Source organism: Nonomuraea sp. NPDC048882, assembly GCF_040649755.1.
GTDB lineage: Bacteria > Actinomycetota > Actinomycetes > Streptosporangiales > Streptosporangiaceae > Nonomuraea > Nonomuraea maheshkhaliensis.
This window is the reverse complement of the sequence record NZ_JBEZGB010000031.1, coordinates 1-91431: the sequence shown is the minus strand read 5'-3', so window position 1 is coordinate 91431 and position 91431 is coordinate 1. Positions and strand designations below refer to the sequence as shown.

Genomic DNA, 91431 nt, shown 5'->3' with positions numbered 1-91431 from the left:
AGCACGTTCCCGCACAGCGTCGGACGCATGTTCCTGGACAGCGTGGCGCCGGTGAACTTCCGGCTCGACGACTTCGAGGACGGCCACGCGGCGGGTGTGCCGTGGAGGCCGGCCGCCGCCGCGCGCCCGTGCTCAGGCGAGCTTGAGCAGGAGGTCGGTGAGCTCCGCCGGCATGGTGATCATGCAGTCGTGGCCGGTCGGCAGCTGCCACACCTGGGCGGGGCGGCCGTTCGGCTGCACCTCGGGAACGGGACGGCGGACGACCCCCTCCGGCTTGCCGACGGTGCAGTGGATGTGCGTACGGGGGATCGCCCGCGCGGCCGGCCCGCCCAGCCGGACCGGCTCGGTGAGGCAGCGCACCGGCTGGTCCGACAGCATCGACCGCAGCCAGGCGACGTCCTCCGGGTCCGTGACCCCGAACAGGCCCGCGGGCGGCGGCAGCTCGGGCATCGGCGGCACCCGCCAGCCGTCCCCGGATCCCGCGGCGAGCTCGATCAGCTGCCGCGTCACGGGCATAACATCGGCCGCGCTCTCCCCGTCCTCGGGGACCATCGCGTCGAGGTAGACCAGCTCCGCGATCCGGCCGGGGACCTGCCCGGCCACGGACGAGATCACCAGCCCGGCATAGCTGTGCCCCACCAGCACCACCTCGGTGAGGTCCTCGTCGGTGATCAGCCGGACGACGTCGGCGACGTGCGTGTCGAGCCCCACCTCGGGGCCGAGCAGATGCGCCCTGTCGCCGTAGCCGGTCAGCGACGGCGCGAACACCCGGTGCCCGGCCGCCTCCAGCAGCGGGACCACCCGCTTCCAGCACTCCCCGCTGTGCCAGGCGCCGTGTACCAGCAGATATGTCGACATAGTGGTCTCTCTCCTCATTTCGTACGTCCTTCGCCGGCCACGCTGCCCGCCGGCCCCGCGCACAGCCAGGGCCGCCGCGATCCTGGGGGTGACAGGACCAGGCACGTACGCGGTCCCGGCACATACCGTGGAGGGATGAGCGAGCGAGCGAACCCGCTGGGCGACTACGTACGGGCCCGGCGTGAGCTCGTCACCCCCGAGCAGGCCGGGATCCCCGTCCACGGTGTGCGCCGGGTGCCGGGCCTGCGCAGGGAGGAGGTGGCGATGCTGGCGGGCATCAGCGCCGACTACTACCTGCGTCTGGAGCAGGGCCGCGACCGCAACCCGTCCGTGCAGGTGCTCGAATCGCTCGCCCGCGTGCTGCGGCTCGACGAGGCCGCGACGGCGTACCTGCTGAGTCTCGCCGCCGCCGAACCCCGCCGGCGGCGGCGCCGGCCGCGCAAGGAGAGCGTTCCTCCCGGCGTCGCCAAGCTCGTCGCCACGCTCGCGCTGCCCGCGTACGTCGAGGGCCGCTACCTCGACGTCCTGGCCGTCAACGCGCTGGCGACCGCTCTGTCACCGCGCCTCGTGCCGGGGGCGAACCGGCTGCGCGACACGTTCCTCGATCCCGCCGAACAGGCCCTCTACCCCGACTGGGAGGGCGCCGGCGCGGGCATGGTCGCCGGGTTCCGCGCGTCCGTCGGCACCGACACGGACGATCCCCGCTTCATCGAGCTGGTCGGCGAGCTCTCCCTGGCCAGCCCCCGGTTCAGCCGGCTCTGGGCCCGCCACGACGTGAACACGTGCGAAGGCGCGGCCAAGGAGATCGACCATCCCCAGCTCGGCCTGCTCCGGCTGAACCGGGAGCGGCTGGGCGTCGGCGGCGGCCGGACGCTCGTCATCTACCACCCGGACCCCGGCAGCGACGACGCCGAGAAGCTGACCCTCCTCGCCGCCGTCACACAGCCTTCGCATGACGGCGACGACTCGCTGCGACGGGCTCAGGACCGCGACGCTCCCGGCAAAACGCCGCGAGAGGCCGGCGACCTGAGCCGGCCGGCTCCGTCGCCGGCGGTCACCGGGCCTCGGCGATGATCGTGCGGGCGGTCTCCAACTGCCGGTCCTTGGCCGCCTTCAGGGCCTCGAACGTCTCAGGATGGACGCGGACGGCGTCCTCCTGAAGGCGTTTCTCGGCCACCGCCCACACCGCGACGAGACCCGTGCTCACCTTGCACCGCTCGTCCGCCCGCGCCGCGCGGATCTCCTCGTCCGTGGCCGGGCCGCCGCCCAGCCACCGCTGGTCGGTGATGGCGGCCAGCGGGTCGTCGTAGCGCCACCCACCGGCCCGCATGCACGCGCTCCACGCCCGGAAGACCTGGACGACCGCGGCCTCCCGCCGCGACTGCTCGAACGTCCGCGTGATGAGCTGGTTGAACAGCGCGGAGTCCACTTCGGGCGCCCCCTGCTCGATGCGCGCCCGCGCCTGCCGCAGGCAGCCGCCGCTCTCGTCGTACGCGGCCCGCCGCTCCTGCTCCGACGGGCTCGCGGTACGGCTCTCGCTCGCCGCGCTCCGCCTGGCCACGGAGGGGCGCTCGGGGGCGACGTGGTAGCCGTACAGACGGGCGATCTCCGGTTCGACGATGCCGTAGCGGCGGCGGTTGGGCGGCTCCAGGTCGTCCTCGGCCGGGGGCGGCAGCGTCTCCCACACCAGGCCCCTGCTCCGCATGCAGTCGCGGACGAGGAGGTCCTCGGCGCGTTCGATGATCGAGATGTCGGCCGGGGTGAAGTTGTAGCGATCGAACGGCAAGGAGATCGCCCGCGCCTGCGCGCCCGGAGGCGGCACCTGTGGTGGCGGGGGTGGCGGCGGCGAGCACGCCGCCGCCAGGGCGGCCAGGAGCACCACGACAGCGCTCCGCCGCCGGGCGGACCTCTCGCTCACCGGACCCCTGTGACCTCGGACGTTACGGGCTGACCCGCTTGACGGAGCTCGTCTTGTTGTCGAAGTCGTTGTTCGTCAGGTCGCTGTCCGACGACCGCGGCGCGGCGGCGTAGCCGTAGGAGCCCGAGCAGTTGGCGCTGTTGTAGAACTGAATCCGGCCGGCCGACGGGTTCCGCATGGAGCTGGCCTTGTTGTTCAGCGTGGTCACGTTGGCGCACGTGTTGTTGGAGGTGAACAGGAACTCCTGCTCGGCGCCGGCGTAGTCGTCGTGCTCGTACAGGCAGAAGCTGAGGCCGCAGGAACTGGCGAGCCGCTGGGCGTCGGCCTGCGCGGTGGCGCCCACCGTCATCAGGCTGGTCAATGCCAGCGCCACGACACCCGCCCGGCGCACCGACGTTCTCTTCATCAACGACCTCGTTCCCGACCCAGTTACGATTCGCCAAGATCATGACAGGTGATCACGACCTGCGCCACTGGTACGGGGCCGGCTCGGACTTTTCCCGCGATATGTCCCCGCCGAGCAGCGTCGTGTAGCCGGGGAAGGGCGCGTCCCAGGTGAAGTCGGCGGCCGTCAGCCCGCGGCCCATGGGGCTGGTCTCGGTGCTACCGGCCTGTGCGGTGTCCTCGGCCGAGGCGACCGCGCCCTGCCTGCGCATCCGGTCGAAGAACGTCCAGAACTCGGTGAGGTCGTCCTCGGTGAACCCGAGCCGGCTCTGGTCGGCGTAGAGCTGCCCGCCTCGGCTGCGCAGCCAGGTCTCGAAGATGTCCTCGTTGCCGCCGCCGTCGTTGGCGCCCGTGACCGGCCGCCCGTCGGGGCCCTTCAGCCCGAGGGCGGCGATGGCCTGGTTGGCCCGCTCGAAGTCCTGCCAGGTCCAGCCCGGCTGCGGCGCGGGGACGCCGGCCTTGGCGTACAGGGCGGAGTCGTAGGCGTAGCCGGTGATGCCGCGGCCCTGCGGGACGGCGTACTGGCGGCCCTGGAAGGTGCCCGTGCGCAGGAAGCCGCGGTCGATCTCGGAGGTGCGCGGGCGTGTCGATCAAGACCGTTTCCAACGTTGTACGCGGGGTGCAGAACGTGTCGGCGGCGACGCGGGACCGGGTGAACAGGGCGGTGCACGAGCTCGGCTACCGGCCCAACCCGTCGGCGCGCCGGCTCCGTACCGGCCGCAGCGGGCTGATCGCCCTCGCCGTCCCCAGCCTGACGACGCCCTGCTTCGCGGAGCTCGCCCAGCACGTACGCGCGGAGGCCCCCCGGCTCGGCCTCACCGTCCTCATCGAGGAGACGGCGGGCGACGCGAAGGAGGAGCTGCGCCTGGCCACCGGCGTCGGGGCCGACCTGCTCGACGGCGTGATCCTCTCCCCGCTGCACGTCTCGCTCGACGAGCTGGCCCCTGTCACCCACGAGATCCCGCTGGTGCTGCTCGGCGAACGCGGCTACGAGCGCGACCGGATCACCGCCGACCATGTCATGATCGACAATGTCGCGGCGGCGCGTGACGTGACCGCGCACCTGGCCGGGCTGGGCCGGACCAGGATCGCCGCCATCGGGGTGACGACCACGCCGTCCGCCTCCTCCCGGCAGCGCCTGGAAGGCTTCCATCAGGCGCTGCACCAGACCGGGCTGACGTACGACCCGCGCCTCGCGCCCGCGGTCAGGCGGTTCGACCGCCCCGACGGCCTGCTCGCCATGCGCGCCCTGCTCGCCCTGCCGGCCGGCGTCCAGCCCGACGCGGTCTTCTGCTTCAGCGACCTGCTGGCGATCGGGGCGCAGCGGGCCCTGTACGAAGCCGGGGTGGACTGTCCTGGGGAGGTGGCCGTGGCGGGTATCGACGGGTCGCAGGAGGCGCTTTACAGCACGCCGTCCCTCACCACCGTGATCCCCGACAAGGCCGCCATCGCCGCCCTGGCCGTCCGGTGCCTGGCCGATCGCATCGGGGCGGCGGAGCCGCTGCCGTTCGAGGTGCGGCTGGCGCCGTACCGGCTGGACGCGCGGGAGTCGACCGAGGGCGTGCGCCGGCCGCTGCCCGTTTGAGGGCGCTTTGGGGTCGGACGCAGCCCTCACCGGTGCTCCTCGCCCGGCGGTGGTCAGTCGCGGGCGGGCTCGGGGCGGGTGAGCGTGCGGGTGAGCCAGTCGGTACGGGTGCGGCGGGCGGTGGCGGACAGGGCGGCCTCGGGGAAGAGGGCGTCGAAGCCGTGGAAGCCGCCGGCCCAGACGTGCAGCTCGGCCTGGCCGCCCGCGGCCCAGATGCGGGTGGCGTACTCCACGTCCTCGTCGCGGAAGACCTCGGCCGAGCCTGCGTCGACGTACGTGGTGGGCAGGCCGGACAGGTCGTCCGCCCTGGCGGGTGAGGCGTAGGCGGGCACCTGGTCGTCAGGGAGGTCACCGAGCAGGGCCTTCCAGGCGAACACGTTGGTCTCGCGGGTCCACACGCCTGGCTCGCCTGCGTACTGGCGGCTGGAGGCGGTGGTGTTGCGGTGGTCGAGCATGGGGCAGATCAGGACCTGGGCCGCGAGCGCCGGCGTGCCACGGTCGCGCGCTATGAGCGTGACGCCCGCCGCGAGCCCGCCGCCGGCGCTGGCGCCCGCGACGACGATGCGGTCCGGGTCGATGCCGAGCTCGGCGGCGTGCTCGGCCAGCCACAGCAGGCCCTGATAGCAGTCCTCGACGGGGGTGGTGCCCCCGGCCTCGGGGGCGAGCCGGTAGTCGACGGTGACCACGACGGCGCCGAGCCGGTCGAGCCATTCGAGCGGGATGTCGAGCTGCGAGAACCGGTCGCCCATGATCATGCCACCGCCGTGGATCCAGTAGACGCACGGCGCCCCGGCACGGTCACCGGGCTCGGCGCCGGCATCTGTGGGGGTCAGGATCGTCATCGGGATCCGCGCGCCCTCCTGACCGGGGACCAGGCCAGAGACCGGGCCAGACACCGGGCCAGAGACCGGGCCAGAGACCGGGACGGTGATCTCGCGCCGGTTCAGAGCCCGGCCGACCAGCAGCGGCTCGACCGGGACCGCGGTCATGCCGCGCAGGTCGGTGAGGAGCTCCGGGGTGATCTCCTGGACGAGGGGCATGCCGGCGAGCAGGGTGTTCAGCTCAGGGTCGAGAGCGGGGCGGGACATGGGGGTTCCTTTCTGCGGGGTACTGCGCGGTTTCGGGTGATGCGGGGTTTCGGGTGGCGCGCAGGGCACCCAGGTTGTGCGCGGGGGCTCCGAGGTGGTGCGGCTCCCTGAGCCGGGGCCTCTGAGCCGGGGCGGCGTCAGAAGGTGGCCTTGCCGCCGACCGGGACGTAGTCCGTGTACGGCTGCTCCGCGGCGACCAGCTCCTGGACCTGGGCGACGAGGTCCTGGGCGGCCTGGCCGGCGAAGAGCCGGTGGTGCTCCTCCTCACTGCTCCAGCCCTCGGTGACGTGGACGACGTCGGGGTCGGAGGCCGACCGGCTGACGAGGTAGACCAGGCAGTGCTCGCTCGCGGCCGGGTTGCCCTCGTTCAGACCGGTCAGCAACAGCTCGACCAGCCGCTCCCCCATGCCGGGCTTGGCGGTCATGGCAGCGTTGAACCCGTATCCGACCTTCATGGCGATGCTCCTTCTCGGGATGTACGTTCCTCCAGCAAGGCGATTCTCCGCCGCCCGACTGTGTGATTCCATTTCACCGCTTGAGCTGCTCAGACGGTAGAATGAACCTCCTCACTTCTTGCCCGATCCTCCACACCAAGGGTGTGATGAAATCCAGAGCATGGGATTCGACGAACTCCGCGCGGCGCTGGCCCGGCACGTCCGGCCCGACGAGGCCACCGCCATCGACGGCCTGTACATCGCGCGGGTCGAGCGCGACGGCCCGCCGTCGCCCTCGATGTCCGGCACGGTGCTGGCGGTCCTCGCCCAGGGCGCCAAACAACTCACGGTGGGCGACCGGGTCCTCGAATACCGCCCGGGCAGCTACCTGGTGGCCTCGGTGGACCTGCCCGTCAGCGGCTCCTTCGTGGACGTGAGCCCGGAGCGCCCGGCTCTGGGGCTGGCGCTCGTCCTGGAGCCGCCGGCCATCGCCGACCTGCTGCTGCAGGCGGGCTCACGCGGCCTGCCCCGCCCCCGGGCGGGGGCGCTGCCGGGCATCGCCGTGGCCGGCATGACGGACGGCCTGCTCGACGCGCTGATCCGCCTGGTCAACCTGCTGGACGACCCAGGCGACCAGGCGGTGCTGGCGCCGCTGGTCAAGCGCGAGATCCTCTGGCGGCTGCTCACCGGGGAGCAGGGCGACGCCGTACGCCAGCTCGGCCTGGCCGACAGCAGCCTCAGCCACGTCTCCAGGGCCGTGCGGTGGATCCAGGACCACTACGCCGAGCCTTTCCGCGTCGAGGAGCTGGCCCGGCTGACCGGCATGAGCCCTTCCGCGTTCTACCGCCACTTCCAGACCGTCACCGCGCTCAGCCCGATCCAGTTCCAGAAGCAGATCCGGCTCCAGCGGGCCCGGCTCCTGCTCGCCTCCCGCGCCCACGACGTCACCGCCGTCGCGCACCGCGTCGGCTACGACAGCCCGTCCCAGTTCAGCCGCGAATACCGGCGCCAGTACGGCGTCCCGCCCAGCCACGACGCCGCCCGGCTGCACGACGCCGCCGCCCCCGCGCGGTGACCCCGTCGCCCTCGCCGTGATCATGGTAATGCGAATTATTACTGGGCTTTCACTCTTGACGCCGGGCTCGGTGAGGTCGCAGACTCCCAGCTGACGCCCTTGAGCGAGGAGAGGGAGCCGTGGCGAGACGTCTCACGCAGCAGGACATCGCCCGCATGGCGGGAGTGAGCCAGACCACCGTGTCGCTGGTGCTCAACAACCGCGCGGAGGGCGCCGTGCGCATCTCTCCCGAGACCAGGGAGCGCGTGATCCGGGTGATCAAGGAGACCGGCTACATCGCCGACCCGGCCGCCCGCCGGCTGGCCGAGGGCCGCAACCGCATCCTCGGCGTCTTCACCTACGAGGCGGTCTTCCCGGCCACCAGTGCCGATTTCTACCATCCGTTCCTGGTCGGCATCGAGGAGTGCACCGAGGAGGCCGGCTGCGACCTGCTGCTGTTCACCAGCGCGCGGGCCTCGGGCCGCCGGCGGCGGATCTTCGACCAGGACAGCCGGGTGCGCCTGGCCGACGGGTGCGTGCTGCTCGGCCACACGGTCGACCGTGACGACCTGGCGCGGCTCATCACCGACCAGATCCCGTTCGTGTCGGTGGGCCGCCGCGACGACGCGGGCGGGCCGGTGCCGTACGTGGGCGCCGACTACGCCTCCGCCGCCGGCGCCCTGGTACGGCGGGCGGTGGCGCTCGGGCACCGCAGGCTCGTCTACGTCGGAGCCGGGACGGGCGCGGAGTCCTGGGCCGACCGCCACCGCGGTTTCCTGGACGCGGTGACGGAACTCGGCGTCGAGGGCGTCAAGGCGGGCGGCGCGCCGGACGTGGACGCGGTGCTCGCGACCGGCGCCACGGTCGCGTTCTTCGAGGAGCAGGCCGACGCTGTCACCTTCATGGCGGCGGCGCGGCACCGGATCTCCGTCCCCGCCGACCTGTCCGTGGTCACGCTCGGCTCGGCCACCCGGCCGGTCCGCTCCGACATCGACTTCACCGGATTCCTCATCCCCCGGCGCGAGATGGGCCGCAGGGCCGTCGAGCTGCTGACCGGGGTGATCGAGAGCGGCGGCACCCCCCAGGAGCTGCTGCCGTGCGAACTCATCGAGGGCTCCACCCTCGCCGCCGCCGGACCCGGTGCCGGGCCTCGGCCTCCCGCGTCCTGATCGTCTTTCGTTCTCACCCGGCCGCAGCACATCGAGGAACGGGCCGGGCTTCAAGGGGTGAACCAGCCATGTACTCTCGTCGCGCTTTCGTCACGCTGGCCGCGAGCACAGCCGCATTACCGCTGCTCCCGGCAACCGCCGCATCGGCCGGTGGGCTGAACCCGACCGCGCCAGCCGGGCCCGTCGGCCCCGCCGGCCCCGTTGATCACCTGGACCCGACCACGTTCACCTCGGTCTTCACCGCGCTCCCGCCCGACCCGTACGCCGTGGTGCTCGGCGGGCCGGGCTTCGAGGCCCCGGCCGACGGTACGGGGGACGCCACGGCGGCGCTGCAGGCGGCCGTGGACGAGGCGTCGCGGCGCGGGATCGCGAACGGGCTCGGCGACATACTCGGCGGCGCCCGCGACTTCCCGCCCGGCGACGGCGGCGGCGTGGTGCTCGTCCCCGAGGGCACGTACCGGCTGTCGGCCCCTGTGAACGTGCACGACTCCGTACGCGTGATCGGCTACGGCCGGCGGCGGCCCCGCTTCGTCCTCGGGGCGGACTCCCCCGGCTACGCCTCGGGCACGGCGCGCGACGTGTTCGCCTTCCGCCGGCGCCCGGTCGGCGGCCCCGTCACGTACGCGAACAACGACACGTTCGGCACCGCGCTGGTGAACCTGGACATCACCATCGAACCGGGCAACCCTGACGCCATCGCCGTGCGGTTCGGCGGCGCGCAGCTCTGCCTGCTGCAGGACCTCGACATCGACGCCGGCGACGGCCGCGCGGGCATCGACCACAACGCCAACCTGATCCACCGGGTACGGGTGCGCGGCGGCGAGGTGGGCCTGAACGCCTTCGCCGCCTCGGCCGGCTGGCAGACGACGCTGCTCGACTGCCGGTTCGAGGGCCAGCGCCGGGCCGCCGTGGTGATGAACAACGACGCCAAGCTCGTCGTCGTCAGGGCGATCGTCGCGCGCACGCCACGGGCGTTCGAGTCGGTGCCCGGCCAGTGGCAGCACCTCTACGTCCAGGACTCCCACTTCCAGGACGTCGGCGACGTCGCCGTGGTGCTCAACGACAGCGCGTCGATCCCCGGCGCGGACGACGACCGGATCCGCCGCAGCAACCAGCTCACGCTGCTCAACTGCACCACCTCGGCCACCCGGGACCTGCTCCTGCTGGCCGGCAGCGGCGCCCGCACCGCCGTCGGGAAGCCGTCGGCGCTGGTCCGCGAGCTGACGTACGGCCTGCGCGTCGAACGCGCGCTGACCGGCAGGGAGACCAGGCGCGAAGGCGTGCACGCCGACCTCACGGCGGGCGCCCCCACGGCCAGGGTCCGGGCGAACCTGCGCGCCGACACCCCGCCGCCGCCACCGGTCAGGACGTGGGTGAGCGTCGCCGACGTCGCGGCCGAGATGGGCCGCACCATCGGCAAGGGCGAGGACGACCTGGCCGTCTTCCAGGCGGCCGTGGACCGGCACGACACGGTGTTCGTCCCGATCGGACGGTACGTTCTCTCCGACACGCTCAAGCTGCGGCGCACGTCCAACCTGATCGGCCTGCACCCCCGGCAGACCTGGCTGCTCGCCGTCGACGGCCACCCGCACTTCACCGACCCCGGCGCGCCACGGGCGCTGGTGTCGACCCCGCGCGGCGGCCGGAACACCGTCACGGGCCTCGGCCTGGACACCGCCCGGCAGACCCCGGGCGCGGTCAACCTCCTCTGGCGCTCAGGCGCGGACTCCTATCTGGCGGACATCACCACCCAGTTCGTCAAGTGGCATCCGGCGGACGCCCCCTCGGGCGACCCCGGCTACACCTACAGGGGCGCGCACAAGTACGGCATCTGGGTGCGCGGCGGTGGCGGCACGTTCGTCAACGTGTGGAGCATCAACGGCTGGGCCGAGAACGGCCTGCTCGTCGAGGACACCGACGTGCCCGCCCGCCTGTACGAGCTCTCCATCGAGCACCACGAGACCCGCGAGGTGGTGCTGCGCAGGGTGTCGGGGTGGCGTTTCCTCGGCCTGCAGACCGAGGACCACATCTACGGCTGGCGCTCGCAGGCGGTCGAGATCGAGCGCTGCCGGGACATCCTGCTGGCCAACTCCGTGCTCTTCCGGGTGGCCACCGTGCTCGGCCCGCACCCGTACGGGGTGAGCGTGCGCGACAGCCGGCGGGTGACGCTGCGCGGCAATCGTGGCTACCGGGACAAGACGCCCGAGTTCACCCAGTGGGGCGCGGCTGTGTTCGACCACCGCAGCGGGCGGAGCGTCCCCGAGATCGAGTTCACCCTGATCGAGATCGGGTGACCGGCCGGTGAGGACGCGCGGCGGACGCGTCCTCACCAGTCCCCGAGCCGTGGCCGGCTGCGGTCCTCGGTGGCGACCAGGACGTCGAGCAGCGACTCCTGCAGCCCGGCCCGGACGGTCGCGTGCGCCGGGTCGTCCCACAGGTTGTCCAGCTCCGCCGGGTCGCGCTCCAGGTCGTACAGCTCACCGGTGCGCGCCCGGGTCGTGGACGGCGCGCCGTGGTAGACGACGATCTTCCAGTGGTCCCGCCTGAGCATCGTGGTGTGCACCGGCTCCGCGTACGGATGACCGCTGTTGCGGTATTCGCACAGGGCCCAGCCCCTGACCGGCGCGTCCCGCTTACCACGGGCCAGCGGCAGCAGGTCCAGCCCCTGCCCGCGCGGCAGCGGCGGCGCGCCGGCCGCCGCGAGGAACGTGGGCGCCAGGTCGATCCACTGCACGAGCTCCGCCCGCCGCTCGCCGGCGGGCAGCCCGGCCGGCCAGCGCATGATGAGCGGGACCCGGACGGCGCACTCGTACATCATCGGGCCCTTGAGCATGAGCTGGTGGTCGCCGAGCATCTCGCCGTGGTCGCTGGTGAAGACGACTAGGGTGTTCTCGGCCAGGCCCGTCTCGTCGAGGGCGGCGAGGATCCGGCCCACCTCGTCGTCCACGAGGCTCACCATCGCGTAGTAGTTGACCTTGACGTCGTGCAGCTCGGACTCGGTGTACTCGACGTAGCCGCGGGCGTGGCCGGCGTAGGAGCGGTGGGACGCCTCGGTGAGCACGGGGGGCTTGCCGGCCAGCTCCTGGTCTCGGGTGACCGAACGCCGCAGAGACTTGCCCCGGTAGGCGTCGGCGTACTCCTTCGGCGCGCCGAATCCGTGGTGCGGGTCGAAGAAGTTGGCCACGAAGAAGAAGGGTCTGCTCGTGTCGCGTGAGCGCCGCAGGTAGTCGATGGTCTCGTCGCCGATCCACCGGCTGTAGTGGAACTCGGTGGGCAGGGCGTCGAAGCCGGTGCCCGAGCCGGCCCGGGCGGCGGAGTCGTACAAATCCGGCCGGACGGCGCGCAGCCACCGGTGGTAGGCGTTCTCGGACGACCCCGGATAGGGGTCGTGGGCCCAGCGGAACACCCGGAAGCCGTCGTCGAGCCGCGGTTCGAGCCGGCCGTCCGAGCAGGCCCCGCCGACGTGGAACTTCCCGACCAGGCCGCAGTCGTAGCCGTGGTCGGCCAGGGTGCGCGAGAACAGCCGCTCGTGCGCGGGCAGGCCGACGCCGTTCGCCCAGGCTCCGTGCGCGTGCACGTAGCGGCCGGTCATGAGGCTGGCGCGGGAGGGGCCGCAGACGGGGCTGTTGACGTAGCAGTTCTCGAACAGCACGCCCTGCTCCGCCAGCCGGTCGAGGTGGGGCGTGTGGATCTCGTCGTTGCCGTACGCGCCCAGCGCGTCGAAACGTTGCTGGTCGGTGCAGATGAGCAGGATGTTCGGTGCGTTCATGACTCTCAATCCGGGTGAAGCGCGCCGGGGCCGCACGGCTCCGGCGGGGTCGGCGCGTCAGGACTTCACGGCTCCGGCGACGCCTTCGACGAAGTAGCGCTGGAGGGCGAGGAAGACGAGGAGCAGCGGGATCAGCGAGATGGTGCCCGCGGCGGCCAGGCCGGACCAGTCGGTGGAGTTGGTGCCGCGGAAGGCGAGCATGCCCACCGAGAGCGTGCGCAGGTCCGGGCGGCTGAAGGTGAACACCAGCGGCAGCAGGAAGTTGTTCCAGGCCGCCAGGAAGGTCATCACGCTGACGGTCGCGGTGACCGGGCCGGCCAGGGGCAGCACGACGCGGAAGAACGTACGCAGGAAGCCCGCGCCGTCCATGATCGCCTCTTCGAGCTCGCGCGGGATGCGGGCGAAGTAGCCGGCGTAGAGCAGGACGGCCGCGACGTGGCCGCCGCCCGCGAGGGCGAGGACGATGCCCGTACGCGAGTTCAGCAGCCCCAGGAGGTCGCTGAGCTCCACCACCGGGATGATCGTCAGGCCGCCTGGCGCGAACAACGTCGCCACCAGCACGCCGACGACCACGCGCTTGCCGATGAAGTCGCGGCGGGCGATGACGTAGCCGGCCAGGGCGCAGCGCAGGACGACCAGCACCACCGTGCTCAGGGTGACGAGCACGCTGTTCACCGTGTAGAGCCCGAAGTCGGCGTCCCGCCAAGCCCGCGCGTAGTTCTCGAAGTGCGGCGAGCCGGGGATCAGGCCGAGCCCGCCGGAGAAGACCCCCAGCGAGTCCTTCAGCGAGGCGGAGACGATCCAGAGCAGCGGATAGATCCACACCACGCAGACGACGGCGAGCACGGCCACCTGGGCCCAGATCCCCAACCGGCGGCGGACGGCGGAGACGTTCATGAGCTGCTCCTGACGCGGTTCGCGTAGCGGAGGCCGGCGGCCTGGATCGCGGCCAAGACGAGCGTGATCCCGAACCACTTCCACATGTGCACGCCCATCACCGTCCACAGGGAGGTGGCGGGGTCGCCCAGGAAGTCGACGGGCTGATCGACGATCCCGAGGCCGAGCAGCAGCTGGTTCACCGGGCCGCCGGCGGGGTCGAAGATGAACCCCATGACCACGCCGATGATCGCCGTCGTCGTCACCACGGGCACGAACAGCGCGGTCCTGAACAGCTTGGCCAGGGGCAGCCGCGGGTTGTTCAGGACGAGCGCGACCAGCAGGATCAGCCCGACCCGCAGCGGCACGGTCATCGCGATGATCAGCAGGGTGACCCCGAGCGACTTCCAGAACAGCGGGTCGCCGAACGCCTCACGGTAGTTGGCCAGGCCGATGAAGGGCCGCTCGGCGCCGAGCCCGTTCCAGTCGAGCAGGGAGTAGTACAGGCCGGAGACGATCGGCCAGACCGTGTACATGCCGAACAGCACGACGGTGGGCAGCAGGAAGACGTACGACCAGCGTTCCGACCACAGTCTGGCGGAGAGCCCCCGGCGGCGGACCGTCGCCTTTGGTGTCACGGTTCGTGTCGCCTTTTGTGTCGAGGTGCTCGTCATTGCCGGTACATCTCCGCCGTGTAGTCCTCGCCGCGCTTCCAGTTCGGGAAGGCCCAGTCGTCGAGACTCACCCGCACCCCCTTGCCCGACACCACCCGCGTGGCGCGCTCCCGCTCGGCGGCGAGCTTGCCGTTGTGCTCGCGCAGCGTCCTGCCGATGTCGGTGATCTCGCCGCTGAGGATGCCCTGGGTGATCTCGCCGAGCGTGGGTCTCTGCTCCTTCGTCTCGCTGATCACCTGGGTGACGGCGGGGTTGCGGGAGACGGGGCTGGGCGCGAGCCGGACGTTCCGGCCGAACAGCTCGACCGCCCGCTTGTACGTCGGGTGCACGTCCGCCGTGGCCACGGCCTCCAGGTCGAGGGGCACCTGGTCCATGTAGCTCGCCAGCGCCCGGTTGAACTCGGGCCCGGTGCACTGGGCCAGCAGCTCGGAGGCCGCTTCGACGTGCTTGGACTTGCCGGACACGAACAGCTGGCCCTCCCGGCCGACATGGCCAGCTCGGTGACGTGGGTCTGCATCCGCTCCTGGAACTGCAGCCCCTGGATCCAGCCGTACGCCCGGCCGCCGCCGTCCTTGGTGATCCGCGCGGCGAGAGCGCGGAACTCGTCCCACGTCGCGGGGCCCGCGTCCGGATCGCCGCCCACCTTCTCGACCAGGTCGCGGTTGAACCAGTTGAGTGTGGCGTACTGGCGGGGGGTGAAGACGGGAGAGGTGTAGAGCTTGCCGTCGAAGACGTGCAGTCCTTCGAGCAGGCTGTCGGCGGGGAGTTTCGCCCGGATCGCGTCGGGGTTCGCGAGGGGGGAGAACCAGCCGCCGGCGACCAGGGCCGCCTCCGACGATCCGAGGCCGACGACCGTGTGCACGTCGGCGATCTGGTTGCTCTTGAACGCCAGTTGCAGCGCCTGGCCCATCTCGCTCGGGTTGTAGACCACGTGCTCCACCCGGGTTCCGGGGTGGGCCTTGCCGTACTCGGCGAACATGCGCTCGTACAGCGGCTTGAGCGGCTGGAAGTGATCCCACCAGCGGATCACGTCGGCGCCGGCCGTGGTGGCCGCCTCCTGCTACGAGCTGCGGCTGCATCCGGAGACGCCGAGGACGCCCGCCAGGGCGGCGCCGGACAGTCCGAGGAATCGCCGGCGGCCGAGATCGGTCATGGTGGGTCCTCTCCTTCCCGCCGGGATCGAGGCGCGGGAACTGAGACGAGGGGGCAGGATGGGGGGGATGGGGGGGGGAATGGGGGCATGAGGGCATGGCCGGATGCTCCGGACCTGGGCCGATCCGAAGGCGAACGTTCGCCCTTCGGAGGTAAAGACCGTGGCCAGTGTCTCGCTCAGGGACGTCGCCGCGCGCGCCAACGTGAGCTTCCAGACGGTGAGCAAGGTGCTCAACGGCAAGGGCGCCGTCACCCCGGCCACCCGGCAGCGCATCATCGAGGCGGCCGAGGAGATCGGCTACATCCCCAACGCGCTGGCCCGCAGCCTGCAGTCACGCAGCTCGCTGACGCTCGGGGTGATCACCGTCGACTTCAGCAACTCGACGGCGGCGCTGTCCCTCGTCGGCATCGAGCGCGAGGCACGCCGGCACGGCCTCAGCGTGATCCTCAGCAGCCTGGATCCCGACGGCTCCGACTGCGTGCGTTACCTGCGCGTGCTGATGGAACGCCGAGTCGACGGCATCATCATGAACGCCCCCGCGACCGAGGAGGACGAGGAGGTCGGACGGCTGCTGCGCGGCGGGCCGCCCTGCGTCAGTCTGCACGACATCGCCGGCGGCGGGGTCCCGTCCGTCACCATCGAGGCCGAGAACAGCGCGGCGCTCCCGGTCCGCCACCTGCTCGCGCTCGGCCACCGCCGGATCGCCACGGTGACCGGCCTGCTGCGGCGGCACAGCGCGCAGCAGCGCACCGCCGTCTACCGGGAGGTGCTGGCCGGGCATGGCCTGGCCTACGATCCGCTCCTGGTCGAGGACGGCGCGTGGGAGGTCGAGGGCGGCTACGCGGCCACGCACCGGCTGCTCGACCGAGCGCCCGACATCACCGCGATCTACGTACAGAACGACCTCATGGCCGTCGGGGTGCTCAACGCCCTGCACGAGCGGGGGCGGCGCGTCCCCGACGACTGCTCGGTGGTCGGCTGTGACGATCATCCGGTCGCGGCCCGTACGATCCCGCCGCTGACGACCGTGCGGATGCCGTTCTACGACGCCGGGGCGGCCGCCGTCCGCCTGCTCCTCGATCGCATCGCGGAGCGGAGCGCGTCGGCGCAGGAGGTCCTGCCCGTCTCCATGGTCTACCGCGCCTCCACCGCCGCGCCGCCGGCCGGTTGACGATCCTGCGGCGGGGTCAGGATCCGGACGTCTTGAGTGACGACGGGTAGTCGTCCAGGGTCATGGACTCGTACACGCGCCCGCTCTTGGTGGTGAGGCGGAGCAGGGCGCGCCTGGGGCCGGCGGGCAGGGCGGAGATGAGGCGGATGCCCTGGGCCAGCGCCGAGACGCCGAGGCGGGAGGTGGGCACCAGGGTCTTGGCCGCGCTGAGCGCCGCCGCGCGGCTGCCGCGCACGTGCCCGGCCATCGCGCGCTCGTACGCGGGAAAGGCGCGCTCGTGATCGCCGCCCGCCCGCGCCAGCTCCCCCGCCAGCACGTACGCGCCGACGACGGCCAGGCTGGTGCTGCCGCCGACGGCCGGCCCGGGGCAGTAGCCCGCGTCGCCGACGAGCGTCACCCTCCCCCGCGACCAGGTGTCCATGCGGAGCTGGGAGATCGAGTCGAAGTAGAACGCCGGGGTGCGGCCGAGCTCGTCCAGCCAGCGGTCCACGTCGGGATGCAGCCCCTCGAACGCGCCGCGCAGCAGCTCCTTCTGGCGGGGCACGTCGTGGCGGTGGTAGTCGAGCTCGCGCTCGCTCCGGAACAGGAACAACGCCCGTGCCTCGCGGCGGCGCACGTTGGAGTGCAGCCCGTCCGCGCCGACGACGAGGTCGAAGCGGCGCGGCGGCGCCTGCTCGAACCGCACCTCGCCGTCGGGCGAGATCGCGGTGATCGAGTCGTCGAAGACGTACTCGACGTCGTCGCGCGTGGCGTCATAGTAGATCTCGCTCAGGTCGTCGCGCATGATCTCGACGTGCCGGCCCGACGCGACGCTGAAAATCTTGCCGAGGTCCACCCGGACGGGACGCCGCGCGCCCTCACCGCGCAGGGTCATCCGCGTCGTGCCGGTGGCCCGCTCCTCGACGCGCGGGAGCACGCCCATCTTCTCCGTGATGTCCATCGCGGGCCGGAACAGGTCCACCGCGTGGCCGCCGGTCCAGCGCGGGGCCGGTGCCCGCTCGACGACGGTGACGGAGCAGCCGTGCCTGGTCAGCCAGTACGCCAGCACGGGGCCGGCGATGCTGGCGCCGGAAATGAGAATCCGCATGAACCCGCCCTCGTCTCTGTGGCTCGACCGGCATCGTGGCCGGTCGTGCCCGGTCGTGGGCCCCCAGTGTCGCCGCCGGTGCGCGGTGGTGGATTGAACGAATGTTCCCTGGCCCGTTCGTCACGGTGCCTTGTGCGCGCCGTACGGTCAGGCGGTGTGCTGCTCGATCAGCGCGGCGACCTCGCCGGCCTCCGGTGCGGACGTGGCCTCCAGGAGGGTGAGGGCGCGGCGCCAGGCGGCCACGGCGGCGGGCAGGTCTCCCGCGTCGCGGTGCACGTCGCCCAGCAGGCGCAGGGCCAGGCCCTGGCGGCTCGGGGCCTGGATGGCCGCGCACATGGCGACGATCTCGTCGAGCAGCGCGGCCGCCGCGTCCAGACGCCGCTGCCTGCGCCACACTTCGGCCTGGGTGAACAGCACGCGGGCCTGCCCTACCTTGTCGCCCATATCGCGATATATGGCCACGGCCCGTTCCAGGAGGGGTTCGGCGTCGGCGAGATCCTGCCGGGCGAGCCGCGCCTCGGCCAGGCCCAGGGAGGCGTAGCCGACGCCGCTCGGGAAACCGAGCGCGCCGAGCACGGCCAGCGCCTGGCTGAAGTGGCCTTCCGCGGCGGCGGGGTCGCCCTGGGTGAGCACGATCTCCCCCAGCACGATCCTGGTGAACTCGCGCGAACGCACGTCGCCGATCTCGTCCGCCATCCGCACCGCCCGCCGGACGAACGTGCCGGCCTGCTCCAGCCGGCCCATGCGGAAGTGGATCCGGCCGATGCCCCGCAGGACGGTGATCTCCGTGCTCCGGTCGCCGGCCCGTGCCAGGCCCTCGCCGGCCTGTTCGTAGCAGGCCAGCGCGTCGGCGTCGCGCCCTTGGAGCCGGTGCAACTCGGCCTGGTTGACCAGGGCCAGGGCGTGCCCGTGCCGGTCGCCGGCCTTGTCGAACAGCTCCAGGGCCTCCTCAAGGGCCAGGCCGCACCCGGTCCGGTCGTCGAGGGCGAAGCACAGCCGGGCGAGCCCGTGCAGCATGGCCGCCTGCCCGCGCAGGTCGCCCGACACGCGGGCTCTGCGCAGCGCGGTCTCATGCGTGACGCGCCATTCGTTGTGGAAGTTCCTGGTCTGGAACAGGTCCAGAGTGCTGGTGGCCAGGTCCCAGCAGAGCTCGTCGAACCCCAGCGCCGCGCACTGGCGCACGCCCTCCACGACGCTCGCCGCCTCGGCCTCGATCCAGGCCAGCGGGTCGGCCACCACGCCTCCCGCGGCCTTCGCGTCGAGCCGCCAGACGATCCCGTCGCCGTGGACCATCCGGTAGTCACCGCCACACAGCCGCCGGTGTGCTCGCCTGGCCAGGTCGAGCCAGGAGCTGAAGGCACGTTCGAGAGCGGCGGAACGTGCGCCGTCCGGCTCGTCGGCCTCGGCCCGCTCCCGCGCGTACGCCCGGATCAGGTCGTGGAACCGGAAGCGCACCTGCCCGCCGGGCCCGTGACCCGCCACCTCAAGCAGGCGGACGTCGGCGAGCTGTTCCATCAGCTGCTCGGCCTCCGGCTCGGACGTGTCGAGCAGCGCGGCGCCGGCCCAGATCGCGAAGTCGGGCGCCTCCAGCAGGCCCAGCAGGCGGAACATCCGCTGCGCCTGGGACGGCAGGCTCTGGTAGCCGATGGCGATGCTGGCCCGGACCTCGCGGGAGCCGTGGGAGAGCTGGCCGAGCCGGCCGCGCGTGTCGCTCAGGCGGGTGATCAGGTGGCCCAGGTCCCAGTGGGGGCGCGCGGCGAGCTTGGCGCCGGCGATGCGCACGGCCAGCGGCAGCTCGCCGCAGAGCCGGACCAGGGTGCGGGCCTCGGAGGGCGTGTCGACGACCTTCTCGGCGCCGATGATGTTCCCCAGCAGCTCGACCGCGTCCGCGACGGGCAGGACGTCCAGGTCGATGCGCCGGGTCGCGGGGAGCATGGCCAGCCGCTGCCTGCTGGTGATCAGTACGGCGCAGCCGCGCGTGCCCGGGATGAGCGGGCGTACCTGGGCCTCGTCCGCCGCGTTGTCGAGCACCATGAGGTAGCGCCGGTCGGCGAGGGTCTCGCGGTAGAGCTCGACGCGCTCGTCCAGGTCGGCCGGCAGCCGGGAGCTGTCCAGGCCCAGGGCGCGCAGGAACCGGCCCAGCGCCTCGGCCGCGTCGAGCGGATGCCGCTCGCACCCGCGCAGGTCGATGTAGAGCTGGCCGTCGGGGAACTCGTGCCTGAGCCGGTGCGCGACGTGCACGGCCAGCGTGGTCTTGCCCACGCCGCCCTGGCCGGAAATGGCGCTGACGGGCACGGCCGTGCCGGCGGATGTGCCGTGCGCCGAGAGCAGGTTCCGCGTGACCGCGGCCACCTCGTCGCGCCGGCCCACGAAGTCGGCGTGGTCGGGCGGGAGCTGGCAGACCGTGGTGCGCGGTCCGGGTTCGGCCGCGCTCAGCTCGTCGGCCAGGGTGACGGCGTGCAGCCGCCTCAGGTCGAGGCCGGGTTCCGCGCCCCGCTCTGCGACGAGGTGCGTGCGCGCCCGCTCGTAGGTCTCCAGTGCGCGATGGCGCTGGCCGGCCCGTACGTACGCGAGCATGAGCAGGTGCCAGGCCCGCTCGCGCAGAGGCTGCTCGGCGACGAACGACCGCAGGTCGCCGATCACCTCCGCGGGCGAGCCGGCCCCCAGCCTGGCCTCGGCGTCGTCCAGGCGCGTCTCGGCCAGCCGTTCCTCCAGCTCGGCCACCCGTTCGCGCATCCAGTCGTGCACCTGGACGCCCTCGGCAGGACGCCCTCGCCACAACGCCAGTGCCCCCTGGAACCCGCGTGCCGCGGCGACGAGGTCGCCCCGCCGCGCGTCGGCCCGCGCCCGGCGCACCTCACGGTCGAAGACCAGCAGGTCGACGTCCTCCTCGTCCGCCTCAAGCAGATATCCGGAGCCCCTGGTGAACAGGCGGACGTCGGACCCGAGCGCCTTCCTGATGCGGGCGACGTGGGTCTGCAGGTTGGAGACGGCGGAGGGCGGGGCCGTCTCCCACAGCGCGGCGATCAGCCGGTCTCTGGAGACGGGCGCGTTGACGTTGAGCAGGAGCGTCGTCAGGACCACGTGCTCCTTGCCCTTGAGCGCGATCTCCCGCCCGTCCGCCGCGCGCACCTGGACGGGGCCCAGAATGCCGAACGTCGCTCCAGCCATGGCCCGTGCCTCCACTGAGTGGATGTGTGGCTCCCCCGACAGAGTTCGATCACTAGTAGCGCGCGGTCATGGCGGCCGTCAAGGCCCGGGGTCGAGTGCCGTCGCACACCACCGTGAACGTCCCGCGCGGTGGCCCATGAAAGTGCCTCTGATCAGCGGCGAGCCGGTTTGTCGGTGCGTTGATCTACTGTCCCGGCCATGACCTCATCGACGCAGGCGTACACGTACGCCGCGCCCTCCTCCCTCGTCGACGGCCGGCTCGGGCTGGCGACCTCCGGCGGGCGGGCCCTGTCCGGCCCGGCCGTGGCCCCCCGGTTCTTCAGCGGCGTGGTGACCCAGGCCGCTCCCGCCGCGGCGGCCCTGCTCGGCGTCGCCGACGTGGCGCTGGCCCGCTACCACCAGCCGCAGTCGCGGCCCGGCTGGGTGCGCGACCCCGTGGTGACGTGCAACGGCGACCGGCTGCGGTTCGAGTCGTTCTCGGCCTGCGGCGGCGTCTACGCCCGGCTCGACCTGCTGAGCGGCGCGCTCGACGGCGAGGTGTTCGACCGGGGCACCACCAACGTCGACGTCAACGCGCCGCTGCGCGAGGCGCTGGCCCGCATCGGCGCGCGTGACCCGCTGCACCTGGGGGTGGGCCTCGACGAGCTGGTCGTGACCACGATGGACGGCGCGGTGGTGGAGAAGAAGGTGCCGCTGCCCGAGCGCTGGCTGCGCGGCTTCGCCGAGGTGCAGGTCATCGCCTCCGGCATGGACCAGCGCGGCGAGCTGGCCGGCATGGCGGCGGTGCGCTTTTTGCGCGGGCTGCCCAGGAAGGACACGGTGTGGGTGGCGCAGGCGGGCCGCGAGCTGAAGGTCTCGCCCCGTCGGATCGCCGGCTCGGTCCAGCTCGCGAGCCCCAACCGGCTGGCCACCCTGCTGCCGCTACTGCGCTTCGCGAAGTCGCTGCGGGTGTACGGGCCCGCCGACGCCTCCTCCAGCGCCTGGGAGCTCGAGCTGCCCGGCATGCGCTACACGCTCACCCTGTCGCCCGCGCGCTGGCGCGGCTTCTCCGGCGAGGGCGCGGTGCTCGACGACCTGGCCACCGACGAGGCCGACGCCGACGCCGACGTGGTGGGCATGCTGCTCAACTTCGAGCCCGAGGTCGAGATCGGCCTGCTGGCCGACCGCGCCGGCCTGCCCGCCGACCGGGTGCGGGCGGCGCTGACCCAGCTCGGCGTGGCCGGCCGGGTCGGCTACGACCTGTCGGAGGCCGCCCACTTCCACCGCGAGCTGCCGTACGACAAGGACGACGTGAGCCTGCTCAACCCGCGGCTGGCCAAGGCGCGCAAGCTCGTCGAGGCGGGCGCCGTGCGGCTCGACGGAGAGTCGGCCACCGTCAGCACCTCGGGCGGCACCCGCCAGGTCTCCCTGGCCGACGGCTCCTGCACCTGCGAGTGGTGGTGGGACCATCGCGGCTCGCGCGGGCCGTGCAAACACGTGCTGGCCGCCCGGATCGTCGCCCGCGCCGCCGTGGAGGTCTCCCGATGACCCTCTGGACGGAGATCCGCGACCTGGTCGCCGCTAATCAGGTCATCCGCCTGACCGACCGGCTGGTCACACTCACCGACGCCGAACGCGCCGAGCTGGGCGGGCACTTACCCGGCCTGGTCAAGGAGCTGCGCCGCGCCCACACCGAGCGGGTGCGCGCCGAGCACCCCGACGACTTCGAGGAGCTGTCCTCCTGGCAGATCGGCGACGCGCTCGACACGGCGTCCCAGGCGCTGCTGCTGACCGGTGTCGGTGTCATCGGCGGCCCGGCCGCCGCGGTGACCTGGATGACCGGCCGCGACGTCAACCGCCGCTGGGCCGCCGCCATCGACGTCGCCCAGGTGTGCCGGGTGGCGGGCACCCGCCCCCTGGAGTGGCGCCGCGACGTCGCGGTCCGGCTGGCCAGGCGGATCCGCCGGCCCAATGACCGCATCGCGCCGCTGGCCCTGGCGCTGCTGCGCGAGTCCGGCGCCGTGCCGCCCGACCACGACCCGCTGGTGGCCGCCTGGCTGGCCGCACCGAGCGTGGCCCGTGACCCGCTGACGGGCGTGCTGCTGCCCCGGGTCTTCGACGCCGGCGGCGCGGGCCGGGCCCTCCGTGACGAACGGCTGGAGCCGCGGCCGTCGCACTGGCTGGCCACCGCCGCCCGCGAGCTGCCCAGAGACCAGGTGCTCGACAGTTGCGTGCGCCGTTTCCTGCGCGGCGGCGAGGCGCAGGACCTGCGCTTCTTCGTCCGGCTGCACACGCTGCTCGCCCCCACGCCCGCCGAGACTGCTCCCCGCCTGCGCGACTACCTGCGGCTGCTGCCGTCAGCCCCCGGTACGGTCGCCGAACTGGCCGCTGGGCAGGTGCGCGCGGCGCCGCTCGACCACGCCGACCTGGTCGAGGCGGTCGAGGCCCTGACCTTCAGGGCCGAGGCCAAACTCGCCGTCACCGGGCTGCGCTGGCTCGACCAGGCGCTCCGGGCCACGCCGGAGGCGGCCGGCGACTTCGTGGCCGCGCTGACCACGGCGTACGCGCACGACTCCTTCGACGTGCGCAACCGCGCGGTCGAGCTGAGCCTGAAGCACGCCGAGGCGTTCGCCGGCCACGCCGAGGCGATCCTCGACGGCCTCCGCCACCTGGCCCCCGGCCTGGGCGCGAGGCTGGCCGAGCGGTTCGGCGGACAGGCCCCGGCCGAGGCGCTGCCGGAGGAGAAGGAGTTCCCGCCGCTGCCGGAGCTAGCCGAGCCGCAGCCGTTCCCCGAGCCGTCGCTCGCGCCCGGCCGCGTCGAGGGCTGGGCCGGCCGCGAGCGCTGGCTGGCGGCCTTCGTCGCCGGAGCCGCCGCCGACAGGGAGGAACTGCGCCGCCGGCTCAGGTTCCACGTCGAGCAGATCCAGCCGCACGTGTACGGCTGGCGGGGCAAGGACATGCGCCTCGACCCCGGCGACTGGCAGTCGGCGCTGTCCGCCGAGCTCGTGAACCCCGGCAGCGCGCCGCCGCGGCCGCCGGTCAGGCCGCAGAGGTTCTGGGACTCGGCGAACCACTCCGTACGGGTGCGCGTCCTCACCCGTGGCGAGGAACCCGGCGACGAGCCGTCGCCCCGGCGGATCACCGTGGGCGGCTTCTACCGGCCCGGCCGCTACCTCGATGACGACGCCCCACTGCGTGCCTTTTTCATCACCTGGACCAGCGACGACGGCCCGGCTCATGCGGTGGCCCGCGAGGGCGGGCGGCAGGTCCCCTTCTCCAACGGCCGGATCGACCTGGGGCCCTCCCCCACCGACGCCGACTCCACCTACGCCGACTCCAGCGACACCGGCACCACCGGCACCGGCACCACCGGCACCGAGCTGCCGCCGGAGCACGACGAGGACCGCCATGGCGACCCGCGTCCGGATCGTCCGGCGGGGCCCCGCGGCCTTTACGACGGCTCCGCGAAGGCCATGCCGTCCCGCGTCCTGGACATCGCCTATGAGCGGATGGCCGAGCTCGGCGTCGACCCCGCCAGGATCAAGGCGATGCGATCAGGCCGCCCGGTGCCCCCGCCGGGCGCGGACGAACCGCTCGTGCAGGTGACCGTGGTCTTCGTCCCGCCCCGGCTGCGTTCCTTCATGCCGGAGCCGCTGCCCGAGCACGAGGAGTGGCGGCGGCGCAATTACCTGCCCTCTCCCAACCAGGTCCCCCCGCCGCACGACTTCCTGCTCCACCGCTACGCCGAGCTCCTCGCAGCCCTCCGCGACGGCGCCCTGCAGCCGGTGCTGCTGGCCACGCCTACCTGGATGAGCGGCCATCTCGACCCCGACGTGCTGGTCGACCGGCTGGAGACCTGTGCCGCCGCCAGAGTCGAGCCGGTCCCGTCCGACCTGGCGCAGGCGCTGCTGCGGTTGCCCAGGGGCCGCCACCAGACCGCGGCCGACCGGGCGGCCAAGGTCGACTCGGAGGCGGCGCGCTCGGCCGCCCGCTGGCTCGCCGGTGACGGCCTGGCCGACCCCGAGTGCGGCCTGGTGTGGCGCCACATGGTCGGCGCGACCATGGTCGAGTTCGGCGACACGGAGCCGGACCACTTCACCGAGGTCAGGCTGCGGCCCGTGCTGCGGGTGACGGCCCCGACCGGCCACCGGCTGATCGACGAGGTGCTGCTGCGCGAGCCGTCCGAATGGCTGTTCGACCAGTACAACAGCACGATCGGGGTCTGGCCCGCCATGGTGCCCTCGCATCGCGAGATCGTGGCCGTCAACCTGCTCCCCTATCTGCTGCGCGGCCACTGGGGCACGTGGGCGGCTCCGGCGGAGATCGCCGACCTGGAGCTCGCCCAGGGCCCGCTCGGCGAGGCCACCGCGGTGATCCTCGCCTACCTCCTCGTCAGCGGCGTGCCGGACATGATCCCGCTGATCCTGCGCATGGCCGCCAAGAGCGAGCTGCCCGCCGAGGCGATCGGCCGCCAGCTCGCGCTGGTGCTGCGCCGCACCTGGCTGCAGACCCGTCCCGCCATCGCGGTCCTGACCGAGCTGGCCGACGCCGGCGGCCACCACGAGGTGTGGCGCATCCTGCGTGTCCTGCTGCCCGAGCTGCTGCCGCGCGAGGGGCAGCGGGCGAGCGTGACCCACACCGAGCTCGTCGCCTTCGCCGCCGACGTGGCCGGCTGGACCGGCGCGCGCGGGGAGATCCCGGCCGTGGCCGCGTTCACGGGAAGCCGGCGCACGAGCCGCTTCGCCCACGAATGCCGCCGCCTGCACGCCCAGCTCACGGAGGCCACGTCATGACCATTGACGGCGTTCGTACAGAGATCAGGGCTCTCGTGCTCGACCACGACGCCGAGGGGCTGGCCGGGCGATTACCGCGGCTCACCGACGCCGAGCGGGCCGCCGTCGCCGCCGACGCGCCCGGCCTGCTCGCCGTGCTCCGCGCCAACCGGCCCGCCGGTTGGGACACGCTCGACCTGGACGCCGTCGCGGCCGAGGTGCTGATGATGGTGGGCGCGGCGACCCTGCCGGGGCCGGCCGGGGCGGCCACCTGGCTGATGCGGCGCGACTTCAACCTCCCCCGTTGGGCCGGCGCGCCGAGCCCGCACCGGGTGGTGCGGGCGATCTCCGGCCGCCCGGCGTCCTGGCGTGCCGATCTCGCGGTACGGCTGGCGCGCCGCGTCCGCCGTACCGACGACCGGATCGTGCCGCTGGCCCTGGAGCTGCTGCGCGACGCCGACGTCATTCCGCCCGACCACGAGCCGCTGGTGGCGGCCTGGCTGTCGGCGGCGGGCGTGCCCGGCGACCCGCTGACACCGCACCTGCTGCCGAAGATCTTCGAAGCGGCCGGCGCGGGCCGGGCCCTGTCCGGCGAGACGCTCACCCCTGAGCCGTCCCACTGGCTGGCCCTGACCGCCCGCACGCTGCCGCGCGAGCAGGTCATCGACGGCTGCGTGAGCCGGTTCCTGCGCGGCGGCGACGTGCGCGACCTGCGCTTCTTCGTCCGGCTGCACACGCTCGTCGCGCCCACGCCGCAGGAGTCGGCCGGGCGGCTGCGCGACTACCTGCGGCTGCTGCCCGTCGCGCCGGGCCCGGTGGCCGAGCTGGCCTGGCGGCAGGTGCGCGGGGCTCGGCTCGATCCCGCGGACGTCGCCGAGGCCGTCGAGGCGATGACCTTCCGCCAGGAGACCGGGCTCGCCGTGAAGGGCCTGGCCTGGCTCGACCGTCACCTCGGCGAGCATCCGGAACGGGTGTCCGACCACGTCACGGCGCTGACCCACGCCTACGGGCACGCCGCGCACGAGGTACGCGACCGCGCGGTCACCCTCACCCTCAAGCACGCCGCCCACCTCACGGACGCGGCCCCGATCCTGGAGGCGGCCGAACTGCTGCCCCCCGCCTCGGCCCGCCGGCTCTTCGAGCGCTTCGCGGAGGGCTGGACCGGCGACTTCACCCCCGGCCGCCTGCCCGAAACCACCGTCCCAGGCCCGTTCCCGAACGTGGACGCGGAGTTCGGCTCGTTCTCCGGTTCAGGTGCGGAGAGCGGCCGGTCGGCGGAGGCCGGGTGGATCGGTGTGGAGGCGTGGCTGGCGGCGGTCACGCGGCAGGCGTACACCGACCCGGCCGCCCTGAAGCGGACGCCGGCCCGCCAGTTCGGCGAGGAGCTGCGGCCGGTGCTCTACGACATGCCGGAGTGGCGTTCGCCTCGTGACTGGTGCACCGCGCTGGCCAGGGAACTCGTCAATCCCGGCGAGGATCCGGGCCCGCCGGACGCGCGTCCGCCGAGGCGGCGCGCCTCGTCCTGGGGGACGACGTCCGACCAGCGGACCGGCGCGACTCAGGCCGGCCTGGGCGATCTTGGTCAGACCCTGTACGACAGCATGATGAACGTCGCGGTCACCGCGTACGAGCTGTTCCCCGGCCTACGCCCGCTCTTCCCGCTGCACGAGATGCCCGACTCCTTCCAGGAGCAGTTCCTGCGGACGGCCGATTCCAGGACCGATCCGCACGAACCGGAGGCCGCCCCAGAGGATCTCTACGACCCGCGAACCCGGCCCGCGTCCGCCCCCTGGAGCCGTCTCCCGCCGTCGCGGCGGTGCGCCCACCCCGACCTCTTCCTGCTGTCCCGCCTCGACGAGCTGCTGCGCGCGGCGAAGGCCGGCACTCTGCCCCCGCTCCTGCTGGCCACCCCCACCCGCGCCGACGGCCACCTCGACCCGGAGACGCTGCTCGATCGCCTGATCGTGTGCGCGGCGTCCGGCCGCGAGCCGCTGCCGCTGGACCTGCAGCAGGCCCTGTTGCGCGTCCCGCCCGGCCCCTCCCCCGACCTGGCCGAACGCGCGAGAGCCATCGGGACGGCCGCCGCCGCGACCGTGGCCCACTGGTTCGGGCGCGGCGCGCCGCCGTCCCCGCGGGTGGAGCTGACCTGGTCCCCAGGCGATGGCACCTACGGCGGAGACGCCCGCGACCGGCGCGGCAGCGTCCAGGTGAGCTGGGAGCCGATCCCGCCCACGGGCCTCGCCCGCCTCGACACCCTGCTGACTGCGCCCAGGACGATCTCGTTCCGGCGCGGGTCACGGGAGTTCTGGCCCGGTATGACGCCTCATCACCGGGAGCTGGCAGCGGCCCACCTGGCGATCGGCCTGATCGACGGCTACCACCTGCCCCAGCTCACGATCGACGACCTCCATGCCCTGGCCCAGGCCGAAGGCACGTCGGGACCGGCGACCGCCCTGATCCTGGCCTACTTCCTCACCTTGGAGGGCGACGAGGCGGTGCCCCCGCTGCTGCGGCTGGCGGCCAAGGACGCGCTGCCCGCCGCCGAGACGGGCCGGCTGCTGGGGCTGCTGGACCGGCGCACCCGCTTTCCGGCCGGCCCGGCGTTGCCCTCGCTGGAGCTGGCCGCCAGGCAGGGCGCGCACGCCGAGGTCTGGACGATCCTGCGCCACTTCCTGGCCGCCTTCCTCCCGGGAGAGGGCGAACGGGCCCAGCGCCCGCACACCGACGCCGTCGTCCTGGCCACCACCATCGCAACCTGGGCCGGAGCGCGCGGCGAGATCGCCGAGGTGGCCGCCCACGCGAAGAGACGCGGTTCGACCTCGCTGACCAGGGCCTGCCGCAGCCTGCACGAGTTCCTGACCCGAAATCCCTGACCGGCGCAGCTCCCGCGAAAGGGGGCCGGCCACCACCCGGCCCCTACCGTCCTGGCGGTGGGGGTGCGGGTGCCGGGTCTGTCCCCGGTCTGGTCAGGGTCCAGCTCGCGAGCAGGTTGAGGGCCTCGCGGGACGCCGTCCCCGGCTCGGTGGTGTAGACGAACATGGTCTGGTCGTTGTCGCCCGGCATGGTGAAGGTCTCGAACTCGACGGTCAGCTCACCGACGACGGGATGGCGCAGGGTCTTGCTGCCGAACGTGCGCTGGTAGACACCGTGGGCGTCCCACCAGGCGCGGAACTCCCCGCTGTGCTCCGACAAGGTCGCCAGCAGGTCGCGGGCGAGCGGGTCGTCGGGGTTGGCGGCCAGGTCGAGGCGGAGGCTCTCGACGCAGTTGCGGGCGTGCTCCTCCCAGTCGACGAACAGGTCTCGGGCGGCCGAGTCGAGGAACATCCAGCGCGAGTAGTTCCGCTCCCTGGGCGGCATCGCGTCGAAGTCGGTGAACAGCGCGCGGGCCAGCCGGTTGGCGGCGAGCACGTCCGTCCGCCTGCCCAGGATGAGCACCGGATTTCCGTCGAGGCTGTCGAGCAGCTGGTAGAGCCCGGGCCGCACCCGCTGGACGCTCGGCGCGCGCCGGCGCGTGGTGCGCGTCGTCGCGCCGACCAGCTCGCGCAGGTACGTCCGGCCGGCGTCGTCGAGGTCGAGCGCGTTCGCGACGGCGTCGAGCACCTGGTCCGACGGCGTGATGCGGCGCCCCTGCTCCAGCCGCGTGTAGTAGTCGGTGGACACGCCGGCCAGCAGCGCGACCTCCTCCCGGCGCAGTCCTGGGACGCGCCGGATCCGGTCGTCGGGCGGCAGCCCGGCCCGCGCCGGATCCACCTTGCTCCGGGCACGACGCAGGAAGTCGGCCAGCTCACGATTGACGCTCATACCCCCATGGTGCCAAGCGGGCCGCCGTCGTGCCTGGGTCTGAGAGTCCTAGGTCGCGCAGGGCCGATGGTGACCCTCATAAGGGCCTCTGACGAGGGAAAACTGATGAGTGTCAACACGACAGAGCAGCGAGGTACATCATGACCAAGATTCGTTCCGCCCAGGTGACCGAGGTCGGCGGCGGCTTCACCTTCGTCGAGGCTGACCTGCCCGAGCCGGGGCGCGGCGAGGTCCGCGTCAAGGTCGAGGCCGTCGGCGTCTGCCACACCGACCACTACTTCGTCAACGGCGGCTACCCCGTGGAGTGGCCGGCCGTGTTCGGCCACGAGATCGCCGGCCGCATCGACGCCCTCGGTGCGGGCGTGACCGGCTGGACGGTCGGCGACCGCGTCGAGGTCGGCTGGTTCGGCGGTAACTGCGGGTCCTGCGACGCCTGCCGCGCGGGCGACTTCATCCACTGCGCCCAGGTCAAGGTGCCGGGCTGGCACTACGCCGGCGGATACGCCGATGCCACGATCGTCCCGGCCACGGCGCTGGCCCGGATCCCCGAAGGGTTCTCAGCGGTCGACGCCGCGCCCATGGGCTGCGCGGGCGTCGCGACCTTCAACTCCCTGCGCCGCAGCTCCGCCCGCCCCGGCGACCTGGTCGCGGTGCTCGGCATCGGCGGGCTCGGCCACCTGGGCATCCAGTTCGCCGCGAAGATGGGCTTCGAGGTGGTGGCGATCTCGCGCGGCACCGAGAAGGCCGACCTGGCCAAGCGGCTCGGCGCGCACCACTACATCGACTCCACGGCGAACGACCCAGCCGAGGCGCTGCAGGCGCTCGGCGGTGCACAGGTCGTGCTCGCCACGGCCATGAGCTCCGCCGCGATGAGCGCGGCGATCGACGGGCTGAAGTACAACGGCGAACTGCTCGTGGTCGGCGCCACGCCCGAGCCGATCGAGGTCAGCCCGTTCCAGATCCTGCCGAGCTCGAAGTCGGTGCACGGCCACCCGTCCGGGACCGCCAAGGACGTGGAGGACACCCTGCGCTTCGCCGCGCTGACCGGCGTGCGGCCCATCACCGAGGAGCGTCCGCTGGAGCAGATCAACGAGGCGTACCAGCGCGTGGTGGACAACCAGGCCCGCTACCGCGTGGTCCTCACCACGGGAAACTGACCCGCGAGCACCAGGTCCGTTGCCGCCAGGTGCTCGCCACGGGCAACCGGCCCGAGCCGACCAGGCCCGTTGCCGCTCGGCGCGCACCACCGGAGACCGGCCCGAACGCACCGGATCGGGCGGCCCGGTGGCGCCGGGACGGGACGGCAGGCCGGTGGGGTCGTCCGCCGGTCGGTGAAAGATCGTCGGGCTGAATGAGGCCCGAGTAGGCTGTGCCGCGACCGTTCCGCGACCGTGAAGGAGCCGCGCATGACCGCCGACCCGACGATGGCCCGGATCGCCCAGGGCGTGGAGCTGAACCACCAGCAGGGCCGGCGTGACGACGCCCGCGAGCTGTTCGCACGGATCTGGGACGACATCGGCGGCGAGCAGGGCGATCCGCTGCACGTCTGCGTCCTCGCCCACTCGATGGCCGACGTGCAGGACGACGTGCGCGAGGAGCTGATCTGGGATCTGCGCGCGCTCGCCGCCGTCGGCTCGATCACGGACGAGCGGGTGGCCCAGGCCGGGGTGCCGCTGTCAGTGGCCGGCCTGTATCCGTCGCTGCACCTCAACCTGACCGAGTGCTACCGCAAGCTGGGCGAGCTCGACCGCGCCCGTGCGCACCTCCAGCAGGCGCGGGACGGGATCGGCGCGCTCGGCGACGACGACTACGGGCGGCTCATCAAGGGCGGCCTGGAACAACTGGCTGCCCAGCTGGACGAGACCGTCTGATCGGCGGATACCTCGGCCTGAACAAGACCCACCTGGCCAACGCGCTGTCAGCTGCCGCGATCAACCTCATCCGCCTAGACGCCTGGCTCACCGAGACACCCCCGGCGCGACCCGAGTCTCACACTCCGCGCGCCTCGACCTGGCACTCACCGCATGACCCACCGAATTGGGCAACAGCGTCCTGAAAGGCGGAGCACTGCCGACGCCTTGGCAGCGGTGGTTCATCAGCATGGCCGGCCGCGGTGACAGGTCGGCGACCAGCTGGGCCAGCGGCGGCGGCGCGGTGGTGGCGCGCTCGCCCGCGTCGCTCGGCCGCTGCCGGGACAGGTTGAAGAGGTAGGCGCGCTCGTCGGGGGCCAGGCGCAGCGCCCGCGCCAGCGCCTCCGCCACGCCGGCCGAGGGTCGCAGCCCGCGGCCCTGCTCCAGGCGGACGATGTAGTCGATGCTGACCCCGGCCAGCTCGGCGACCTCTTCGCGGCGCAGCCCCGGGGTCCGGCGTGCCTGCCAGCGCGGCGGCAAACCGAGGTCGCGCGGGTCGAGGCGTTCGCGCCGGGGCCGCAGGAAGGCGGCCAGCTCCTGGGTCGTGTCCACGGTGCCGGTCATCGCCTTCGATTTTGCCGCGAGGGTGGGAAAATCCTTCCCCGGCATTTCCTTCCCTTACCCCCTGCTCAGGGCCGTCGCAGACTCGGAGCTCGACAACGGATCACGAGCTCAGGAGGACACGATGTCACTCACCCTCGACACCTACCGGCTGCTGGGCCGCTCCGGGCTGCGGGTCTCGCCGCTGGCGCTGGGCGCGGCGACGTTCGGCACCGAGTGGGGCTGGGGCGCCGAGCGGGACGACGCGCGCAAGCTGTTCGACCGGTACGTCGAGCGCGGCGGCAACTTCATCGACACCGCCAGCACGTACACCGGCGGCAGCTCCGAGCGCATTCTGGGCGAGTTCGTCGGCGACGACCGCGAGCGCCTGGTGCTGGCGACGAAGTACACGACGCTGCGCCGGCCCGGCGACCCCAACTCCGGCGGGCCGCACCGCAAGAACCTGTTCGCGTCGGTGGAGAGCAGCCTGCGCCGGCTGAACACCGACTACATCGACCTGCTCTACCTGCACGTGTGGGACTACACCACGCCGGTCGAGGAGATCATGCGCGGGATGGACGATCTGGTCCGGCAGGGCAAGGTCCTGTACGTGGCGATGTCGAACGTCCCGGCCTGGCAGATCTCGCGCATGCAGGCCATCGCCGACCTGCGTGGCTGGGCGCCGGTGGTCGCGCTGCAGATCGGCTACAGCCTGATCGACCGTACCGGCGAATGTGACCTGATTCCCATGGCGCGCGAGCTGGGGCTGGGCGTGGTGCCGTATTCGCCGCTGGCCGGCGGGGTGCTCACCGGCAAGTACAGCTCCGGCGACGTGACCGCCGCGGACCGGGCGGCCGGCGACGGCACCCGCAGGAGCGTCACCATCGCCGGCGGCTCGCTCACCGAACGCAATTTCGCCATCGTGGACGTGGTGCGGGAGATCGCCAAGGAGGTGGGCGGTACACCTGCCCAGGTCGGGCGCCGCCGACCTCCCTGGTCGCGTTCGACGCGGACGGGGGCGCCGTTCAGCTCTGCGCCGGCCGCTGTTCCGCCGCGGTCCTGATCTGGTCGGCCAGGGGGGCCAGCGACGACAGCGGCAGCTCCCGGTGCGTCCAAGCCTGCCGCAGGTCGTCGGTGGCGTAACGGGGCAGCAGGTGCAGGTGGAAGTGGAACACGCTCTGCCAGGCCGTGGCGCCGGTGGCGTGCCAGATGTTCATCCCACCCGGTTCCAGCGCGCGCCGCAGCAGGTCGGCGGTGTGTACGGCGCCGCGCATCAGCAGGCCCGCGCGGTCCGGGCCGATGTCGGTCAGGTCGCGGCAGTGCTCTCGCGGGACGACCAGGGTGTGGCCGCGGGTCGCCTGCGAGATGTCGAGGAAGGCGACCACGTGCTCGTCGGAGTGGACGATCTCGGCCGGGATGTCGTCGGCGATGATGCCGCAGAACGTACAGGTGCCGGCCATGTCGGGCCTTCCTCTCACTCGGTCGCGCCGCCCGCCGTTTCCACAGCGGTTGTCCGAAAAATTACGGCATTGACGGCCATATCGTGCAGGTGTCAGGATCTTGCTCACAAGAGTGGCGAGCGGGACTCACGTTGTTTCTCGTGTCCTTCGCCGGTCGTCGTACGGGGAGTCTCCCCGGCTTGAGGTCGAGAGCGAGGAGATGTCGATGAAGAAGAAGAAGCTCGAAGTCAAGATCAGGAAGCTCGAGAAGATCGAGACCACCATCAACCGCGGCGGACAGAGCGGTTGATCTACTGACACACGGAACCGGCCGGAGAAGATCCGGCCGGTTCCGCTTTTCATGGGAAGGAGAAGGTGACGAGTGCGCCTGCCCAGGGTCAAACGCGTTCACCAGCCGTTCCTGCTGCCGGGCAACCGCATCGTCATCGGACTGTCCCAGTTCGGGGTGGCCTCCGAGATAGCCGACGACGACGAGGGCAGCATCGCCGCGATCGTGGCCCTCATGGACGGCACCAGGACGGTCGACCAGATCTGCGCCGACTTCACCGCGACCCGTCCCGACGTGGACGACGACAGCGTGCGCGACGTCGTCGCCGGCCTGATCGAGGGCGGCTTCATCGAGGACGCCGGAGCGCCCGTGCCGGAGAACCTCACCGAGCGCGACCTCGCCCGGCACGAATCGGCGCGCCACTTCTTCAGCTGGATCGACACCACGCCGCGTACGTCACCGCACGAGGTCCAGTCCAGGATCAAGGCGGCCCGGGTGAGCCTGCTCGGCGTGGGCGGCACCGGCTCCGCCGTGGCGGCGGGACTGGTGTCGAGCGGCATCGGAGCGCTGCGGATCGCCGACTTCGACCGCGTCGAAGAGTCGAACCTGACCCGCCAGCTCCTGTACGCCGAGCCGGACGTGGGCGAGCCCAAGGTCGACCAGGCCGTCGCCCGGCTGCGGGCGATGAACGGCGCGGTCGAGGTGACCGGCAGCGACACCAGGGTGACCGGCCCCGACGACGTCGTGAAGCTGATGAGCGGCTACGACCTGTTCGTCCTGTGCGCGGACGAGCCCCATCCGGAGATCGTCCAGTGGACCAACGAGGCCGCCCTGCGGACCGGCACCCCGTGGTTCATGAGCCTCTACACCGGGCCGATGGTCGTCGTGGGCTCGTTCGTGCCCGGCGAGACCGGCTGCTGGGCCTGCCTGGACCGGCAGGAGGAGGCACGCAAGGAGAAGGAGCTCGGGCGGCTGCTGCCCGAGTCACGACCGAACGCGGTGGTCGCGGCCAGCGCGAACATCAGCGGCCACCTCTGTGCGCTGGAAGTGCTGTATCAGCTCGGCGGCCTGCCGGCGCAGACCCGTGGCAGGGTCTTCCACTGGAACATGGCCGTCTGGGACCACCAGTACTTCATCGACGTCCCGCGTGACGACGACTGCCCGCTGTGCGGGCCGGGCTCGCCGCACGGGCCGGGGACCGGGTGAGCGTCCCGGCGGCCGAGGTCGGCGCGGGCAGCGTCGTACGCCTGCACCCGCTCGTCGTCCGTCCCGACGACGAGGACCCGGAGACGATCGTGGCCGGACGCCCGGACCTCGGCGAGTTCGTCGAGCTGCCCGCGGTGTGCGGAGAGGTGATCCGGCTGCTCGGCGAAGGGCGTCCGGTCGCGGACGTCGAAGCCGCCGTCGCCGACGAGCATGACGTCGAGCTGGACGTGGCCGACTTCGTGGAATCGCTCGCCGACCTCGAGTTCGTGGCCGAGATCGACGGGCGGCCGCTGCCGGGGACCGCGCCGAAGGCCGCCCACTTCGCGGGCATCACCGAGCGGCACGTACGCCCGCTCTTCGCCCGGCCCGTCAGGCTGGTCTGGCTCGCCGTCGTCGCGGCCGCGGCACTGACCGTCGTCGTGCGGCCAGGGTTGTTCCCCCATCACCGTGACTTCTTCTGGAGCGAGTACACCGGGCTCTCCGTGCTGGTCAACACGGCCTTCTTCTCCGTCGTCGCGAGCGTGCACGAGATGATGCACCTGCTGGCGGCACGTTCGCTCGGCGCTCCGGCACGCATCGCGTTCGGCACCCGGCTGCACTACCTCGTCGTGCAGACCGACGTCACCGCCATCTGGGGCGTTCCGCGCCGGCGCCGCTACCGCGTGTACCTGGCCGGGATGGCCTCCGATCTCCTCCTCATCGCCACGATGCTGCTGGCCGTGGCGTACCTGCCGCTGTCCGGCTTCGCCGAGGCGCTGCTGCGGGCCTTCATCCTGACCACGCTGCTGTCCCTGCCCCTCCAGGCCCAGATCTACATGCGCACCGACCTCTACTTCGTGCTGCGCGATCTGCTCCGGTGCAAGGATCTGTTCGGGGACGGGCTCCGTTACGTCCGGTATCTGCTCGCCCGGGCGGTCGCCCCGTTCAGGAAGCCCTCCGCGCCGGCCGCCGACCCCACCGGCGAGCTGGCCCCGCACGAGCGGCGGGCCGTACGGATCTACGCCGTCGCCCTCGCCCTGGGCGGTTCCGTCACGCTGACGGTCTTCGCCTTCTACGGCGGCCCGATCATCGTCAACGGGCTGGTTCACGCGTTCGCCGCCGTCCGAGAGGGTCTGCGCGGCGGGTCCGTGGTCGCCGCGGTGGACGCCGCGCTGCTCATCCTGGTCGAGGGCGGCATCCAGGTGATGTTCCTGGTGACGTTCTTCAGGACGCGCCGCCCGTGGCTCCGCCGGTCGAGGTCGTGACCGGGGCTTGTCCGGTCGCCTTCAGTAGCCGTATGGTCACCGCATGGAGCGGGACGGGCCTGACGTTCATCTCGTCGCGCATGCCTCCGGGGAGGCCGTCGTCCACCAGGCCGCGCGTGACCAGCATTTCCACTACGGGGACGGGGTGCGCGGGCGGCGGCGGGGCGAGGCCGCCGGGGACGAGTGCCCATACCCGGGGCTGGCCGCGTTCGGGCCGGATCAGGCCCGGTGGTTCTTCGGGCGGGACGAGGTGGTCGCGGAGCTGATCGACCGGCTCGACGGACGGCTGGAGCGGGGCGGGCCGCAGCTGGTGGTGGCTCCTTCCGGCGCGGGTAAGTCGTCGTTGCTGCGGGCCGGGCTGGTGCCCCGGCTGCAGGCGGGGGCGTTGCCCGGGTCGGCGGCGTGGGCCGTGCTGACCCTGATGCCCGGGCCCGATCCGTTGCGGGCGCTGGCCGCGGCGATCTGCCTGCGTACCGGCGGACAGGCCGATGAGGTGGCCGAGGCGCTGGCCACCGATCCGGGAAGCGGCGCGCGCCTGTTGCGCGCGGCCGGCCTGCCAGGGCGGACGGTGCTGATCGTCGACCAGTTCGAGGAGGTCTTCACGCTGTGCGGCGCGCAGTCGCGGCGGGCGGCCTTCATCGAGGCGCTGGACCGCCTGGCCGGGCCGGGGCAGGCGCTGGTGGTGGCGGGGCTGCGGGCCGACTTCTATCCGGCCTGCGCCGGGTACGCGGCGTTGCGGCGAGCGTTGCAGGATCGGCAGCTCCTGGTCGGGGCCATGAGCGAGGAGCAGGTACGCGAGGCGATCCTCTATCCGGCGCAGGAGGCCGGGCTGGAGGTCGAGCCGGGCCTGACCGAGCTGCTGCTACGCGACCTCGGCGTCCGCGACGACAGCGGTCGTGACGGCGGCATTCGCGACGGCGGCATCAGTGACGGCGGCGTTCGTCACGGCGGCGTTCGTTACGGCGGCGCGGGCGAGGGTTACGAGGCCGGGCGGCTGCCGCTGCTCGCGCACGCGCTGCGGGCCACCTGGCAGCAGCGGCACGGCTCGTCCCTGACCGCCCAGGGTTACCGCGACACCGGCACCATCCACCAGGCCATCGCCAAGACCGCCGAACTCGTGCACACGGCGCTGGCCCCCGGCGCCCGGCAGGCGGTGCGGCCGCTGTTCCTGCGCCTGGTCAAGCTCGGCGACCACGGCGAGGACACCCGCCGCCCGCTGTCCAGGGACGACGTGGCGGGCGAAGCGGCCGTGGCCGCGCTGACGGCCTTCACCGACGCCCGGCTGATCACCCAGGACGCGGGCACGATCCACATCACGCACGAGGCGCTGCTGCGCGAATGGCCGCGGCTGCGCGGCTGGCTGGACGCCGACCGCGCCGGCGGCCTGCTCCGCCAGGACCTGGAGGACACGGCCGCCGCCTGGACGCGCTCCCGCCACGACGCTTCCCTGCTGTTCCGAGGCAGCCGCCTCGAAGCCGCCCGCGCATGGGCCGCCGAGCACGGCGTTCACGACGACCGGGCCAGGCGGAACGCTCGGGACCGCACCAGGGCCGACCCCCCTGGGAAGGCGGGTGAGGGCGGTGGGCTGAGTCCGGCTGGGCAAGAGTTTCTGGGCGCGTCGGTGCGGGCGTGGCGGCGGGGGCGGCGGCTGCGTACCGGCGTCACGGCCGTGCTGACCGTGCTGACCGTGCTCGCCGGCGCCGCCGCCGTCTTCGCCTCCGTGCAGCGGAGCGAGGCGGTACGCCAGCGCGACACCGCGCTCTACCACCGCATCCTGGCCGAGTCCGACCGGACCGCCGGCACCGACATAGCGCTGTCGGCTCAACTGGCGCTGCTCGCCCACCGCAGGCGCCCGCCCGATCAGCCGCCAGGCGAGACCTACACGCGCCTGCTCACCACCCAGCACGTCCCGCTGCCCGCGCAGCTCACGGGACACCGCGGCGACGTCAACCAGGTGGAGTTCACCCCGGACGGCCGCACCCTGGTCAGCGCCGGCGGCGACGGCAGGCTACGCCTCTGGGACGTGGCCCGGGGCCAGGGCAGGACTCTCACCGGGCACGCGGGGCCCGTCTACGCGCTGGCGATCGGCCGCGCGGGCACGACGGTGGCGAGCGCGGGCAGCGCCGGCGAGGTCCGGCTGTGGGACGTGACCGACCCCGCCAGGCCGGGCCCGAAGGGCATCCTGGCGACCGGCTCGGCCGAGGACGTCAACCACGTGGCGTTCAGCCCGGACGGCAGGACGCTGGCCGCGGCCGGGAACGCGGGCACGATGTGGACCTGGGACGCCACCCACCCCGAACGTCCCGGGCGCAGGCTCAAGCACCACGACTCCGCCGTCCACGCGGTCGTCTTCAGCCCGGACGGTCGCACCATGGCCAGCTCGGACGCGGACGGTGTGGTGAGATTGTGGGACATGTCCGCCAAGGACGGGCCTACCCCGCGCGTCCAGCGGCGGATCGGCTCCGGCGGCGTGCCGGTCAACGCACTGGCGTTCAGCCCGGACGGGAAGCTCCTGGTCAGCAGCGGCACCGACCGGGCCATCAGAGTGTGGGACGTGACCGTGCCCGGCCGGATCGAGCCGCGCGCCAACCCCGTCCCAGGCCACACCAACACCGTCCGCGCACTGGCCTTCAGCTCCGACGGCGTCACCCTCGCCAGCAGCGGCGACGACCAGACGATCCGGATGTGGGACCTGACCTCGCCCTTCTGGCCCGTCCCGCGCGGGCGTCCGCTCACCGGGCACCGGGACAACGTCTGGGGCCTGGCGTTCAGCCCCGACGGCACGGTCCTGGCCAGCGGCGGCGACGATGACGTCATCCGTCTGTGGCACCTGCCGGCCGGCCAGCGCTCCGCGCACGCGGGCGGCGTCACCACGACGGCCTTCAGCCCGGACGGCCGCGTCCTGGCCAGCGGCGGCGGCGACAGCAAGGTGCGACTGTGGGACGTCACCGACCGGCTGCGCCCTCGCGGCAGCGCGAGTCACACCGGTTACGTCTACGCGGTCGCGTTCAGCCCCGACGGCCGCACCCTGGCCAGTGCCGCCGCCGACCGCGCCGTGAGACTGTGGGACGTGACCGGCCGCCCCACCTCCCGCGGCCCGCCGCTGCGCGGCCACGCCGGCGCCGTGCACGCGGTGGCCTTCAGCCCCGACGGCCGCACTCTGGCGAGCGGAGACGCGGCCGGTGTGGTGAGAATGTGGGACGTCACCGATCCGAACCGTCCTACGCTCCGCGGCCGTCCGCTGCCCAGCCGTCCGTTGCCGGGATACTCCGGGTTCGTCCACGGGCTGGCGTTCAGCCACGACGGCACGACCCTGGCCGCCGCCACTCACGACAAGTCGGTACGGCTGTGGGACGTGCGTGACCCCGGCCGTCCCGCCGAGCGCGACCGGCTGGTGACCGGCCACACCGGAAGCGTCCGCGCGGTCGCGTTCAGCCCCGACGGCCGCACCCTGGCCAGCGCGGGCGAGGACCGGCAGGTGCGGCTGTGGGACCTCACCGGCCGCCCGGCGAGCCGCCGCCTCACCGGGCACACCGGCGCGGTCTTCTCGGTGACCTTCAGCCCCGACGGCCGGACGCTGGCCAGCGCGGGCGCCGACGGCTCGCTCCGTCTGTACGACGTACGCGATCCGGCGCGCCCCGCCGTGCGCGGCGGCCCGCTCACCGCGCACACCGACAACGTCATGTCGGTGGCGTTCAGCCCCGACGGCACCAGGTTGGCCGGCGGCGGCAACCACTACCTGGTGTCGCTGTGGCACCTCGACGAGGAGCGGGCCGCCCGCCGCGTCTGCGCCCTCACCCGGCTCACCCCGCAGGACTGGCGCGACCACGTCGGAGCCGACCTCCCGTACGACCCTCCCTGCCGCTGAGGCAGCGGCGGCACGGGAACTATCCGTTCCGTACGGGGGCCATCGCGTCCAGGGCGGTGAGCGCGTCGGCCTCGCGCAGGTTGCCGAGCTGCCGGAACAGCGCCAGCGCCTGCCGCCTGGCCCGCCTCGCCGCGTCGTGGTCCCCCTTGGCGTGCCGCGCGGCGCCCAGGGCCTTGAGCGCGAGAGCCTGCTCGTACGTGTTGCCGGTCTGGCGGCTGATCCCGACCGCGTCCAGCAGGTGACGGCAGGCGGCCTCGTGCTCTCCCGCGGCGTGGTCGAGCTCGCCGAGCAGCCGCAGGCCGACGCTCTGGCCGAGCGGGACGACGTACTCGTCGAAGACCTTCAGCGCGCGTTCGACGAGGTCGCGCGCGTCCGGCTGCCGCAGCACCCGGCCGAGATCGCCCGCGGCGAGCAGCAGGTACGCCTCCAGCACCCGCTCACCCCGGCCACGGCACACGTCGATGTGCTCCTGGAGCCGGCCCCACGTCTGCCGCGCCGCGACGTCCCTGCCGGGCGTGGCGGCCAGCTCCCACAGGGCGAGCACCCGGTCGTGGATGGCGCCGCTGCGCTCGGCGAGCTGGAAGCTGAGCTCGGCGTAGCGGGCGGCGTTGACGTCGTGTCCCTGCTCGCGCGCCATGATCGCCCGCAGGTACCACAGGCGCCCGAGGCCCAGGGCGTATCCGGCCGACCTCGCCTCCATCATGGTCTCGGTGACGAGTTCGAGCGCCTGGTCGAAGTTGCCCCTGTGACGCAGCCCGAACCCGCACAGGAACAGGGCGTCGATCTTCGCGTGCCGGTCGCCGGTCCGGCGGAACGTCTCCAGCGCGGACTCCGCCCCGACCAGGATGACCCCCGACGGGGCTCTGAACCCGATCATCCGCAGGAAGCCCAGGTTGCGCAGCATGACGGCCTCGCCGCGCCGGTTGCCCGCCCGGACGCACGCCTGGCGGGCCAGCTCGTGGGTGCGCAGCCAGTCGTGGTAGAAGCCGCGTACGGCGAAGTAGTTGATCGCGGTGGCGGCGAGCTCCCATGCGGTGTCGTCGTCCAGCCCGGCCGCGCCCGCCTGGGCGATGAGCGCGGGCAGGCAGGCGCGCTCGCTGTCGAACCACGCCGTGGGGTTGGCCTGGGTGGCGCGGACGATGGCCGGGTCGGCCGGCCATCGGGGGGCCGAGCCGCGGATGTCGGCGGCGACGCGTTCGGCGAGCAGCCGGTCGGCGCTTTCGGCGAGGGAGAGCCAGGCGCCGAGCGCGCGGGTGCGCAGCCGGGCGTGCGTCTCTGGCGGGTCCTCGTGCTCGGCGCGCTCGCGGGCGTACAGGCGGACGAGGTCGTGCAGGCGGTAGCGGTTCTGGCCCAGCCCGTCGGTGCCGGACCAGGTGAGCAGCTGGGCGTCGAGGAGGGAGTCCAGGTGGCTCTCCGCCTGTTCGACGGAGACGTCGAGCATCGCGGCGGGTAGCCAGGCGGCGAAGTCGGGCACGTCGAGCAGGCCCAGCGAGCGGAAGAAGAGCCGGCTCCCCGGTTCCAGCCCGGCGTAGCTGAGCTCCAGGCTGGCCCGGACCGCCAGGTCGCCCTCGGAGAGCTCGTCCAGCCGCTGCCGTTCGTCCATCAGCCGGGTGGCCATCCGCTCCAGCGGCCAGTGCGGGCGGGCGGCCAGCCGTCCGCCCGCCACCCGGATGGCCAGCGGCAGGTAGCCGCACAGCCGCACGATCGTCTCGGCCACCTCGGGTGCGCCGGCCGGGCGCTCCTCGCCGACGATCCTGGTCAGCAGGTGCCGGGCCGCGTCCGGGTCGAGGACGTCCAGGTGCAGCGGCTGGGTGCCCAGCCAGCCGAGCCGTCTCCTGGAGGTGACGATCACGGCGCAGCCGGGGCCGCCGGGCAGCAGCGGACGGAGCTGCCGTTCGCTCGCCGCGTTGTCGAGCACGACCAGCAGCCGGGAATGGGCCATCAGCCCCCGATAGCGTTCCGCGCGCTCCTCCGTGCTCGTGGGGAGCGCCCTGCCGTCGTCGCCCAGCGCCGTGAGGAAGCGGGCCAGCACCTCGCCGGGTTCGGCCGGATGCCGCTCGGCGCCGTGCAGGTCGACGTAGAGCTGACCGTCGGGGAAGTGGGTGCGGAGCTGGTGCGCGACGTGCACGGCGAGCGTCGTCTTGCCGACGCCGCCGTGGCCGCACAGCGCCGTCGCGGCCGGCGCGGTCGCCCCGTCGCCGCTGGTGAGCTGCTTCACGAGCAGGCGCACCTGCTCCTCGCGGCCGGAGAAGTCGGCGATGTCGGGCGGCAGCATGCACGGCGGCCTGGTCCCGGCCGGCCGCGCGCGGGCGGCCCGGCCCGGAGCGGCGGAACCTCCGCCGCGCGCCAGGCCGGCGGCAACGGCGCCGCGCACGGGCCGCTCGTCCCGCAGGATGGCGCGCTCCAGGTCCCGCAGCTCCGCCCCCGGCTCGATGCCCAGCTCGTCCACGAACAGGCGGCGGGTCTCGCGGTAGACCTCCAGGGCCTCGGTACGCCGCCCGCACCGGTACAGCGCCAGCATCTGCTGACGGCGCAGGCTCTCCCTGAGCGGATGCTCGGTGGTGAGCCGTTCCAGCCTCGGCAGCACGTCGGCCGGCCGGCCCAGCTCAAGGTCGGCGTCGATGCCGAGCTCCAGGGCGGTGAGCCGGCCCCGTTCCAGCCGGGCCCGCTCCATCTCGACCACCGGGGTCGAGGCAACGTCGGCCAGCGCGCCTGAGCCGTACCAAAGGGCCAGGCCCTGCGACAGCCGGTCGGAGGCCGACTGCCACCGGCCGGCGGCGGCGTCGAGCTGTCCTTCCATGAGCAGCCGGTCGAAGACGCCGCTGTCCAGCGCCTGCGCCTCGGCCTGCAACTGGTATCCGGGTGGCCGGGTGAGCAGGCGGCGCCCGAGCCCGTCGCCCAGGACCCGCCGCAGGCGCATCACGTACGCGTGGATCGTGTTGTGCGCGGAGGCGGGCGGGCGTTCGCCCCAGAGCTCGTCGATGAGCCGGTCGATCGAGACCATCCGGCCGCCCGCGAGCAGCAGCACGGCCAGCACGGCACGCTGCTGAGGTGCGCGGATCGTGGCCCATCCGTCACCGTCGGCGACCTGGAGGGGGCCGAGTAATCGAAACTCCACGACACTCTCCGTTCGCACGGGAATCGTCGCGATCATTATCAGCTCGATCAAGATCCGTGAGAAGAGGCGCGGATCGAACACCGCTGACGTACCCTCCCCGCGCGCCGTCCCGCCCCGCGGGCGGAGAGGTGACGCGGGCCGGGCGATGTGGCGCGAATGTGGCGCCGGCCGCCGCCGGCGAGCCGGCCGGATCAGGCCCCCGGCCAGGGGTTTCCTGCGACCGGCCGGATCGGGTACACGGCGGCGGGAGGCGGCCGGCCCCGGGCGTGGCACGCCGGAACGTCAGCCTGCCGTCAGCCGGGCGTCATGACGGGCTCTCATCCTCCGAATCGGATGGTCCGGGTTCGACAACCACTCTCCGTAAACAGGAGGAACCACGTGCGCCGATTAGCACTGCCCGTCGCCCTCGCGGCGATGCTCGTCCCCTTCTCCGTCTCACCGTCCGTCGCCGCCGCCGCGCTGGACGAGCCGCCGCTGGCCGACGTCAAGGAGATCGGTCCCGGCCTGTACTCCGCCGACACGAAGACCTTCAAGCTCACCGAGCTGGACGTCTCGGCGGGCTCGGTCAGCCGCAAGCACGGCGTGGCGCTGACCGGCGGCGATCTGGCCCGGCCGCAGTCGGCCCCGGCCACCCGGCCCGAGCTGGGCGTGTTCGGTCCGGGCTGGCAGGCCGAGTTCGCCGGCGGGGCGATCAACCGCAAGCTGGAGGTCCAGAACGGCCTGATCGTCGTCACCGATCTGGAGGAGGGGACGCAGACCCAGTATCCGCTGGCGAGCGACGTCTCAAGCCCGGACGGGGGCAGCATCCGTACCTACGAGGCCGCCAACGGATCCACGATCACGCAGCTCACCAAGTGGGACGCGAACCTCGGCGTCATGCGCACCACGACGACCGAGACGCTGAAGACGGACCCCGGCCCCGTCGAGGCGGACGACGACGCCTTCGCCGACGCCGCCGGCGCCCCCATCGGCCAGGGAGCTCTCCAGCTCAAGTACACCTGGTCCCGGCCGGCCGGGGCGCCGAGCGCCGACCCCTGGCGGGTGACCAGCGTGGGCACCGCCGCCTTCGGCTCGTCCACGATCACGTACGACGCCCAGGGCCGCGTCAGCACCGTCGGGGAGCCGGCCGGCGCCGGCACCCCCGACACCGTCACCAGGTTCACCTACGCCACGGCCACCACGGCGGCGGGCGACACCTTCGGCGACTTCGCCGGCCGGCTCAAGTCGATCTCGGTGGCGTACGGGACCGAGGCGCCCCTGACCGAGGCCACCTACGCCTACGACCCGAACGGCCTGCTGCGCGGCATGGCCGACCCGAGCGAGGGCACCGTCCAGGCGGCCTACGACTACGACCCGACGGGCCGCCTGTCGACGATCCAGTCCTCCAGCAACGGCGGCTGGCAGCTCACCTTCCCGGCCGGGGCCGCCGCTCCCACGGTGACCGCCACCGACCCCGACATGCCGGAGAACGGCGGGGAGACCGAGGGCGCGGCCGGGCTCGACGACCCCGACGCGACCGAGCCGCCGGCCAGCGACTTCCTGCCGGACGGCGTGGACCCGCCGCAGTCCTACCCGCGCAAGTGCAACACGGCCAAGGAATGGATGTGGTACACGACCAAGGGCTGCTCGGCCTGGGCCTACCACGGCGGCAAGTTCCGCAAGCCGGCCTGGAAGCGCACCGCCAACGGCTTCAAGGTCAGGGGCATCACCTACGACCACTGCACGAAGTCGCCCGACAAGCCGCACAACTTCGACTTCCGCCCGGCCTGTGACTCCCACGACTACGGCTACGGCCTGATGGCCAACAAGAAGAAGAAGTACAAGTACTACCTCGACAACACACGCTCGAAGAAGCTCGACGTGGACAACCGCTTCTACATCACCCTGCGCGACAAGGTGTGTGGCGGCTACTTCATCCTGGTACGCCCCGACTGCCGGGCATGGGCGGTCGTCTACCACAAGTTCGTCAAAAAGTTCGGCAACCCGTGATCCCCCTGACGCGCCACCTCTGACCTGCTCGGTGGCCCTCCTCCGACCGGATGGCGGCATCGGCCGCCATCCGGTCGCGCCACGAACCGCGAACGGGGCACCGGTGGCCCCGCTCCCGGGCGGCCGCCGGCCCGCCACCCACGAACCACTCAGCGCCACAGATCTCGCTGGAAGAGGCGACTCCCTGCCATGAAAAGATCGCTGCCCCTCGTTTTGGCGTTAGCTGTCACGACACTCCTGGGCGCTCAGGTGGCGCCGGCGACCGCGGCGCCGAGCCCGGCGCCGGTCAGCCCGGCCCCGAATCCGGCGCCGGCGACCCTGCCGCCGAAACCCGCCCGCACCGTCACCTCGAACGCGGAGCGTCCGGTCATCGATCCCGCCCTGCCCGCGAAGACGGACGACGGCCGCAAGATCCGCGTCAACGTGGTCACCAAGTCCCGGAGCGACCTTCCCGCCGCGACCGCCGCCGGCACGCCGCTGCGCACGTTCTCCCGCTATCCGGTGGTCACCCTGCGGGTGGACGCGGCCGGTCTGAACCGGCTGCAGTTGCAGACCGGCGTGGTGAGCGTCACCGAGGACGTCCCCGTCCCCCCGGTGCTCGCTCAGAGCGTCCCCCTGATCGGCGGTGACAAGACCAGGGCCGAGGGCCTGACCGGCGCCGGCACCGCGGTCGCGGTGCTGGACACCGGGGTGGCCCGCACCCACCCCTTCCTGACCGGCCGGGTCGTGGCCGAGGCCTGTTTCTCGCCGTCCGACGCCGAGTACGGCGCCTCCAGCCTGTGCCCCAGCGGCGAGGACGAGCAGGAGGGCACCGGAGCGGCCGACACCGACCAGGGCCCCTGCTCGGTCGCCCCGCTCAACTGCGCCCACGGCACGCACGTGGCGGGCATCGCCGCCGGGAACGGCGCGAACGTCAGCGGAGCACCGCCGGCCGGCGTGGCCCCCGGCGCGAACGTGGTCGCGATCCAGGTGTTCAGCAAGTTCGGCACCGACGAGTTCTGCGGCACGGGCGCCTCGCCGTGCGTGCTCAGCTTCACCAGCGCCCAGCTCTCGGGGCTGGAGAAGGTCCTGGAGCTCAAGGAGTCCGGCGTCCCGCTCGTGGCCGCCAACCTGAGCCTCGGCTCCGGCCGCTACACCGCGGACTGCGGGGAGACCGACCTGCGCGGTCCTGTCATCGAGGACCTGCTGGCCGAGGGCGTGGCCACGGTGATCGCCGCAGGGAACGACGGCTACAACGACGCCGTCGCCGCTCCCGCCTGCGTCTCCTCCGCCATCACCGTGGGCAGCACCACCGACGAGGACGGCGTCTCCACCTTCAGCAACCGCGGCGCGCTGCTCGACCTGATGGCGCCCGGCACCGGGATCGTCTCCTCAGTGCCCGGCGCCAAGTGGGCGAGCATGAACGGCACCTCCATGGCCGCCCCGCACGTCACCGGGGCGTTCGCCGTACTGCGCCAGAAGTTTCCGGCCAAGAGCGTCGACGAGCTCCTCACGCTGATGAAGAGCACGGGCCGGCCCATCACGAACGGCTCCGCCGTCACCCCCCGGCTCCAGCTGGACGCCGCCGCCCTCGGCAGCACCCCCGAGGAGCCCGACCCGGAGGACCCCGAGGGCCAGTGGTCGCGTTTCTTCATCAACTCCAACAAGTACAAGATCCCGGACCCCGGCAAGGTGGACTCGCCGCTCCCGGTGAGCGGCATCAAGGGCTCGGGACCCGTGTACCTGCACATCTGGGTGTACGTCGTGCACACCTGGGTGGGCGACCTGAAGATCGAGCTGGTCGCCCCGAACGGCACGATCTACAACCTGCAGAACCCCTCCCCCAGTGACGCCACGTCCCTGTCGGAGGTCTACCGGGTGAACGCCAGCAAGCTGACGACGGTGAACGGGACGTGGAAACTGCGCGCCACCGACGCCTACAAGGGCGACACCGGCACCATCAGCTCCTGGTCCATGGACGTCCCCTTCTACGAGAACACCAACGAGTACGCCATCCCCGACAGCGGCGTCGTGGAGGCGCCCATCACGGTCACCGGATGGTTCCCCGGCAACGCCTACGACGACGTGACGATCGGCGTCGACATCGATCACACCTGGTGCGGCGACCTGCAGATCGACCTGGTCGCCCCGAACGGCTCCGTCTCCAAGCTGCTGCTGCCGGATCCCACGGACGACGGGGACGGGATCTCGAAGACCTTCTGGGTGGACGCGAGACAGTTCCCGGCCAACGGCACCTGGAAGTTACGGGTCAAGGACGTCACCGCCGGCGACGTCGGAACCCTCAGGAGCTGGTGGCTCAAGTTCTGACCCGCCGACCCACCGACCCGCCGACCCGCCGACGCCTCGGCCGCCGACCCGGCGACCGGGGCGGCCGGCGTGGCGCTCTCCCCCGGCTTGAGCACGACCACGGCCTTGATCTCCTCGCCGTGGGACTCGTCAGAGACGCCGATGACGGCGGCCAGCGAGATCGCCGGATGGGTGAGCAGGACCTCCTCGACCTCGCGCGGGTAGACGTTGAAGCCGCCGCGGATGATCATCTCCTTGGCCCGGTCGACGATGGAGTACCAGCCGTCCTCGTCGCGCCTGGCCAGGTCGCCGGTGCGGAACCAGCCCTCCCCGGTGAGCACCTCGGCGGTGTCCTCGGGGCGGCCGTAGTAGCCCTTGAACACGTTGTGGCCCCTGATCGCGATCTCGCCGACCGCACCGGGCGTCCAGTCGATCTCCTCCCAGCTCGACGGCTTGAGCAGGGTGAGCTCGACGCCCGGGATCGCCGTGCCGATGGAGCCGGCCCTGGCGGGGGCGCCGCGCGGCTTGAAGGCGGCCACCGGCGAGGTCTCCGACAGGCCGTAGAGGATGACGGCGGTGTCGTCCTCGTCGGTGGCGACCGTGGCGAACGTGGCCGGCCGCCCGCCGACGGCGGCGCCGAACGTCTCGGCGCCCTCGATCGGGCTGGGCGCGGCCGGGTCGGCGGTGACCACGAAGAAGTGCCTGACGCTCCCGGCGGCCTGGAAGCCCGCGTACGCCTCCCGGCCGATGGGCAGCTCGGGGCTGCCCTCGAAGGCGAACAGCGCGACCGCGTCGGAGTCGGCGAGGTGGTAGGCGACCTCGCGGCCCTTGAGCAGCACGTTGAGCGGCACGACGGTGGCGCCGGCCTTGAGGATGCCGTTGTAGACGATGGTGAAGTACGGCAGGTTGGGGATCATCAGGGCGACCTTGTCGCCGGGCCGCACGCCGCGCGAGACCAGCAGGCCGGCGACCTGGTTGGCGGCGGCGTCCACCTGGGCGTAGGTCAGGCGGGTCGCGCCGAGCACGATCGCGGCACGGTCCGGGTGCTTGGTCGCGCTCGATTCGAGCAGCGAGGACAGGTTGTACGACGGCACGGGCCCTCCATCACGAGACCGGATTGCCGCAAACGTACAGACCCGGGCGCGTGGCGAGCGTCACACCATTCGGGGAGGCATGCCCCCTGATCGGGGGATTCATCCGAGGGCGGGTCAGTGATAGATGGTTCAGATGGCCGATGTGGAGGATGCCGGTACGCCCGTAGCGCACTGGTCCGCGCGACGGAGGGAAGTGCACGGTGTGATGCAGTCGCTCGCCCGGCAGGCTCGGCTCATCGCCCTGGCCTGCCTCCTGGTCGACGTCGCGTTGTACGTGGTGGCGACGCCCGCTCTGCCCGCCGCGCCCAGGATCGGCGGGCTGGTCGCCATCGTGTGCGTGGACGCCGCGCTCGCGCTGCCGCCCCGGTACTCAGGGCACGTGGCCGTCGCGCACGCGGCCGCCGCCATCGGCCTGGCGCTGCTGCTCCAGGCGACCCCCGGCGCGGACTGGGACCTCATCGGCGGCGTGATCGCCGCGTACCGCACCGGCGCCTGGCTGCGTGACCGGTCGAGCATCGCCGCCGCCGTCGTGCTGGCGGCCGGGATGGCGGTCGCGGAGTCGGTGGCCGGCCCAGGCGATCCGCTGTCGGCCGTCACCGGGATCATGAAGGACGCGTTCATCCCCTGGCTGGTCGGCCGCTACACCTCCGCGCGCCGCGGCTACATCGCCGAGCTGCACCGCAACCGCGAGATGGAGGTACGCGACGCCACCGCCAAGATGGAACGGGCCGCGGAGCGGCTGCGCACGTCGATCGCCCGTGACCTGCACGACGTCATCTCCCACCACGTGAGCGCGATCGGCGTGCACACGGGCGCGGCCCGGCTCAAGCTGGCCGCGCGGCCCGAGTGCGCCGATCCGGACATCATCGACTCGCTCACGGCCGTCGAGGCGTCCAGCCGGTCGGCCATGCTCGACCTGCGCCGGGTGCTCGACGTCCTGCACAGGACCCCGGGCTCGGCCGGCCAGCTCGGCCTCGGCAACCTGAACGGGCTGCTCGACGGCGTCCGGCGCTCGGGCCTCGGCATCCGGTTCCAGGTGGCCGGCCCGCCGCGCCGGCTGCCGGGCTCGGTGGACATCGCGCTGTACCGGATCGCCCAGGAGATGCTGACCAACGCCCTGCGTTACGGGAACGGCGGCACCGTGGACGTCGATCTGGAGTTCGCCGGGGAGCGGGTGGAGCTGGGCGTGCGCAACGGCATCGGCACCTGCCCGCAGCGGGCCGAGCGGCCCTCGACCGGGCGCGGGCTCGTGGGCATCAGAAGCCGGGTCGCCCTGTTCGGCGGCACCGTCACCCACGGGCCCGACGCCGCGGGAAAGACCTGGGAGACCAGGGTGAGCGTACGCTTTGACGCGCCATCGCCAGGAGAGACACCGTGATATCCCGCATCCTCATCGCCGACGACCACGCGGCCTTCCGCTCCGGGCTGCGCGCCATCCTCAGCACCCAGCCGGACCTGGAGTGCGTGGCCGAGGTCGCCGACGGGCGCGCCGCGGTCACGGAGACGCTCCGGCTCCGGCCCGACCTGGCGATCCTCGACGTGCGCATGCCCAGGCTCGACGGCCTCGCGGCGGCGGCCGAGATCAAGGCGTCGGGGCTGACCAGCGTCCGGATCCTCATGCTGACCACGTACGACAGCGACGAATACCTCCATCGTGCGCTGACCGCTGGGGTGCAGGGCTTCGTGCTCAAGAGCCTGCCCGCCGAGGAGCTGATCGCCGCGGTCAAGGCGGCGGCGCGCGGCGACTCCTACGTCGACCCGTCCGTGGTCCGGCGGCTCACGCCGCGCATCGCCGACGCCATCGCCCCGGCCGAGCGGCAGGCCCAGACGCTGCCGCCGGGCATGGCCCGGCTGACCGCCCGGGAACACGAGGTGTTCCTGCTGCTCGCCGAGGGGTTCACCAACCAGGAGATCGCGACGACCCTCTACATCGGCGACGAGACCGTCAAGACGCACGTCTCACGGATCCTCACCAAGCTCAAGCTGCGCGACCGGGTGCACGCCGTGCGGTACGCCTACCGGTACGGCATCGTCCGCGTCGCCGACGAGCTGGACGGCTGACCCCGCGAGGCTGGGGTCACCAGCCCGGTGACTCGTCGATCGCCGCGCCGCGGAACGCCCCCGTCATGGTCCCGGGCGCGAGCGTGGCCAGGTGGACGGGGGCCGCCGCGCCCTCGGCCAGGGTGCGGTCACCGCGCCGGTCGGTGGCGGCGTTGATGTCGGTCGGCACCCGCCCCGGCGTGACGGAGTTGACCTGGATGCCGTCGGCTCGCAGCGCCTCGGCGTACAGGAGCGTGAGCACGTTCAGCGCGGCCTTGGAGGAGCTGTAGGTGAGCGCCCCGAGCTTGCGCTGGCGGCTGTCAGGGGCGCTCAGCGCGGTCAGCGACCCCAGGCGGCTGGACAACGTTGACGATCCGCCCGTTCGCCGACCTGCGCAGCAGCGGGACGCAGGCCGAGGTCACGGTGACGACGCCGAAGACGTTCACCTCGTAGGTCGCGCGCATCTGGTCGGCGGTGATGTCGGGGACCGCGGTGCCGATCTCGCTGGAGATGCCCGCGTTGTTGACCAGGACGTCGAGACGGCCGGACTCGGCCTCGATCACGGCGACCGCGTCCGCGACCGAGCCGGCGTCGGTGACGTCGAGCCGGACGAAGCGCACGTCGCCGCCGGCGGCGGCCAGCTCGCCTGCCGCCTGCCTGCCGCGGGTCTCGTCCCTGGCGCCGAGATACACCCGCATGCCGAGGCCGGCGAGCTGCCGGGCGATCTCCCGGCCCAGCCCCTTGTTCGCCCCCGTGACCAGGGCGACGTCAGCGGCCGTCATCCCGGCCCGTCCAGAGTGCGCTGGATGTTCGCCCGTACGGCGGCCACGTCCGGGTAGCCGTTCACGGCCATCAGCAGATCCGCCTCGGCCAGGAACATCCGGAGCAGATGGATCAGCCCGGGCACGCCCCCGAGCGCGAGCCCGTACACGTAGGGGCGGCCGATGCCGACCATGGTGGCGCCCAGGCCGAGCGCCTTGACCACGTCGCTGCCGCTGCGCACGCCGGAGTCGAACAGCACCGGCACCCGGCCGTCGCAGGCCGCGACGACCGCCGGCAGCAGCTCCAGGGCGCTGAGGCCGCCGTTGGCCTGGCGGCCGCCGTGGTTGGAGCAGTAGACGCCGTCCACGCCCGCGTCCACGGCGCGGCGGGCGTCGTCCGGGTGCGCGATGCCCTTGAGGATGAGCGGCAGATCGGTCAGTGAGCGCAGCCATTCGAGGTCGGCCCAGGTCAGCGGGTTGCCGAAGAGCCCCGCCCAGGTGCGGACGATCGCCTGCGGATCCTCGGAGCCGGCGAGCCGGCGGAAGACCGGATCGCTGGTGTAGTTCTTCAGCACGTGCCCGCGCAGCTGCGGGAAGTTGCCCGACGCCAGGTCCCTCGGCCGCCAGCCGGGCAGCCACGTGTCGAGGGTCACGGTGATCCCGCTGTAGCCGGCCCGGGCCGCGCGCTCGACCAGGCTGGCCGCGAGGTCGCGGTCCTTGGGCGTGTAGAGCTGGAAGAAGCTCGGGGTCTCGCCGGCGTGCGGGATGACCTCCTCCAGCGGATCCTCCATGAGCGTGGAGAACATCGCCGGCACGCCGGTGGCGGCCGCCGCCTGGGCGATGGCGACGTCACCGTGCCGATCGGGGGTCACCAGGCCGGCCACCCCGACCGGCGCCATGAAGATCGGCGTGGGGAAGGCATGCCCCCAGGCCGTCACCGACAGGTCCCGCTCGACCGCGCCGACCAGCATCCGGGGCACGACCCCCCAGTGCGCGAACGCCTCGACATTGCGCCGCTGGGTCGCCTCGTCCCCCGCGCCGCCGGCGATGTACGACAGCAGCGACGGGTCGAGCGCGGCGACCGCCCGGCGTTCCAGGGTCGCGTAGTCCATCGGGAAGTCGGAGACGCGCCCGTTCAGCGCGTTGAAGTAGATCTCCAGCTGGTAGTCACCGAACGCCTGACTCATGCCCTCTCACCCTCACCCCGTCGTCGACGGCCCGTCATGTGAGCTCGACATCGAGGAGGTAGGCGTACTGCTGCCCGGAGTGCAGGTCGCGCTCCTCGACCCCGCCCTGAGGCGTGCGCCTGGGGTAGGAGATCTTCAGCACCCTCATCTGCGGAATCGGGTAGTGAGAGATCGTGCCGGGCTCGACCCCATAGATCGCCGCGATGGCGTCGGCGTTCAGCGAGGGGCTCTGCGCATAACGATCATAGTTCTCCTGGCCGTCGAACATCAGGTCGATGGTGACCCAGAACGGGCCCGCCACCTTCGAGCGGACGAGATGACAGACGTCACGGACCTTAGGCATCGGCTGCCACCTTCACTTTCGCGTCGTCGAGCAGGTGTATGCGGACCAGTTCCAGGGGGTCGTCCACGCTGACCACGTGGTTCAGCACGAACTGGAAGACCCGTCCGCGGTCGATGTCGCCCGGTGTGAACGGCCAGCCGTAGCTGGGCAGCTCCATGCCCAGGCGGAGCGGCATGTGGAAGAAGTACGGGTTGCACGCCTTGGCGATGTGACTGGCCAGTTCCTGCGTCTGGGCGGTGATGACGCACATCATGCCGATCTCCAGCGGGACCGAGCCGGGCGGCGGCTCCATCCCGCTGACCCCGTTGTAGCCGTACATGCGCAGCGAGATGTGGAAGTCGTCGCTGCTCAGGCCGGTGGCGGAGATGGCGCGGGCGGTCAGGTTCTTCAGCATCATGTCGTGGAACGCGATGGGCTCGGCGAGCACGTCGGGGTCGGCGATGCCGACGATCATGATGCTCTGGAACAGGCCGCCCGAGGCGCCTTCCAGCTTGAGCGTGTAGGGGCGCGGGATCCACTTCGATCCGGTGACCCGCACCCTCGACTCGGTCAGCTGAATGTACGCGCAGTCGGTGACGTCGAGTTCGCCGCCGGGCTCGGTCAGCCGCCACGGGTTCTTGTTCTCGTACAGAAGGTGTTCCGCGATGCCCTCGGTCGTCGCCCTGAACCGCGGATCGACCGGCTCGACCTCGAACCCGCCGGCGTCGATGGACAGGATCACGCCACGCTGCCCGGTGTGGGCGGTCGTGGCCTGGCCCCCGCACTCGGCGATCTTGCCGGCGTGCCAGCTCGGCCCGGCCGGTGCGCCCTTCCAGAGCGCGAACGCCCCGATCACCGCCGGGTCGGAGGTCCGGCCGCCGATGACGATGTCGGCGCCCGCCTCCAGCGCCGCGAAGTAGGGCTCGGGGCCCATCAACGCGACGATGTGCAGGCATTCGTCGATGGTGGCCTCGTCCAGGTCGCCCAGCGGCGGGAGGGCGGCGATCCGGCCTTCCGCCAGCTTGCGCTTGATCAGCTCCGGGACCTGCTCGGAGTAGAGGACCGCGATCTTCGGCGTGTAACCCTGCTCGCGGGCGATCTCGGTGACGATGTCGCGGGTCCAGTCGACGTTCAGATCGCCGCCGGCCTGGCCCGAGGTGCCGATGAGCAGCGGGATGCCCGCCGTCCGCTGGGCCCCCATCAGCAGCGTGAGGTCCTTCTTGACCGAGCTCCGGTCGTTCTTGGACATCCCCGTGGCCAGGTAGGCCGCGCCGGCGTCGGTCGAGCCGGCGTCCAGGGCGATGGCGTGGGGACGGTGGCTCAGCGCGTGGTCGATCTCCTCGGGGAAGAGCCCGACACCCAGTGAGCCCTGGGGGACGTAGATCCTTACCGGTTCCCGGGCAGGCGTGGTCGCGTTCAATGTTTCCCTTTCATGCCGCTGCGGCTGATCAGTGCTGGTTGGGTGGGACGTCGCTGCCGGTCATGCCGACCAGGAAGTCCAGGTCGCAGCCGTCGTGAGCCTGGTTCACGGTGTCGGCGTAGAGCTTGGCGTAGCCGCGGGTCGCCTTCGGCTCGGTCGCGGGCCGTTCCCCGAGCCGCCGCGTCAGCTCCTCGTCGGCGACCAGGAGTTCGAGCCGGCGGGCGGCGACGTCGAGCTCGATGAGGTCGCCGTCGCGGACGACGCCCAGCAGCCCGCCGGCCGCCGCCTCCGGCGAGATGTGCAGGACGACGGCGCCGAAGGAGGTGCCGCTCATGCGCGCGTCGGAGATCCGGACCATATCCTTGACCCCCTGGGCCAGGAGCTTGGCCGGGATCGGGATCATCCCCAGCTCCGGCATGCCGGGAAAGCCCCTGGGCCCGCAGTTCTTGAGCACCAGGACGCAGTCCGCGTCCACGTCGAGGGCGGGGTCGTCGATACGGGCGTTGAGATCGTCCTGGTTCTCGAACACGACGGCCCTGCCCCGGTGCTTGAGCAGGCGCGGTTCCGCCGCGGACGGCTTGATCACCGCACCGTCGGGGCAGAGGTTCCCGCGCAGCACCGCGATCCCGGAATGGGCCTTGAACGGCTCGTCCAGCCGGAAGATGACCTCGCGGTTGTGGCACGCCGCCTCTGCGTTGTTCTCCGCGAGGCTCCTGCCGGTCACGGTCAGGGCGTCGCCGTCGAGCAGCCCGCCCTCGCACAGCTCCCTGATGACCGCGGGCAACCCGCCGGCCTCGTGGAAGTCCTGCATCAGGTACGCACCGGACGGCTGGATGTTGACCAGGGTGGGGATGTCGCGGCCGATCGTGTGCCAGTCCTCGATGTCCAGCGGGACCTCCATGCGCCGGGCGATGGCGGTCAGGTGGATGACGGCGTTGGTCGAGCCGCCGATCGCCGCGTTCACCTTGATCGCGTTCTCGAAGGCCCGCCTGGTCAGCACCTGGTCAAGGGTGAGGTTCTCGCGCACCATGCCGACGATGCGGCGGCCCGCCATCCGCGCGAGCACCCGGCGGCGCGCGTCCACCGCGGGGATCGTGGCGTTGTCGGGCAGGCCGACGCCCAGCGCCTCCACCATCGCCGCCATGGTCGAGCCGGTCCCCATCACGTTGCAGACGCCGACGGTGCGGTTGAGGCAGGATTCGGCCTCCTCCACGTCGGCGCTGGTCGCGCGGCCTGCCCGCAGGTCGGCGCCGAGGTTCCAGGCGTCCTTGATGCCGAAGGGCCGGCCGCGGAAGCTGCCGTTGAGCATCGGCCCGGCCGACACCCCGATCGTGGGCAGGTTCACGCTGGCGGCGCCCATCATCAGGCCGGGCGTGGTCTTGTCGCAGCCCATCATCAGCACGACGCCGTCGAGCGGGTTGGCGCGCAGCGTCTCCTCGACGTCCATGCTGGCCAGGTTGCGCAGCAGCATGGCGGTGGGACGGGTCAGCGTCTCCCCCGTCGAGATGACGGGGAACTCCATGGGGACGCCGCCGGCCTCCAGGATGCCCTCGCGGACGTGCTGGGCCAGCTCGCGGAAGTGCGAGTTGCACGAGGTGAGGTCGGACCAGGTGTTGCAGATGCCGATGACCGGGCGGCCGTCGAAGTGGTCCGCCGGCACGCCGCGGCTGCGTACCCAGCTCCTGTGGGTGAACCCCTTCGCGCCCGTGCCGCCGAACCAGTCCTGTGATCGCAGCTCAGCCACGGCTCCTCCGCTGCTGTCCGTCGCGGAAGCGGTCGAGCTCGGGCAGGTAGCCGAGCGCGCCGTCCTCCAGGGTCGTCCCGAACGTGCGCGCCACGCAGGACTGCAGCACGTAGAGGCCGTAGACCAGCATCAGGTCGGTGATCCCCTCGGGGCCGAACCGGTCGAACTCCTTCCAGTTCGCGTCCGAGAGGCGGTTGCCGTGGTACATCTCGTCCACGGCGCTGACCACCACCCGGTCGAAGTCCTTCAGCGACGCACTGCGCGGGCCCTCGGCCACGCCGGCCAGGTCCTCGTCGGTCACGCCCAGCGCCAGGCACGCCTTGCGGTGCTGCGACCACAGATACTCGCTGTCGCACAGCCAGACGGTGCGCATGGAGGCGAGCTGCCACACCCGCGGCGGCAGGCACGTGTCGTCGATCGCGCGCTTGCCGAACGGCGCCATCGACCGGAGGAACTCCGGGTAGTTGATCATGGCTTTCTGCAGCTTGGAGGTGGTCGGCTTGCCGCGCCGGCCCATCCGGTTCGTCTGCTCGACCTGCTGGGGGCTCAGCAGCGCGTAGTCGGCCTCGAAGACGCGCTTCGGCACCTCGCGCGGAGCCGCCAGCCCCGTGCCGGCCGTGACGCTCGCGTCCCAGGGCACGTCCCACCCGTCGAGGCCGTCCTCCAACCGCACGCCCATGCTGTTGACCGCGGCCGAGAGCGTGACGAGGAAGCCGTAGGTCGTCATGAGGTCCATGACCGCGTTCGGGCCGAGCCGGCCCACGCGGTACCACTTCTCCTCGCTCAGGTAGTGCGTCTCGTGCAGCTCGTCGATCGCTTCGACGACGTGGCGCTCGATGCTGTTCAGGACGGCATGGTCGCCGGTGGCGACCGCGCGGAGCTCGGGGCCGGTGATCCCGAGCGCGCCGCCCTCCGCGCGCAGATGCGCCCAGAGGTATTCGGCTCCGCACAGCCAGGCCGTACGCAGCGACGCCAGGACGGACAGGCGCCTCGGCAGGTCACCGGTCAGCGTGACCCTGGTGCCGATCCGGCCGATGGAGCGGGCGAACTCGGGATAGTGGAGGAAGGTCCGCATCATCGCGGAGGCGCCCTCTTCGCCGTACGGGCCCAGCTTGATCCGGACCTGCTGCTGCCTGGGTGAGAGGTCGGCGAAGTCCACCGGGCGGACACGCGTCGGGTAGGTCATGTTCTGTCGTTCTCCTGGGTCGAAGGGGTCCGGCCGGCCTCACAGCAGGGGCGGCACGATCGCGTCGATGAGGTGGGGGCCGGGCTCGGCCAGCGCGTGCCGGAACTGCTCGGCCAGCTCCTCGGCGGTCGTCGCCCGGGTCGCGGGCACGCCCATCCCCTCGGCGATCCGGACGAAGTCGATGTCGGGGCGGGAGAGGTCGAGCAGGTCACCGGCCTTGGGGCCGTGCCCCTCGACGCCGACGCGCAGCAGTTCCAGGCGCAGGATCGCGTACGCGCGGTTGTTCAGCAGCACCGTGGTGACGTCGAGGTGCTCCCTGGCCTGGGTCCACAGCGCCGAGATCGTGTAGAGCGCGCTGCCGTCGGCCTGGAGGTTGATCACCGGCCGGTCGGGGGCGGCGACGGCGGCGCCGGTGGCGACCGGCATGCCGTAGCCGATCGCACCGCCGGTCAGCGTCAGCAGGTCGTGCCGTGGGGCGCCGGCGGTGGCGCGCGGCAGCGACAGTCCCGAGGTGTTCGACTCGTCCGCGACGATCGCGCGCTCGGGCAGCAGCGCGCCGATCACGTCGGCCCAGTTCTGCCCGGTCAGCGGCCCGGACGGCAGCTCGGGCCTGGCCGCCTCCTGGAGCACCGGTTCGGTGCCCGGCGCGACCAGGTCCGCCAGGTCCTCCAAGGCCTGCGGCACGTCGTCGCCGCCGTCGGCCAGGAAGTGCACCTGGGCCCCCTCCGGGACCAGGTCGCTCGGCCGGTCCGGGTAGGCGAAGAACGACACCGGCGGCTTGGCCCCGGCGACGATCAGGTGCCTGATCCCGGCGAGTTGCTGGACGGCCGACTCGGTGAGGTAGGCGAGCCGCTCGACGGCCGGCAGTCCCGCGCCGCGTTCCATGCGCGCGGGGAACGTCTCGGCGAGCGCCTTCGCCCCGGTCGCGGCGGCGAGCCGGCTCGTCGCGCGCAGCCCGGCCGCGCGGCAGGCCCTGCCGCCGATGAGCAGGGCGGCCGGCTCGCCGCCGGTCAGCACTCCGGCGATCCGCCGTACGGTGGCCGCGCCGACCTGCCGGGGCTTTCTGGGCTCGACGGGAGCGGCAATCACGCCGCCCTCACTCCATGAGGCGTCGGCCGGCAGGATCAGCGTGGCGATCTGGCCTGGCGGATCCTGGGCGGCGGCGACCGCGGCGGCGGCGTCGGCGCCGACCTCAGCGGCCCGCTCCGACCTGCGGACCCAGCCGTTGAGGCTGCCGGCGACGGCCTCGATGTCCGATTCGAGCGGGGCGTCGTACTGCTTGTGGTAGGTCGCGTGGTCGCCGACCACGTTGACGATCGGCGAGTGCGCGCGGCGTGCGTTGTGCAGGTTGGCCAGCCCGTTGCCGAGGCCGGGCCCCAGGTGCAGCAGCGTCGCGGCCGGCTTGCCCGCGATCCTGGCGTAGCCGTCCGCGGCGCCGGTGACGACGCCTTCGAACAGCCCCAGCACCGCCCGCATTTCAGGAACGCCGTCCAGCGCGGCCACGAAGTGCATCTCCGACGTGCCCGGGTTGGCGAAGCAGACCTCCACCCCGGCGTCAGTGAGCGTACGGATCAGCGCGTGCGCGCCGTTCGTCCCCATTCACACCTCCACGGCGGGGAGAATGCCCGGGTTGAGGATGCCGGCGGGGTCGAAGCTCGCCTTGATCCGGCGCATCAGCGCGATCTTCGCCGGGTCCTCCAGCTCCAGGAAGTACCCGGACCTGGTCTGCCCGATGCCGTGCTCGCCGGAGATCGCCCCGCCCAGCTCCATACCCAGCGCGAAGATCTCGGTCAGCAGCCGCCCTCGCTTCTCCTCGTCCGGGCAGAACAGGCCGAGGTGCACGTTGCCGTCCCCGGCATGGCCGCACCCGGCCACGACGGCGTCGCGCGAGCGCACGAGCTCCTCGGTCCTGCGCAGGAACTCGGGCATCGCGGCGCGCGGCACCACGACGTCGATGATGTCGTCCACGCCGAGCGCCTTGGCCGTCCAGAACGACTTCTCGCGGGCCTCGACGAGCTTGGCGGCGGCGGTGCCTTCGAGCACGTACGCGTCCATCGCCCCCACGTCGAGCAGCAGGCCGCCGAGCTCCATGACGTCGGCCTGCACGCGGTCCTTGTCGCGGCTCTCCAGCGCCACCATCAGGTAGGCGGCGGCCGAGTCCCTGACGGCGTCGCGGATGCCGAGGTCGAGGTCCAGTTGGTCGCCGATCGCGCGCAGGGTCCGGTCGTCGATGTATTCGAGGATGTGCGGAGTCAGCCCGCTGCCGATGACCTTGACGACGCTGCGCAGCACCTCGTCCACGCTCGTGAACGGGGCCAGCACGGTCGCGCCGTACGGCATCCGGGGATGCAGCTTCACGGTGACCTCGGTGACGAGGGCGAGGCTGCCTTCTGAGCCGATGATCAGCTGGGTCAGGTCGTACCCGGACGAGATCTTGGCGAGCTTGCCGCCGGTCCTGATGATCTCGCCGGTCGGCAGGACCGCCTGGAGTCCCACGACGTTGTGCCGGGTCACCCCGTACTTGACGGCGCGCATCCCGCCCGCGTTCGTCCCGACGTTGCCGCCGACGGTCGCGCTCAGCTCGCCCGGGTAGACGGTGTAGCCGAGCCCGGTGGCGGCGGTCCGCTCGTCCAGGTCGGCGAGCGTGATGCCCGGCTGCACCACGGCGACGTGGTTGTCGGCGTCGATCTCCAGGACGGCGTTCATGCGCTCGAACGAGATCACCAGCCCGCCCGGCCTGGGCCGGGCCGCGCCCGAGAGCCCGGTCGCCGAACCGCGCGCGGTGACCGGGACGCCGTGCTCCCCCGCGCAGACGAGCAGCGCCGCGACCTCCTCCGCGCTCCGCGGCCGCGCGACGTAGGCGGGCCGCTGGGGAACGGCGGTCAGGGCCTCGTCGTGCCCGTAGTCCGGCGGGATCGTCTCGCCGACGAGGAGATTCGCGTCCCCGACGATCTTCGCGAACCGCGCGGCGACGTCGCTCACCAACGGTCCTTCCTCTCTGTAGTCGTCGAACACGTGGGCCTCGGGTTGTGTCATTCGGCCGGCTCCTGGACGACCGGGTTGGTCAGCGTGCCGATCCGCTCGATCTCGACCGTGCAGACGTCGCCGGGCCGCAGCCAGACCTGCGGGTCGCGGAAGGCGCCGATGCCGTCGGGGGTGCCGGTGACGATGACGTCGCCCGGCGCCAGGGTCATCGCCTCGGACAGGACGGCGATCAGCTCGGCCACTCCGAAGATCATGTCCTCGGTGTCGGCGTCCTGCATGACCTCGCCGTTCAGGATGGTCCTGATGCGCAGCCCGCGGCAGCCGTCGGGCAGTTCGTCGGGCGTCACCAGCTCGGGGCCGAACGCGCCGGTGGCGTCGAACGCCTTGCCCATCGTCCATTGCTGCGACTTCGTCTGGAAATCCCGGACCGAGCCGTCGTTGAAGAGGGAGTAGCCGGCCACGTGGCCGAGCGCGTCGTGCCGGGCGATGTGGCGTCCGCCCTTGCCGATCACCACGGCGAGCTCGCATTCGTAGTCGAGCAGCGCGGACGCGTTCGGCCGGACCAGCGGCGCGCCGTGCGCGACGAGGCCGTTGGCGAACCTGGCGAACACCGCCGGATAGTCCGGCACCTCGAATCCGCTCTCCTGCGTGTGGGAGCGGTAGTTCAGCCCGATGCAGAGGATCTTCTCCGGCCGGGTGACCGGCGGCAGCAGGGTGACGTCGGTCAGCGCGAACTCGGGTGCGCCCTGGAGCAGCTTGGCCAGGTCCGCGAGCCCGGACTCCTGACCGAGGAACGACCTCAGGTCACCGCCGAGCTGGGATACCGGTAGTCCCCGGTACCCTCCCTCGGACTTGATCCCGACGCCCTGCTCGGCCGCGGCTGAGTAACTGATGAAACGCACTGTCTGCTCCTGGAATCTGGCTGGTCGATGGCGTTCTGCGGGCTCAAACGGCGTAGATCGCGCCGGTGACCGTGGCCGCGGCGATGGCCGCCAGGGTGATGGCGACGGACCACTTCAAGGCGAAGCGCTGCAGCGAACCGAAGTCCGTACGCAGGAGGGAGGCGACGAGGTAGATCGGCGCGCTCAGCGGGCTCAGCGTGTGCAGGAAGATCCCGGGCAGCACGGAGTGCGCGATCACCTCGGGCGGGATCCCGTACGCCGACCCCGTCTCCGCGAGGACCGGCACGACGCCGAAGTAGAAGCTGTCGTTCGACAGGATGAACAGCAGCGGCCCCGAGATCAGCGCCGTGACGAAGGCGAAACCGCCGCCCCACGCCTGCGGCAGGTGGGCGACGAGCGCGTCCGACATCGCCTTGACCATCCCGCTCTCGTTGAGCACTCCGGAGAAGGCGCCGGCCGCGAGGATGAGCGAGATCACCATGACGACGGTCCCCGCGTGCGGCTTCAGCTTCTCGTTCTGCACGCGCAGGCTGGGCCAGTTGACGGTGACGGCGAGCGAGAACGCGATCATGGCCAGGGCCGGCAGGGGCAGCAGCTCGATGCCCATGCTGACGATGAAGGCGATCGTCAGCAGGAAGTTGAACCAGACGTTCTTCGTCGGGATCGGGGTGCGGGTCTTGCTCACGCCGGACTCGTCGCCCTCGTCCGCGAGGGCCGCCGCTTCGGCCTTGCGCGCGGCGAGCTTGCTCCGCTCGCCTCGTCCCACGACGTACGCGAAGACGAGCGCGGCGGCGAGGGTGAGCACGAGCGCCGGCAGCATGGGCAGCACCACGTCGGCGACCTCGATGTCCAGCGAGACCGCCATCCGCGCGGCCGGGCCGCCCCACGGCATCCAGTTGAGCGTGGGGCAGATGATGCCGAGCAGCATCGCGATGATCAGCGGATTGATGCCGACCTGGCGGTAGATGGGATACATCGAGGTGATGACGACGAAGGCGGCCGTGGAGCCGTCACCGTCGAGGCCGATGCAGATGATGAGGATGGCGGTGCCGAGCACGATCCGGACCGGATCCTCGCCGACGATCGCCAGGATCTTGCGGATGAGTGGCTCGAACAGGCCGCACTCCGTCATCACGAGGAAGTACAGGAGGGCGAACGTCAGCAGCACCGCGGTGGGGGCGGTGTCGACGACCCCCGACACCATCATCTCCCCCAGCTTCCCGCCGAACCCGCCGAGCAGGCCGAACACCGTGGGGATGAGAATGAGACCGGCGACCGCCGAGATCCTCTTGGTCATCACTAAGACCGTGAACAGGCAGATGGACCCGAAGCCCAGCGCAGCCAGCATGTCCGCTTCCTTCCAGCTTTGACGGACCCCGTCGGCCTTTCCCCTGGTCACAGGCTAGGTCGGGGCGAAAGGGCGGCTCATCACACGAGCCGGGGACTCTCGTCCCCTGATCGGGGGACTCACGCACGGACGCGGCGATGCTAGGTGGGACTCTCCGCCGCCGAAGGCGGGCTGTAAGGGGCCGAAAAGGGCTGAAAGGGCGCTCAAGGGGGCTCAAGGGGAAGGTAGGCTTTCGCGCCAGGAAAGACGCGTGGCGGAGGTCGGGGCCGTGCCGGAGTCTGTCGACGACCTGAGGTTCTTCACGGTCGTGGCCGCGAGCGAGACGCTGACGGCGGCCGCCCGCGGGCTGGGGTGCTCCCTTCCCGTGGTGAGCAAGCGGCTCGCGGCGATGGAGCAGCGCCTCGGCGTGCGCCTCGTCCGGCGTGGCACCCGCAGACTGGTGCTCACCTCCGAGGGAGCCGCGCTCGCGAAGGGCATCGGCCCGATCCTCGCCGACGTGCAGCGGCTGGAGGAGGAGATCTCCGGCGCCTCGGGCGACCTGCGCGGGACGCTCGTCGTGGAGTCGTCGCTCGGCATCGGGCGGGCGCACATCGGCCCGCTGCTCGGCGAGTTCGGCGCGCGGCATCCGCAGCTCGGCATCCAGCTCACCACGACGCCCCTGCCGGTCAGCCCGCACCGGCGCGACTTCGACGTGGCGATCCACGTAGGCCCGCTGCACGACTCGACCCTGCGGATGCGGCGGCTCGCGGAGAACCGGCGCGTGGTGTGCGCGTCCCCCGCCTACGTCCGTGAGCACGGCGAGCCGGGAACGCCGCACGAGCTGGCCGGCCACAACTGCATCCTGCTCCGTGAGAACCAGGGCGACTACGCGCTGTGGCGCTTCGGCGAGGGCGCGGACGAGTTCCGGGTCCGGGTCGCCGGCGCGCTGTCCAGCGACGACGGCGACGTGGTGACCGGCTGGGCGCTGGAAGGCCGCGGGCTCATCATGCGTTCCACCTGGCAGGTCGCCCCCTTGCTGAAGGACGGGCGGCTCGTCCAGGTTCTGGCGGACGTGCCCACGCCGCCCGCCGACGTGTACGCGCTGCACGCCCACACCGACCACGTGCCCGCCCGGGTGACGGCGGTCCTGAACTTCCTGGGCGAGCGGCTGCCCGAGCGGCTGGCCTTGGCGTGAAAGGTCACCTTTCGCCGCCGGGGGTTATCCCGCCGGGGTGAGCGCCGTTACGGTGCTGGGCGTACCACCCCGACGGAGAAGTGAGCGCTCGGCCGATGTCCCTCATCCTCATCACCACCGACTACCTCCGGCCCGGCGACCCGGTCGACGTGTACCTGAAGGAGCACGGTCACGAGACGGTGCACGCGCCACTGCGGGGGCGCCGCGACCGCGACGAGCTGGTCCGGCTGCTCGACGGTGTCGAGGGCGCGCTCATCGCCAACGAGCCCATGACGGCCGACGTCCTCGCCGCGGCGCCGGCCCTGAAGGCCGTGGTGCGGTCGGGTGTGGGGTACGACTCCGTTGACGTCGCCGCCGCCTCCGAGCTGGGGATCCTGGTCAGCAACCTGCCGGGGATCAACGCGAACGCCGTCGCCGAGTTCACGGTGGGCGCGATCCTGGCGGCGTCGCGGCGCCTGGTCGAGCTGGCCGCGGGCGTCGCCGGGGGCGGCTGGCCCCGTACGGACGGGCACGAGCTGCGGGGCTCGACCCTCGGGCTGATCGGGTTCGGCGCGGCGGCCCGCGCCGTGGTGCCGCTGGCCCGCACGTTCGGGATGACCGTACTCTGCCGCACCGCCCTCGCGCCCGCCGTTGAACCCGCCGTCGTCCCGCCCGCCGTCGTCCCGCCCGCCGTCGTCCCGCCCGCCGCCGGCTCGCCCGCCGTCGCGTCCGGCCCCGGCTCGCCCGTCGCCGACGTGGAGTTCGTGGACCTCGACACCCTGCTCTCCCGCTCGGACGTCGTCTCCGTCCACACCGCACTGACCCCCGCCACCCGCCACCTCATCGACGCCAGGGCACTGAGCCTGATGAAGTCGACCGCGCTGCTCGTCAACACCGCGCGCGGCGCGATCGTGGACGAGAACGCCCTGGCCGCGGCCGTCCGCGACGGGGCCATCGCCGGGGCCGCCCTCGACGTGTGCGAGGTCGAGCCGCTGCCTGCCGACAGCGTGCTGCGCGGCGTCCAGGGCATCACGGTGTACTCGCACATGGCCGGCCAGACGGTGGAGGCCCGCGACGCCGCCGGGCGGGAGGGCGCGATCGAGCTCGTCAACGCCCTCGCCGGCCGGCCCGCGTACCGCGTCAACGACCCCTCGGTACACCGGTTCCGCGTCGCACTGGACGCCCGAGTGACGCCTTGACGTTCTCATCGTGAGACGGCTCATCGTGAGACGGCTCATCGTGAGACGGCGGTGATGTGGCGGTGTGGCGAGACTCCGCTGATTTCCAGACCTCTTCCGGCTGTGCCGGCCACAGCGCCCCCATCGGGCAGGGAATTGTCGGTATGGCCTTCCCGTCTCAGGAGCATCAGCCCTTCGCTCATCTGAGCGTGCCCAACGTGGCCTTCTACCGGGAGCCCCTCCGCGCGTTCGCGCGCGCGAAGGAACGCTTCATCGTGCGTCCCTGACGCCCGAGACCCAGGAAACGCCCTCGGCCGGCTGGAAGGCGGTACGGGCCGGACGGCACGGTCACGTGCCGGCCGGGCGGTGGTGGGCCGCGTACACCCAGCCCCGCAGGCCGGAGGCGAGCGGCACCAGGGCCCGCTCGTAGTCGTCGACCTCGTAGGCGTCGGCCGCGGTGAGCTCGTCCTCGGTGACGCGCAGCGCCGTACCCTCCACGACGTCGGCCGGATCGCCGGTGGCTTCGAGGATCGGATGGTGCGTGGCGCCGCTGACCTCGACGACGTGCGGATCGGTGATCTCCAGCAGCGACAGCCGGTAGCCGGGCAGACGATCGGGCGTGCCCGACAGCTCGCGTCCGAACACCGCCAGCTGCACCTCGCGCTGACGCAGCGTGCCGTAGGAGAACAGCACCACGGACTGATCGGCCATACGGCCATCATTTCGCACCGTCACCGGCCGATCGCGGCCGGGGTGCCGCTCGGGCGGCGACCCGGCAGGTTGTCTCGGACGGTACGGGTCGTCGGGTGGTCGGCGCCGAGCACCCGTTCGCGGTCGGCCAGCGTGCGCTCGTGCAACGGGATGGCCCGGCCCAGGTCCCCCGCCGCCTCATAGGCGCCGGCCAGGTTGTTGCGGGAGATCAGGGTGTTGGCGTGGTCAGGGCCCAGGAGGCGTTCCTCTTCGGCCACGTTCTGCTCCAGCAGGGGATCGCCTCCTTCAGATCGTCGATGGCCCGGTGGGCGTAGGCGAGGGCGGCCCGTGTGTTGAGCACGAGGGGATGGTCGTCGCCGTGGAGACGGCGGGCCGTGCCCAGGGCTCGCTTGAGGTACGTCAGTGAGCGGCCGACGGCCCCTTGGTCGTTCAGGAACAGTCCGGTGGCGAGAAGCAGCCGCTGCGCCTCCACGGTGTCGGCCTCGGAGGGCGTGCGCTCGAAGGCGGCGTCGATGTGCGGCAGCAGCGCTCGCCACCGTGCCCACTCGGCGGGTATGTCGTGCTCGGCGGGGCGGGCCAGGTCCAGCAGCGCGACGGCGTACGCACGGGCCGTTTCGATGTCGCCGGCCTGGCGGTGCGGGTCGGCCGGGTCGGGGGTGCGGGCGATGGCCTGGACCAGGCGGTGCACGACGATGCCCGGCCCGTCCAGGGTGATCACGTTGTACGCGGCCAGGGCGCCCAGCGCGCGCTGCAGCCGTGGCGGCTCGGCCAGGCCGTCGAGCACGGTGCGGGGGATGCGCTCCGGCGCGTACCAGGCCAGGACGCGCAGCTCCTCGACCAGCTCCGTCGCGCCCTCCCCCGGGCCGGGTGGGCCGGCGATCCGGGTGAGCAGTTCCCGGGCCGTCGCGTGGTCCAGCACGTCCAGCCGGTGCACCTCGGCGCCGAGCCGGTGCCAGCTCTGGCCGAGCCGGCTGGTGATCAGCACCCGCCCGGTCAGCGTACGGGCCAGCAGCGGCGCCACGTCGGAGGGGTGGGTGACGTTGTCCAGGACCAGCAGCCATCCCTCGTGGGCGGCCAGCCAGGCCGTGACCCGCTCGGCGAGGGCCTCCGAGGGGAGGGCCGCGGCCAGCTCCAGCTGCAGCGCGGCGGCGAGGGCCGCCAGCCCCGCCCGCACCCCGGCGGGGTGTCGGCGGTGATCCACCACACCGGGTTGAACGCCCCGGCCTGTCCGGTGGCGTACCGGGCGGCCAGGGTGGACTTGCCGATGCCGCCCAGCCCGTGCACGGCGGCCACCACCGCCGGCCGGCCGGCGGACAGGGTCGTCCGCAGGGCCGCCAGCTCCTCGTCACGTCCGACGAACAACTGCTGGTGCCCGGGGACGTTCACGGTCGTCGGCGGCGCGTCGACCTCGGTGACCGGCCGGAGCGCCGTGGCGGGCAGCACCGTCTCGTGGACGGTCAGGTCACGCCCGGCCTGATAGACCCGGCCGTGTCCGGACGCAGTGCCGATCTGCTGGACGTGGGGCCGCGCGGCCGGCCGATCGGGCTCGCCTTCCGTCCCCTTCCCCGGCGTCGGCTTCGGCATGGCTCCAGAGTGCCCCCGGGAAGGGCCGGGCGGAACCGTGGTGACGAACGCGTTACCGGGCTCAGCATCCCGCCGGCGTCATCTCGATGATCCGCGGCGGCGGGGTCAGCAGCAGCGCGGCCAGCAGATCGTGCTGCTTCTCGGTCATCTCCGTACGCTGCCGCAGCGTGCAGGTACGGGCGGCGAAGGTGCCGAGCTTGATCCGGTCGAGCTCGCGCCGCAGCCGCGCCCACGACAGCCCGGTGCGGAACTCGGCGACGGGGACCAGGAGCAGGCTGAGCCAGGTGAGCGGCAGGTGCCTGCGGACGCTCGGCTCGCCCCGGTCGCACAGCCGGGACACGCCCGTGAGCAGGTCGCGCCAGCCGCGTTCGAAGGTGAGCAGCCGCATGTAGCCGAGCGCGATGTCCTCGACCGGGAGTCCGGGGTCGGTGGTGCGGACGAGGTACTTGCCGTCGAGGTTCTCCTCGGCTCTGACGGCCTTGGCATCGATGCGCAACAACCCGCCCGGCGTCATCCGCAAATATCGGCTCATGTGTGGATCTGCTGAGATCTGCTGGTGCAGAGCGGCCCGCGCGGCGGAGGGCAGCCGGTCCGTGCCGTCGATCAGCCCGGTGAGCTCCTCCAGCAGCCCGGCGCGCGTCTCGGCGTCCCGCCGGGCGGTCAGGGCGTCACAGCAGATCACGAAGCGTTCGTCCGCGGCGATGTGGACCTCCTTGACCCGCAGGTTCGCCGCGACGCGGTGGTAGCGACCCTGACGGGACAGCGCGGCGTCGGCCTCGGCCGATCCTGAGCGCAGCTTCGCGCCGACGATGTCGTGGTGGCCCTCGTCCTGTCGCGGGAGGCGCCGATCGCCGTCGTCCGGGCAGGCCCGGTCGGCCGTCCAGATGACGCGGGACAGGGCCCAGCCCTTCATGTCCTCCTTGGCCCGCCCGATCATGACCTCGTCGGGCGTGCGGCCGGGCCAGCGCCAGACCCTGAGCGGGATGCCGCCACGCGTGACGGCCAGCCCGACCATGGTCCGGCCGTCCGCGTCGGGGTCCGGGGGCGGGCCGAAGGCGGGCCGACCGGTCGCGGCGGCGTCCAGGAGCGGCTCGTACGCGTCCGAGTCGAGGCCGGTCACCCTCTGAATGGGTTCGGGACCGGAGGAGGGGGACTCGAAGAACAGCAGGTCGGCCTCGCGGTCGAGGTGGTGGGCCAGCTCGCGCGAGACCTCCTCCTGGAGGCTGCCGGAGATCTCGCACAACCAGTCGGTCACCTTCCGGCACGCCTCTTCGGTGACGCCAGGCAGCCCGTCCACGAAGACGTCCTCGTTCACCCAGCGGGCGACCTCGCCGGGCGGGTCCGCCCAGCCGGTCAGGGCCCGGTTGGCGACCAGGGCGAACAGCACCCGCTCCGCCGACGGGTCCAGCCCGCCGTTCACGCACATGCGCCGGAACGTCTTGTCGATCCCCAGCTGCCGCCACAGCGCGTCCAGCACCCACACGCCACCGAACGGCCGCGAGTCCACGAACTCCAGCCCGTCGGCGGTGACGTCGAGGATCTGCTCTGGTCCGAGTTCTTTGATCACCGAGGCGGCCAGTCTTACGAGGGCCTGCCGGTTCGTGGCGTCGTCGCGGCCGAAGTTGTAGATGACCTGCACCTTCGACCGTTTCGTGGCCGCGTCCCACTCGTTGTGCGCCAACTGCAGGTAGCGGACCACGGAACCGTCCTTGTTCCGCCGGCGGGTCGACCGCAAGTACATGGAGCCGACGGTAGTCCCGCACGCTACAAAAAACGTACAAGTGATCCTTCCGCTCATGAACTCTTGGGGCCGCTTCGCCGCTGAACACCCGGTGCGGACCGAGATGTGAGCGGAAACCGCTCACGCCTCCCTGGCCCGCCACTCACCGTGTGTGATCATGCGGGCCGCCAGGCGAGAACTCCGGCGCGATCGTCCGGGCCATGACCGCCGCGCGCCCCGACGGAGGGGCAGGTCAGGGCTTCGTGCGACGGAAGTAGCTCAAAGATCAACAAGCGTGTATCTAGGTTGTGCGGCTGCCGCCCGCGCCCGGCGGCGGCTGAGCAGGGGATTCGCCGCGACCGGAGTCGCCGCGCCCTCTTGACACCCCATCAGGAGCGCGCCCCTACCGAAGGAAATACCGCCCATATACTTTGACAACGCCGATGACTCAAAGCCTTGGCATACTGGTGAACCCTGTGGATGATGAGGGCTTATGAGCTTCTGGCCCCTTAGGCGGCCCACCGGGTCGGCCGCCTCCTCCCGCCTCTCCGCGATCGGCCGCTGGCAGTCTGTCGAATGATCCGGGCCGGGACTCCGGCCGGCGGGCCGGAACGGGCCTTCTCCCTCGCGTTTCGGCGCGCGTACGGGCTCGGGATCGTGACGGGCAGCGGGCCGGTCACGGCGGAAAGAATTCTGCGGAAGGCGACGGAAATGGCACGGGAATTTCACCGCCGAACGGCGGGAAATTCACGGGGAATGCTCGTTGGGATTCACAGATAACGGGGTGAACCATTTGCAGTTGCACAACAGCGGCATGAGCTCGGTTCCGGATCGAACAGATGCCACGGAACCTCGCCCGACCGGAATCAGCAGGCTTCCCGACACCTTCGAATCAAAGATCGTCTCCGTTCCGATCGCCACGCTCCTGCCCGGTGAGTCGCCGCGACTGCAGGGACAGGACCAGGAGCACGTGGCGCGGCTGGCCGAGATCGACGGCCCGCTTCCGCCCATTCTCGTCCGCCGCACCGACCGGCACGTGATCGACGGGATGCACCGTCTCCTCGCCGCCCTCGTACGCGGGCAGGAGACCATCGACGTCGAATTCTTCGACGGCACCACGGAAGACGCCTTCCTGCACGCCGTGCAGGCCAACATCGCCCACGGTCTGCCCCTGACGCAGGCCGACCGGCGGGCCGCCGCGATCCGCATCGTCGCTTCCCACCCGCACATGTCCGACCGGGCCATCGCGCGGGCCTCGGGGCTCGGGGCGAAGGCCGTGGCCGCCATCCGCCGCCGTTCAACCGGCTCCGTGCCGCAGTTGAACGCCCGCATCGGCCGCGACGGGAGGGTCCGGCCGCTGAGCGGAGCCGACGGACGGCTGCGCGCGGCCGAGGTCATCGCCAGGAACCCCGACGCCTCGTTACGCGAGGTGGCGAGGCTGGCCGGGATCTCTCCGGCCACGGCGAGCGACGTCCGTAAACGACTACTGTCCAACGAGCCGCCCACGATGCCCCACCCGGCCGACGCCAGGCCGCCGGCTCCAGCCGCGCCCGCGCACGAGGCCGCGATGCCCGACCAGATCGCCCGGCGGCGAGCCGGGCAGGGAACGGCGGCGCACGCGCCGCACTCCGAGCCCGCCCTGGTGCTGGACAAGCTGCTGCGTGACCCCTCGCTGCGGCTGAAGGAGGAGGGCCGGCAGTTGCTGCGGCTGCTGCAGCAGACCGCGCTGGCGATGGAGAGCTGGTCCGACCTCATCGCGGCGGTGCCGCCCCACTGGGAGGGGCTGGTGGTCAAGCTGGCCCGCCAGTACGCCGCCACGTGGCAGCAGTTCGCGCAGGAGCTCGACGAGCGCGATCCGTCACTGTCCTGGAAGGCGGTCGGCCAGTAACGGCTGTCCCGAGGACGATGACTGCCCTGCACATGCGGACGTCGCCGACCACCACAGGTGGATCGGCGACGTCACAGGGGTGGTTACTTCTTCTCCATGGCCTCGATCAGGCTCTTGGGACGCATGTCGGTCCACGACTTCTCGATGTAGTCGAGGCACTCCTGGCGTCCCGCCTGGCCGAAGACGGTCTTCCAGCCTTCCGGAACCGCCACGAAGATCGGCCAGAGGGAGTGCTGTCCCTCGTCGTTCACCAGAACCAGGTACTGGGCATCCGGGTCGTCGAACGGATTCGTCACCACGTCGTCCTTTCTCGGTACGGGATGGGTGGCACCGGAGAACGGACGTCCGCAACGACGCCGGTCCGGCGTTCGGTGGCCGCGTGATGCGTCGCTCGGCCCCGCGGGACCAACTATGAGCTCAGGCGCCGGGCGGCAGTCAACTTCGGCGTTCACCCGTTCACCCGTTCAACTGCGCTGATGCCGCACTTGGCCGGGAGCCGCCGCCGGCCGTCCGGGGTCTCCCACCGGCGGCATCCACAGCATCGACAACAAGGCAGGTGTCCATTGACGGCGGACGAAGCAGCAGAAAGAGCAGCGGACGAAGCGGCGGAAAGCAGGACATGGGCGGAAAGGCCGGCGGGGTGACCGGGCTGCGGTTCGACGACTCGATCACCCGGCAGCGGGTGAAACGCGGCACGTGGCGGCGGATCCTGCCGTACGCGGCGCCGTACCGCTGGTTCCTGGCCCTGCTGCTGCTGGCCACCGTCACCGTCGCGGTCGTCACGGCCGCCGGCCCGCTGATCCTCAAGGCGATCATCGACGACGGGATCGTGCCGAAGCGCACCGGCACAGTGCTCTGGCTCTGCCTGCTGGTGGCGGCGTTGTCGCTGGTCGAGGCAGGGGCGGCGTACCTGGGGGCGTGGTGCTCGGGCCGGATCGGCGAGGGCCTGGTGCACGACCTGCGGACCAAGGTGTTCGCGCACATCCAGCGGCAGCCGCTGGCGTTCTTCACCCGGACCCGGACCGGCGCGCTGGTCAGCAGGCTCAACACCGACGTGATCGGCGCCAGGCAGGCCCTGACGACGCTGCTGTCGCAGTCGGTGTCGACGCTGCTCACGCTCGCGCTCGTGCTCGCCGCGATGGTCTACCTGTCGTGGCAGATCACGCTCGCGGCGCTGGTGATGATCCCGTTCTTCCTGCTGCCCGCGCGGCTGATCGCCCGGCGGCAGGAGCGGCTCGCGCGGGAGGCCATGGAGCTGGACGCCGACATGAGCTCGATGATGCATGAGCGCTTCAACGTGTCCGGGGCACTGCTGTCCAAGCTCTACGGCCACCCGGACGACGACCTGGCCGCGTTCGCGGCGAAGACCGGGCGCGTGCGTGACGTGTCCATCCTGCGTGTCGTGTACGGGCGGATCTTCGGCATCGTCGTCACCGTCCTGACCGCGCTCACCACGGCCGTCGTCTACGGCCTGGGCGGCGTCCTGACCATCGGCGGCTCGCTCGAACTCGGGTCGCTGGTGGCCATGGTGGCGCTGCTGATGCGGCTCTACGGGCCGATCAACCTGCTGGCCTCGATGCAGGCGACGGCGATGACGGCCCTGGTGAGCTTCGACCGGGTGCTGGAGGTGCTCGACCTGGAGCCGCACATCGTCGAACGCGCCGGCGCGCGGGAGCTGGCCGCGCCCGGCCGCTCGGGCCCGCCCGCGCCGGACATCGTCTTCGACCGGGTCCGCTTCCGCTATCCGGGCGCGGAGGAGGTGTCGCTCGCGTCCCTGGAGTCCTCCATGCGATCGCCCGGCGGCGGCGCGGACAAGCGGTGGACGCTGTGCGACCTCAGCTTTCACGCCCCGGCGGGCAAGCTGACCGCGCTGGTCGGACCGTCGGGCGCGGGCAAGACCACGATCACCCAGCTCGTCCCGCGCCTCTACGACGCCACGGAGGGCGCGGTGCGCGTCGGCGGCCAGGACGTCCGCGACCTGGCCCTGCGGTCCCTGCGCCACGCGGTGGGGGTGGTCACCCAGGACGCGCACCTGTTCCACGACACGCTGCGGGCCAACCTCGAGTACGCGCGGCGCGGGGCGACCGAGCGCGAGCTGATCGAGGCGTGCCGGGCGGCGCTCGTCTGGGACACGATCAGCGCCCTGCCGGACGGCCTGGACACCGTGGTCGGCGAGCGCGGCCACCGCCTGTCCGGCGGCGAGAAGCAGCGGGTGGCCCTGGCCAGGCTGCTGCTCAAGGCACCGCCGATCGTCGTGCTCGACGAGGCGACGGCGCACCTGGACTCGGAGTCGGAGGCCGCGATCCAGCGGGCGCTGGAGACGGCGCTGTCGGGGCGGACGTCGCTGGTGATCGCCCACCGGCTGTCCACGGTCAGGAACGCCGACCAGATCCTGGTCGTCGAGGCGGGCCGCATCAGGGAACGCGGCACGCACGAAGAGCTGTTGCTGGCCGGCGGCCTGTACGCGGACCTGTACCGCACGCAGTTCGCCCAGCAGGCCGCCGGAACCGGCGGCTGAGCAGATCACCTGTCGGCAACCGGTACGTGGACCCCTGAGTGGGCAGGTGAACAATGCGGCGAGCGGGCGGTTGGCGGCGCGATGGACCGGCCGGTCAGTGGCCGGTCGGCGGCACGGTTGGCGGCACGGTTGGCGGCACGAGGGCGGGCCGGTGGGCGGAACTCCCGTCAGCCCGTCCGGTGGCTCTATGTTGTGGAGCGAGGTATCGGACATGGGGTCCGAGGTTTGGGGGTTGTGGTGGTTTCTGGACGAGTGGTGAAGTTCGACGCGGCGCGGGGCTACGGCTTCATCGCGCCCGACGGTGGCGGCGAGGACGTCTTCCTGCACGTCAACGACATGCTGATGCCCGAGTCCGAGGTGCGGGCCGGGCTCTCGGTGGTGTTCGAGGTCGAGGAGGGCGACAAGGGACCGAAGGCGTGGCGGGTGCGACCGGCCGAGACGCCGTCGGCCGTGACCACGGTGGCGGCCGTTCCCTCGCGCGTCACGACCGCGCAGGGCGACGATGACGACTCCCTGTGCGACGTGCTCGACGCGGACGAGTACCTGCGGGAGGTGACGGAGATCCTGCTCAGCCAGGCGCCGACGCTCACCGGCGCGCAGATCATGCAGATCCGTACCGGACTGCTGCAGTTCGCCAAGAACCACGGCTGGGCCGAGGGCTGAGCGACGACACGAAGGGCGGGCACCGGTCGTCGGCGCCCGCCCTTCACGTGTCGCGGCCGGAGTCAGCGGGCGAAGTCGCGTACTACGACCGCCACGGCGCCGACGCTGGGGTGGCGCTGGAGCACCGCCTCGATCTCGCCCAGTTCCATCCGCACCCCCGCGATCTTGACCTGGCGGTCGACGCGGCCGAGGTACTGCAGCGCCCCGCCCGGCAGAGCCCGGACCGCGTCGCCGGTGCGGTAGAGGCGGCCGGTGGGGGTGTCGTGGAACGGGTCCTGGAAGAACGCCTCGCGGGTGCGGTCGTGGTCACCGGCGTAACCGCGACCCACGCAGACGCCGCCGACGAACAGTTCGCCCGTCTCGCCCGTCTCGCAGGCGTGCCAGCCGTCGTCCTCGTGGCGCAGGACGTACAGGTCGGCGTTGACGACGGGCCCGCCGATCGGCAGGCGCAGCAGGTCGAGGTCGGCGGCGGTGACCGTGTGGTGGGTGACGTCGTCGGAGCACTCGGTGGGCCCGTAGGCGTTGACGAGCCCGGCGTGCGGCATCTCCCGCAACCAGCGACGCGCCACCTCGGTGGGCAGTTCCTCCCCGGTGGCCAGCATCCAGCGCAGCCCGCCGAGCAGCCCCGTCCCGGAGGGGGCGTCGGGCGGGCCTGTCCGGGCGGCGGTGGCGAGGTCGTCGAGCAGTAGGCGGACCATCGTGGGGACGAGCTCGACGATCGTGATGTCCTCCGCGCCGATCAGGCGGGCGAAGGCCACCGAGTCGTACGCCGTCGCGTCACCGACGACGCGGACCCGGCCGCCGACGACGAGCGGGCAGAGCATCTGCCAGATGGAGATGTCGAACCCAAGCGGCGCGGTCTGCGCCACCGTGTCGCCCGCGGTCAGACCCAGGTCGACGACCTTGGCGTGCAGATGGTTGAGCATGCCCTGGTGCTCGACCACCGCACCCTTCGGCCGGCCGGTCGAGCCGGAGGTGAACAGCATGTACCGCGGCTGATCAGGGCCGTCGAGCCGAGCCGGTCCCGACCAGAGCGGCTGCGCGACGGCCTCCCCCGCACGGACGAGCCGCACCCCCGCTTCACGCGCCCCGGCGGCGAGCGTAGGCGAGACCGCACCGGCCCCGGCGGCGAGCGTGGGTGAGGCGGCGCCGGTCCCGGTGGCGAGCGTGGGTGAGGCGGCGCCGGTCCCGGTGTCCAGGAGCAGGGCGGCGCCGGCCCTCGTCAGCACCTCGGCCACCCGTGCGGCCGGCCAGGTGGCGTCGGCGGGGACGTAGACGGCTCCGAGGAGCTCGATCGCCAGGAACCCGGCGATGACCGCGGCGTTGCGCTCCCCGCCCACCGCCACCACCGTGCCGGGTCCCGCGCCCGAGCGTTCCAGCAGCGAGGCCAGGCGGCGGGCCTCGGCGGCGAGCCCGGCGTAGCTGAGGCGGCGGGTGTCGTCGGTCACCGCGAGGCGGTCCCCGTCCACGGCGGCCGTGCGCTCGACCAGGGTGATCACGGCGTCGGCGAGGTCCACCGGGTGGGGACGGCGCGTCGCCGCGGCGCGGGCACGTTCGGCCTGCTGCGGCGAGATGGGCAGTCTGGGCAGCTCGTCCTGGCCGAGCAGGGCGTCCGCGAATGTCATGTGCACGCTCCGGTAAATGCGGGGAAATAGCCGACCTTGCCGGGCCGAGATTTCCTCAAGTATCGTGACCGGAGCTACCGCGATCAAGGTCGTGCAGAGCCGGAGAATAGGCCGGTCGATCGCTTCGACTTCCCTGACGTGTTTCTGTCGCGTCCATTCCCGTCAAACTGGGGGATTCGGCGAAGTGCCCGTTATCAAAGCTCCGCAGGAGTTCAACGTCGAAGACCTTTTCATCGATTTGCGGACGGTGACGGGGACCCCGCTCTATTTGAAATGCGAGGGGTTCAACTTCGCCGGTTCGGTCAAGCTGAAGGCGGCCACGGAAATGGTGGAGGCCGCCGAGCGCGACGGACTGGTCGGGCCTGACTGCGTGCTGGTGGAGTCGTCGTCCGGCAACCTGGGCATCGCGCTGGCGATGGTCGCGGCCGACAAGGGCCTGCGTTTCGTGTGCGTGACCGACCCGCGCTGCAACACCGCCTCCATGCGGCTGATGCGCTCGCTCGGCGCGGAGGTCGTGGTGATCGGGGAGCAGGACGCCAACGGCGGCTACCTGGAGAGCCGCATCCGCTACGTCCGCGACCTGTGTGCCGCCGACGACCGGTACGTCTGGCTCAACCAGTACGCCAACCCCGGCAACTGGCGGGCCCACTACCGGCACACCGCACCCGCGATCGAACGCAACTTCCCCGGCCTGGAGGTGCTGTTCGTCGGCGCGGGCACCACGGGCACGCTGATGGGCTGCGCCCGCTACTTCAAGGAGCGCGGCGCCCCGGTCACGATCGTGGCGGTGGACGCGGTGGGCTCGGTGACGTTCGACCACTACAACGGGCCGCACGGCACGGCCTCCGACGTCCCTGAGCGCCGCATGGTGCCGGGGCTGGGCACGAGCGTGCGGCCGGAACTGGTCGACGAGTCGTGGGTGGACGACGTGGTGCACGTGCCGGAGACGGACACGATCCGCGCCTGTCACGGCCTGGCCGCGCGCGGGTTCCTGTTCGGCGGCTCGACGGGCACCGTGGTGAGCGGCGCCGCGCGCTGGCTGCAGGAGAAGTACCCGGGTGAGGAGCCGGTCGCCCTGGCGGTCGCCCCCGACCTCGGCGAGCGCTACCTGGACTCGATCTACGAGGAGGGCTGGCTGCGCGAGCACTTCGGCCCTCTCGACCTGCCCGACCGACCGCATTGGAGCACGCACCCATGAGTCAGGTCCCGTCGTTCGCCGTCGTCTCAGGAGAGCAGGTCGCCGGTGTCCTGCACGGCAGGGAGAAGCAGGTCATGGAGGTGGTGGAGGGGGCGTACCGGCTGCACGGCGCGGGCGGGACGGTCAACCCGGACTCCTACTTCCTGCGCTTCCCCGACCGGCCCTCCTCCCGGATCATCGCGCTGCCCGCGTCGGCGGGGAAGCCGGTGGACGTGCACGGCATCAAGTGGATCTCCTCGTTCCCCGAGAACGTGGCGGCCGGCCTCCCACGCGCCTCGGCGGTGCTCATCCTCAACGACACGACGACCGGTTACCCGCTGGCCTGCCTGGAAAGCTCGATCATCAGCGCGGCCCGAACCGCCGGCTCCGCCGCGCTCGCGGCCACGACGCTGGCGACCGCCCGGGGGGTGACGCCGCGACGCGCCGGTTTCATCGGCACCGGGCTGATCGCCCGTTACATCCACACCTATCTGGTGGCGGTCGGTCTGTCCTTCGACGAGGTGGGCGTCTTCGACCTCGCCAAGGAGCACGCCGAGGGGTTCGGCGCCTATCTGACGCGGTCGGGGGCGGAGGAGGTCACGTTCCACGATGACGCCGAGTCGCTGATCGCGGCGTCCGACCTGGTCGTGCTGGCGACGGTGGCGGGCGAGCCGCACATTCACGCGCCCGAGGCGCTGGCGCACAATCCGCTGGTGCTGCACGTCTCGCTGCGCGACCTGTCGCCGGAGATCATCCTTTCGTCGTGGAACGTCCTCGACGACGTCGAGCACTGCCTGAAGGCCGGTACGTCGCCGCACCTGGCCGAACAGCGCACCGGCGGCCGTTCCTTCGTCGCCGGCACCCTGTACGACGTGCTGGAGGGCACCCTGACGCCCCCGGCCGACCGGCCCGTGGTGTTCTCGCCGTTCGGCCTCGGGGTGCTCGACCTGGCCGTGGCCAGGTACGTCTACGACGAGGTGGGCGCGGCGGGCGACCTGATGACGGTGCCCGGCTTCTTCCACGAGCTGAAGCGACACGGCTGACGGCCCGCGTCCCCCCGAGCCCGCCTTCCCCAGACCCGATCCCCCAGCTCCCGCAGAGCCCGCTCCCCGATCATCCGGGGGGCGGGCTCTTCGCCGTCGGGCATCCGGCTCCTCGCGCCCGGCCGTCCGGCTGTCCGGCTGTCCGGCTCCTCGCCGGTCAGCCGTCCAGCCGCAGCCAGTCGGACACCGCGGCCCACACCTGGCCCAGGGTGTCCGGCTTGGCGATGTCGTAGTGGGTGCAGGGGATGCGGGCCACCCCGATCTCGCCCGTCACGTACGGCCGCCACAACTCGGGCCTGCGCGCCTCGTCGGAACCACTCTCGTCGGCCACGACCACCAGCACGTCCCCGTCGAACCGGCCGTGCTCGAAGCCGCGGCGCAACTTACGGTGGTTGCGCAGGAGACGGGCGAAGGTGCGGATCTCGTCCTCGGTGGCGGCGCCGAAGCCGTTGCCCGCCTGCCAGCGGACGATGTCCATCTGCCGTTCAAGCGCGGCGTCGGGGTCGTCGTCGTGCTCCTCCGCGGCTTCCTGTTCAGCCACCCACGGGTACTGGTCGAGCAGGACCAGCGCCCCGACCTGCTCCCCGGCCGCGCGGAGCTGGACGGCGATCTCGTGCGCGACGCCGCCCCCGTACGACCAGCCGAGCAGGTGGTACGGCCCGTGCGGCTGCACGGAGCGGATCTGCTCGATGTAGTCGGCGGCCATCTCCCCGATGGAGCGGGCGAACTCCGTGGTGCCGTCCAGGCCGCGGGACTGCACCCCGTACAGGGGGATGTCCGGCTGGGCGTGGCGGGCCAGCGGCATGTAGCACCAGCTCAGGCCGCCCGCGGCGTGGATGCAGAAGAACGGCTCGCGCTCGCCCTCCGTGCGGATGGGCAGCAGCACGTCGAGTGCGTCGCGTACCGAGGAGAGCGTCATCCGCCGCATCAGCTCGGCGACGGTGGGGGCCACGAACAGGTCGCGGACCGCGATCGTCACGCCGCGCCCGCGCAGCCGTTCGACGAGCCGGACGGCCAGCAGGGAGTGGCCGCCGAGGGCGAAGAAGTCGTCGTCCAGGCCCACGCTGTCGCGGCCGAGCACCTCGGCGAACGCCTCGCACAGGCCGGCCGCGATCGAGGTGACGTCCCAGTGGGTGACGGTGCGTTCCTCCGCGCCGGTGTCGGGGGCGGGCAGGGCCTTGCGGTCGAGCTTGCCGTTCGGCATCAGCGGCAGCCGGTCGATCACCACGACGGACGCCGGCACCATGTAGCCGGGCAGGCGTTCCTGGGCGGCGGCGCGCACCGCCGGGCCGAGTCCGTCGGCGTCGCCTCCGGGGACCACGTACGCGACGAGCCGCCGGTCGCCGGGCACGTCCTCGCGGACCAGCGCCACGGCCTGCGTCACGCGCGGGTGCGCGGCCAGCACGGCCTCGACCTCGCCCAGCTCGACCCGGAAGCCGCGGATCTTGACCTGGTCGTCGGAGCGGCCGACGTACTGGAGCTCGCCGCCGGCGCTCCACCGCACCACGTCGCCGGTACGGTACATGCGCGCGCCGCCGGGCCGGAACGGGCAGGCCACGAAGCGGGAGGCGGTGAGCCCGGGACGGCCGAGGTAGCCGCGGGCCAAGCCGTCACCCGCGATGTACAGCTCGCCGGCCACGCCGGGCGCGACCGGCTGGAGGGCGTCGTCGAGCACGTACACCTGCGTGTTGGCGACGGGCGTGCCGATGGACGACACGTCGTCCGCGGGGCCGGTCAGCACCTTCGCGGTGGACCAGACCGTGGTCTCGGTGGGGCCGTACAGGTTCGTCAGGGTCGGGGTCCGGCCGAGAATCGTGCGCGCCAGGTCGGGCGGCAGCGCCTCGGCGCCGATCATGGCGCGGACGGTCGTCCAGTCCACGGGGTCGCCGTCGTCGGCGATCAGGCCGCGCCACAGGCTGGGGGTGGCGTGCACCATGGTGACGCCGGCGGCGCGGATCAGCGTGCGCAGCGCCCACGGGTCGAGCACCTGCTCCTGCTCGGCGAGGACGACGCGGGCGCCGGTCACCAGCGGCAGGTAGAACTCGAAGCCTGCCATGTCGCAGCCGTGCGTGCTGACGGCCAGCAGCCGATCGGCCGCGGTGGGCGCGAACGACTCCCGCATCGACAGCAGGAAGTTGACGATCGCGTGCTGCTCGACCAGCACGCCCTTGGGGCGCCCGGTGGAGCCCGAGGTGTAGATCACCCACATGGGGTGGCGGGGCTCCACGGTCACGTCCGGCCTGGTGCCGGCCTGCGCCCGCACCTCCGGCTCGCCGGCCACGACGACGGGCAGGCCGGCGTCGATCTCGAACTCGGCCAGGCGCGGGCGCAGGTCCTCGCCGGTCAGCACGCAGGCCGCGCCGGAGTCGGCGATCACGTACGCGATGCGGCCCGCCGGATAGGCCGGGTCGATCGGCAGGTAGGCGGCGCCGGCCTTGATCACGCCGAGCAGCGACACCACCAGCTCGATCCCGCGATCGAAGACGGCGGCGACGACGGACTCGGGCCCGATGCCGAGGCCGATGAGGCGTCCGGCCACCTGGTTGGCCCGCCGGTCCAGTTCGGCGTACGTGAGCTCCACGTCACCGCAGGTCAGGGCAACCGCGTCGGGGGTGCGGGCGACCTGCGCCTCGAACAGCCCGACGACCGTCGTGCCCGGTATGGGGGCGGCGGTGTCGTTCCAGCCGGTGAGCATGAGCCGGCGTTCGGCGTCGCCGAGCACGTCCACCGCGCTGAGCCGCAGGCCGGGGTCGGCAGACAGGGCGGCCAGCACCCGGACCAGGCGTTCGGCGATGCGCTCGACCGAGGCGCGGTCGAACAGGTCGGCCGCGCCGACGACCGCGCCACGCAGGCCCGCCGCGCCGCCGTCCGCGTCGAACGCCTCGCCGAGGCTGACGTCCAGGTCGAACTTGACCACGGACGTGTCCTCCCCCGCCGCCTCGCCGCCGCCGGGACGGCGGCCGGCGTCCAGGCCGGGCAGGTCGAGGCTGGCGCCCGCGGTGTTCTGCAGCAGCAGCATCACCTGGAAGAGCGGGTGCCGGGCCAGCGACCTGGCCGGCGACAGCTCCTCGACCAGGCGCTCGAACGGGACGTCGGGGTGGGCGAACGCGCCGAGCCCGGCCTCCCTGACCCGGGCGAGCACCTCGCGGAACGTGGGGTCGCCTGACAGGTCGGTACGCAGGACGAAGGTGTTGACGAAGTAGCCCACCAGGCCGTCCAGCGCCTCGTCCGTCCGCCCGGCCAGCGCGGAGCCGATGGGGACGTCGGTGCCGCCGCCGAGCCGGGACAGGAGCACCGCCAGGGCGCCCTGGACCATCATGAACATGGTCACGCCCTCGGCGCGGGCGACCTCGCGCAGCCGGGCGTGCACGTCCGCCGGGACCTCCAGCGGCACCCGCCGGCCCAGGTGTCCGGCCACCTCCTGGCGCGGCCGGTCGAACGGTAGCGGCAGCTCTTCGGGCAGGCCGGCCAGCGTGTCGCGCCAGTAGGCGACCTGGCTGGAGATCAGGCTGCCCGGGTCCTCGCTGTCGCCGAGCACGTCGCGTTGCCAGAGCGCGTAGTCGGCGTACTGGACGGGCAGCGGCTCCCACTCCGGGGCCCGGCCGTCGCGGCGGGCGGCGTAGGCGGCGGAGACGTCGCGCGCCAGCGGCGCCCACGACCAGCCGTCACCGGCGATGTGGTGCACCACGACGACGAGCACGTGCTCGTCAGGGCCGGTGGTGAACAGCCAGGCCCGGATCGGCGCCTGCGCGGACAGGTCGAACGTGTGGGCCCGCGCCTCCTCCACCGCCGCCGCCAGCTCCTGCGGCGCGACCTGCCTGACGGTCAGCTCCCAGTCGAGGTCGTCGACGGGGATGATCCGCTGGTACGGCTCGCCGTCGGCGACCGGGAACACGGTGCGGAGCACCTCGTGGCGGCCGATGACGTCACGGAAGGCGGCGCCCATGGCGTGGCTGTCGATCGTGCCGGACAGGCGTACCGCCACGGGGATGTTGTAGGTGGCGCTGGGGCCTTCCAGCTGGGCGATGATCCACATGCGCCGCTGCCCGTACGACAGGGGAACGCGCTCGGGGCGTGCACCCGCCGTCAGGGGCGCCCGCGCGCGGGCGGCGCCGTTGAGGCCCGCCGCCAGCCCCGCGACGGTGGGGGCGTCGAACAGGGCGCGGATCTCGATCTCGACGCCGAGCAGGGCGCGGATGCGGCTGACCAGGCGGACGGCGAGCAGCGAGTGCCCGCCGAGGGCGAAGAAGTCGTCGTCCACGCCGACGCTGTCCAGGCCGAGCACCTCGGCGAAGGCCAGGCAGAGGATCTCCTCCTGCGCTGTGGCCGCCGACCGGCCGCCCTCGGTCTGGGCGGAGCCGTAGTCGGGGGCGGGCAGGGCTTGGCGGTCGAGCTTGCCGTTGGCGGTCAGTGGGAGCGCGTCGAGCACCACCCAGGCCGAGGGGATCAGGTGGTCGGGGAGGCGGTCGGCGGCGAATTTGCGGGCCACGGACGGGAGGTCGGCGGCGTTCTCGGGGTCGTCCGGCACGAGGTAGCCGACGAGGCGGACGTCGCCTGGGCCCTCTTCGCGGGCGATGACGGCCGCCTGGCTCACCGCCGGGCACGCGGTCAGGGTCGCGGTGATCTCGCCTGGTTCGACGCGGAATCCGCGGATCTTGACCTGGTCGTCCGCTCGGCCGGCGAATAGCAGCCGGCCGTCGGTGGTCCAGCGGGCGCGGTCGCCGGTGCGGTACATGCGGGTGCCCGGCTCGAACGGGCACGCAACGAAGCGCTCCGCCGTCAGACCCGGGCGGCCGAGGTAGCCCCGGGCCAACTGGGCGCCCGCGACGTAGAGCTCGCCGGTGACGCCGGGAGGCACGGGTGACAGATGCTCGTCCAGGACGTGGAAAGCGGTGTTGGCCACGGGTGTACCGACCGGTGCCGTGCCACCGCTGCTCAGGCGGGTGGTGGCCACACCGATCGTGGTCTCGGTCGGACCGTAGTGGTTGAACACCGCGCAACCGCGCTCGTCGGCCTCATCCAGCAGCCGTTCCAGCCAGTCGGGAGCGGCCGCCTCACCGCCCAGGACCAGCGCGCGGGCGGGTAGGAGACCTGGGCCCATCGCCGCCAGGTGGGACGGCACCATCTTCACGAAATCGATCTCGCGTTCGGCCAGTAGGCTGCCGAAAGCGTCCGGGTCCGTGGCGGCCTCCTCGGCCATGATGTGCAACTCACCACCCAGGGTCAGCGCGGCAAAGACGATCGTGTTGCCCAAGTCGGTCGCCTGGCCCTGAACCAGGGCATACCGGCCGTCGTCCATCCCGAGCCGGCCCGGCACCGAGGCCACATAGTTCGCCAAAGCCGCCTGACTGACCAGCACACCCTTCGGCCGACCGGTCGAGCCTGAGGTGTAGATGACGTAGGCGGTCTGCGTGCCGTGGAGGTGTCGTTCCGGTTTGTCCTTCGAGGCCATCGAAAGGCGCAGGGCGGTGAAGGTGTCGTCGAGGACCAGCATGCGGGCGTGGCTCGCGGGCAGCTCGTCCGCGATCTCCTCGGTGGTGACGGTCAGGACGGCCCGGCTGTCGGCGAGCAGGTAGGCGATCCGCTCCACCGGCTGACGCGGGTCGATCGGCACGTACGCGCCACCGGCCTTCCACACCGCCAGCAACGCCACCACCAGCTCGACACCGCGATCGAGACACACCCCGACCACGGACTCGGCGCCCACCCCCTCGCCGACCAGGACATTCGCCAGCCGGTTGGCCCGCTCATCAAGGTCTGCGAAGGTAACCTCTTCGCCGTCGGGAGCCACCACCGCGACCGCCCCGGGCCTGCGCGCGACCTGCGCCTCGAACAGCTCCACCACCGGCGTCGCAAGCCCGTCGGCCGCCGTGCGGTTCCACTCTGCGAGAGCCCGGTGCTCGTCCTCCCCGAGCAGGTCCACACCGCTCAGCCGGGTGCCCGGGTCGGTGCTGACCAGGTCGAGCACGCGTACCCAGTAACGCATGATCCGCTCGGCCCACTCCGGATCGAACAGGTCCGTGGCGACCGTCACCGACCCCCGCACCCCGGCCGGAGCACCCCTGTCGAACGCCTCGCTCACCATCACGTCGAGGTCGAACTTGGCCGCCCGCTCCCCCGCCGACGGGGCCCCCGGCCGGATGACGGGGAGGTCCAGCACGGCGTCAACAGTGTCGCCCTTGGTGAGCACCACCTGGAAGAGCGGGTGCCGCGCCATCGACCGCGCCGGGGCCAGCTCCTCCACCAGCCGCTCGAACGGCACGTCCTGGTGCGCGAACGCCGCCAGGCTGCGCTCCCGCACCCTGCCCAGCAGGTCGCGGAAGGCCGGGTCGCCGGTCAGGTCCGCCCGTACGACCAGCGTGTTGACGAAGCAGCCGATGAGGTCTTCCAGTGCCGCGTCCGTACGGCCCGCGTTGGCCGATCCGATCGGGATGTCGGTGCCCGCGCCGAGCCGCGACAGCAGCACCGCCAAGGCGGCCTGAAGCACCATGAACACGGTCACGCCCTCGGCCCTGGCCACCTCGACCAACCGCGCGTGCACCTCGGCCGGAACCGTCAAGGGCATGCTGTGCCCCTGGTGGGAGGCGGTGGCGGGACGCGGCCGGTCGAACGGCAGCGCCAACTCCTCGGGCGCCCCCGCCAGGGCCTCCCGCCAGTAGGCGACCTGGCGGGACATCAGGCTGTCCGGATCGTCCTCGTCGCCGAGCAGTTCTCGCTGCCAGAGCGCGTAGTCGGCGTACTGGACCGGCATCGGGCTCCACACCGGGGCCCGGCCCTCGCGGCGGGCCGCGTACGCGAGGGAGAAGTCGCGGGCCAGCGGCGCCCGCGACCAGCCGTCACCGGCGATGTGGTGGATCACCACGGCCAGGACCCGCTCGTCCGGTCCCGCGTCGAACAGCCAGGCTCGGATCGGCGCCTCCGCGGTGAGGTCGAACGCGTGCCCCATGGCCCGGGTGACGGCGGCGTCCAGTTCGGACGGCGGCAGCTCGGTGATCGACAGGCTCCAGTCGAGCTCGTCGAGGTCCATGACGTGCTGGTACGGCTCGCCGTACGCGACGGGGAAGACCGTCCGCAGCACCTCGTGGCGGCCGACCACGTCGCGCAGCGCGTGGCCGAGGGCCTCCTGGTCCACTCCTGCCGCGAGCCGCAGCACGATCGGCACGTTGTAGGTGGCACTCGGGCCTTCGAGCTGGCCGAGGAACCACAGCCGGCGCTGCGCGAACGACAGCGGGACCCGCTCGGGCCGTTGTCCGGGGGTGAGCGGCAGGCGGGCGGCGGCGGCGTCGCTCAGCCGGGCCGCCAGGCCCGCCACCGTCGGCGCCTCGAACAGCGCCCGCAACGGCACCTCGACCCCGAGCGCCGACCGCACCCGGCTGACCAGCCGCACTGCCAGCAGCGAGTGGCCGCCGAGGGCAAAGAAGTCGTCGTCCACGCCGACGCTGTCGAGGCCGAGTACGCCGGCGAAGACGGCGCAGAGGATCTCTTCGCGCAGGTCGGCCGGGGCTCGGCCGGCTTGTGCGGAGTGGTCGGGGGCGGGCAGGGCCTTGCGGTCGAGCTTGCCGTTGGGGCTCAGTGGCAGCGCGTCCAGGACGACGATCGCGGCCGGGATCATGTAGGACGGGAGCCGGTCGGCGACGTAGGCGCGGACCTGGTCGGGCAGGTCCTTCACTGGTCCTCGCGGGACGACGTAGGCGACCAAGCGCTTGTCCCCCGGCTGATCTTCCCTGGCCACCACGGCGGCCTGCGCCACCTGAGGATGGGTGGCCAGCACGGCCTGCACCTCGCCCAGTTCGATGCGGAAGCCGCGGATCTTGACCTGCTCGTCCACCCGGCCGAGATACTCCACCTCGCCGTCGGCGTTCCAGCGCACCACGTCGCCGGTCCGATACAACCGCCCACCCTCGGAGAACGGGTCCGCGACGAACCGCTCGCCGGTCAATGACGGCCGGCCCAGATACCCGCGAGCCAGCCCATTCCCGGCCAAATACAGCTCACCCGCCACCCCGACCGGCACCGGCGCGAGATGGTCATCGAGCACGTAAACGCGGGCGTTGTCGACCGGCCTGCCGATCGGCACCACGCCATCCACCTCGCCGTCGGCATACCAGGCGGTGGCATACACCGTCGCCTCCGTCGGCCCGTAAATGTTGGCCACCCGCGCACCGGGCAACGCCGCACGCAACCCCGCCACCGCATCCGCCGACAGCGCCTCACCGGCCAGCACCACCGTACGCGGCCGCACCTCCAGCGAGCCCGACCCCACCACCTGAGCCAGCGCCGACGGCACCCCGCTCACGAGACTGACATCGCGCAGATCCCGGCTCGCATCGGCGACCGCCAGGACATCGGGGACCACTTCCACGCAGCCGCCCGACACCAGCGGCCCGAACAGCTCGAAGACGGACACGTCGAACGTCAACGAGGTTGAGAAGAGCACCCGCTCGAAGTTCGCCCCACCGAACTCCCGCACCGCCCATGCCAAGAACCCGGTGACCGACCGCTGCTCGACCACCACACCCTTCGGCCGCCCGGTCGAACCCGACGTATAGATGACATAAGCCGCATGCCCCGGCAGGACGCTGCTGCGCAACGACCCGTCCGGCAGCCCGGCCAGCTCGGGATCGTCCACGAGCACCGCCTGCGTGTCGACCGGCAGCCGGTCCGCCAGCTCCGGCGAGGTCACCACGGCGACCGCACCCGCGTCGGCCAGCATGAACGCGATCCGCTCCACCGGATACCGGCCGTCGATCGGCAGATACGCGCCACCGGCCTTCAACACCGCCAGCACCGCCACCACGAGATCGATCCCGCGCTCCAGGCAGACCCCCACCACCGACTCCGCCCGCACACCCCGGCCCACCAGCAGCCGCGCCAGCCGGTTCGCCCGAGCGTCCAACTCCGCGTAGGTGATCTCCACACCGTCGGCCGCCACCGCGACCGCACCGGGCGTCCGCGCCACCTGCGCCTCGAACAACCCCGCCACCGTCACCTGCGGCGCCGCCACCGCCGTGTCGTTCCACTCACGCAGCAGCAGATCCAGCGCCTCCACGCCCAGCACACCCACCTGACCAAGCGGCACCTCCGGGCCACCCGCCAGGCAGTCCTCCAGCGCCCCCACCAGGTTCTCCGTCGCGGTCCGCACGAGCGCCCCGACCGCATGCGGGTCGATCGGCGCCACCGCGTCCACCGCCAGCGAGATCCGGCCGCCGTCGTCATCGACCGACACCAGCAGCGGATAGTTGGTGCGCTCGGTGAAGTACACCCGCCGGATCCCGCTCAGCGCCTCGCCAGCACCCGGAACGGCTTCGCCCGGGGTGTTGTGGCGGTAGTTGAACAGCGCGGTGAACAGGGGAAGGTCTCCGGGCACGCCGCTGGCCTGCTGCGCGAGGGTGAGCGGCGCGTGCTCGTGCTCCAGCAGCCCGGCCAGTTGCCCGCGCATCGCCGCCACCGCACCCAGCACACCGAGCTCACCGGTGCGCACCCGTACGGGAAGAGTGTTGATGAAGGGCCCCGGTACGCGGTCGGAACCGGCACTCGTGCTCATGCGGCCGAACAGGACCGTGCCGAAGACCACGTCGTCCCTGGCCGACACCGCCGCCAGCACCCGCGACCACGCCACGTGCAGCAGCGTCGCCGGGCTCGCCCCCACCCGGCGGGCCACCTCAAGCAGCCGGGTGTGCAGGCTGCCGTCGAAGTCGGTCCTGGCCCGGACCGTGTCCATGCCGTCGCGGCGGGCGTCGGCCACGCCGAAGGGCGCGGTCGGCTCGGTGACGTCCCCGAGCAGGCCGGCGAAGTAGCGTTCGTGGTCGGCGCGGTTCCCGCCGCTCCTGGCCTGAGCGACGAAGTCGCGGAACGGCAGCGGCTCCGCCAGGCGGTGACCCTGGCCGGCCAGGAAGGCGCGTACCTCGTCGAGCAGCACCTCAAGGGCCGTGTGGTCCTGCACCAGGTGGTGGATCCTGACCAGGGCCAGCCAGCGGCCGGTGCCGGGCGAGGCGGCGGTGTGCAGCCTGATCAGCTGGGCCCGGCCGAGGTCCATGGACGTGCCGCCGCGCGCCACCAGCTCCGCCACCGGGTCGGCGCCGTCCTGGTCCAGGGTCAGTTCTTCGATCGGGAGCACGGCGCGGCGCCAGACGACCTGGACGGGTTCGCGCAGGCCCTCCCAGACGATGGAGGTGCGGTAGACGTCGTGCCGATCGATCACTTGCTGGAGCGCGTCGGCGAAGCTGTCGAGCCGCTCGCGGGAGTCGAACTCCAGCGCTGTCGGCATCACGTAGGCGTCCTCACCGCCCTCGGCCAGCAGGTGGTGGAACAGCAGCCCCTCCTGCAGCGGCGCGAGCGGGTAGACGTCCGCGATGTTGGCCGCGCCGCCTTCCACGGTGGCCGTGATCCGGTCGAGCTCGTCGCCGGTCAGGTCCACCAGCGGCAGCATGTCCGGAGTGAGCTCGGTCGCGCCGGGCGGGATCAGGTTCGGGGGGACCGCCGCCAGGCTCTCGCCCGTCGAACGGGCCAGCCCGGCCGGGGTGGGTGTCTCGAAGAGAGCGCGTACGGAGACCGAGACGCCACGGGACCGTACGAGGGCCACCAGCCGGATCGCGAGGAGGGAGTGGCCGCCGAGCGCGAAGAAGTCGTCGTCCACGCCGACGCCGTCCAGGCCGAGGACCTCGGCGAAGGCCGCGCAGAGAATCTCCTCGCGGACGTCGGCCGGGGCGCGGCCGGTGCCCGCCGTGTACTCCGGTGCGGGCAGGGCCTTGCGGTCGAGTTTGCCGTTGGGGCTCAGTGGCAGTGCGTCCAGGACGACGATCGCGGCCGGGATCATGTAGGACGGGAGCCGGTCGGCGACGAAGGCACGGACCTGTTCGGGCAGGTCCTTCGCCGGTCCTCGGGGGACGAGGTAGGCGACCAAGCGCTTGTCTCCCGGCTGGTCCTCCCTGGCCACCACGGCGGCTTGGGCGACCTCTGGGTGGGCTGCTATGGCTGCCTGGACCTCGCCCAGTTCGATGCGGAAGCCGCGGATCTTGACCTGCTCGTCCACCCGGCCGAGATACTCCACCTGGCCATCGGCGTTCCAGCGCACTACATCGCCGGTCCGATACAACCGCCCACCCTCGGAGAACGGGTCTGCGACGAAGCGCTCGCCGGTCAATGACGGCCGGCCCAGATACCCGCGAGCCAGCCCATTCCCGGCCAAATACAGCTCACCCGCCACCCCGACCGGCACCGGCGCGAGATGGTCATCGAGCACGTAGACACGCGCGTTGTCGACCGGCCTGCCGATCGGCACCACGCCGTCCACCTCACCGTCGGCATACCAGGCGGTGGCATACACCGTCGCCTCCGTCGGCCCGTAAATGTTGGCCACCCGCGCCCCGGGCAACGCCGCACGCAACCCCGCCACCGCATCCGCCGACAGCGCCTCGCCGGCCAGCACCACCGTGCGGGGTCGCACCTCCAGCGCGCCCGACCCCACCACCTGAGCCAGCGCCGACGGCACCCCGCTGACCAGGCTCACGCCGTCGAGGTCGCGGTCGCCGTCCGCGACCGCCAGAACGTCGGGAACCACCTCGACGCAGCCGCCCGACACCAGCGGCCCGAACAGCTCGAAGACGGACACGTCGAACGTCAACGACGTCGAGAACAACACCCGCTGGAAATCCGCCCCACCGAACTCACGCACCGCCCACGCCAGGAACCCGGCCACCGACCGCTGCTCGACCACCACACCCTTCGGCCGCCCGGTCGAACCCGACGTATAGATCACATATGCCGCATGACCCGGCAGCACTTCGCCGGCCACAGGCCCGCCGGGCAGTTCCGCCACGTCGTGCACATCGACCATCGGCACGCCTGAAGGCAGCCGGTCCATGAGCTCCGGCGAGGTCACCACGGCGACCGCGCCCGCGTCGGCCAGCATGAACGCGATCCGCTCCACCGGATACCGACCGTCGATCGGCAGATAAGCGCCACCGGCCTTCAACACCGCCAGCACCGCCACCACGAGATCGATCCCGCGTTCCAGGCAGATCCCCACCACCGACTCCGCCCGCACACCCTGACGTATCAGAGACCGGGCCAGGCGATTCGCCCGAGCGTCCAACTCCGCGTAGGTGATCTCCACACCGTCGGCCGCCACCGCGACCGCGCCCGGCGTCCGCGCCACCTGCGCCTCGAACAACCCCGCCACCGTCACCTGCGGCGCCGCCACCGCCGTGTCGTTCCACTCACGCAGCAGCAGATCCAGCGCTTCGACGCCCAGCACTCCAACTTGGCCAAGCGGCACCTCGGGGCCACCCGCCAGGCAGTCCTCCAGCGCCCCCACCAGGTTCTCCGTCGCGGTCCGCACCAGCACCCCGACCTCGCCCGGATCGATCGGCGCCACCGCGTCCACCGCCAGCGAGATCCGGTCCCCGTCGTCATCGACCGACACCAGCAGCGGATAGTTGGTGCGCTCGCGCAGGTAGACGAGGCTGATGCCGTCGAGGGCCCCGTCCGGGGCGGGGGCGTCGTTCTGCTGAGGCCGGCTCGTGTTGTGCCGGTAGTTGAACAGCGCGGTGAACAGCGGCAGGTCGCCCGGCACGCCACTGGCCCGCTGCGCCAGGGTCAGCGGCGCGTGCTCGTGCTCCAGCAGCCCGGCCAGTTGCCCGCGCATCGCCGCCACCGCACCCAGCACACCGAGCTCACCGGTGCGCACCCGTACGGGGAGAGTGTTCATGTACGGGCCGGGCACCTGGTCGGAGCCGCTGCCGGCGTTCATGCGGCCGAACAGGATGGTGCCGAACACCACGTCGTCCCGTCCCGACACCGCCGCCAGCGCCCGAGACCACGCCACATGCAGCAGCGTCGCCGGGCTCGCCCCCACCCGGCGGGCGACCTCCTGCAGCCGGGTGTGCAGTTCCGCCGGGAACGGCACCACCTTGCGGACCGCGTCCGCGCCGTTGCCGCGCACGTCCACCATTCCGAACGCCGCGGTCGGCTCGGTGACGTCCCCGAGCAGATCGGCGAAGTAGCGCTCGTGCTCGGCCCGCTCGACGGCGCCCCTGGCCTGGGCCACGAAGTTACGGAACGGCAGCGGCTTCGGGAGCGTGCCGTCGCGCCGGGAGAGGATGGCCCGCACCTCTCGCAGGACGATCTCCAGCGCGGTGTGGTCGCGGACGATGTGGTGGTTCCTGATGAGCCCGAGCCAGCGGCCGGTACCGGGGACCGGGGTGACGTGCAGGTCCATCAGCGGAGCCAGGCCCAGGTCCAGCACCTGGCCGACGTGGGCGACCAGCCGTCCGGGCAGGTCGCCGTCGCCCTCGGGCAGCCTCACCTCGGTCACCGGCAGGTTCGCCCGCCGCCACACCACCTGGACCGGCTCGCGCAGTCCCTCCCACACGATGGACGTGCGGTAGATGTCGTGCCGGTCGACCACTTTCTGCACGGCGTCGGCGAAGGCGTCCAGCCGGTCCCGCGAGTCGAACTCCAGGACCATCGGCATGACGTACGCGTCCTCGCCGCCCTCAGCCAGCAGGTGGTGGAACAGCAGCCCCTCCTGCAGCGGCGCGAGGGGATAGACGTCCGCGACGTTGGCCGCGCCGCCTTCCACGGTGGCCGCGATCCGGTCGATCTCCTCGCCGGACAGGTCCACCAGCGGCAGCATCTCCGGGGTGATCGCGGTGGCGCCGGCCGGGATCGCATTGTCCGGCACCTCCACCTGCCGGTCGCCCACCGACCTGGCCAGCCCCGCCGGGGTCGGCGCCTGGAAGAACGACCGCACCGACACCGACACGCCCCGTGCCTGCAGCGCCGCCACCAGGCGGATGGCCAGCAGCGACTGGCCACCGAGGGCGAAGAAGTCGTCGTCCACACCGACGCTCTCGACGCCGAGCACCTCGGCGAACGCGGCGCAGACGACTTCCTCGCGGGCGTTGACCGGCGCCCGCCCGGCCGTCACGGCGACCTCCGGCACCGGCAACGCGGCGCGGTCCAGCTTGCCGTTGGCCGTGCGTGGCAGCGCGTCGAGCACCACTACGGCTGACGGGACCATGTACTCGGGCAGCCGGGCGGCGGTGAACTCTCGTACGGCCTCCGGCAGTCGGTCTTCCGGCTCCGGCCCTTCGCCGGCAGGGACGACGTAGGCCACCAGCCGCTTGTCCCCCGGGCGGTCCTCCCTGACGATCACCGCCGCCTGGGCCACCCGGGGGTGTTCGGCTACCACGGCGCGTACTTCGCCGGGTTCGATCCGGAAGCCGCGGATCTTCACCTGGTCATCCACCCGGCCCAGGAACGCCAACTCACCCTCGGACGTCCACCG

The 91431-nt window shown here is 72.3% G+C and carries 65 protein-coding genes and 1 pseudogene; 27 read left to right on the top strand and 39 right to left on the bottom strand.

All coding sequences use genetic code 11. The annotated features are described in order from the left end of the window. Positions 1 to 132 precede the first annotated feature (132 nt). On the bottom strand, positions 133 to 858 hold the full coding sequence (locus AB0C27_RS53155) for an alpha/beta fold hydrolase (protein ID WP_357862448.1): 726 nt from the start codon (positions 856 to 858) through the stop codon (positions 133 to 135). Between the two features lie 135 nt (positions 859 to 993). Between AB0C27_RS53155 and AB0C27_RS53150 the strand changes: the two genes are divergently transcribed. Then, positions 994 to 1932, top strand: coding sequence for a helix-turn-helix transcriptional regulator (locus tag AB0C27_RS53150; RefSeq protein ID WP_357862446.1), 939 nt, complete (start codon positions 994 to 996; stop codon positions 1930 to 1932). Here AB0C27_RS53150 and AB0C27_RS53145 read toward each other — a convergent pair. The 3 genes from AB0C27_RS53145 to AB0C27_RS53135 are packed head-to-tail and all read right to left on the bottom strand — an operon-like array spanning position 1913 to position 3432. Beyond that, positions 1913 to 2776 carry a hypothetical protein gene (locus AB0C27_RS53145; protein WP_357862444.1) on the bottom strand — a complete coding sequence of 288 codons (864 nt, stop codon included), beginning with the start codon at positions 2774 to 2776 and terminating at the stop codon, positions 1913 to 1915. The genes AB0C27_RS53150 and AB0C27_RS53145 overlap by 20 nt on opposite strands. 22 nt (positions 2777 to 2798) lie before the next feature. Beyond that, positions 2799 to 3182 (bottom strand): peptidase inhibitor family I36 protein, encoded by a 384-nt coding sequence (locus AB0C27_RS53140; protein WP_357862442.1) that lies wholly within the window; start codon positions 3180 to 3182, stop codon positions 2799 to 2801. A gap of 52 nt (positions 3183 to 3234) precedes the next feature. Further along, a complete protein-coding gene (locus AB0C27_RS53135; protein ID WP_357862440.1) occupies positions 3235 to 3432 on the bottom strand; it encodes a hypothetical protein in 198 nt (65 codons plus the stop codon). A gap of 371 nt (positions 3433 to 3803) precedes the next feature. On the opposite strand from AB0C27_RS53135, the gene AB0C27_RS53130 reads away from it, so the two are divergent. Then, positions 3804 to 4805 (top strand): LacI family DNA-binding transcriptional regulator, encoded by a 1002-nt coding sequence (locus tag AB0C27_RS53130; RefSeq protein ID WP_357862439.1) that lies wholly within the window; start codon positions 3804 to 3806, stop codon positions 4803 to 4805. Positions 4806 to 4858: 53 nt separating this feature from the next. Here AB0C27_RS53130 and AB0C27_RS53125 read toward each other — a convergent pair whose 3' ends face one another. Both AB0C27_RS53125 and AB0C27_RS53120 read right to left on the bottom strand, forming a co-directional pair. Further along, positions 4859 to 5893, bottom strand: a complete 1035-nt coding sequence (locus tag AB0C27_RS53125) for an alpha/beta hydrolase (RefSeq protein WP_357862437.1) — start codon at positions 5891 to 5893, stop codon at positions 4859 to 4861. 137 nt (positions 5894 to 6030) lie between these two features. Further along, the gene (locus AB0C27_RS53120; RefSeq protein WP_357862435.1) at positions 6031 to 6348 is read right to left on the bottom strand and encodes an antibiotic biosynthesis monooxygenase; all 318 of its coding nucleotides are present in this window, start codon (positions 6346 to 6348) and stop codon (positions 6031 to 6033) included. 160 nt (positions 6349 to 6508) lie between these two features. On the opposite strand from AB0C27_RS53120, the gene AB0C27_RS53115 reads away from it, so the two are divergent. The 3 genes from AB0C27_RS53115 to AB0C27_RS53105 all read left to right on the top strand — a co-directional run bounded on the left by AB0C27_RS53115 (position 6509) and on the right by AB0C27_RS53105 (position 10844). Next, entirely contained in the window at positions 6509 to 7402 is an 894-nt protein-coding gene (locus AB0C27_RS53115) for an AraC family transcriptional regulator (protein ID WP_357862433.1), read from the top strand. A gap of 119 nt (positions 7403 to 7521) precedes the next feature. Further along, complete coding sequence (locus AB0C27_RS53110; RefSeq protein WP_357862431.1) at positions 7522 to 8550, top strand: LacI family DNA-binding transcriptional regulator; 1029 nt, start codon at positions 7522 to 7524, stop codon at positions 8548 to 8550. A 68-nt stretch (positions 8551 to 8618) separates the two neighbouring features. Continuing rightward, complete coding sequence (locus AB0C27_RS53105; RefSeq protein ID WP_357862429.1) at positions 8619 to 10844, top strand: glycosyl hydrolase family 28-related protein; 2226 nt, start codon at positions 8619 to 8621, stop codon at positions 10842 to 10844. 32 nt (positions 10845 to 10876) lie between these two features. Here the strand turns inward: AB0C27_RS53105 and AB0C27_RS53100 are convergent, their stop codons facing one another. From AB0C27_RS53100 to AB0C27_RS53075, 6 genes are read right to left on the bottom strand one after another with little or no spacing between them, the layout of a single operon-like run. Beyond that, positions 10877 to 12319: a sulfatase-like hydrolase/transferase gene (locus AB0C27_RS53100; RefSeq protein WP_357862427.1), complete on the bottom strand. Its 1443-nt coding sequence runs from the start codon at positions 12317 to 12319 to the stop codon at positions 10877 to 10879. Positions 12320 to 12376: 57 nt separating this feature from the next. Further along, positions 12377 to 13216, bottom strand: coding sequence for a carbohydrate ABC transporter permease (locus tag AB0C27_RS53095; RefSeq protein WP_357862425.1), 840 nt, complete (start codon positions 13214 to 13216; stop codon positions 12377 to 12379). Next, entirely contained in the window at positions 13213 to 13833 is a 621-nt protein-coding gene (locus tag AB0C27_RS53090; protein WP_357862423.1) for a sugar ABC transporter permease, read from the bottom strand. The genes AB0C27_RS53095 and AB0C27_RS53090 overlap by 4 nt, the downstream gene beginning before the upstream one ends. A 32-nt stretch (positions 13834 to 13865) precedes the next feature. Continuing rightward, entirely contained in the window at positions 13866 to 14105 is a 240-nt protein-coding gene (locus AB0C27_RS53085; protein ID WP_357862421.1) for a hypothetical protein, read from the bottom strand. After that, the gene (locus AB0C27_RS53080) at positions 14102 to 14899 is read right to left on the bottom strand and encodes an extracellular solute-binding protein (RefSeq protein WP_357862419.1); all 798 of its coding nucleotides are present in this window, start codon (positions 14897 to 14899) and stop codon (positions 14102 to 14104) included. The genes AB0C27_RS53085 and AB0C27_RS53080 overlap by 4 nt, the downstream gene beginning before the upstream one ends. A gap of 30 nt (positions 14900 to 14929) precedes the next feature. Further along, positions 14930 to 15022, bottom strand: coding sequence for a twin-arginine translocation signal domain-containing protein (locus tag AB0C27_RS53075; protein ID WP_357862417.1), 93 nt, complete (start codon positions 15020 to 15022; stop codon positions 14930 to 14932). A 160-nt stretch (positions 15023 to 15182) separates the two neighbouring features. Here AB0C27_RS53075 and AB0C27_RS53070 point away from each other — a divergent pair, with 160 nt between their 5' ends. Next, positions 15183 to 16193 (top strand): LacI family DNA-binding transcriptional regulator, encoded by a 1011-nt coding sequence (locus AB0C27_RS53070; protein ID WP_357862416.1) that lies wholly within the window; start codon positions 15183 to 15185, stop codon positions 16191 to 16193. Positions 16194 to 16209: 16 nt separating this feature from the next. Here AB0C27_RS53070 and AB0C27_RS53065 read toward each other — a convergent pair whose 3' ends face one another. Together AB0C27_RS53065 and AB0C27_RS53060 are read right to left on the bottom strand one after the other, a co-directional pair. After that, on the bottom strand, positions 16210 to 17280 hold the full coding sequence (locus AB0C27_RS53065) for an FAD-dependent monooxygenase (RefSeq protein WP_357862414.1): 1071 nt from the start codon (positions 17278 to 17280) through the stop codon (positions 16210 to 16212). A gap of 147 nt (positions 17281 to 17427) precedes the next feature. Next, entirely contained in the window at positions 17428 to 20451 is a 3024-nt protein-coding gene (locus AB0C27_RS53060; protein ID WP_357862412.1) for a BTAD domain-containing putative transcriptional regulator, read from the bottom strand. Between the two features lie 198 nt (positions 20452 to 20649). Between AB0C27_RS53060 and AB0C27_RS53055 the strand changes: the two genes are divergently transcribed. The 3 genes from AB0C27_RS53055 to AB0C27_RS53045 are packed head-to-tail and all read left to right on the top strand — an operon-like array spanning position 20650 to position 28075. Next, positions 20650 to 21978 (top strand): SWIM zinc finger family protein, encoded by a 1329-nt coding sequence (locus AB0C27_RS53055; RefSeq protein ID WP_357862410.1) that lies wholly within the window; start codon positions 20650 to 20652, stop codon positions 21976 to 21978. Further along, positions 21975 to 25223 carry a hypothetical protein gene (locus AB0C27_RS53050; RefSeq protein WP_357862408.1) on the top strand — a complete coding sequence of 1083 codons (3249 nt, stop codon included), beginning with the start codon at positions 21975 to 21977 and terminating at the stop codon, positions 25221 to 25223. Before AB0C27_RS53055 ends, AB0C27_RS53050 begins: the two co-directional genes overlap by 4 nt. Beyond that, positions 25220 to 28075 carry a hypothetical protein gene (locus tag AB0C27_RS53045; RefSeq protein WP_357862406.1) on the top strand — a complete coding sequence of 952 codons (2856 nt, stop codon included), beginning with the start codon at positions 25220 to 25222 and terminating at the stop codon, positions 28073 to 28075. The genes AB0C27_RS53050 and AB0C27_RS53045 overlap by 4 nt, the downstream gene beginning before the upstream one ends. Before the next feature lie 43 nt (positions 28076 to 28118). On the opposite strand, the gene AB0C27_RS53040 is transcribed toward AB0C27_RS53045, so the two are convergent. Further along, on the bottom strand, positions 28119 to 29003 hold the full coding sequence (locus tag AB0C27_RS53040) for a helix-turn-helix transcriptional regulator (protein WP_357862404.1): 885 nt from the start codon (positions 29001 to 29003) through the stop codon (positions 28119 to 28121). A gap of 140 nt (positions 29004 to 29143) precedes the next feature. Here AB0C27_RS53040 and AB0C27_RS53035 point away from each other — a divergent pair, with 140 nt between their 5' ends. Both AB0C27_RS53035 and AB0C27_RS53030 read left to right on the top strand, forming a co-directional pair. Beyond that, positions 29144 to 30160, top strand: a complete 1017-nt coding sequence (locus AB0C27_RS53035; protein ID WP_357862403.1) for an alcohol dehydrogenase catalytic domain-containing protein — start codon at positions 29144 to 29146, stop codon at positions 30158 to 30160. 249 nt (positions 30161 to 30409) lie between these two features. After that, complete coding sequence (locus tag AB0C27_RS53030) at positions 30410 to 30874, top strand: hypothetical protein (RefSeq protein ID WP_357862401.1); 465 nt, start codon at positions 30410 to 30412, stop codon at positions 30872 to 30874. 87 nt (positions 30875 to 30961) lie between these two features. On the opposite strand, the gene AB0C27_RS53025 is transcribed toward AB0C27_RS53030, so the two are convergent. Continuing rightward, positions 30962 to 31477: a helix-turn-helix transcriptional regulator gene (locus AB0C27_RS53025; protein ID WP_357862399.1), complete on the bottom strand. Its 516-nt coding sequence runs from the start codon at positions 31475 to 31477 to the stop codon at positions 30962 to 30964. Positions 31478 to 31598: 121 nt separating this feature from the next. Here AB0C27_RS53025 and AB0C27_RS53020 point away from each other — a divergent pair, with 121 nt between their 5' ends. Further along, positions 31599 to 32516, top strand: coding sequence for an aldo/keto reductase (locus tag AB0C27_RS53020; RefSeq protein WP_357862397.1), 918 nt, complete (start codon positions 31599 to 31601; stop codon positions 32514 to 32516). Here the strand turns inward: AB0C27_RS53020 and AB0C27_RS53015 are convergent. Next, complete coding sequence (locus tag AB0C27_RS53015; protein ID WP_357862395.1) at positions 32479 to 32913, bottom strand: HIT domain-containing protein; 435 nt, start codon at positions 32911 to 32913, stop codon at positions 32479 to 32481. The two genes, AB0C27_RS53020 and AB0C27_RS53015, sit on opposite strands and share 38 nt — an antisense overlap. Before the next feature lie 100 nt (positions 32914 to 33013). Here AB0C27_RS53015 and AB0C27_RS53010 point away from each other — a divergent pair, with 100 nt between their 5' ends. The 4 genes from AB0C27_RS53010 to AB0C27_RS52995 all read left to right on the top strand — a co-directional run bounded on the left by AB0C27_RS53010 (position 33014) and on the right by AB0C27_RS52995 (position 39499). Further along, on the top strand, positions 33014 to 33202 hold the full coding sequence (locus AB0C27_RS53010) for a hypothetical protein (RefSeq protein ID WP_357862393.1): 189 nt from the start codon (positions 33014 to 33016) through the stop codon (positions 33200 to 33202). A gap of 72 nt (positions 33203 to 33274) precedes the next feature. Continuing rightward, positions 33275 to 34387 carry a TOMM precursor leader peptide-binding protein gene (locus AB0C27_RS53005; RefSeq protein ID WP_357862391.1) on the top strand — a complete coding sequence of 371 codons (1113 nt, stop codon included), beginning with the start codon at positions 33275 to 33277 and terminating at the stop codon, positions 34385 to 34387. After that, entirely contained in the window at positions 34348 to 35631 is a 1284-nt protein-coding gene (locus tag AB0C27_RS53000) for a hypothetical protein (RefSeq protein ID WP_357862390.1), read from the top strand. Before AB0C27_RS53005 ends, AB0C27_RS53000 begins: the two co-directional genes overlap by 40 nt. 43 nt (positions 35632 to 35674) lie before the next feature. Next, positions 35675 to 39499 carry a WD40 repeat domain-containing protein gene (locus AB0C27_RS52995; RefSeq protein ID WP_357862388.1) on the top strand — a complete coding sequence of 1275 codons (3825 nt, stop codon included), beginning with the start codon at positions 35675 to 35677 and terminating at the stop codon, positions 39497 to 39499. Positions 39500 to 39518: 19 nt separating this feature from the next. On the opposite strand, the gene AB0C27_RS52990 is transcribed toward AB0C27_RS52995, so the two are convergent. Next, a complete protein-coding gene (locus tag AB0C27_RS52990) occupies positions 39519 to 42617 on the bottom strand; it encodes a BTAD domain-containing putative transcriptional regulator (RefSeq protein WP_357862386.1) in 3099 nt (1032 codons plus the stop codon). A gap of 378 nt (positions 42618 to 42995) precedes the next feature. Between AB0C27_RS52990 and AB0C27_RS52985 the strand changes: the two genes are divergently transcribed. Continuing rightward, positions 42996 to 44606 carry a phospholipase A2 gene (locus tag AB0C27_RS52985; RefSeq protein ID WP_357862384.1) on the top strand — a complete coding sequence of 537 codons (1611 nt, stop codon included), beginning with the start codon at positions 42996 to 42998 and terminating at the stop codon, positions 44604 to 44606. A gap of 245 nt (positions 44607 to 44851) precedes the next feature. Here the strand turns inward: AB0C27_RS52985 and AB0C27_RS52980 are convergent, their stop codons facing one another. Then, on the bottom strand, positions 44852 to 44977 hold the full coding sequence (locus AB0C27_RS52980; RefSeq protein WP_357862382.1) for a hypothetical protein: 126 nt from the start codon (positions 44975 to 44977) through the stop codon (positions 44852 to 44854). A gap of 52 nt (positions 44978 to 45029) precedes the next feature. Here AB0C27_RS52980 and AB0C27_RS52975 point away from each other — a divergent pair, with 52 nt between their 5' ends. Then, positions 45030 to 46913, top strand: a complete 1884-nt coding sequence (locus AB0C27_RS52975) for a S8 family serine peptidase (RefSeq protein ID WP_357862380.1) — start codon at positions 45030 to 45032, stop codon at positions 46911 to 46913. Positions 46914 to 46993: 80 nt separating this feature from the next. On the opposite strand, the pseudogene AB0C27_RS52970 reads toward AB0C27_RS52975, so the two are convergent. After that, positions 46994 to 47986: pseudogene (locus AB0C27_RS52970) on the bottom strand (AMP-binding protein); the annotation flags it as partial. Between the two features lie 193 nt (positions 47987 to 48179). Here AB0C27_RS52970 and AB0C27_RS52965 point away from each other — a divergent pair. Further along, the gene (locus AB0C27_RS52965) at positions 48180 to 49364 is read left to right on the top strand and encodes a histidine kinase (protein WP_357862378.1); all 1185 of its coding nucleotides are present in this window, start codon (positions 48180 to 48182) and stop codon (positions 49362 to 49364) included. After that, entirely contained in the window at positions 49361 to 50047 is a 687-nt protein-coding gene (locus AB0C27_RS52960; RefSeq protein ID WP_357862376.1) for a response regulator transcription factor, read from the top strand. The genes AB0C27_RS52965 and AB0C27_RS52960 overlap by 4 nt, the downstream gene beginning before the upstream one ends. Positions 50048 to 50063: 16 nt before the next feature. Here the strand turns inward: AB0C27_RS52960 and AB0C27_RS52955 are convergent, their stop codons facing one another. Genes AB0C27_RS52955 through AB0C27_RS52905 form a run of 11 tightly spaced genes read right to left on the bottom strand, consistent with a single transcriptional unit; the run spans position 50064 to position 61881 of the window. Next, complete coding sequence (locus AB0C27_RS52955) at positions 50064 to 50390, bottom strand: SDR family NAD(P)-dependent oxidoreductase (RefSeq protein ID WP_357862374.1); 327 nt, start codon at positions 50388 to 50390, stop codon at positions 50064 to 50066. Continuing rightward, positions 50347 to 50808, bottom strand: coding sequence for an SDR family NAD(P)-dependent oxidoreductase (locus tag AB0C27_RS52950; protein ID WP_357862372.1), 462 nt, complete (start codon positions 50806 to 50808; stop codon positions 50347 to 50349). Before AB0C27_RS52950 ends, AB0C27_RS52955 begins: the two co-directional genes overlap by 44 nt. Continuing rightward, the gene (locus AB0C27_RS52945) at positions 50805 to 51974 is read right to left on the bottom strand and encodes an alpha-hydroxy-acid oxidizing protein (RefSeq protein ID WP_357862370.1); all 1170 of its coding nucleotides are present in this window, start codon (positions 51972 to 51974) and stop codon (positions 50805 to 50807) included. Before AB0C27_RS52945 ends, AB0C27_RS52950 begins: the two co-directional genes overlap by 4 nt. Before the next feature lie 34 nt (positions 51975 to 52008). Then, positions 52009 to 52317: a DUF4387 domain-containing protein gene (locus AB0C27_RS52940; protein WP_357862368.1), complete on the bottom strand. Its 309-nt coding sequence runs from the start codon at positions 52315 to 52317 to the stop codon at positions 52009 to 52011. Next, the gene (locus tag AB0C27_RS52935) at positions 52310 to 53716 is read right to left on the bottom strand and encodes an acyclic terpene utilization AtuA family protein (RefSeq protein ID WP_357862367.1); all 1407 of its coding nucleotides are present in this window, start codon (positions 53714 to 53716) and stop codon (positions 52310 to 52312) included. Before AB0C27_RS52935 ends, AB0C27_RS52940 begins: the two co-directional genes overlap by 8 nt. Before the next feature lie 28 nt (positions 53717 to 53744). Beyond that, positions 53745 to 55460, bottom strand: a complete 1716-nt coding sequence (locus tag AB0C27_RS52930) for an IlvD/Edd family dehydratase (RefSeq protein ID WP_357862365.1) — start codon at positions 55458 to 55460, stop codon at positions 53745 to 53747. Beyond that, positions 55453 to 56646, bottom strand: a complete 1194-nt coding sequence (locus AB0C27_RS52925) for a carboxymuconolactone decarboxylase family protein (protein ID WP_357862363.1) — start codon at positions 56644 to 56646, stop codon at positions 55453 to 55455. The genes AB0C27_RS52930 and AB0C27_RS52925 overlap by 8 nt, the downstream gene beginning before the upstream one ends. A 39-nt stretch (positions 56647 to 56685) precedes the next feature. Next, positions 56686 to 58245 (bottom strand): acetolactate synthase large subunit, encoded by a 1560-nt coding sequence (locus AB0C27_RS52920; RefSeq protein ID WP_357862361.1) that lies wholly within the window; start codon positions 58243 to 58245, stop codon positions 56686 to 56688. After that, entirely contained in the window at positions 58246 to 59682 is a 1437-nt protein-coding gene (locus AB0C27_RS52915) for an FAD-linked oxidase C-terminal domain-containing protein (RefSeq protein ID WP_357862359.1), read from the bottom strand. Beyond that, positions 59679 to 60533 carry a fumarylacetoacetate hydrolase family protein gene (locus AB0C27_RS52910; RefSeq protein WP_357862357.1) on the bottom strand — a complete coding sequence of 285 codons (855 nt, stop codon included), beginning with the start codon at positions 60531 to 60533 and terminating at the stop codon, positions 59679 to 59681. The genes AB0C27_RS52915 and AB0C27_RS52910 overlap by 4 nt, the downstream gene beginning before the upstream one ends. Before the next feature lie 43 nt (positions 60534 to 60576). Next, positions 60577 to 61881 (bottom strand): citrate:proton symporter, encoded by a 1305-nt coding sequence (locus tag AB0C27_RS52905; RefSeq protein WP_357862356.1) that lies wholly within the window; start codon positions 61879 to 61881, stop codon positions 60577 to 60579. Between the two features lie 268 nt (positions 61882 to 62149). On the opposite strand from AB0C27_RS52905, the gene AB0C27_RS52900 reads away from it, so the two are divergent. Further along, the gene (locus AB0C27_RS52900) at positions 62150 to 63055 is read left to right on the top strand and encodes a LysR family transcriptional regulator (protein WP_357862354.1); all 906 of its coding nucleotides are present in this window, start codon (positions 62150 to 62152) and stop codon (positions 63053 to 63055) included. 95 nt (positions 63056 to 63150) lie between these two features. Continuing rightward, entirely contained in the window at positions 63151 to 64233 is a 1083-nt protein-coding gene (locus AB0C27_RS52895) for a phosphoglycerate dehydrogenase (RefSeq protein WP_357862352.1), read from the top strand. 327 nt (positions 64234 to 64560) lie between these two features. Here the strand turns inward: AB0C27_RS52895 and AB0C27_RS52890 are convergent, their stop codons facing one another. The 5 genes from AB0C27_RS52890 to AB0C27_RS52870 form a co-directional block, all read right to left on the bottom strand. Continuing rightward, positions 64561 to 64923: a gamma-glutamylcyclotransferase family protein gene (locus AB0C27_RS52890; protein WP_357862350.1), complete on the bottom strand. Its 363-nt coding sequence runs from the start codon at positions 64921 to 64923 to the stop codon at positions 64561 to 64563. A gap of 20 nt (positions 64924 to 64943) precedes the next feature. After that, complete coding sequence (locus AB0C27_RS52885; RefSeq protein ID WP_357862348.1) at positions 64944 to 65180, bottom strand: tetratricopeptide repeat protein; 237 nt, start codon at positions 65178 to 65180, stop codon at positions 64944 to 64946. Beyond that, a complete protein-coding gene (locus tag AB0C27_RS52880; RefSeq protein WP_357862449.1) occupies positions 65132 to 65395 on the bottom strand; it encodes a tetratricopeptide repeat protein in 264 nt (87 codons plus the stop codon). The genes AB0C27_RS52885 and AB0C27_RS52880 overlap by 49 nt, the downstream gene beginning before the upstream one ends. 521 nt (positions 65396 to 65916) lie before the next feature. Beyond that, the gene (locus tag AB0C27_RS52875; protein WP_357862346.1) at positions 65917 to 66507 is read right to left on the bottom strand and encodes an ATP-binding protein; all 591 of its coding nucleotides are present in this window, start codon (positions 66505 to 66507) and stop codon (positions 65917 to 65919) included. A 61-nt stretch (positions 66508 to 66568) separates the two neighbouring features. Then, a complete protein-coding gene (locus tag AB0C27_RS52870; RefSeq protein WP_357862344.1) occupies positions 66569 to 68248 on the bottom strand; it encodes a transposase in 1680 nt (559 codons plus the stop codon). A gap of 793 nt (positions 68249 to 69041) precedes the next feature. On the opposite strand from AB0C27_RS52870, the gene AB0C27_RS52865 reads away from it, so the two are divergent. Further along, positions 69042 to 70115 (top strand): ParB N-terminal domain-containing protein, encoded by a 1074-nt coding sequence (locus AB0C27_RS52865; protein WP_357862342.1) that lies wholly within the window; start codon positions 69042 to 69044, stop codon positions 70113 to 70115. Between the two features lie 83 nt (positions 70116 to 70198). On the opposite strand, the gene AB0C27_RS52860 is transcribed toward AB0C27_RS52865, so the two are convergent. Further along, positions 70199 to 70411 (bottom strand): MbtH family protein, encoded by a 213-nt coding sequence (locus tag AB0C27_RS52860; protein WP_345572647.1) that lies wholly within the window; start codon positions 70409 to 70411, stop codon positions 70199 to 70201. A 323-nt stretch (positions 70412 to 70734) separates the two neighbouring features. On the opposite strand from AB0C27_RS52860, the gene AB0C27_RS52855 reads away from it, so the two are divergent. Next, the gene (locus tag AB0C27_RS52855; RefSeq protein WP_357862340.1) at positions 70735 to 72633 is read left to right on the top strand and encodes an ABC transporter ATP-binding protein; all 1899 of its coding nucleotides are present in this window, start codon (positions 70735 to 70737) and stop codon (positions 72631 to 72633) included. Between the two features lie 255 nt (positions 72634 to 72888). After that, positions 72889 to 73296, top strand: a complete 408-nt coding sequence (locus tag AB0C27_RS52850; RefSeq protein ID WP_357862338.1) for a cold shock domain-containing protein — start codon at positions 72889 to 72891, stop codon at positions 73294 to 73296. A gap of 62 nt (positions 73297 to 73358) precedes the next feature. On the opposite strand, the gene AB0C27_RS52845 is transcribed toward AB0C27_RS52850, so the two are convergent. Beyond that, positions 73359 to 74921, bottom strand: coding sequence for an amino acid adenylation domain-containing protein (locus AB0C27_RS52845; RefSeq protein ID WP_357862336.1), 1563 nt, complete (start codon positions 74919 to 74921; stop codon positions 73359 to 73361). A gap of 184 nt (positions 74922 to 75105) precedes the next feature. Between AB0C27_RS52845 and sbnA the strand changes: the two genes are divergently transcribed. Both sbnA and sbnB read left to right on the top strand, forming a co-directional pair. Further along, positions 75106 to 76119: a 2,3-diaminopropionate biosynthesis protein SbnA gene (gene sbnA / locus AB0C27_RS52840; RefSeq protein ID WP_357862334.1), complete on the top strand. Its 1014-nt coding sequence runs from the start codon at positions 75106 to 75108 to the stop codon at positions 76117 to 76119. Further along, on the top strand, positions 76116 to 77141 hold the full coding sequence (gene sbnB / locus AB0C27_RS52835; protein WP_357862332.1) for a 2,3-diaminopropionate biosynthesis protein SbnB: 1026 nt from the start codon (positions 76116 to 76118) through the stop codon (positions 77139 to 77141). Before sbnA ends, sbnB begins: the two co-directional genes overlap by 4 nt. A 157-nt stretch (positions 77142 to 77298) precedes the next feature. On the opposite strand, the gene AB0C27_RS52830 is transcribed toward sbnB, so the two are convergent. Next, positions 77299 to 91410 (bottom strand): amino acid adenylation domain-containing protein, encoded by a 14112-nt coding sequence (locus AB0C27_RS52830; RefSeq protein WP_357862330.1) that lies wholly within the window; start codon positions 91408 to 91410, stop codon positions 77299 to 77301. Between the last annotated feature and the right edge of the window lie 21 nt (positions 91411 to 91431).

Bases quoted from the DNA above. Each gene is read 5' to 3' on its own strand.
- AB0C27_RS53155 (WP_357862448.1), bottom strand. From the start codon at position 858: ATGTCGACATATCTGCTGGTACACGGCGCCTGGCACAGCGGGGAGTGC.
- AB0C27_RS53150 (WP_357862446.1), top strand. From the start codon at position 994: ATGAGCGAGCGAGCGAACCCGCTGGGCGACTACGTACGGGCCCGGCGT.
- AB0C27_RS53140 (WP_357862442.1), bottom strand. From the start codon at position 3,182: ATGAAGAGAACGTCGGTGCGCCGGGCGGGTGTCGTGGCGCTGGCATTG.
- AB0C27_RS53135 (WP_357862440.1), bottom strand. From the start codon at position 3,432: ATGCGCAGGCAGGGCGCGGTCGCCTCGGCCGAGGACACCGCACAGGCC.
- AB0C27_RS53125 (WP_357862437.1), bottom strand. From the start codon at position 5,893: ATGTCCCGCCCCGCTCTCGACCCTGAGCTGAACACCCTGCTCGCCGGC.
- AB0C27_RS53120 (WP_357862435.1), bottom strand. From the start codon at position 6,348: ATGAAGGTCGGATACGGGTTCAACGCTGCCATGACCGCCAAGCCCGGC.
- AB0C27_RS53115 (WP_357862433.1), top strand. From the start codon at position 6,509: ATGGGATTCGACGAACTCCGCGCGGCGCTGGCCCGGCACGTCCGGCCC.
- AB0C27_RS53105 (WP_357862429.1), top strand. From the start codon at position 8,619: ATGTACTCTCGTCGCGCTTTCGTCACGCTGGCCGCGAGCACAGCCGCA.
- AB0C27_RS53100 (WP_357862427.1), bottom strand. From the start codon at position 12,319: ATGAACGCACCGAACATCCTGCTCATCTGCACCGACCAGCAACGTTTC.
- AB0C27_RS53095 (WP_357862425.1), bottom strand. From the start codon at position 13,216: ATGAACGTCTCCGCCGTCCGCCGCCGGTTGGGGATCTGGGCCCAGGTG.
- AB0C27_RS53075 (WP_357862417.1), bottom strand. From the start codon at position 15,022: ATGACCGATCTCGGCCGCCGGCGATTCCTCGGACTGTCCGGCGCCGCC.
- AB0C27_RS53065 (WP_357862414.1), bottom strand. From the start codon at position 17,280: ATGCGGATTCTCATTTCCGGCGCCAGCATCGCCGGCCCCGTGCTGGCG.
- AB0C27_RS53060 (WP_357862412.1), bottom strand. From the start codon at position 20,451: ATGGCTGGAGCGACGTTCGGCATTCTGGGCCCCGTCCAGGTGCGCGCG.
- AB0C27_RS53055 (WP_357862410.1), top strand. From the start codon at position 20,650: ATGACCTCATCGACGCAGGCGTACACGTACGCCGCGCCCTCCTCCCTC.
- AB0C27_RS53050 (WP_357862408.1), top strand. From the start codon at position 21,975: ATGACCCTCTGGACGGAGATCCGCGACCTGGTCGCCGCTAATCAGGTC.
- AB0C27_RS53045 (WP_357862406.1), top strand. From the start codon at position 25,220: ATGACCATTGACGGCGTTCGTACAGAGATCAGGGCTCTCGTGCTCGAC.
- AB0C27_RS53040 (WP_357862404.1), bottom strand. From the start codon at position 29,003: ATGAGCGTCAATCGTGAGCTGGCCGACTTCCTGCGTCGTGCCCGGAGC.
- AB0C27_RS53035 (WP_357862403.1), top strand. From the start codon at position 29,144: ATGACCAAGATTCGTTCCGCCCAGGTGACCGAGGTCGGCGGCGGCTTC.
- AB0C27_RS53030 (WP_357862401.1), top strand. From the start codon at position 30,410: ATGACCGCCGACCCGACGATGGCCCGGATCGCCCAGGGCGTGGAGCTG.
- AB0C27_RS53025 (WP_357862399.1), bottom strand. From the start codon at position 31,477: ATGACCGGCACCGTGGACACGACCCAGGAGCTGGCCGCCTTCCTGCGG.
- AB0C27_RS53020 (WP_357862397.1), top strand. From the start codon at position 31,599: ATGTCACTCACCCTCGACACCTACCGGCTGCTGGGCCGCTCCGGGCTG.
- AB0C27_RS53015 (WP_357862395.1), bottom strand. From the start codon at position 32,913: ATGGCCGGCACCTGTACGTTCTGCGGCATCATCGCCGACGACATCCCG.
- AB0C27_RS52995 (WP_357862388.1), top strand. From the start codon at position 35,675: ATGGAGCGGGACGGGCCTGACGTTCATCTCGTCGCGCATGCCTCCGGG.
- AB0C27_RS52980 (WP_357862382.1), bottom strand. From the start codon at position 44,977: ATGACCGGACGCTCCGCGTTCGAGGTGACGGTGCGGGCGGGTTTCGGC.
- AB0C27_RS52950 (WP_357862372.1), bottom strand. From the start codon at position 50,808: ATGACGGCCGCTGACGTCGCCCTGGTCACGGGGGCGAACAAGGGGCTG.
- AB0C27_RS52945 (WP_357862370.1), bottom strand. From the start codon at position 51,974: ATGAGTCAGGCGTTCGGTGACTACCAGCTGGAGATCTACTTCAACGCG.
- AB0C27_RS52940 (WP_357862368.1), bottom strand. From the start codon at position 52,317: ATGCCTAAGGTCCGTGACGTCTGTCATCTCGTCCGCTCGAAGGTGGCG.
- AB0C27_RS52925 (WP_357862363.1), bottom strand. From the start codon at position 56,646: ATGACCTACCCGACGCGTGTCCGCCCGGTGGACTTCGCCGACCTCTCA.
- AB0C27_RS52920 (WP_357862361.1), bottom strand. From the start codon at position 58,245: ATGGGGACGAACGGCGCGCACGCGCTGATCCGTACGCTCACTGACGCC.
- AB0C27_RS52915 (WP_357862359.1), bottom strand. From the start codon at position 59,682: ATGACACAACCCGAGGCCCACGTGTTCGACGACTACAGAGAGGAAGGA.
- AB0C27_RS52905 (WP_357862356.1), bottom strand. From the start codon at position 61,881: ATGCTGGCTGCGCTGGGCTTCGGGTCCATCTGCCTGTTCACGGTCTTA.
- AB0C27_RS52895 (WP_357862352.1), top strand. From the start codon at position 63,151: ATGTCCCTCATCCTCATCACCACCGACTACCTCCGGCCCGGCGACCCG.
- AB0C27_RS52890 (WP_357862350.1), bottom strand. From the start codon at position 64,923: ATGGCCGATCAGTCCGTGGTGCTGTTCTCCTACGGCACGCTGCGTCAG.
- AB0C27_RS52875 (WP_357862346.1), bottom strand. From the start codon at position 66,507: ATGCCGAAGCCGACGCCGGGGAAGGGGACGGAAGGCGAGCCCGATCGG.
- AB0C27_RS52870 (WP_357862344.1), bottom strand. From the start codon at position 68,248: ATGTACTTGCGGTCGACCCGCCGGCGGAACAAGGACGGTTCCGTGGTC.
- AB0C27_RS52865 (WP_357862342.1), top strand. From the start codon at position 69,042: ATGAGCTCGGTTCCGGATCGAACAGATGCCACGGAACCTCGCCCGACC.
- AB0C27_RS52855 (WP_357862340.1), top strand. From the start codon at position 70,735: ATGGGCGGAAAGGCCGGCGGGGTGACCGGGCTGCGGTTCGACGACTCG.
- AB0C27_RS52845 (WP_357862336.1), bottom strand. From the start codon at position 74,921: ATGACATTCGCGGACGCCCTGCTCGGCCAGGACGAGCTGCCCAGACTG.
- sbnB (WP_357862332.1), top strand. From the start codon at position 76,116: ATGAGTCAGGTCCCGTCGTTCGCCGTCGTCTCAGGAGAGCAGGTCGCC.